Raw genomic sequence first — 115343 nt, 5'->3', positions numbered from 1 at the left:
GGGGCCTTGCCGTGATCGCGGGTGTGGCCACCGAAGCGACGCTGGTCGATCTTGCCTTCGGGCGTGCGGTTGAACGGCAGGCCCATCTTCTCGAGGTCGAGCACCGCATCGATGGCTTCTTTTGCCATGATCTCGACGGCGTCCTGGTCGGCGAGGTAGTCGCCACCCTTGACGGTGTCGAAGGTGTGCCACTCCCAGTTGTCTTCCTCCACGTTCGCCAGTGCGGCGCACATGCCGCCCTGGGCCGCGCCGGTGTGGCTGCGGGTGGGGTAGAGCTTGGTCAGTACGGCCGTGCGGGCGCGGGGGCCAGCCTCGATTGCCGCACGCATGCCGGCGCCGCCGGCACCGACGATGACCACGTCATAACGATGTTCCTGCATGAAGTCTGTGCTCCCCTAGCTCGCCGAGATATTGGGGTCGAAGGTGAAGATGACGTACGTGCCCAGGGCCATGATCAGGATCATCGAGAGTACGAGGATCGTGGTCAGCCAGAAGCGCGTGGAGTCCTTGCGGGAGTAGTCCGCGATGACCGTGCGCAGACCGTTACCGCCGTGCAACTGTGCCAGCCAGAGCATCGTCAGATCCCAGATCTGCCAGAACGGGCTGGACCAGCGGCCTGCGACGAATGCGAAGTTCAGACGGTGAACACCACCGTCGAGCATCAGCATGATGAACATGTGGCCCAGGACCAGGACGATCAGGGCAACGCCGGAGAAACGCATGAACAGCCATGCGTACAGCTCGAAGTTGTTCCGCGCCTTGGCCCGCGGCGAACGCGGGTTGTCCAGGCTGGCAGGACGGTCGTATGAGGTACCGAGGCTCTTGGCTTCGGGTCCGTGAGTAGTCGCCATGTCAGTGCTCCGCAAACATGTTGATGAGGATGCGTCCGGCGCCCGGGATCATCACCAGGAACCAGATCGCCAGAATGGTCCAGAGCATGACGCGCTGGTACTTCGGGCCCTTCGACCAGAAATCCACGAGCATCACGCGCACGCCGTTGAGGGCGTGGTAAAGGACCACACCGACGAGGCCGATCTCCATGAGACCGACGACGGGGTTTTTGTACGTGTCGATGACAGCGTCATACGTGTCGGGGTTAACCCGCACGAGAGCCGTATCGAGAACGTGTACGAATAGGAAGAAGAAAGTAGCGACGCCTGTGATCCGGTGTAGAACCCAGGACCACATTCCGGGGTCGCCCCGGTAAAGCGACCTCGTGCGCTCCTTCTGAGGAGCGGCTTCAGTCGTAGTACTCATCGAGTGCTGTGCCTCCAACGTCATTGGTGGACGCGCCGAGCCTGCAGAGAGCTTCGAGGTACTCAGCCCGGGCTCGACGGGATCCTGAACCGACTTGACTCAGACTCTAAACCCTGGTGAATCCGGGAACTAATCAGATGCGGGATTCGTACACCTACCAAACTCTTTGTAAGGTTTGCCTTTCCAATCTTCATACCGGCCGTATCGTGTCGTTTCTGCATGCATTCAGTTGGCGTGATTGGATTGTGAACCATGGGTGAAATCGACTGGAAGTTGTTGCGCCACAACGCGCAAGTGGTGATGCGTCGGGCCTATGCCCCGTACTCCGGATATGCGGTAGGTGCCGCGGCCCTGGTGGACGATGGTCGAATCGTCTCAGGATGCAATGTGGAAAATGTCTCATACGGTTTGAGTCTGTGTGCCGAATGTGGACTGGTGAGTAACTTAGCGGCCACCGGCGGAGGACGCTTGATTGCCTTCTCGTGCGTCGACGCGGACGGCGCAATACTGATGCCGTGCGGACGGTGCCGACAGCTCCTGCTCGAGCACGGTGGCGGAGAACTTCTGGTCGACACCTCACAAGGGCCGCGCCCACTCGCGGAATTACTCCCGGACGCTTTCGGGCCGGAACAAGCGGAAGGACTTCGCCATGTTTGACGCCGTGTCGATCATCAGAGCAAAACGTGACGGTCGGGAGCTCTCGGGCACCGAGATCGATTGGATCGTGCAGGCGTTCACCGCGGGAGTTGTGCCGGACGAGCAGATGGCGGCCCTCGCGATGGCGATCTACTTCCGCGGGATGACGCGCTCGGAGACCGGCCGCTGGACGCGGGCGATGATCGAATCCGGCGGCACCATGGACTTTTCGGACTTACCGATGGCGACAGTCGACAAGCATTCGACCGGTGGTGTGGGAGACAAGATCACTCTTCCGCTGGTACCTCTGGTCGCCGCGTGCGGTCTTGCTGTTCCGCAGCTGTCGGGGCGTGGACTCGGCCATGCCGGTGGAACTCTCGACAAGCTCGAGGCGATCGCAGGTTGGCGTGCGGACCTCACCGCGGCCGAGATGGTGGAGATCCTCGCGAACCCGAAGATCGGTGCGGTCATCTGTGCTGCGGGAGCGAATCTCGCGCCGGCGGACAAGAAGCTCTATGCCCTTCGTGACGTGACCGGATCGGTGGAATCCATTCCGCTGATCGCGAGTTCGATCATGAGCAAGAAGATCGCCGAAGGAACCGGTGCTCTCGTGCTGGACGTGAAGGTCGGTTCGGGTGCGTATATGAAGGAACTCGGTGACGCGCGGGAGTTGGCGCGCACCATGGTCGAACTGGGCAACGACGCCGGTATGCGCACAACGGCATTCATCACCGAGATGGGTACGCCACTCGGCTTGACCGCCGGCAATGCACTCGAGGTGCGCGAATCCGTCGAGGTGCTGGCGGGCGGCGGACCTGCCGACGTCGTCGAGCTCACTCTCCTCTTGGCTCGGGAAATGTTGTCGGCGGCCGGAATCGACGATGTCGATCCCGCGCAGAAGCTGGCCGACGGCAGTGCGATGGATCGGTGGCGCGCAATGATCGACGCGCAGGGCGGCGATCCGGATGCGGACTTGCCCGTGGCTCGACACACCGAAGTCGTCACTGCCGACCGCGACGGTGTCCTCACTCGACTGGATGCCATGGGCGTCGGTATCGCAGCGTGGAAACTCGGAGCGGGGCGCGAGCGCCAAGGTGACGCAGTACAAGCCGGTGCGGGTGTGCAGATGCATGCAAAGCCTGGTGACGTGGTCCGTGCGGGACAGAAGCTACTGACACTGCACACGGACACACCCGAGCGATTCGACGCCGCACGCCGGAGTCTCGACGGCAGTTGGGCAATCGGGTCCGAATCCGACACAGTGTCGCGACCGCTGCTCATCGAGCGAATTGTGGGTGACTCGCGTTAGCTTATGTTGCATGAACGCACCGGTGTTGAACTCGATTCGTAGCGCGCCCAAAGTTCTACTGCACGACCACCTCGACGGTGGTCTGCGTCCGCAGACAATCCTGGAACTGGCAGAAAATTGCGGATACACGGATCTGCCGGCACATACTGCTGCCGAACTCGCCCAGTGGTTTCGAACCGCCGCAGACAGCGGGTCGCTCGAGCTGTACCTCGAGACGTTCGCGCACACCGTGGCCGTCATGCAGACTGCCGAGGGACTCTCGCGCGTGGCACAGGAATGTGCCGAGGATCTGGCCGACGACAACGTGGTTTACGCGGAGGTGCGGTTTGCACCCGAACAGCACCTCGAACAGGGCCTGACGCTCGACGAGGTAGTCGAGCACGTACTCGAAGGATTCCGGGCGGGGGAGTCCGCGGCCCAGGCCCAGGGGCGCAAGATTCAGATCGGCTGTTTGCTGACCGCCATGCGCCATGCCGCCAGGTCCCGCGAAATCGCCGAACTTGCCGTGCGATTCCGTGACCGCGGTGTCGTCGGATTCGACATCGCGGGTGCCGAGGCCGGGAATCCGCCGAGTCGCCACCTGGACGCCTTCGAGTACATGCGGGATGCTAACGCGCACTTCACCATCCATGCCGGTGAAGCGTTCGGGTTGCCGTCGATTCACGAAGCCATCGCATTTTGTGGAGCCGACAGGTTGGGGCACGGTGTGCGAATCGTGGACGACGTCACTGCCGTCGACGGTAGCCACGAGCTGGGCAGGCTCGCGAACTTCGTTCGAGACATGCGCATCCCGCTGGAGTTGTGCCCGAGTTCGAACGTCCAGACCGGCGCCGTGGCTGCCCTGGCCGATCATCCGTTCGGACTGTTGGCAGACCTACGGTTCCGGGTCACCGTCAACACCGACAATCGGCTCATGGGTGATACCAGCATGAGTCGCGAAATGGCGGCGCTCGTCGAAACATTCGGTTACGGCTGGACCGACCTCGAACGATTCACGATCAACGCCATGAAGTCTGCGTTCATCCCGTTCGACCAGCGTCTCGCGTACATCGACGACGTCATCAAGCCCGGGTATGCCGTGTTGGTCGGGTAGCAGTACTGATCGGCGGGCGCCGTTTACTCGGGACGCAGGCGTGTCTCGAACTCACGCTCGAGTTCGCGCCAGCCCTCGGATTCCTTGGTGAACGGCGCACTGGGAGCCATCCGGGACGGATCGGGATTGAGCAGGTACGAGACGTACCACCCGAGCTCGTTCGACGCGGACAGCGCTTCCTCGGTGGAGTCGTCGTCCGCGAAATCGGCTGCATCGGTGAACAATTCGACAGCAAGCTCGAGTTGTTCGACGTCCACGGCGTCCGGGCCCTGGGCAAGATCGTCGGCGATGCCGGGCAGAACGTAGACATTCTCGTCGGTGACTTCGATGTCGAGTGAACCGTCGACGGCGGCATTCTGGATCACGCCGTACGTGCTGACCTGTGACAGATCGTGCTCGTGATTGTCGGCAAGGTAGCGAGCGAGCGCGCGCTCGGACCGGAAGACCGTGATCAACCCGTCCTTCCCGAGGAAGATTGCCTGGTCACCCATGTAGCAGCGCAGGGTGTAGTAGGTGTCGGCCGAGGTGATGATGCGGACCGGATCGACGCCGACCTCGCCCCAGAACGTCTCGATCTCGTCTTCGTCCTCGTCGAGTTCGTCTTCGTCGAATTCCTCGTCCTCGCCTTCCTCGGCGACGTCGTCCGCATCGACGGTGTTCTCGGCGGCTGCGAGGAGTTCGGCTTCGGCGACTGCGACGGCAGCGGCATCAACCTTGGGCGATGTCACGACGGTGTCGATCGCGTCGAGAACCTTGTCCCAGTCCTTGGCGATGGCTGCGCCGACCTGGTCCCAGATCTCGAGTCCTTCACGACCCTCGAAGGCGCTCGCGCCCGTCGCGAGTGCACCCAGGATCGGGTGGCCGCTGAAGAACCGGATCACGGAATCGAGTTCGCAGACCTCGCCGATATTGCGGGCCATGTTCAGGGTGTCTTCGAGTTCGGAGACAACCAGCGGTTCCGGGTCCCCGGCAGCAAGTTCCGGTACTCCGACGAAGTCGAACGTGAAGTTCTCCTCCGGTTCGAGTTCCGCGGCGGAGAGACCGGCAACAACACTCCAGGCGGGGTGGTCGACCAAATCGTTGTCGGTATCGGTGCGGATGAATGCGGCGAGTTCCGCGACCGAGGCAAACCCGTACAGGTCTTCCTCATGACCGAGGAAGGCCTCCCATTCGTCGTCGCCCTCGCGCCACCGCGGCGCCCACAACGTGACGAGGTCTCCACTTGTGAGACCGATTTCGATCGGGACGATATCTCCAGCCATGGGCGGAAGCCTATCGACCCGACCGCCCTGCGTATAGCGCGGGTTACTCACACCTCGCCGAGTGAGCGACCCAGTTGATTCATCAGACGTTCACGTTCGACGTTGCTGCGGTGAACTGCCTGGTGGATGGTGGCGATAGTCAGTGCCGCGACGGCCTTCGGTTCCATAGTGGTTACGGCGTCGGTGATGGTCAGTTCGACCAGCGCGCCCATTCCGTCGACACAGGCGACAACCGTGCCGTCGGCGCTCGCGGCGGTCGCCCGGATGGCGTCGACGTCACCGACCGCATCCTGCATGAATCCGCACTGACTCTTGGCGCGCTCCATGATTCGGTCCATTTCGTTCATATCGATCGCATCCAGGTAGTGGGGGCTGTGTCGGTGTGCTCTTCGGCAGCTTGGGCGTCGGCCAATTGCTCACGTGTTGCGAGTCCCAGGGCATTCACGATGTCGGCCGGAACCCCATCGGCTTCCAATTCGAGGCGGTGGCGGACGCCGGCCTCCATGGCGGCCCGGGCAGAGAGGGCCATGATCTCGGTGGCCAGGCGAGCACCGCCATAGCGTAATTCGCTGTGATGGATACGGATGTCGATGGGAATGCCCTGTTCGGTGGCCCGTAAGGCGATGGTTCCGCGGCGATTTGCCGCCACGGCGGTGATGACGCTCGGCGGGCGCGGTGTGTCCTGCATATTCGTGCTCATTTCACTCTGTGGGTCGGTAGAAGCCGTGAAATCCCATGCCGATGTTGGATGTTCGGACAGGGCTGACGCTGACCGGGTCTCCGGCTTCGACCATCTGGCCGTTGCCGATCACCATGGCAACGTGGCCGTCCCAGACTGCGAGGTCGCCCGGCAGAAGTTCGGACTGATCGACGGGGCTGCCGATGCCTTGTTCCTGGGCAAGGCGCGGAATATCGACGCCCGCTTGTCCGTAGGCCCATTGCGTCAAACCACTGCAGTCGAGGCCAACTCCAGGTGAGGTGCCGCCCCATTCGTATGGCACTCCTTGCTGGGTGAGTGCATTGCGCACTGCTGCGGCGGCTTCGGCGTTGGGGGCGGTCGCAACAGAACCGTCGGGCAGGTCGATCTGCAATCCCGCCGCACCGCCGGTACTACCAGCACTGCCGGTGCTTGCAACAGAACCGGTTGACGATTCCGGATTCGTGGCCCCGGGCGCGGGATCCGGTAGCGGGACCGACGGCACCAGAGCGGACATCTTGTCGGTGGACCCGGAGAGATCGCCGCGCATTCTCTCGACGACGGATATTGCCTGCCCAAGATGCTCGAATGCAGCTGCAACGAGCATCAATTGGCCCGGCGGCGTCAGTAGGGCCGGACCGGCTTTGGCAGCGATCCCGAGAAACGACTGCAAGATGCCGTTCAGTTCGTTGATCCCGGCGGACACCGTCATGGTGGCCTCGTCGACAATTCCGGCGATGTCGGTGCCTTTACCGGTGAGTGTTCGAGTTGCCGCTTGGGTCTGTTCGGTCATTGTTGTCGCGGCGCGCATGCCCGCGGTGGATGTTCCGCCGCCGGACAGTTCCCCCAGTGCAGCGGTACCCAGTTGGTAGGCGATCTCCAGTACGTCCGACGCGATGCGGAGTCCGACTTCGGGTCCGTTCGAGTCGGTGACGCCAGAACCAAGGGTTGCCACCAGGTCGATGATCGGCCGGGCAAGGGCCTCGACGGGGATCATGTCCGCGCCGCTTCGACGATGGTGCTGCGAACCAACTCGTCTGTGCCCACGTACAGGTCGCGGGCACTGTGTGTGGCGGCTGCGGCACTGGACACAACGGTGGCAAGACGGCCGAGATCGTCGATGTGAGTCTGTTGGGCTTCGCCGGTGACTCGGACGAAGTCCTCCGCAATCAATCCCAGGACTGCGCCGAGCGCAGTGTGATCGTGACGGGCCGCGTCGGCCTGGGCGCGGGCCACGGTGTCGGCGACGACGGCCAAGCGTGAACCGAAGTCTGTGATGTCTTCTGTGTGAGCTAGAAAATTGTCCAACTACTCTTCCCCCCGTTGCGCTTACTCCTTTCTTGGACGCCGCCCGGGGCCGCTCGGTTCCCGAGGAACTATCCTCATGGTCATGCAAACGCACGTAGTCGACCATCCGCTGGCAGCGGCACTCCTGACGACAATGCGTGATGCACGCAGCGACAATGCGACATTCCGGTCGGCTCTGCGTCGGCTCACGCACATGCTCGTGTACGAGGCAATGCGCGACGCCGAGATCGAAGAGTTCCCCGTCGACACGCCGGTGGCAGCGACAACGGGAATTCGTCTGGCCAAGCCGCCGTTGCTGGTCCCGGTGCTGCGCGCCGGTCTGGGCATGGTCGAGCAGGCCAGTGCGTTGATCCCGTCGGCTGGTGTCGGCTTTGTGGGAATGGCGCGCGACGAGAAGACCCACGCGCCCGTTCCGTACCTCGAATCGCTCCCGGCTGATCTCTCCGGAATCCCGGTATTCGTACTCGATCCGATGCTGGCAACCGGTGGATCGATGGTTCACACGATCGACCTGCTCGTTGCGCGCGGAGCAACCGACGTGACAGCGGTGTGTGTTGTCGCGGCACCGCGTGGTGTCGACGCGCTTGCGGAGTCCGGCCACCCGGTTCGCCTGGTTCTGGCGAGCATCGACGACGGCTTGGACGAGAACGCTTTCATCGTGCCGGGCCTCGGCGACGCGGGCGATCGGCAGTTCGGACCGCGCTAGCCTACAAATTTTCTGCGAAGGCCCGGAGTTGTCTTGTCCGGGTCTTCGCTGCTGCCTGGGCGCCGGCGAGTTCGCTGCGGTTCGCTACCGGAATCACGACCTCGAGATAACACTTGAGCTTGGGCTCGGTGCCGGACGGGCGGACGACGATGCGCGTCGTCGCGCCGGTGAAGACCACCGCGTCGGTGCGCAGTGGCGAATCGACCGTCGCCAGATCCTCGAAAGCAGCCAGATCTTCGAAAGCAACTGCCTCGTCGCAGATTTCGTGCGGTGGATTGCTCCGAATGCGGTCCATGATGGTGGCGATGTCGGCAACGTCGTCGACTCTGCGGGAAACTTGGTCCCCGTGGTGATAGCCGAATTCGAGGGCGTAGTCGTCGAGCACATCCAGCACGGTTCGGTCGGTGTCGGCAAGAGTGGCAACCAGATCGGCGACCAGGACGGCGGCCGAGATTCCGTCCTTGTCTCGGACGGCGTCGGGGTCGACGGAGTGGCCGATCGCCTCTTCGTAGGCGTAGACAAGGCCGTCGCCCGCGCGGGTCAGCCACTTGAATCCGGTGAGGGTGCAGGCGAATCGAGCGCCGCGAGTGGGAGCCAGTTTCGAGAGCAGAGTAGACGACACGATGGTGGTCGCTACGAGGGAATTCGGCCGAGCCGCGGTGAGGACGTGGTCGGCGAGCAGCACGCCCGTCTCGTCTCCGCGAAGCATTCGCCACCTGTCGCCGTCACGTACCCCGACGGCGCAGCGGTCGGCGTCCGGATCGAGAGCGATCGCGAGATCGGCGTTCACCGTGTCGGCCAGCTCGAGAAGCGCATCGGTGGCACCGGGTTCTTCCGGATTGGGAAAGGCGACGGTCGGGAAATCGGGATCGGGATCGAATTGCCCGGAGACTACGTGGACGTCGGTGAAACCGGCGGCGTGCAACGCGGCCAATGCGGTATCTCCGCCCACGCCGTGTAGCGGTGTCAGTGCGATGCGAATGTTGCGGGCTTGCCCGTGTGGAAGCGTTGCGACGCGTCGTACGTAGTTTTCGATCACGGAGTTGCCCACCGGCGTCACCGGAGTTCTGGCAATGCTCGACGCGCCGCCGACCTTCGCGATCGCGCTTTCGATCTCGCGATCCGCCGGTGAGACCAGTTGGGATCCACCGTCGAGGTACACCTTGTAGCCGTTGTCCGCGGCGGGGTTGTGCGACGCGGTGATCTGGATTCCGGCGCTGGCGCCGAGTGCCCGAACGGCAAATGCGAGCACCGGTGTCGGTAGCGGGCGGGGGAGAAGAGTGACCTCGAATCCGGCGGCGGCCAGGACCTCGGCGCCGGCAGTGGCAAATGCTTCGGAACCATGGCGGGCGTCGCGGCCGACAACGATGTGAGAGCCGCTGTGGCCGTGCGCGTTCAGCCACGCTGCGAGTCCGGCGGTGGTGCGGATGACAACAGCTACGTTCATCCCGTTGGGGCCGCCTCGCACCGGTCCGCGCAACCCCGCTGTGCCGAATGTCAGTGGAGCGGAAAAACGTTCGGCCAGTTCATGTTCGGAGAGCGATTCGAGTTCGCGCCTGGTGGCCGGGTCGGGATCGGAGTTGATCCACTCCTGCGCCGCCAGGATCACAGTTCGCGGACCAGTTGGCGCAGCAGCGTTCCCACTCGGGTCGCGGACGCCTTGCCTGCCGCGAGTACTTCCTGATGATCGAGTGGTGCGCCGGTGATGCCCGCGGCAAGATTGGTGACCATCGAGATGCCCAACACCCGTGCGCCCAGAGCGCGAGCCGCGATGGTCTCGTGGACCGTCGACATACCCACGAGATCGGCGCCGAGGGTGCGCAGCATCCGGATTTCGGCAGGCGTTTCGTAATGGGGCCCGGGTAGCCCGGCGTATACGCCTTCGGTGAGTTCGGGGTCGATGGAGCGAGCGAGTGCTCGAAGTTCGGGGGAGTACGCGTCGACGAGGTCGACGAACTCCGCGCCCACCAACGGCGAGCGGGCTGTCAGGTTGAGGTGGTCACTGATCAGGACCGGCTGACCGACGGCGTAGTCCTCGCGGATGCCGCCGGCGGCATTGGTGAGGATCACGGTGTCCGCGCCCGCTGCGATGGCGGTGCGAACGGGATGGACCACGGAGCTGAGTTCATGGCCTTCATACGCGTGGGTGCGTCCGAGAAGCAGCAGAACCTGGGTATCGCCGACGGTGACTGTTCGGATCCTTCCGGCGTGGCCGAGAGCCGACGGCGGAGCGAAGCCAGGTAGGTCGGCCATCGACACCTCGGCGGTGGGCTCACCGAACTGGTCGGCAGCGTCGGTCCACCCTGAACCGAGGACTACGGCGACGGAGGGCGGCGCGCTTCCGGTCATGGCGGACAGAGCGGCAGCGGCGGCTTCGGCGATCGTTCCCATGTGCATTACCTTACTGACGAGTCGGGTCGGTTCGTCGGATGACCTACCGGCCATTACGCTGCCCTTCATGCCTTATCTCGAACGCGACGGCGACGTATTCATCCTGTACCTCGGAAACGAGGGTGAAACTGACAACGAGAACCGTTTCACCCCTGATTGGATCGACTCGGTGCACAGCGCACTCGACGAGGTCGAAGCGCACGAGGGGCCGGCTGCCCTGGTTACAACGGCGACGGGCAAGTTCTACACGAACGGCCTGGACACCACGTGGATCTTTGCCAACATCGACGGTCTTCCCGGGTACCTCGACAAGGTACACACGCTGTACACCCGCTTGCTGACATTCCCGATGGCGACGGTCGCGGCGATCGGTGGCCACGCCTTCGGAGCGGGCGCGATGCTCGCGACGTCGCACGACTTCCAGATCATGCGCGCCGACCGCGGTTTCTACTGCCTGCCAGAGGTGAGCCTGAACATGCCGTTCACCGTTGGCATGTCGGCCCTGCTGAACAGCAGACTCCCCAAGCAAGCGGCCGTGGAGGCAATGACCACCGGGCGCCGATTCGGTGGCGCCGACGCACTGTCTGCCGGAATTGTCCAGGAAACCGTCGAGGGTGATTCGGTGCTCGCGACCGCGGTGGCCAAGGCCGCTGCGCTCACCGCGACACACGGACCGAACCTGGCCGGAATCAAGGCCGGGATTCATCGAGACCTGTTGGTTGATCTTGGACGGGTGACTGACAAGAGCAACTTCTCGTTCGGGTGAGACAATGATTCGGTGAATCATGAAGTCGACGGCGTAGTCAGGTCTGTGGAGACCGATCTGATTGCGCTGTCGCATTCGATTCACGGTGATCCGGAGCTTGCATTCGAGGAATTCCGCAGCAGCGCCAAGGTGTCCGAACTGCTGGAGCAGCACGGCTTCGCGATCACTCGCGGTGTGGTCGATCTACCAACGGCGTTCGATGCGACGTACGGCAGCGGAGAGCTGGTCATCGCGATCTGCGCCGAGTACGACGCTCTTCCGGACATCGGCCACGCCTGTGGGCACAACATCATCGCTGCGGCGGCGGTGGGCGCCGGTATCGCCTTGGCGTCTGTGGCGGACCAACTCGGCATCACCGTTCGGGTGATCGGAACTCCGGCCGAGGAAACCGGTGGCGGCAAAGTGCTGATGCTCGAGCGCGGGGCGTTCGACGGCGTCGGCGCCGCGATGATGGTTCACCCTGGCCCGATCGACATCATCGGTGCGACGTCGCTGGCCTTGGCCGATATCGCCGTCAGCTACCACGGACGGGAGGCTCACGCGTCCGCCGCACCGGAGTTCGGACTCAATGCCGCCGACGCGGCAACCCTGGCTCAGGTGGCAGTGGGGTTGTTGCGCCAGCACCTGCTCCCCGGTCAGCAGATTCACGGCATCGTCAGTGACGGTGGAACCGCCCCCAACATCGTGCCGGCGCGTTCGGAGCTGTTGTATTACTTGCGGGCGGAGACCGCAGCGTCGTTGGCCAATCTGTCGGAGCGGTCGAATGCCTGTTTTGCAGCCGGCGCTCTTGGCACCGGTTGCACTCACGAGATCCGCACCGTATCGCCGACCTACACCGAATTGACGCCTGATCCGTGGCTCGCTGACGTGTACCGCGAACAGATCCTGGACCTGGGCCGGGTGCCGTTGGCACCTGAATGGGAGCGTTCTCGTCCGCTCGGAAGTACCGACATGGGTAATGTCACCAACGTGATTCCTGGAATTCATCCTGTGATCGGTTTGGATTCAGCTGGGGCAGTGACACATCAGCCGGAGTTCGCTGCTGCGTGTGTCACGGAATCTGCTGATCGCGCCGTTGTAGACGGCGCAATAGCCTTGGCTCGCACTGCTGTCCGGGTAGCGTCCGATCCTTCGGAACGCGCCCGTCTGTTGGAAGGAGTAGATCGCCGGTGAACGCGGCAATCGATACTTGGATTCACGCGCATACCGACGATCTGGTCGCGTGGCGACGGCACATTCACGCCAACCCCGAATTGGCGCGCCATGAATACGCGACAACGGAATTTGTCGCGACGCGGCTCATCGAAGCTGGACTTTCACCGAAGGTGCTTCCCGGCGGCACGGGGTTGACGTGCGATATCGGTCCGGACGGACCCCGCATTGCCCTGCGCGCCGACATGGATGCACTGCCGATGCAGGAGGCGACGGGTGCGACGTACTCGTCCACGGTCCCTGGTGTTTCCCACGCTTGTGGGCACGACGCGCACACCACGATCCTGTTGGGCGTTGGTGTGGCCTTGGCGTCGTTGCCGGAACTTCCGGTCGGAGTTCGGTTGATCTTCCAGCCTGCCGAAGAAGTGATGCCGGGCGGTGCGCTCGACGTCATCGCGGCCGGTGCACTCGACGGTGTTTCGAGAATCTTTGCTCTGCATTGTGATCCGCGCCTGGAAGCGGGTCAGGTCGGTGTGAGACTCGGTGCGATCACGTCCGCAGCCGATACCGTCGAAGTGGTTCTGGATTCGCCGGGAGGCCATACGTCGCGGCCTCACCTGACAACCGATCTCATCTACGCGCTCGGAACTGTTGTCACCGGATTGCCCGGAATGCTCAGCCGCCGTATCGATCCGCGCACCGGCACCGTCATGGTGTGGGGCGCGGTCAGCGCCGGTCAAGCGCCCAACGCGATCCCACAGACCGGCATGATGACGGGCACGGTCCGAACGGGCGATCACGAAACGTGGGAACTGCTCGAACCTCTTGTGGAGGAGATCGTGCACGGACTGCTCGCACCGACAGGTGTCCGCTACCAACTGAACTACCGCCGCGGTGTCCCGCCCGTCGTCAATGACGAGATCTCGACGCGTATGTTCGAGGACGCCATCGCCAGCGTCGGGCAGGATGCCTTGGCAGACACACCACAATCCGGTGGTGGAGAAGACTTTTCGTGGTACCTCGAGACCGTCCCTGGCGCTATGGCCAGGTTGGGTGTGTGGTCCGGCGAAGGTGAACAACTCGATATCCATCAACCCACATTCGATCTCGACGAGCGCGCGCTCGGTGTGGGCGTGAAAGTTCTCACAAGCCTCGTTCTCGGTTAGTTCCGGTTCCCGTCGGGGGCACCGTTTTTCGTAAGGTTCGAGTGAAGGTACGGGCATGTCCATAGGTGTGGGAGTGCGAATCGGCACAGTGGTGTCGACGGCAGTGGTCGCGTCGAACGATCCAGGTTCGGCTGATCCGGTGGTAATCGTTCGCGATACGGTTCTCAATCAGCGCAAGGACGGCACCACCGTGCTCGGCGGCGAGTCGGAGTTGGGCGGCGGCCGCGAGTTCACAGAAAGCTGGACGGGCTTTGTCGCCCGCGTCGGCGATCCGAGCGGTGTTGCCGGAACCGCTGATACCCGTTATCGCGCTGAAGATTTGGTGGCAACGTCCATCCGCTGCCTGCTACAGGAATGCGAGCCGCTGCCCGATCGTGGGGGTAAGGACGGCGGCGCGCCCGACATCGTGGCGACGTACCCGTCACGCTGGGATTCCTCGACGGCGGCGATCCTGCGCGATTCACTGGTCTACGCGGGCCTCGAACGGGTCACCTTGGTATCGGACGCCGAAGCCGTGTCGGCGTGGTTCGAATCGGAAATCGCCGCGCTGGCCGGAACGCTCATCGGGATCTATCACGTCGACGACACCGGAGCCGCTGTCACCCTGGTGCGTTCGGGTGTTGCCGCGGGCCGCGCATTCGGATTCGCCGGCGACGGCAGCTCTCCGAGTTCACGAATTGCAACGGCGCTCGGCGCCTTCGGATGGATGCCGGAAAACCTCGACGCCGTTGTCGTGACCGGCGACGGTGACATGGCGGGCGACAAGGCGGCGATGACGGCCATTGCCGTTGGGGTCGCCGAAAAGCTCAATGTCCGTTGTGAACTCGGACCTGGTCCGGAACAGTCGGCAGCGCTCGGTGCAGCAATTCTTGCAGCCGGTTTCACGTCGACGTCGCACAAGATCGTGCCGATCGGACTGCCGCCGTCACATGACGTCACCGAAGTATTCGACAACGTCCCGAAGGTTGCCGTGTCGGCCGAAGGGGCACAGGTGGCTACTGCGGAGGCGGAACCTACGTCGGTGGCGGAGACCGAGACCGGCAAGTCCGGCTCCACGCGCATCGTGATCACAGTTGCCGCCGTAGCGGCGATCATCGCGCTCGCGGTGCTGGCCTACTTCTTGCTGCTCTAGTCGGTCAATCTGGATTAGTCGGTCAAACCGTTTCCGGGACCCACGTTCCGGCTGTTTCGCGTCCGCAGTTCCCGGACGTAGTCGGCCGGAGCACCCGCGATCTCGGCTGCGTCGGCCATCACACCGATGTAGCGAGCGGACGGAAGACCACCTTCGTAGGCGTCCATGACATACAGCCAGGCCAGAACGGCGCCGTCCGTAGTGTCGACACGTACCCGGATCTTGCGGTGCAGTCCGAGCTCGGCGCCTTCCCAGCGGTCGAGGCTCACCTCGTCCTCTTCCGGTACGTCGTAGAGGACTACGAAAACGCTGGAATCCGGGTCCTCCACCACAGTGGCGAGAGCGCCTTCCCAGCCGAGGTCTTCGCCGCTGAAGGTCAGGCGCCAGCCACGCAACCATCCAGTTCCCGACATGGGGGAGTGTGGGCAGCGCAACAGCATCTGCTCGGGGTGCATGTTGGAACCGTACGCAGCATAAATCGACACGGGCGCAAGCCTAAACGGTGGTGTGAGGGTGACGCGAAGCGGACCACCGGACGCTAGTAATCTGGTACAAGCACTGCGCGACCTCGATCGCTGCAATAGCGTGACCAACGCGTGCTGTACATGAGGTATATGGACTGGCGGGAGACCCCTGCCGGTCGCCTGACGACTTGGAGGACATATGACCCGGATCGTGATCATCGGCGGCGGACCTGCCGGATATGAGGCAGCGCTGGTTGCTGCCCAGCACGGCGCAACCGTCACCCTGGTCGATTCGGACGGCGTCGGCGGCGCGTGTGTCCTGTTCGACTGTGTGCCGTCGAAGACGTTCATCGCGTCGACCGGAATCCGCACCGACATGCGTCGCGCATCCGATTTGGGAATCACGCTCGATCCCGAGCAGGCGTCGGTGTCGCTCCCCAAGATTCACGCCCGTGTGAAGGCGCTTGCGCTGTCCCAGTCCTCGGACATTCGCGCTCGACTGCAGACGGTTGGTGTCGAGGTCCTCTCCGGCACCGCAGAACTGACGGACCAGGAACTCGGATTGGCGACACACCAGGTGCGGGCGACCCTCGCCGACGGTGAGGAGCGCACCATCGCTGCCGACGTAGTCCTTATTGCGACCGGCGCCAGCCCCCGCATCATCCCGGGCGCGGAGCCGGACGGTGAGCGCATCATGACGTGGCGTCAGCTCTACGACTTGGAAGAGCTGCCCTCGCACCTCGTTGTTGTCGGTTCTGGTGTGACCGGTGCCGAGTTCGTGTCCGCGTACACCGAGATGGGCGTCAAGGTGACGCTGGTGTCCAGCCGTGACCGAGTGCTCCCGGGCGAGGATGCCGACGCGGCACTCGTGCTCGAAGACGCGTTGGCCGAGCGCGGCGTGATCCTGGTCAAGCACGCGCGCGCCGATGCCGTCGAGCGCACCGAGGACGGGATCATCGTCAAGCTTTCCGACGGCCGCACGGTCGAGGGCAGCCATGCCCTCATGACAGTCGGCTCGGTTCCCAACACCGACGGACTCGGTCTCGACAAGGTCGGCATCGAGCTCGACAAGGGCGGCTACCTGCGCGTCGACCGCGTCTCCCGCACCGCGGTGTCGGGTATCTACGCTGCCGGTGACTGCACTGGCCTGCTCCCGCTCGCATCCGTGGCCGCCATGCAGGGCCGCATCGCGATGTACCACGCACTCGGTGAAGGCGTGAGCCCCATCAAGTTGAAGACGGTGGCGTCGGCGGTGTTCACACGTCCCGAGATCGCAACGGTGGGTGTGACGCAGGCTGCAATCGACAACGGTGAAGTTCCGGCTCGTACCGTCATGCTGCCGCTCAACACCAACCCGCGCGCCAAGATGTCCGGACTGCGTCGCGGCTTCGTGAAGATCTTCTGCCGTCCCGCAACGGGTGTCGTGATCGGCGGAGTTGTGGTCGCGCCCAATGGATCCGAGTTGATCCTGCCGCTCGCGATGGCCGTGCAGAACAACCTGAGCGTCAACGACCTGGCCCAGACGTTCTCGGTGTACCCGTCGCTGACCGGTTCGATCACCGAGGCGGCGCGTCAGCTCATGCGTCACGACGACCTCGACTGATTTTCCGTAATGCGGTTTCCCGAAATCTGAGAATTGGATTTCACATATTGGCGTGATGGTGGGATAGTCGTGGTACCGGTCGAATCATGGATCGGTACCACGGCGCTCTCCCCGCCCCGTAGACCCCTCGGCGGCTCAGGGTGTTTTTCCTCTGATCTTTCTTTTTGCGTGCCTGGGAGTTTCTATGAAACACGCCGCGCTGTCTGCTCGTATGGGTGGGCTCCGTAGTTCTGCAATCCGTGACCTGCTCACCCTGACTGCTCGCCCTGACGTGATCAGTTTGGCCGGCGGCTTGCCGGATCCGAATTTTATTCCACGAGAGCGCATTTCGCAGGCAGCTGCCGACGCTCTCGGTGATGCGTCGTCCGTTCAGTACGGTGAGACCTCGGGGTTGCGACACCTTCGTGAGGTCATTGCGGCCCGCGAATCCGTCAAGATCGGCCGCACACTCGAATCGTCCGACGTGGTGGTCACTCATGGTTCCCAACAGGGCCTGAGTTTGCTGGCTCAGGTATTGCTCGACGCCGGTGACAACGTTGTCGTGGAAGATCCGGCGTATACCGGCGCACTGCAGGTCTTTCGGACCGCGCAGGCAAGCCTGGCCGCCGTCCCGGTCGACGCGGACGGCATGGATACCGTAGTTCTCGAAGCGAAGCTTGCGGGTGGACTACGTCCGAAAGTTGTTCATACCGTGAGTAACTTTCACAATCCGCGCGGGTCCGTTCTTTCGCTCGAACGTCGCGCACACCTCGCGAAACTTGCCGATACGTACGGCTTCTGGATACTCGAGGACGACCCGTACGGGGAACTGTATTTCGACGGTCCGCCGCCGCTTCCGGTCGCAGCATTGTCGGACAGGGTGATTCGGCTGTCCAGTGCGTCCAAGGTGCTGGCTCCTGCCCTGCGTGTCGGCTGGCTGCACGGTGACCGGCGCGTGTGCGAAGCGGTCGAATTGATCAAACAGGGTGCAGATCTGTGCGGGTCGTCGCTCACTCAACAGATTGCGGCCGACTTGTTCTCGGACACCGCGTGGTTCGACGCTCATCTGGACAAGTTGCGGGCGTCCTACGGCAACCGCGCGAAGACTCTTGTCAGTGCCTTGGAGGCCGGCTTCGGCGACAGCGCACGATTCTCGCCCGTGCGCGGCGGCATGTTCTGTTGGATGGAGAGCCTTGAACCCGTAGACACTGCGGCGGTTCTCGATGTTGCCGTCGAGCATGGTGTTGCCTTTGTGCCCGGTGCCGCATTCGGCTTCGACGCAGACCTGAGCCTATCGGCCCGACTGTGTTTTGCGACGTATCCGGAAACAGTGCTGGAAGACGCCGCACGGAAACTGTGCGACGCCTTCCGTGATGCTTCCGCTCAGTCTCGGGGTTGAACTCCGCGCCACAGCAATTCGATTGCGGTACGGACCCGATCGTCGGCCCCGTCGGCCGTGGACGGTCCGCGGACGACAAACTGGTAGTAGGACATTCCCACGATCAGGTCGATCAGGACATCCGTGTCCACCGAGGAGTCCAAGGTGCCTGCGGCCTGCGCTTCGGACATTGCTTCCGTCAGGTGAACGCGGCGCCGTGAGACGTGTTGCTGCCAGCTGGCTTCGCGGACCTTGTCGTTCTGCAATCCGAGAACGATACGTTTACGAACCAGGTCACCGGACGCGCCGGTCACGTCGACCATGCCGACCGCAAAGGAATTGGCAAGGTCGACGCGGAGATCGCCGGTGAAGGTTGTCTTCACCTCGGATCGGACGCTGTCGAGCGCTGCCGCCAGGAGTTCCTCGCGGCTCGACCATCGTCGATAGATTGCGGCGCGCGAAATTCCGGACCGAGTGGTGATGGCGGCGATCGTCACCTCGTCAGCGCTGGGGAATTCCGTCAACAATTCGATGGTGGCGGTAAGGACTGCTTCTTCGACGGCGGTATCGCGGGGGCGACCGGGTCCGCGCGGTGTTTCCGGTGTTGTCACGTTCTCGAGTGTCACCGTGTTGCAAGCATTTTCGTGCGCAAGAGCTCGACCAGTTCCTGGCTGAGTCCGGCCGCACGCAACGGCGCCAGAACGTCCCCGTGGCGCCGCACGAGTGTGTGCTGCATGACGGTCATGGAGGTACGTTCGGCGCCCATCATGGCGCCACTGGGCATGCTGTCCGCATCGAAGTCGAACGGTAGGAAGCCGCCCATGATCATCTGGACCCGCGCATGCAGTCGGGGTAGTTCAACTGCGGTGCGAGCGTAGTCGTCTGCGATGGCGGCGGCGTCCGCGCCGACTGCACTGAGCAGTGCCGCTGCAAACACCCCCGTGCGGTCCTTGCCTGCGGCGCAGTGGAATACGGTTCCGCCGGGGCTCAGGGCGAGGACGGTCAGACCTGTCGCGAGTTGAGGTGCCGCGGATTCCAGAAGGTCCGCATACCACTGGCCGACGTGATCGGGAGTGGTTACCTGTGGCAGCGCCTGATTCATGGCGGCGGGAGCGGCGACCTCGGCGACGAGTGGAATGTGGTGATAGGCGATAGCGTGAGCAGCGAGTGGGCCGCGCCCGGTGTATGCCGCTTCGCCAGGGGACCGTAGATCGATCACCGTGCGGATTCCCCTGTTCCACAGTGAATCGGCGTATTCCGTCGACAGGTGTGAGACGTCGTCGCTGCGGAAGGCGACAGATTCGCGAATGCATCCGCTTGCCACTGGCACCGCGGCAAGATCGCGCAGGTTCACCGGGTCGAGCAGTTCGGGGGACGAGAGTACGTCGGTCATGGTTTTTCTCAGCTCAGTCGGGCGCGGATCATCGCGCTGATTCGGTCGATGACGGTGACGAGCACGATGATGCTCAGGATGATGGTGCTCAGGTGCCCGTGGTCGTACATGCGCATGGCCGTGGTGAGTTCCAAACCGATACCGCCGGCACCGACGAGACCGAGAATTGTTGCACCGCGGACATTTCCCTCGAAGAGGAGCAGGGTGTAGCTGACAAGCAGGGGTGCTGCTTGCGGCAGAACTCCGTAGGCGATGATCTGCCGTTTGTCGGCTCCCGCGGAACTCAAGGCATCGAGTGGACCTTGATCGACCGATTCCATTGCCTCGGCGTAGATCTTGCTGATCGAGCCGAGGGAGCCGACCACGATGGCAAGCACACCGGCAAACGGGCCGAGACCCACAGCGGAGACGAACATCAGGGCGTAAATGAGTTCGGGGATCGAGCGCAAGACGTTCAGGATCGCCCGGGATATGCCGTAGAGCCACTTCGGGGCGATGTTCGATGCCGCGCCGAAACTGAGGATCAGTGACAGCACCGCGCCTACCAGCGTTCCGACAATCGCCATCTGGAGCGTTTCGATCAGCAGGGTGACGATGACGTCGAACTTGTCGAAGGTCGGCGGGAACAGTCGCGAGACAAAATCAACCATGTTGGGTACACCGGAAACCAGGCGCGCGGGGTCGGCGTCTGCGCCGGCAAACGACCACGCGAGGACCACTGCAATGACGATCAGACCGACCCCGCTGCGAGGGGAGGGCAGACGCCACGGTTTGGCGAGGCGTTCGGCTTCCTTCGACATAGCCTGCGACTGTCCGCGCTTACTGCTCGACGATGTCTGCATGTTCACCATAGATCGTGCTCACCGCCTCTTCGTTGAGTTCTTCTGCACGGCTGTTGAATACGGTGCGTCCGTCCCGCAAGCCGATGACGCGATCGGTGTACTTTCTCGCGAGGCCGACGACGTGAAGGCTGACGATCACCGGAACCTGACGTTCGCGGGCAATCTCCCTCAGCAAGGTGAGGATGGTTCCGGCAAGTCGTGGATCGAGGGAGGCGACGGGTTCGTCGGCGAGGATCAGTTTCGGGTGTTGCATCAGAGTGCGCGCGATCGCTACCCGTTGTTGCTCACCACCGCTGAGTGTCCGGCTCTGCTGAGATGCTTTGCCTTCCAATCCGACTCGGCGCAATAGTTCGAGAGCCTCGACGCGTTGGGTGCGTCCGAATCCGCCGATCAGGTTGACCGCACCGGCGTCGTACAGACCGCCGGTCAAGACGTTGGTCAGGGCGCTCAGTCGCGGCACCAGATTGAAGTGCTGAAAGACGTAGCCGACATCCGAACGCAGAGAACGTAAGTCGGAACCGTTCTGCTGCGCGACGTCTCGGCCGGCAACTGTCAATTCGTCGGCGGTGAAGTCGGTAAGGCGGGTCAGTGTCTTCATCAATGTCGATTTGCCGGATCCCGAGTGGCCGAGCAAACCGACCACTTCACCGGGGTGAACGGTGAGGTCGACGCCGTCGAGGGCGATGTTGTCGCCGAACGTGACTCGGATGTTGCGTCCGGTGACCACCGGCGGCGAAACTATGGACGAGCGCGGCGGGCGAATTACCGGCGCTGTCATCGGATGTTGTCCAGGTCGACTCCGGCGGCTTCCGCGATCGTGACCAACGGTTCGTACACCGAGAAGTCGGGATCGGCGGTGTACGTGCCGCCAACGCCCAGGATCTTCGATGCTTCGGGATTCGCCGAGAGCATTGCCGGGAGATTGTCCTTGATCGCGTCACGAGTCTCGGAATCGAGGCCGCTGCGGGCGACAAATGAAACACCAACCGGGATGGGTGCGCTTTGGCCGACGATCCGGACGTCGTCGGCGGTGAACATGCCACCGGCTATGAACGACGTGTAGAGCTGGCGCGCGGTACAGGCAACGTCGACGTTCCCGTTCATCAAAGCGAGAACCGCAGAGTCGTGCCCGCCGGCAAAGGTGCTCTTGTAGTCGGTTCCGTCGGTGAGGCCCGCCTCGGCCATCATTGCCTTCGGCATGAAGTAGCCAGTGGTCGATCCCGGATCGACAAAGGCGACCTGATGTCCCTTGATGTCGGTGACGGATTGAATTGTGCTGTCGGACTTGGCCAGACAGTACGACGCTGGATCGGGTGCCCCGTTCCAGGCGAGGATGGGCTCGACGCTTCCCGTCTTGAATGCGAGGGCGGCCGAGAAAGGGCTGAGGACGGCGACGTCGACAAATCCGTTCCGAACAGCCTCTACGACGCCGAGGTAGTCCGCCGGCGACTCGTGTTTGACGGTTTTGCCGGTCGCGGTTCCCATCATGTCGGCGACGTCGGTCATGATGGCGAGCTCTTTGACGTCATCGGTGCCGGGAGGCGTGGCAAAAATGATCTGATTCGAATCCGCAGACGAGGCTTCGGATTCGGTGGAGCACGAGGACAGGGCGAGTGAAGCGACGGCAGTCAACGCGACGGCGATACCGACTCGAGCACGCATGATGGACCTTCCGAAAAGGCGGGGGAGTTTGACGCCTGTTACGAAACCATCGGTGTCTGTATCGGAATTACGAGAACGCTGTACTCGTAATTGCGCGCAGGTGAACAGTTGGAGCGGCTTTCGGTGGGGCGCGCGGCGCCCCACCGAACTCGACTAATCGGACCAGTTGTACGTGCGTTCGACGGCCTTGTTCCACTCCGCGTACAGGCGGGCGCGCTCGGACTCTTCCATGTCGGGCTCCCACGTCTTGCCGACGGCCCAATTGCGGCGGATGTCGTCGGTATCGGACCAGTAGCCGACGGCCAAACCGGCAGCGTAGGCAGCGCCCAACGCGGTCGTCTCGTTGACAACGGGACGGATGACCGGCACTCCGAGAATGTCGGACTGGAACTGCATCAGGGTCTCGTTGACAACCATGCCTCCGTCGACCTTGAGGGCGGAGAGTTCGACGCCGGAATCGGCGCGCATGGCGTCGATGACCTCACGGGTTTGATACGCGGTGGCTTCGAGTGCTGCCCGGGCCAGATGACCCTTGTTCACGAAGCGGGTCAGTCCGACGATGACGCCGCGAGCATCGGGACGCCAGCGCGGCGCGAAGAGACCGGAGAAGGCAGGGACGATGTAGGCGCCGCCGTTGTCGTCGACGGTGGCAGCGAGGGCCTCGATGTCCTTGGCATTCTGAATGATCCCGAGGTTGTCACGCAGCCACTGGACCAGTGATCCCGATACGGCAACAGAACCTTCCAGGGCATAGACAGCCGGGGCGTCGCCCAGTTTGTAGCAGAGAGTGGTCAGGAGGCCGTGCTTGCTGTGGACCGGAGTGGTACCGGTATTGAGGAGAAGGAAGTTGCCGGTGCCGTAGGTGTTTTTTGCTTCACCCACCGACAGACAGGCCTGACCGAACGTGGCTGCTTGCTGGTCTCCGAGAATGCCCGCGACCGGAACGCCGGCCAGGTTGCCCCGAGGTCGACCCTTGCCGTAGATCTCGGAAGAACTGCGGATTTCCGGAAGTATCGACATCGGAATACCGAAATCCGCGCAGATGGACTCGTCCCACTGCAAAGTCTCCAGATCCATCAGCATTGTGCGTGACGCATTGGTGACATCTGTCACGTGCTGCCCCTCAGTGAGGTGCCACAAAATCCACGTGTCGATGGTGCCGAAGCACAATTCGCCGGCTTCTGCCTTCGCGCGCGCCCCGTCGACGTTGTCGAGAATCCACCGGATTTTCGGGCCCGAGAAATACGTCGACAACGGCAACCCGGTCTGGGCGCGGTACTTTTCCGGCCCGGCGTCGCCACCGAGTTCCTGGCACAGCTGATCGGTGCGCGTGTCCTGCCAGACAATGGCGTTGTAGACAGGTTTGCCGGTCTTTCGCTCCCAGACCACCGTTGTCTCACGTTGATTCGTGATTCCGACGGCCGCGATGTCCGCGCGGGTGAGGTCGGCTTTGGCAAGTGCACCTGCCACCACTTCGCGGGTGTTCATCCACAGCGCCACCGGATCGTGTTCGACCCAGCCGGCTTGCGGGAAGATCTGTTCGTGTTCCTTCTGGGCAACGCTGACAACAGCGCCGTCGTGGTCGAAGATCATGCATCGGCTCGACGTGGTGCCTTGGTCGATGGCGGCGATGTACTGGTTCACATGTCTCCTTGGTTCGTGCGCTGTCGCAGTATGAGCATGAAGCTACTAGCCTGGATGCGAATTCGTCGTCGACTTACAGGAGATACGGGTTGAGTAAGCAGCAGGGTGTGCAGTTTCTCGGCCCACAGCAGCGAGAAGCTGCCTGGGAGCAGCTTCAGAGTGAACAGTTCGACGTTATCGTCGTGGGTGGCGGCGTCGTGGGTGTCGGCACAGCGCTCGACGCCGCAACGCGTGGACTCAAAGTCGCGTTGGTCGAGGCTCGTGACTACGCGTCTGGCACGTCTTCCCGATCATCGAAGATGTTCCACGGCGGTCTGCGCTATCTGGAACAGCTGGAATTCGGGTTGGTCCGTGAGGCATTACGCGAGCGTGAGCTCTCTCTGACGACACTGGCGCCGCACCTGGTCAAGCCGCTCAAGTTTCTGTTCCCGCTGGCTCACCGCGTCTGGGAACGCCCGTACATGGCAGCCGGAATCTTCCTGTACGACCGGATGGGCGGGGCCAAATCGGTGCCCTCGCAGAAGCACCTGACGCGAGCCGGGGCACTGCGTATGTCGCCGAGCCTCAAGCGCAGTTCGCTGACCGGCGGAATCCAGTACTACGACACAGTGGTCGACGACGCCCGTCACACCATGACCGTCGCGCGGACGGCGGCGCATTACGGCGCTGTGGTCCGGACGTCGACGCAGGTTGTCGGCTTCCTACGCGAAGCAGATCGAGTGTCGGGTGTCCGTGTTCGTGACTGTGAAGACGGACGGACCGCCGAGGTCAAGGGACACGTCGTCATCAACGCGACGGGCGTGTGGACCGACGAGATCCAAGCACTGTCGCGTCAGCGTGGCAGGTTCCGGGTTCGGGCGTCGAAGGGCGTGCACATCGTCGTTCCTCGTGACCGCATCGTCAGTGAAGCGGCGATCATCCTGCGCACCGAAAAATCTGTGCTGTTCGTGATTCCGTGGGGCAACCACTGGATCATCGGAACTACGGACACGGATTGGAATCTCGACCTCGCGCACCCAGCCGCAACCAAGGCCGATATCGACTACATTCTCGGACACGTAAACTCGGTGCTCGTGACGCCTTTGACGCACGCCGACATCGACGGTGTGTACGCCGGCCTTCGTCCGCTGCTGGCCGGCGAGAGCGACGAGACGTCGAAACTGTCGCGTGAGCATGCCGTTGCCCGGGTTGCTCCGGGCCTCGTTGCCATTGCGGGCGGAAAGTACACCACGTACCGCGTCATGGCGGAGGATGCGGTTGACGTTGCGTCCGAGGACATTCCGGCGCGAGTTGCGTCGTCGATCACCGAGAAGGTGCCGCTCGTGGGCGCCGACGGATACTTTGCGTTGGTCAATCAGACCATGCAGTTGGGTGAGACGTACGGTCTGCATCCGTACCGCGTCAAGCATCTCCTCGACCGGTACGGTTCCTTGATCACCGAAGTGTTGGAATTAGGTCGCACGACTCCGGAGTTGTTGCAGCCCATCACCGATGCGCCCGATTACCTTCAGGTTGAGGCAGTGTATGCCGCGGCCGCAGAAGGGGCACTGCATCTGGACGACATCTTGGCGCGGCGCACGCGCATTGCGATCGAGTACCCGCACCGCGGCGTCAACTGCGCCCAGCAAGTCGCGGAACTTGTTGCCCCCGTGCTGGGTTGGGATGCCGAGGCCGTCGATCGCGAGGTTGACACCTACCGTGCTCGGGTCAAGGCTGAAGTGGAATCACAGGCTCAACCCGACGATGAAGCAGCGGACGCACTGCGGGCAGCGGCACCGGAGTCGCGGGTGGAAATCCTCGAGCCGGTAGTCGAGGTGGCCGACCGCGTGTAGTTGTTTAACTGCGCGTGGTTCGTGGGCATTTTCCACAGATCGGACTTTTCCGACTGATTTCGAGGAGTGCTCGAATTCGAACAGGATTTCGATTATGGTTGGGGAATGTTCGATTCGGGGGTGGGGAGTTTCGGTATCTCAGCGCAGCTGAGTGGTACCGAAACTGATTGCGCCCTGGTTGATTTGATGGCCCAGTTGCATTCGTGTGAAGCGATCTTGGTCGAGCGGAAACTGGCGGTGGTGGCGGAGTTCTTCACCCGTCGTAGTGCCGAGCATGTCGAGGGTGGCACGTGGACGTCGTCGGCGCACGAGTTGGCCGAATCCGAGGTCGGCGCGGTCTTGACGATGGGCCGTGCTGCGGCCGGGAAGCTCATCGGTTTGGGTTTTGCTTTGAAGACGCGGTTGCATCGCACTCGTGTGGCGATGGCCCGCGGTGAACTCGATTTCTACCGGGTGGGGTTGATCGAGTCGGCGACTGCGAATGTCGGTGACGAGTTGATCGACGAGGTCGAACGCTTGTTGCTCGAGCAGGTGTTGGCTCCACCGGTGGACGGTGGGACGGGGTTGACGGGTCGGCGGTTGACGGCGGCGATCGACCGGATCGTCGCCCGGGTCGATCCGGAAGGCATGCGGGAACGACGACGCCGCGCCCTCGCGGATCGGTTCGTGGGGGTCAGTGCCGCCGAAGACGGCATGGCTCGCATCCTGGGCAGCATCCCGGCGGAGCAAGCCCGCGCGTTCGACGGCAGGTTGCGGGAGTTGGCGATGTCGGTGTGCCGCCACGATTCCCGTACGTATGAGCAGCGGCGCGCGGATGCGTTGGGCGCTTTGGTGAGCGGTTCGACGGTGTTGGTGTGCGACTGCGACCGCAGAGATTGCCCGCAGGACCGTAGCGGTTTGGTGATCATGCGCCGGCGAGGGTGTCAGATAATTTGTGTAAGAGCGATCTGACACGAATGGAGCATCATCGTGACTATGGCTGTTGACAACAATCATGCCCCCAACGGCAACCTGGAACCGCGAAGCGAACTCAGCGACTTCGAAGCACTGAAAGCCTCCGGTGCACTCGACGAGATCCTCGCCAAAATCGACGCCGGTCAAGTGCAGATCACCGGCGAAGGCGGCTTTCTGCAGGAAATGGTCAAAGCAGTACTCGAGCGGGGACTGCAGACCGAACTGTCTGCACACCTCGGATACAACAAGGCGACCCTGCTGGACGATCACTTCCTAACGCACGCAACGGATCCAGCATGAAAACGGTGTCAAGTGAAGTCGGCGACGTTCCGTTAGAGATCCCCCGTGATCGAGACGGATCATTCACCCCGACACTCGTCCCCAAGGGCGCCAGACGGGTCGGAGGCCTCGACGACATGATCGTCTCCCTCTACGCCGGCGGCATGACGATCCGCGACATCGAACACCATCTGGCCACGACGATCGGCACGGAAATCTCCCGTGAAACGATTTCCAAGATCACCGATTCGGTGCTCGAGGAAGTGCTCGAATGGCAACGCAGACCACTCGACCCGATCTATCCGATCCTCTATCTGGACGCTCTCGTCGTCAAGATCCGATCCGGCCAGCAAGTCGTCAATCGTGCCGCGCACATCGCCGTCGGCGTGGACGTCGACGGAATTAAACACGTTCTGGGCATCTGGGTCCAAGAACGCGAAGGCGCGAAGTTCTGGGCCGGAATCTGCGCCGAACTTGCCAACCGTGGCGTCAAGGACATTCTCATCGCCTGCACCGACGGCCTGACCGGCTTCGGGGACGCCATCGAAGCGACGTGGCCGCACACCGTCGTTCAGACGTGCACCGTGCACCTGATCCGGGCGTCGATGCGGTTCGTCTCCTACGGTGACCGCAAAGCCGTGGCTGCGGCGCTGAAGTCGATCTACACCGCACCGACCGTTGACGCCGCCGAGGCCTCGCTGGCACAGTTCAAGGACTCGGAGTTGGGCCACAAGTACCCGACCGCGGTTCGCACCTGGGAGAGCGCCTGGGAACGGTTCATCCCGTTCCTTTCCTTTCCGCCGACAATTCGCAAGATCGTCTACACCACGAACGCGATCGAATCGCTGAACTACCAACTTCGCAAGATCATCAAGAACCGTGGCCATTTCCCGAATGATCAAGCAGCAGTGAAACTTCTATGGCTCGCGATCTGCAATATCGAAGACAAACGTGCCCGCGAACGAGACCGATTGCGCACCGATCGGCTCGCGCCACGCAACTCCAAACACGTCAACCGCCTCGTCGAAGGTGCGCATACCAACGGCTGGAAACAAGCCCTCGGCGCACTCGCCATCAGTTACCCAGACCGCCTCGACCCGTACATCACATAGACGAACATGAATCTCTTACACAAAAATCTTGACAGGCTCTGGTCATCATTCGCCGGCCACTCGTGCATGTGGTGATACACGATTCCGCACTGCATGCAGGGTCGGATGAACCCGCTCATCTCGACGGGTATGGGGTGATCAGTGCCGAGCATGCCCGCGACATCGCAAAAGACGCTGCGATAAAAGAAGTGCGCGTACCCGCAGATCCCGAACCGACACCTGTGCCTGCGTCGGCATCGGTGTACCGCCCTGGCGCGGCACTCGACACCTGGCTGCGGGTCAGCGCGGGCAGCTGCCAATGGCCGCACTGCGATGTCCCGGCCTGGAACTGCGACCTCGACCACACAGTTCCGTTCAACCATGCGGACCCCACACAGGGCGGCAAGACGGTTGCGTCGAATCTGAGTGCGTTCTGCCGCAACCATCACCGCCTCAAGCACTCCGGACGTTGGCAGCTCCACCCGAACCCGGACCGCAGCATCACCCTGACCTCGCAGACCGGTCATTGCTACCGCACCAGAGCTGCCGGACTACTCGCCGGGATGCAGGAACCACCGCCACCGGAAGGCGGCAAACCGCGACGCACACGACTCGAGAACAAAGCTGCCCGCATCCGAGGTGAGCGGAAGCTCCGGCGTGTCAAGATTTCAGCACCGCACAGCAAAACACGCCGATCGCAAACGCCGGCAAACGTTCCCGATCTCCACACCCCGAAAGCGCGTGCCCCACAAAACCGTCGACTACGGCGACGACCCACTGCCATTGGGACTGTCTCTAGATCGGTGTTTCGGCCCGACTTGCTGAGTGAATGCTCGGCGAGGAGGTGCCGAGATGACGACACTGGAAGATGTGACGAAGAAGAGGGCCGAACCGCCGTCGGCGGAAGCGGCCGCGGCCGCGGAGTTGGTCAGGTTGGCGAAGGAGCAAGGCCTGTCGCTGACCGGGCCGGACGGACTGCTCAAACAGTTCACCAAATCCGTCCTGGAAACCGCGCTGAACGAAGAGATGTTCCCCGAGGACTTCGTCCAGGGGAGGCCCCTACTCGCACCTCGGGCACGACAAAAACCAAGCCCCGCCGGAACGGGAATCGACGAATATTCGCAACGGGACTCGGTCGAAGACGGTGTTGACCGAGGCGGCCGGGCATGTTCCGATCGAGGTCCCCCGCGATCGGGAAGGGACGTTCGAACCGCAGATCGCCCGTGAAACGCCAACGGCGTCTCAACGGGGTCGACGAGATCGTGTTGTCGTTGTACGCCAAAGGATTAACCACCGGTGAGATCTCCGCTCATTTCGCCGAAATCTTCCCCCGCAAGTGGGAGGGCCCCCAGGCGCCTCGGTCTCGAAAGAGACCATCTCGCGGATCACGGACAAGGTGCAGGAGGAAATGCAGGACTGGGCTGCCCGACCGCTCGACGAGGTATACGCTGCGATTTTCGTCGATGCGATCGTCGTCAAAGTCCGTCGGCGGTCAGGTCGCAAACCGGCCGATCTTCCCCCGCAAGCGGGAGGGACCCCCAGCCGCGATCGGTGTCAGCCTCGACGGACACTGCGACGTGCTCGGATTGTGGGCCGGCACCGGCGGTGAGGGCGCCAAATTCTTCGATGAGCGTGCTGACAGACATCCGAAATCGGGGCACCCGGGACGTGTTCTTCCTGGTCTGCGACGGACTCAAAGGCCTACCGGAGGCCGCCCTAGAACGTCTGGCCGGCCACGACGGTACAAACGTGCGTCGTGCATTTGATCGGCAACACCTTTCGGCTCTCGGGACGTCAACACTGGGACGCACTCAAACACGATCTCAGACCGATCTTTCGCGGCACCGACCGAGGCTGCCGCTCACGCGGCGCTGGACGATCTCGCCGAGCACTGGGGTGAGAGTTATCCGGCGATCATCCGATTGTGGACCAACGCCTGGCAGGAATTCATCCCGTTCCTCGATTACGGCATCGAGATACGGCGAGTGCTGTGCTCCACCAACGCGATTGAGTCTCTCAATGCCCGGTATCGGAGGGCTGTGAAAGCTCGTGGCCATTTCCCTACCGAGGCGGCTGCGCTGAAGTGCCTCTATATGGTGACGCGTTCACTGGACCCGATAGGCAAGGGCCAGGCACGATGGATGGTGCGGTGGAAGCCTGCTCTGAACGCGTTTGCGATCACGTTCGCCGATCGTTGGCCGGGATCGGAAACATACTGATGGAAATCCGCCGAAACACCGTTAGCGAGATAGACCTAGCCGAAATCATCGTCGTCGCTGAGATGTTTCTCTGGCCAAGATGATTCGAAATTCAGACGCCAGATCGTGCGGCAGGAAGGTTTGTTCGTTGAACCGGAATCGCTTCGCGCGTCATTGGCACTGTGAGAGTCGATTCGATTGGTTTACAGAGTTGTCCTCTGTTTGCCTTATCGCGTTCGGTAGTGGAGTGAGCGTGATTCCGCGACTAAGTGCGGTCTGATTTGGTCTCCTGAGCGTGGGCGGATTGCGTTTAGAGACCTCGGGGTGTGGCTGATTTCTTCCGGCGTCGGGGGATCGACGCAAGTGGCATGGTTACGCCGGTTTGAGACGTTTTGGTGGTGAGCAATTACATGCTTGGGTTACATTTTCGGGCAGAATTGCATAATGGTGTCAACTGGTAGCGCGAGTGCTCGGTCTCGTGCTGCGCGTTCGATCTGCAGATTGAGCCAATCGGTGATCCACTCGATGGCGTTGCGTTCGGTGTTGTCGGCGATGAGCAAATTGTAGTTTTGGTGTGTGCCCGATGCGAAGAACGACATGGTATCGAGCCCTTCCCCGAGGATGGGATGCGAGTTCGGCAGTCCCTTATGTGTTGGCCGTCGTCAAGGAGTCTGCCAGACTGAGGTTCTGAGCTTTCTGTTACTACGCCCAGTATCTGGTGACGACGGTGGCCGGTTTGAGCGCCGCGAGCACGCTGGAGGCTGAGCTGAGACGTCGGTGGGTGTTGCGATGAGCGGCGCAATCTGTGTGTGGAGAGGGGGCTGCCCCCGGTTTGGTTGACATCTGACCTGTGAAGATCAGTCTTCACGGTGAAAGGATGTACATCATGCCGAAGCCGTTCCCCGAGGAATTCCGCCGCGACGTAGTCGCGGTCGCCCGCAAACACGAGGCCCCACTTTTCCAGATCGCGAAAGACTTCGGGGTCAGCGAGGCCACGCTGCACAACTGGCTCAAGAAAGCCGACATCGAAGACGGCAACCGACCAGGATCGACCAAGGAAGAATCCGCTGAATTGCGCGAACTCAAGAAGCGCAATCGACTGCTCGAGCAGGAGAACGAGGTACTGCGCCGGGCCGCGGCATATCTCAGTCAGGGCATTCTCCCAAAATGATGTTCCCGCTGGTCCGCGACCTCGCCGTAGATGGAGTTCCCGTCACGGTGACCTGCCGGGTGCTCGGTTTCTCGACACAAGCGTTCTACAAATGGCGCCAAGATCCTGTGACACAAAGGGATTGGGACGATGCACATCTGATCAACGCCGCCTACGACATTCACGCCGACGATCCGGCTTTCGGGTACCGATTCATCGCCGACGAATTACCTGGGCGAGGCATCAGCGCCGGCGAAAATCGGGTCGCCCGGCTGTGTTCGCAGCAACGGATCTGGTCGGTGTTCGCGAAGAAACGAGGACTGAACAGGAAATCGGGCCCACCGGTCCATGACGATCTCGTCGCCCGCAGGTTCACGGCACAGAAGCCGAACCAGTTGTGGCTCACGGACATCACCGAACACCGGACCGATACCGGAAAACTGTACTTGTGCGCGATCAAGGACGTGTATTCGAACAAGATCGTCGGCTATTCGATCGATTCGCGAATGAAAGCGTCACTGGCTGTCCGTGCACTGACCAATGCCGTCGCTCTCCGGGAGCCCGCCGGGACGATCGTACATTCCGACAGGGGCAGCCAATTTCGGTCGAGAAAGTTCGTGCATGCATTGTCCGACAACGGCTTACAAGGCTCCATGGGTCGGGTCGGGGCATGTGGTGACAATGCGGCCATGGAATCTTTCTTCTCACTGCTGCAGAAGAACGTCCTCGACCGACAACGGTGGTCGACTCGGGAACAGCTACGGCTGGCGATCGTGACCTGGATCGAGAAAACCTACCATCGCAAACGCCGGCAACGACGCCTCGGAAAGCTCACCCCGATCGAGTTTGAGACAATCACCCAGGCCGCATCCGCGGCCTGAAACGAGCAACCCCACAAGTCAACCGAAGTGGGGGCAGTCCCGAGTGCCAGCAGTAGTCGAGGGGAGGCGATCTCGTGTGAGGTGGCCAGCAGTGTGGACATTCTATGTTGGTCGCGGTGTAGGCGATCGTCTTCAATGTCAGGAAATAGTAGCGCGATCGGTCGATACTCATTGTAAGACAGTGGCATTGGCTGGTAGATCAAAGGTCCCAGAAGTCGAGTAGTGCTGTTCGCAGGCTAGGGGAGCGGACGTAGTGGTCGGTTCGCAGTCTCGACCCTGGGTGTCCGAGTTCGGTGAGTCGACTCTCGGAATCTGTGAGGGGGAGCGGAGACAGATCGGCTCGGATACGGAGGAAGTGTAAGACTGCTCCGCCTGCGTGCGGGATTCGGATTGGTTCGGAGACTACAACTGCCGGCGGGTAAATCCACTCGTTGTCGACAGAGGCGAAGACGATCACGTCGCCGCGCTTGATGCGGCTGGGTTTGTCGATGCGCAGCGATTCAAGTTGGTACTTTGCCGTCGGTCCGGCTGTGGTTCGCTTCCGTGGTTGCTGCTCGTCCATTATGTGTTGTTAGGTGGGGCTGGGCTGGTAGTCGACGACGTGTTTGATGAACATCCGGGTGAGCGGTGAGGGCAGAAAATCGGCTTCGAGGTCGTAAACGCGACCGCTGATACCGGGGATTGGTACGGCGCGGCCGATTTCCCATTCCCGGGTGGCGTTGTCGATGAATACTTGATCGACTTCGGTGATCTCGTCGATGTTGTCGATGAACGTCCGGACCTGGGAGAGGATCTTGGGATCGTCGGTGATGATGACGGCATCCTGGGCGAGTATGGAGTTCACGGACGCATTCGCCGAGCCGATCACCGCTAGTCGGTTCGTGGCGATTACGTTGGCATGAAGGGTTGGCGATGACAGGACCCGTACATCCCTGTCGAGGTAGTACGCGAGAATGGCAGGGGAGGTGGCATGTGCGCGAAGTGCCGCTTTGGAAGCGTTGACGATCAGGACGTCCCCGGCGCGGAGCGGAAGTAGTTCAGGTGCTTCCAGGTCGAGGTAGGCGATCGCGGCCAGGCGTGCACTTCGTGTGCGGATTGCGCGGGTGATGTGCGGTCACGGGTTCGGGCCGTGGAAGGTTGTCCCCATACTGGAACGGTAACGCGAGAGTCAGGGGAACTAGGTCGTTGGCTGTGTCCGTTGGGTCGGTTCGGGTGTGTTCTGCATTGCGCTTCCGTGCAGATTCCAGTTCACGTTCTGCGACATGTTCGGTGATATCAAAGGAAATCGAAGACATACGGGTCGCGCACCAACTGCGTGCTGAGAGCGATCGCAGTTTCCGGCCGAAAGATGATCCTGGAAATTTGAGAGCGGCGCACCGCTTCGGCGACACAACCAGTGTGAACGCGGCCAATAAGGACATTGGTGTAGCCGATAGCATTGCCTTATGGAAGGCGACTCGAGTTCGAACAGCCGCACACGCGAAATAGGGGTCCGAAAAGGAGAAATTCGAGATGCAGCGCTGACGCTCTTTTCTGATCGCGGCTACTACGGGACCGGAATGGAGCACATTGCCTCCGCCGTAGGGTTGGCGCCGTCCAGCCTATATAACCATTGGAAGTCCAAGCAGGATCTGTTGCAGGACATAATGGAAGCCACGTTGCAAGAACTGCTCGCCGCATTCGATGTGGCGACCAGGGACGCGCAGACGCCTGCAGACGCGCTCAGGGCTGCAATGGATGCTCACGTGCGTTATCACGCAACTCACAACCGTGATGCCCGCGTGGGCAATCGAGAGATTTCGAGTCTCGCCAGTGATGCGAGGGAGCGGGTCAGGGCAACGCGCCGCGAATATGCTGCGTCCTGGCGCCAGTTGATTGCTCAAGGAGTTTCCGACGGGCAATTCGATGATGTTTCGCCGGAACTCGCAGCTAATGCTTTGCTGGAGATGGGAATTGGGGTATCGCAGTGGTTTAAGTCGACCGGTTCACTGCCCCTTGATCGGATCGCTAGCGAGTATGCGGAGATGGCGCTTAGGTTGGTCGGATACCGAACTTGACCTGATGTGTGACCCCAGTTACTGTACGAATGAGCATTCGCACGAATGGGTATTCGTGTGGCAGTGGTTGGGCAGGTCTGAAGCCTGCGTTACTCAACGGAGGGCACTGGACACGTGGACAAGGTTGTCGAGAGTATCTCTCAGGCTGTGGCGGACATTGCAGATGGCGCTCGTCTTTCGGTAGGTGGCTTCGGTCTGTGCGGCATTCCGAGTGCACTCATCGAAGGACTGCTGGCAGCAGGTACCCGCGATCTGACAGTGGTATCCAACAATGCCGGGGTCGACGACTGGGGACTCGGGTTGCTGCTGAGGGAAGGCCGCATCCGCCGAATGATCGCCTCTTACGTCGGCGAGAACAAGGAGTTTGAGCGGCAATACCTCCAGGGAGAGCTGGAGGTGGAACTCGTCCCTCAAGGCACCCTGGCCGAGAAGATGAGAGCGGGCGGTGCCGGAATCGCAGCATTCTTCACTCCCACAGGGCAGGGTTCATGGGTGAGCCAAGGCGGCCTGCCCTGGCTCTACGACGCGAAGGGTGTCGTAGTCCTGAAATCTCCTCCAAAAGAGACTCGTATCTACGCTTTTCGAGGCAGCGAACGTGAGTACGTCCTCGAGGACTCCATCACCACGGATTTCGGTCTGGTCCGCGCCTGGAAGGGCGATAGACATGGCAATCTCGTTTTCCGTCAGAGCGCACAGAATTTCAATCCGCCGGTGGCGATGTGTGCCGACACCGTTATCGCAGAGGTCGAGGAGCTTGTCGAGCCCGGTGACATAGACCCCAACGAGGTTCATCTGCCCGGGATCTACGTCCATCGGGTTGTCCTGCTGACGCCAGCTCAAGTATCGGACAAGCGAATCGAGGTGCGTACGATTCACTCCCCAATCGACGATATCGCTTCAGTTGATCTCAGCGCGGCTGTCACCCTCGAGCAGGTGGGGTTGAGCCGGCAACAAATGGCCGCCCGAGCAGCCCGAGAGCTCAGCGACGGCGACTACGTCAACCTGGGGATCGGACTGCCTACCTTGGTGCCTATGTACGTCCCCGACGACGTCGAACTCGTACTGCAGTCAGAGAATGGTGTCCTCGGCACTGGCCGGTACCCCCTGGAGACCGAGGTCGACGCTGATCTGGTCAACGCGGGAAAGGCCACTGTGACATTGCGATCCGGAGCAAGCCTGTTCGACTCGACCACTAGTTTCGCAATGATCCGAGGTGGAAAGATCGACATCGCGATCCTGGGTGCGATGCAGGTCAATGCCCGCGGAGACATCGCCAACTGGATCATCCCCGGAAAGATGGTCAAAGGCATGGGCGGTGCCATGGACCTGGTACACGGAGCCAAGAAATTGGTAGTTTTGATGGACCACACGGCGAAAGACGGAAGCCCCAAGGTTGTCGATGAGATTACGTTGCCCCTCACTGGCACAGGTGTCGTGGACCGCATCATCACCAGCCTCTGCGTCTTCGACGTCACCGACCGTGGACTGATATTAGTTGAACTCGCCCCGGGTGTAACGCTGGATCTGGTCAGGTCCCACACGAGCGCCCCATTCGAGATTGCCGACAACCTCACTGGCTAGTCTCGCCGCGCCACCTCCGTGGAACAATCGGTGACGCAGACATGTGCCTACTATCGATGCAGTGGGCATCATGCCGTCAACCGCTCCGTATTCGAGCGCGGTTCTGCATCCTGCCCACCTGCCGACCTCGGATGCACCGACTGCCGATTGTTCCGACATGTCGAATGCCCGCCCAGACAATGCGGTCATTCAGGAACGATTGGCGCACTTTACATATCGCGCCCACCTATTGGTACCGCGCTCGAGTGTCGAGGTGAGGAGAGTCCGTCGACACTACACTCGACCTACAGATGTCATGTGCCGTATACCGTTCGGGACTGTCCCGGTTTGGTTGCCTCTTGACCTGCCCAGGTTTCGTTACCCTGGCCATGTGAAGATCAAGCCGGAACGGATGGGTTCTCGAAACTTAACTCGTAATCGATCGGCGACACGTAATCGATCCGCGAATGCTTGCCGGTTGTAGAAGATCTCAATGTAGTCGAAGTCGGCAACCGGCCAGGAACGACCGAAGAATCCGCTGAGCTGCGCGAACTCAAGAAGCGCAACCGATTTCTCGAGCAAGAAAACGAGATCTTGCGTCGGGCCGCGGCATATCTCAGTCGGGGAATTCTCCCAAAATGATGTTCCCCCGCAAGTTCCCGGTCCCGCTGACAACCGTCCGAGTTCGAACTGTCGCCGGCGCGACGGAACGTCGAAGGCTACGTGCTGGAAGAAGAGATCGCGTCGTTGGTGGAAGAGTTTTCGATGGTGCCAGATCCGGCGGGGAATGTGACGTTGTGAGGCGTCACGATCGGTGACGCATTCATCGGAGACACCGCTCCCTTGGCAGCAGTGGCAGTCGATTTGACGGATTCGCTGGACACCAGGGAACGCGCTGCCGGGCGACGCGTGTTGGAGAAGTTGCTTCATTGCTGACAGACGCCTCGAGGCGTTGTCACGTTATTGAACGCGGCAAAGTGGGAGAGTATGGCGTGACCACCTCAATGAGGTCGTACAAAGGCGACCGCTAACCGGTCAAGATCATCAATCACTGTGTGTGGTTGTACTTTCGGTTCCGCTCAGTTTCGTGAGGTTGAGGAACTTATGCTCGAACGCGGTGTCGTGGTCAGCTACGAGACGATCCGGCTGTGGTGTGCCAAGTTCGGGCAGGCCTACGCCAACCAGCTGTGCCGACGGAGGTCCCGGCCCGGTGACACATGGCACCTCGACGAGGTTTTCATCCGAATCAACGGCCGGCAACATTATCTGTGGCGCGCGGTCGACCAGCACGGCAACGTACTCGATGTGCTGGTCCAGTCCCGACGAAATAGCAACGCCGCCAAGCAATTCTTCGGTAAGCTACTCAAGGGCTTGCACTATGTGCCACGGGTGATCAACACCGACAAGCTCGCCGGCTGCCAGGTCGCCCACCGCGACATACTGGCCTCGGTCGAGCATCGCCGATCCAAATACTTGAACAACCGGGCCGAGAACTCGCATCAACCCACCAGGTAACGAGAACACGCGATGAAACGCTTCACATCGCCCGGGCACGCGCAACGCTTCCTGTCCGCCTTCGGCGCCATCTCACCGCATTTTCGGCCCAACGGGCACAAGCTCTCGGCGTCCCAATGGCGTACCGAGATGGCCGACCGCTTCGCGGTCTGGCAGGAAGTCACCGGGACTGTCGCCGACTGAAAGTGAACGGTCCGGCGGTGTTCCGTAGCGGGATACCCCAAACTAGATGTGCCGCTATGATTTTCAATCAACGTGACAGTACCTCGGAAACAACGTCACACGCCCGCCGAATCCTCGCCGGGCTGGCCGATGCTGAATTCACAGTCGAGATGTCACTATTGATCGAAATGTGTGCTGGTTGGTCTGCCCGCGCGAACTACGCGCGTCGGCACCGCGCTCTTCGGCTCCCGGCAGAAAATTGTCCCATCGGCGCACATGATCACGACGACTCCCCAGTCCGCCAGACGGTCATCCGTGTCGAGGCGTCGTGCCGCGCCGACAGCCGATCCGCACGTGCCAGATCCCGCAACCGCTTTGGGACATGGGATGTAGGACCGATCGGCGTTCACCGGTTTTCGAGATCGCGGAATGTCGTTTCCAGGAAAAACGGGTTCCACCCGTCGATGACCGCCCTGCCAATCCTTGGAAAGCGGTTGCGTTACAGCCGGTAGAGGCGTTGATCCACGAGGGACTGTCACACGACGCCGTTCCCGATATAGGCAACATTCTCATCCGAGGAGTGCTAAGTTCTCCACATGCGGAGTGGACGCTCCGGTTAGTGAGGGAATATGCCGACCGCGTCACGGCGGGTGCACTATCAGTTGACGTTTGCCGTTCTCACCGTGGGTGTCGGCGCCTTTGCCCTTCTGCAGTCACTGGTGATACCGGCCTTGCCGACGCTCAAGTCGGCACTGAGCACGACGCAAACGGATATCACATGGGTGTTGACGGCCTACCTGCTGTCGGCGTCGATCTCCACCCCGATCATGGGACGCCTCGGAGACATACACGGGAAGAAGCGTGCGTTCGTCGCTGCACTCGTCGCACTGGCGGCGGGGTCTCTGCTCGCAGCTCTCGCTACGTCGCTGTCGGTGATGATCGTGGCCCGGGTGATCCAGGGAATCGGTGGTGGTGTGCTGCCCTTGGCGTTCGGCATAATCCGAGACGAGTTCCCTGAGGAGAAGGTGACGGGAGCGGTCGGCATCATCGCCGCGCTCACCGCTGTTGGTGGAGGTCTCGGCATTGTTCTTGCTGGTCCTATCGTGGCCGTGCTGGGATTTCATTGGCTCTTCTGGATTCCACTGATCATGGTCGTGCTGGCGGGGTTGGCCGCGCAGATTCTGGTCCCGGAGTCCCGCGTTCGCACCGCCGGAAGAATCAACTGGTTCACGGCGCTGCTGCTGTCCGGGTGGCTCGTCGCGTTGTTGCTTGGTGTGAGTCAGGCGCCGACGTGGGGGTGGGGTTCTCCGATCGTCGTTGGGCTGCTGGTGGCTGCCGCGGTTATCGTGGTGACCTGGGTGGTCGTTGAATCGCGATCTGCCAACCCGTTGATTGACATGCAAATGATGCGGGTTCGAAGCGTCTGGGCTGCCAACCTGTTGGCTTTGCTGATGGGGGTCGGCACCTACGCCGCATTCGGTTTGCTACCGCAGTTTCTGCAGACCCCCTCGTCGGCCGGATACGGTTTTGGTGCTTCGGTCACTGAGTCAGGTCTGATGCTGCTGCCCATGAGTGTGGGAATGTTCCTGCTCGGCCTTGCTTCCAGCCGCCTGGCTGCTCGATTGGGTTCGAGAAATTTACTGATCGCAGGGTCGATAGTGGGTGCGAGCGGCTACTTAGTGGTGGCGTTTCAACATGAGACCAAGGTGGATACTTACGTCGCCATGTCATTGGTCGGGATCGGTTTCGGCTTGGCTTTCTCTGCGATGTCGAACGTGGTCGTCGCAGCAGTGCCGGTGGAACAAACCGGTGTCGCCAGCGGTATTAACGCGAATATCCGTACGATCGGAGGGGCGCTGGGCGCTGCCTTTATGACCACCGTCGTCACGGCCAGCGCATCTTCCTCGGGGATTCCGCAGGAATCCGGCTACACAAACGGATTCATCATGCTGGGCGCAGCAGTTGGCCTCGGCGCCGTTGCAGCCTTGTTCATCCCGGCAATGCGACGGGATAAGGCCACAAATCTCGAAGGATCGCCCGAGTTGCGACATCCGGAGCGCGCGAGGTCACTGGAGGCATACTAGTCCGAATGAGGTCCGACATGAGTGAACAGGAAGGTGGCAAGGTGCTGCGCCGCGACGCTGCGGAGAATCGGCAGCGGTTACTCGATGCGGCAGCAACCGTATTCAGTGCGCGTGGCCTGGATGTCGGTGTCGACGAGATCGCCCGGGTAGCCGGCGTCGGCGTCGGCACCCTCTACCGCCGGTTTCCGACCAAAAATGCCTTGGTCAGTGAGCTCGTTCGCCAGGTGCTCGAAGACTTCCTGGCCCTGGCCAAAGAGGCCCTTTTCGCGCCAGAGGGCGAGGGGCTGGAGCAAGCGCTCTACGGTACAGGTGCCATCATGGCGTCGAACCGAGGATGCATGTCTCGCATGTGGAACGACGATAAGACCGCCGCGTTGAGGGACGAGTATCGACGGATCATCTTCGAACTCTTGGCGCGAGCCAAGCAGCACGGACGCATCCGTGAGGATGCCACCGACGGCGACCTGGATCTCATCTTCTGGTCTGTGCGCGGCGTCGTCGGAACAACACGCGGCGTTACAGACACAGGCTGGCGTCGAATCATGGCAATCATGATCGCGGGGTTACGGCCCGGTGCGGACAAACTCGACGCGGTCCCGATGGACGCCCAACACGTTGCGCAAATCATGAATCATCTTCACCCCCGATAAGTCGCGGCAGTTTCAAGAGCGTAGCGAGCATGCTTCACTACCATCTTGTATTGATCGATGTCAGGCTCGCGGTGTCCGTTGTCCCGTCGCTTCAGATCAAGCCTTACAGACCGTTACAGTTCGGCCAGTTGCAGACGGCCGCCTCGACGCGTGCGTACTCGCGGGCACGTTATGTTCGGACGGTCATCGATGGCGGCCGCTGGGACAGGGTCAACAGGAAACTGAAGCGTTGCGGATGATGTGCCGAGTCCGCAAGGATCTCGTGGAGACGCGGATGCAGGTGATGAATCAGCTCCGGGCTAACCTCGAGCTGGCGTTCCCTGGGGCCCTCGGGTTGTTCAGTAGCCTCGACAGACCGATCAGGCTGGCCTTCTCGCGCCGGTTTCCGATCCCTGAGCCCTGGTTTGAGGCCGGGTACCCCTCAATTTCTGCGAGCATCCGTACTGACGAAGCTTCGTGCTACAGAACTCCCGTAAGACCGCAGATGTCTGGTAGTCGAGCCCTGCGGAGTGAGGCTTATCGAGCATCCTTAGAACGCGGCCATAGAATGCCGGTATCGAGACGCCGAACTCAGGGAAGATTTGGTCGTCGCTGCCACCGTACGGGCGCCACGTAATGGCGAAGTCCAGCATTGCACGATCGTGTATGTCCATCAGGGTCTCCGTGTATGTGGCACTGGAAGCGTCCTATTCGTCGCGGATGGCGTTGAAGTCCTTGGGACGCATGCCTATTCGATTTAGATCAAGGAGTTGGGCATTGCGGCACCGCGGCCGATGCCGGGAAGGCGGTCTGCGAGCTCCGCGTCAACGGCGGAAGCGATACCGTCGACTGTCCAGTCCGCACGCTCACCCGACGTGACTTCGACGCGCGGGGGCGAGAGAAGCCCTACGACGCGCCCGTTGAAGCGCAGGATCTGCCCGTGCAGCCCCGAAGACTGGTCACCGAGCAAGTAGACGGCGGCGGGTGCGATGACGTCAGGATCAGGATTGTTGTCGTTGGTCCGGTCACTGAGCGACCAGGCGTTGACCATCTCGGTCCGCGCGACCGGCGACAGCGCGTTGACTCGCACACCGGTCCCCTCAGTATCTACCGCCCACCCCCATGTGAGCGACGCGATCGCCCCCTTCGTCGCGCCGTAGGTGGAAAGGTGAGGAATGCCGAGCATGGCGCCGGACACGATGTTCACGATGGATCCGGATCCACGGGGGATCATCGCGCGCAGTGCATGAACGCCGCAGAACATCGTGCCGAGCACGTTGACCTCGACGATCCGGCGGATCGCGGTTTCGTTGTCCTCCCAGGCTGGTCCGGCATGGAGGACGCCGGCGTTGTTGACGAGGCCGTCGATCGCGCCGAACGATTCGACGCACGCCCCGATAACCCGCGCGGCGTCATCCCAGCTCGACACTGAACCTGCGACGGCGATCGCTGCGTCGCCGATCGATGTTGCGGTGGCTTGCGCAGCTTCAGCATCGATGTCGTTGACGAGCACTCGGGCACCGGCTGCACCGGCCGCGATTGCGTAAGCGCGACCCAGGCCCGTTCCAGCGCCTGTAACGACGATCGCACGACCCTGAAGCGAACCCGCCACGGATGGGGTGTTATTTGCGGATGGGGTGTTCATGGAAATCAGTATACTTACTTCAATTGATTCGTGATACGTATTTGAAGGGCTCGTGGGAAATGGGAGCGATGCAAGCACGGTTGCAATCGATGTGTCGGCCGTGCTGCATCACCCTGAACACTATTTGTTCAGCGTTTTTCCGATCCGGCCCTGTACTTGGACAGTGGAGTCCACAGGGTATTCGGTACTACTCGCGTGCACTTGCGGGCCGGGAAGATTTCTTGGGAGAAATGTCAACTCAGTACTCTCATTCTCTTTTTAGGCCGGCGAGCGCGGTATGGATCTCTGAGTAGTTCTTGGTCGCGGCCTGTCCCATCGTGACGGAGCGTTGCAGGTGGAAATTTCGGCTGCGGAGGCCCAGGTGAGTTCTGTTCGGCACTGTTCCTTGGTACTCCGATTCTTTCCGTCACTCAGCGCGCACCGCATCTCTCCAAACGCACCAGTTCGAGTGTTCCGGCCACCGATGCCGGTGTTCAGCCCAGAGAGCCCGATGGTGGTCACTGCGGCTGGCCGCCTACAAGTACCCCCGCAGGATCGAGGTATTCGCGGTGGGCGGCCGCAGCCTGACCAAGCCGCCAGCGTGATAGCCGAGGTGGTGGTTCATGCTTCCGTTCGCATGGAGTCTTCCAGCGCAATCACAGTCATCTAGCCGAGTGACCATCGACGCCCCGTCGATCAGGTCACTGGCAGTCTTCACGTGAGCGAGCATGGCGTCGATCGCCGACCAGACGAGGTGGATGAGAAGTGGGACAAGCAATACGGTGTGCTGAATCGCTTGTCACGCAAGGTATGGGAAGGTGTTCCCTCTTCGCCCCTGGCATTCGAGATCAGGGCGGTACTTCATCTCCCGCAGCCTCCTCGCCAGGGCGAGCCTGTAGTCATCGTGACCGCTGAGGTCCATTCAGCCAGCATGGATGTCGGGCGTCGCGCGGGCGGGTGCGTCTCGGCCCACCCGCCCGCGCGGCAGTCTGCAGGTACTCGGTCACGGTGCTTGGCTGTGTGTTGCGCATGACACGGTGAGTGGAGGTGCCTATACGCACCTCTAAAAGGGTATACTCAAGCGCATGACGAAATCGCGACGGTGGCAGGAAATTGACGTGACCCAGCCACTCGATGGACTCCGGTATGAAAAGGACGGGGAAATCGCCATCCTCACCCTCGACCGACCGGCCACCGGCAACGCTGTCCATCCAGGAATGCACGCTTCGTTGCGAGCCATCTGGGAGGACGTCCGCGTCGATCAATCGGTTCGTGCGGTGGTCGTCACGGGGGCGGGGGAGCGGCACTTCTGCACCGGGATGGACGTCGGCGGTGACGACGTGGCTGCAAGCTCCGTCGGAAACGGCCCGCTCGACCAGGAGGTGCTGTTGACTGCGCGGCAGAATCGAGTCTGGAAGCCTGTCGTCGCGGCGGTCAACGGCACCGCCGCGGGTGGGGGCCTGCACTTTGTCGTAGATGCCGACATTGTCGTTGCCGCTGACCACGCAACGTTCCTCGACACGCACGTCAACTTGGGGATCGTCGGTGGCCTGGAGAATATCGGGCTGGCCAAGCGCCTGCCGATCGGTACCGCACTGCGCATGAGCCTTCAGGGGCGCGACTTCCGGCTCAGCGCTGATCGCGCCTATCAGCTCGGGCTCGTTGACGAGCTCGTCACCGATGGCACGGCGTTGGGCGTCGCGATCGAGATCGCTCGTTCGATCGCCGGCAATTCACCGGTGGCAGTGTCGCGAACACAGGAAGCGATCTGGTCGTCGCTGGAAACCGGGTACGCACAGGCCTTGGCGTACGCATGGTCGCTGATACGCATTCAGTGGGGTCACCCTGACGCGCATGAGGGTCCCAGGGCGTTCGGGCAGCGCCGTACGCCGCAGTGGAATCCAGATCCGGACGCCACCGTTATTTCGCACAACCACCGTTAGCAAGGTGCAACGCGACGCGAGGACGCGTCGGGTTGCACCGGATAGGATCGGCCACCTTGTTGAGTAGTACTGTTTCGATTACATCAATTGAGTGTATGGAAATCGTGCCTCCGCGATGAACCCAGGCAACGGAAGGGCAAGTGGGCTCGACGTGAGCGAATTACATGGTGCGAGCATGCCTCGTAGCCCGCAGAGACTACCCAGCGGCGACGGCAGAAAACTCGCTGAGCAAGTCGCGTTGGAGATCGAAGCAGACACCATCGACGCGGGCTGGCCGGTCGGCGAAGTGCTCGGTTCCGAAACCGAACTCATCGAACGATACGGCGTCAGCCGCGCGGTCTTCCGCGAGGCGGTCCGCATCGTTGAGCATCACATGGTGGCACGCATGCGGCGCGGACCGGGAGGTGGGCTCGTCGTCACGGCGCCTGACCTCAACGCCGCACAGCGGTCGGTGGCCCTCTACCTCGATTACGCCAATGTTCACGCAGACGACATGTTCGAGGCACGCACGGCCATCGAGACGACAGCCGTGCGTGTTGCCACCGAGCGGCTCACCGAGGAGGGCGTTGTTCGTCTGCGCGAGATGCTGGCAGCCGAGATACGCCCTGACGCAGAAGTGCTGGAGAGCGGCCAGGCCCACGATCTGCACGTCACAATCGCAGCGTTGACCGGAAATCCCGCTCTGCACCTGTTCTCGCAGATCCTCATTAGCCTCACATTTCAACGTACCGGAACCAGGCCTCGCCAATACGACGCCAAAGCGGCGGCACACGAAGCGCATTGCGCACATGAGGCGATCGTGGAGGCGATGGTTCAGGGCGACACAGACCTTGCCGTGTATCGGATGCGCCGACACCTCCAAGCCGTAGCGACGTTCTTTCCCGAGCGGGACTAGCATCTGCGGGCCGCGCCGTCCGAACAACGAGGCCAGCTGATCTGGGTACCGGTTTACCCTGCCTGTCGCGCCACGGCGCGTCGCGCAACCGGTGCCCAGATCAGTTTCCGCGCAGCTCCTCGAGCCAGACCCGGGCTAGTTCGTCCATGACCTCGTCCCGGTCAGTGAACACGTCACGGATCACAACGAGATGCATCGTATAGAGCAGCTGGCTGAACAGGATCTCGATTCGGGCGCGGCGTGGCCGTCTGCCGTCCGGCCTCGCCTGGCCGATAGCATCGATGACGACTGCGACCGCCCCTTGCATTTCGGCCTGCAGCATGTCGTGCAGGGCCGGCTCGGACAGCGCCTCCATCGATATCGACCACTCCACTCGCCGGCGATCGAAGACATCCGCGAAGTCGTCGACCCACTGCCGGACCTGCTCATGCGTCGGTTCGACCAGATCGGCCACCCGCACGAACAACGCATGGGTTTCGGGGTGCAGCCGGTGCCGAATGGCGAGGACCAACTCGTTACGACCTCGAAAGTAGGTGTACAGAGTGGTACGGCTGCGCCCCGCGTGATCAGCCACATCCTCCATACGGGCCGATCGAAAACCGTCGCGCCCGAACACTGTGATCGCGGAATCAATTAGTACATCCATTGTTCGACGTCGGTTGGCGTCCGGAGGCAAGCGAGGAATCGGCGAATCCGACTCCCGCGTATTTGACGCCCGCGCAGGGTATCCTTCCTCCCGATTGTCGCTGGTTTTCCTAGTCGTATTGTCCCGCATACTCATGAGGTTGACACCTTGTCTGGACATCTGTAAAGCCGGGGGTGCGGTCGAGCTCTCCGATTATTCCCGCTAGAGGTCGAGCACCAGGCGCTTTGACAGTGCTCGAGAACAGCACACCATCATTACCTCACCGGAAGCCCGCTCTTCCTCGGTGAGGAAGGAGTCGCGATGGTCCGGCTCGCCCTCGAGCACGACGGTTTCGCACGTTCCGCAGGTTCCCTCCCGACACGCGTTGGGTACGTACACCCCGGCGGCCTCCAGCGTATCGAGAATCGACGCCTCGGCAGGGATCTCGAGGACCATTCCCGACTCGTCGAGCTCGACCTCGAATGCCGTCGAAGGGCCATCCAACGCCCCTTGACGAGGCCGGAATCGCTCAAGGTGCAGGGTGCCTGCCGGCCATGCCCGGCATCGGTCTTCCACCGCTGCGAGAAGCGGTTCGGGGCCGCATGAATAAATCGCCACCCCGGATCGGGGCTCGGCGAGCAGGGTGTCGAGATCTATGAGTCCATGAGTGTCCTGCGGCCAGAACTTCACCCGCTCACCGTGCTCGGCGAGCAGGTCGGTGAACGCCATCGACGCCTTGCTGCGTCCGCCGTAGACCAACCGCCAGTTCAAGTTGTCCGCTATGCACCGGGCGATCATCGGCAAAATTGGTGTGATGCCGATCCCGCCTGCGATGAACAGGTATTCGTCAACTGCTTGTAGGGAGAAGTTGTTTCGCGGGCCTCGGCACCGGAGCACGTCGCCGACCTGCAACTTTTCATGGACCCAGGCAGAGCCCCCACGGCTCTCCGGCTCGCGAAGGACACTGACCTGCCACCGGGACGGATCACTCAGGTTGCCGCACAGTGAATACTGGCGTTCAAGATCGGGACCCAAGAACAGATCGATGTGTGCACCGGGTTCCCAACTCGGCAACTTTTCGTCGCCAACGGGCGAGAGCAAGAGGGACACGACGCCGACTGCCTCGGGCACGATGCCCGAGATGACTACTTCACGGACGTCATCGCCCGATCGGTTAGCTCCGCTCATGAAGACCGTTCCTCCTCTGCCGGTGCACTCACCGGCTGTCGCCGACCACCTGGGCGTCGCCTGCTCGTGTCGACCACCACCACGTCATCCTTGACGGTGACCGCATATCCTTCCATGACGTACGGGCCGGCCTGCAGTCCGCCGTCCGGATCGGTGACGGCATCCGGTGATCCTGGCACGACCTCGACCTCATACTTACGGACACGCGAGTTCTTCGGGTCATACCAGGACTGGCCTGTGCGGATATCGAATTCCCACTGATGCCACGGACAGCGCACCGTGCGCCCGCGTTCGTACTCGATCGTTCCACCGGGGACCTTGGCGGACGAGACACCGAACACGGTGCCGTAGGAGCACAGCGGAGCGCCCGCGTGCGGGCACTGGTCGAGAAGAGCGAAGAACTCTCCGTCGATGTTGAAGATCCCGACTTGTCTACCTTCCAGCTCGACGACCTTCCGTTCGTTGAGGGGGATCTCGGAGACGGACGCCACTACGTATTTCGTCATGCAGGATTCACCTCCAGCCCGAAGACACGCTGCCCGTTACCGCGCATGATCTTGGCTAAAAGGTCGGCGGGAAATCGCCGAGGGAATGCTGCTGCGGCTGAGTCGAAGTCGAAGTGGGGGTAGTCCGAAGCAAACAGAACGTTGCCAACGCCGAACTCTTCGATCATCTCTACCAGGTGCTCAGGGTTGTCGGGCTCGTCGATGGGTTGGGTGGACGCCCAGATATGGTCTGCAATGTACTCCGACGGCTTGCGCTGCAGGTCGGGAACCTCGCTGCGCAATGTCTCCCAGTGGTAGTCCATCCGCTGCATCAAAGGCGCGAAGTGGGCCACGTTCCCCTCGACAAACACGAACTTCAGGTCCGGAAAACGGTCGAAAGTACCCTCGAAGATCAGGCTGCACAACTGGGATTGGAAGCTCTGTGTGTGGCCAGTGTGGTACTCGACCTGGTACGAGGTCCAGCCTGTACCGGTGTTGGCATGTCCTCCGCCTTGGGAGAGGTGTACCTGGATCGGTAGCCCGTGGTCCACCGCCGCCTGGTAGATCGGCCAATAGTGCCGGTTACCTAGCGGCCGCAGCGTCTTGCTCAGCATCAGAATTGAAACCACGCCAGGGTCGCTACCGATCCGGTTGATCTCAACTGCGGCCAGGTCCGGCGACTCGAACGGGATCGGAATCGCCGCACGCAGCCGGGGTTCCGGATACACCAGGTGCTCTAGCTGCCAGTCGTTAGTCGCTTGGCACATCGCGGCGGACAAATCCTGGTTGAGCAACTGCATCGGCACACCGAGGCACTGCAATACGCCCAGCTGGACATCGAACGTGTCCAGCACCTGCTTCTGGATAAGCCCGAGGTCGGAGCCGGGCAAACCCTTGTCCGGCCAGGCGTCGGCGCGCATCGAGCCCCCGTACAACGGAGGGTATTCGCCTGTCCCAGTCCGCCCGACGTGCGTGCGGGTCCCGTACTCAGCGAGGTGCTTCCGCCATTTGCTGGACAAATAGGCGTCCAGCGCGCCCTCCGGTGGCGACGGGTGAATGTCGACATCGATGATTCCGGTTGTCACGACCGGCTTACCCAAGGGTTGGGCGACGATCCCGTTGTCGAGAATGGTCATGATGGTTACTCTCCCTTGTTGGTGTCGGACTCGACTGTGAGTCGATACAGATCAGCCGAATTGAGCCGAGAGATGCGTTCGACGAGTGCCGGATCGGAGGTGCCGTTGACAAAGTCACGGGGAGCGGAACTGTGCTGATGTGGATAGTCGCTTGAATATACGAGCATCTGGTCGCTACCCATCCGATCGACCGCGACGTCGAGCCTGCCGGGCTGCTCCGCTCCATCGGACGGAGCTATTGTGAAACGGACATGCTCGCGGATTATCTCAGATGGTGGGCGGTCGATCCAGGGGGTTTCGGTGCGGAAACTCTTCCACAATTTATCGAACTTCCACAGGTAAGGCGCCACCCAGTTGAACCCCAGTTCGCTGACAACGACCTTTGTCCGCGGGAACTTCTGGAAGACGCCCTCCGCGACCAACGAACTGAGTTGCGCCTCGACGTTGGACTGCTGTCCCACGTACCACTCGAGGTAGGTGGACGGCCACCCAGCCGAGGTCGGCGCCTGTCGAAAGACCCCACCGATGTGGATCGCGACGGGCAGGCCGGCGTGCTCCGCGGCCTCCCAGATAGGCCAGTTGATCTGACGGCCATAGAGGAGTTCGGACTGGCCGAGTAGCAGCACCTGGACGAACCGGTCGTCCTTGGCGCGGTGCACGATCTCCTCAGCTGCGAGTTCGGGAGTGCCCTGTGGCACGACAATCGACGACCTCAGGCGGGCATCGTGGTCCAACCACTCCTTCGCGATCCAGTCGTTGAGCGCACGCGCGTGGGCCTGTTCACGTCGGGGCTGCTGGATCTGCTGGACGCCGTAGAGGCAGTTGAGCACGGCGAAATCAGCGAATCCGTCGCTGAATACATCCGCGACGAGGTCGGCCGCAGTGGTGGCCGCGCGGCCGTCGGAAGCCACCCGCGCGTGTTTGCGCTGCGCGATAGGCGACCCGGGCGGGTGATAGTTCGGCTCGTAAGACGGGGCGAGCTGTGCGACCAGCTGGTCGTGCCAGTAATCGTCCAGGTACGGAAGCAGAGATCTGGCAGAGGGAAGGACCGGATGCACATCACAGTCGACGACGGCTGCGCGGGTATGTCGGGTAGGTGATGACCGATCGATATCTTCGTTGGTAACAATGCTGGCAGCCATCTCGCAGTCAAGCCTTTCTGGAAGGGTCAATGAATGTGTCGGTCACAGACACGGCGCCGAACCTGCGACACCGTCGATGCGTGACCGGTCACGCATCCGGACGGAAGATCGGCACCATCTCTTCGCCCGATGCGACAAAGTCGATCACGAGGCGCTTTCCCTCGGCCATAGTGTATGGATCGACGTCTGCGACCTGGGCCCACCACCACGGACCCTCCGCCAGTTCACCGATGGCGACGACGACCAATTCGGGCGTCTCCTGAAGCGCGGCCCGCTGGTGGAGAACGATGTAGGAACGGACGACGGCACGTCCACTAGCCGCTTCCCATTTCAGCCCGGTCGACCCACAGGACAGACACAGTGTCTGCTGTGGACCGCCCACTGCACCACAGTCTGAGCAGAGGCAGATCGGGAACTCGCGCTTGGCGGTCGAGCTGAAGAAGTTCTCCGTGGCCGGGTCCCGGCACACCAGTCCGAGGTTGATCGTCGAGGTGGTCATGCCGCACCTGCCGTCAGAACGAGGGTCGTGTGATGGTCGAGCGAACCGCCATTATTCGATACCAGAACGACATCGTGGTTGACTGCCTGGCGGGCGCCTCCATGACCGCGAGCCTGGATGATTCCCTCGGACACGGGCGTCGCACCCTGGAGATAGAATGACGAGAGCTGGCCGCCGCCGGTGTTGAGCGGAAGTGACCCACCCGGGCCGAGAACGCCGCTGGCGACGAACTCTCCGCCTTCGCCTTTCCGACAGAATCCGTAGTCCTCGAGCGTGACGACAACTGTGTAGGTGTAGCAGTCGTAGAACTGGACGACGTCGACGTCGTCAATGGTGACGCCTGCCATCTTCAGAGCGGCCGGTCCGGACTTCACTGCCCCGGAGACCAAGCCGAAGTTCTCGTCGTGACGATCGAAGTACCCCGGGTTGCACTGCGCAAAGCCGGCTACCTTGACCGGCGGCTGCCGTAGATCCGCTGCGCGGTTCGCGCTGGTGACGATCACGGCGACGCCGCCGTTGCTGACCAGGCAACAGTCAAGCAGGTGGAACGGCTCGACGATCCACCGCGACTCCTGATGATCGGCAAGCGTGATCGGCTTCTTCATCTGCGCCTGCGGGTTGAGCAGCGCCCACTCACGCTGCGCAACCGCGACGTGCCCGAACTGTTCACTTGTCGTTCCGTAGGTCAACATGTGCCGGCGGGCATTCATCGCCATGAGCGGGTTGCCGCCGAGAATCCCCGCCGCTTCGGTGAGGCCACGCCAACCTGGCCTGGGGGGTCGGCCATCAGAGAAGGATGCGCCGAACGAGCGTCCTTTGTCCTGCAGGGGGGCATCGGCGAACACACACGCGATCGTGGTGGCCTGGCCGGTCTCGATGGCCATGCACGCGAGCTGGATCATGACAGCCATCGATGTGCCCCACGTCGAGATGCCTGCGATGAGGCTCAGGTCGCGCAAGTTGAGGTCCCGCTGCAGCTCGATGGACACGCCCCCAGCGACTCCGGACGCGACAAGCAGGCCGTCCAGATCGGACAGGCGCAAACCAGCGTCGGCGACCGCCAGGCGGACAGCCTGCTGCGCGAACTGATTGGGGCCCGGCCCGTACACCTTGCCGATCTCAGTCATCCCAAGGCCCACGATCGTCGGGTTCACGGATGTTCGAATCATCAGCTGTCCTTTTCCCTTAGCAGACAATCTGCCGCGGCCACACCGCCGACAAACCGCTGAGCGCGCAGGCGACTTGCCTGGGGTCGCCGAACTGATGTTTCAAGTGATCGTGGCGCTGCGCTGAGCCGCATCAGAGGACTCCGTCGACGCGGAGCTTCGCGATCTCGTCGCTGTCGATGTCGAGCACGCGGGCATAGAACTCTTCAGTGTCCTCGCCGTAGCTGGGACCGGATCGGAGATAGCGACCACCGATGTGCGAGGGAGAGGCACTTAGGGTCCCGGGCACCTCGCGCACGGGCCAGGTGCCGATCTCGCTCTGTGGCAGGTCGACCGTCCAGCCTAGGTGGCGGAGTTGAGGGTCGGTCTCGAATCGATCCTGGGCGGACTGGCACACGCCTGCCGGGACGCCCGCGCCTTGCAGACGATCCATGAGCGCATAGCCGTCCTGGTCGAGAGTCGCAGACCTGACCAACGCTTCAAGCTCGTCCTGATGGGCCAACCGGCCGGCAAGAGTGCCGAACCGTTCGTCGGCGAGCCAGTCAGTCCGATCAAGCGTGGTCGCCAGGATCTGCCACTGTTGATCGTCGAAGCAGCCGATCGCGATCCACCGGTCTGTTCCTGCGGTCGGAAAAATCGCGTGCGGAGCAGCAGTTTTATAGGGAGAGCGGTTCCCGAAGCGCTGCCAAGTCCGACCGTTCACCGAGTGATCCAGAATTGCGGTACCTGTCAGATACAACCCGGCTTCGGCCTGCGACGTGTCGATCCAGCACCCCGTGCCAGTCGTGTCTCGCCGGTACAAGGCCGCCAGCACGGCATTGGCCATGTTGTAGGCACCGAACCAGTCCAGGTACGAGTAGCCGATCCCTGCCGGTGGGTACGGCTCCGGCAGGCCCGACATATCGCTGAGACCGGTAAACGCCTGCGCAGTAGGTCCGTAGGCGCGCGCCCCGCCGTAGGTCCCGTGCTGGCCCATCCCGGACTGTTGGACGTAGATCAGCTTGGGATTGATCTCTCGCAGCCGCTCGTAGCCGAATCCCATTCGCTCGAGAGTATGCGGCGAGAAGCCTTCGAGAAGGACATCGGACTCCTGGATCAGCTTGACGAGCAGTTCCTTGCCCAGTGGGTCTTTCAGGTTGAGAGAAACCCCCAGCTTTCCAGAGTTGATCTCCATGAAGCCTTGCGCGCGATTCGGATTGCTGGGATTGGGCACCGGGATCGGCCCGGTCGCCGAGTCCCGCTCGGCCCGCCCACCGTCGGGCACGAGGCCGAGGGTGAACCGCATGCCGTCCCACCGGGACTCGTGCTCGACTTTGATCACCTCAGCGCCGTGGGCAGCAAGGTATCGGCCGGCGCCGGCACTGGCCAGCATCCACGACAGGTCGAGCACCCGTACGCCCGCGAGCGCGAACGGCTTGCCGTGCAGGCTCAGACCATCCACCGGGACTGCCTTTTTCGGGCTGACCGCGGCGCGGCGCGCCTGGGTTCGCGGCCGCGTCGTCCAGGCCTCGAGAACCTCGGCCGAGTGCTCGCCCAGCAGCGGCGGCCGTGGGCCGGTCCGCCAGCCACCCTCGCTATCGACCCACCTAGACGAGGTATAGGTGAAGGAGGCATCGAGCTCGGGATGCGACACGGTGGAGAACGTGCCGCGGCTGATCCAGTGCTCGTCGACCGTGTTCTCCTCCGGCTTGCGAATCGGAGCCCACGGCATGCCCGAGGCCTGCGCCAATCGCCAGAGCTCCTCGTCGTACGGCAGGCGCGCAATCAGACCGTCGACGACGTCGGTGATGTGCATGGCCACCTCCGGCCGCGCCCGGTATTCGAGATCAAGGTATTCGGGATCTTCGAGGTCGACCTGCCCGCCGTACTTCTGGACCAGCGCGAGCGTGCCCGGCCACCCGTCTACGAACCCCTTCAACCAGCCGTAGGAACGGTACGGCAGCAGCCAGCGACCGTCCTGCGTTCGGGCGAGTGAGGATACTGCCGTGAACCCGCCACCCTCTGCGGAGGCGGAGTGCGAGCAAGTCCGCCGGTAGTGATCCTTCGCCAGGGCGACCCAGTCCGGGATGTCGGTCTCGGTGTTCTTCGCGACGGCGTCGTGCACGGCAAGGTCGATGTGCTGGCCGGCGCCGCTCCCCAAACGGAAGTTGAGAGCAGCCAATACTGACATGACAGCCATCTCGCCGGTGATGTGGTAGCTCTGCCACATCTGCGGAGCGATCGGCGGCGTCCGGTAGTTGCCGAGAGGGTCCGGGTCATACCCGCAGTTCATCACCATTCCGCCGAGAGCGAGGTGCACGAGGTCGCTGCCCGCATACCCGGCCCAGGGACCATCTGAGCCGAACGGCGTGATCTTGACATAGATGAGTCCGGGGTTCGACTCCTTCCAAATCTCGTATCCACCGCCGCGGGCTTCCAGATAGCCCACCGATCGCGAATCGAGCACCACATCCGCAGCCGCGACCAGCGCGGCCAGGTCGGCCCGCCCATCGGGGGAGTCGACGTCTAGTTCGACCGAACGCTTGCCGAGGTTGTAGTGCCAGAAGTACAGGCTCCGGTTCCGGTCCGGTACGTCCTCGTAGAAGGGACCGTAGGAGCGCGTCCGTTCACCGCCGATCGGCTCCACCCGGACCACGTCGGCGCCCATCCCAGCGAGTACCCGGCCGCAGTACTCCCCTTGTTCGTCCCCGATCTCGAGCACCCTAATTCCGTCGAGGTAGGTCGAGGTCTCCACATGCTCGCCAGCAGACATAGCTCTCCAGTCGTCTCAGATTTTCGATGGTCACTGAGGCTCGCGGCGCCGGTGCTATCGCACGTCAGGCGCATCGCGGTCCGTCACAGTTCCATTGACACGTGACTTTACACGTGTGCGGTCCCGTGTCAAGGGTGATTGCGATACTCCCGCGATGCGGGTTACATTGCCCTGCAAGACATTCGACGGGTTGACTTCGTGTTGCGCCGCTATGGCGAACGAACCTAGCCATCCCTTCACTAATTGACAAGAAATTTCCATATTGCTACGGTCGTTTGTGGTATCCGACTTTCTGTGGCGGACGGGCACAGTGCGACGGCCTTGGCGTGAACGGTGCCTTGCAGTCACCGATAAAGGGGATCCAGATGAGCTGTCAGGCATACTCCAATGGGCCGTGCATTGCGCATCTCGCCAGCGACATCGAAGTTGCGGTTGCGGCGCTTGGCGTGGCGCGTTGTGCCGGATCGCTGCCCTCCGAGTTTCGAGCTCCATTACGTGAGGTGCAGCGTGATCTGCATGAACTCGGCTCCGCGATGGTTGGCGGGACGGCCCCACTGCTTAACGAAAGCCAGATTCAACGTCTGGATATGGCCTGCCGCGAGTACTCGTCGCAGCCGCCACCGGACGGCTTCGCGGAGTTCGGTGGCACCGTAGAATCGGTCGGATTTCTACAACTGGCACGTGCGCACGTCCGTCGGGTGGAGCGCACTGTTCTCTCGGTGGCCGAGTCTGGACGGTCGCTCGGCCAGGTGCTCCGGTACCTCAACCAGCTCGACCAGCTCCTGGTGATTCTCGCCTATGAGGCGGAGCGACAGGACGAGGCACTGGTGCATGCGATGGCACTCGGAATATGCGGGGGAGGTGTGCCGGAGGCTGGCTCAAAGAGTCACGCGCACTGAGCTTCTCGGGGGCGGGTCGACTCGCCCGAGAGGGCTCGCCGTCGACGTAGTCGTTGTCCTGGGTGTAGCTCCGGCTGTCAGGTCCAGCGTTAGGGGAGGGCCCTCGCTCAACCTTCGGGGATTTACTTGACCGGTCAGTGCTCGTGGGGGTCTCAGTGCGGATGCACTCACCACAGAACCGACCATAGATGAACTAGATTGTTAAATAGTGAAGACATGTCGAGCTGTTCTGTGGGGACCATGCGGCTGGGATCCGGCTCGACGGCCGGCGCGGGAAGTTCGACCTCGTGGTAGCGCGGAGTTGGAGTGCTGGATCGCGGCATCCAGGCGATCACTTACCGAGCAATACTTCGCCAGGAGCTTGTCCCGCACGTTGCGGATCTTGATGCCGACGTCGGCCGACCACCTCATATCCTGATCGTGGCCGGTTTCTCTCTGATCAGGGGCGTTCGTCAAGAATCGGCTGGGAAGTAGCTTTCGAGTTGGATCTCGATCGAGCAGCTCAGTATTGTGGCCGCGGTCGAATCGCTCATGTTGCGCCGGGCGTGTGGTCGGTTCGCCTCGAAGAGGATCGAGTCTCCCGGTCCAATCTGGTGGATCTCGTGCTCAATGTGGTACTCGACTGATCCATCAAGTGGCGTCTCAAACTGCTGAACGGTACGCGCTGTCGCCTGTGTGTGGGGATTGAACCCGGGCGGCAGGGTCATGAGCACCGCAATGATGCGATCGTGAAAGCTCGGTACGAGGAGTTCGATTTCGATATCGGTGTGGGGCATGCGCAGTCTGGCTCGGTCGCTGGAGCTGAGAACAGTCCCGCTGTTGGTGGGTAACTCGAAAAACGAGTGGACGTCGACTCCGAGGGCGCGCGCGATAGCGCTGAGTGATGCGAAGCTCGGGTTGCCTGTGCCGTTCTCCAGCCGGCTGAGCAGCCCGATGCTGACGTTGCTGGCCTGCGCCAGTTGCGAGAGGGTCATCCGCCCGTGACGCAACGCCCGGACGCTTTTGCCGATGAGGGCGATCTGCCGCGCGCGTGCCAGCTGTACCTGACCATGGTCGGACTTCGATGCGCTTGGCGGCGGCTCCGAGCTTGCTCCGTCTGCGGCGGTCCCGTTCACTCCATCCGGCTGCTGCATAACCTCACCTGCCTCCCGGTCGGAAGATTCCGATGAACTCGACCGGGTCGTCGCTCTTGCAGGCCACGACATTAGGGAGTTTGATGATGAGCGAGTCATGGGCGCGTAGTCGGTAGGTGGTGCTTCCCTTTATGACCTCCAGCTCACCCTTGAGGACGTACGTGAAGATGTCGCCCTCGTGTAGTTCGGTCGCATGCACCTCGCCGGGCAGGATGACGTTGTACGTTGCGGTGAGTTGGTGGTGGAGGCCAGGAGTCATCAGATGAGTGTTGTACTCCATGCCGAGGGCCTGGTGGTGCCTGCGCTTCCCTCTGCGAACAACATAGGTGTGGGCCGTACCTTGTGGCTTAAGCAGGTCGGTCACTTGAAGGTCGAGAGCGCCCGCGATGCGAATGAGTGTCTCGACACTGGGATTACCGGTACCGTTCTCGACTTGACTGAGTTGGCCTGCGCTGAGTCCAGCCTGGGCAGCGAGCTTTTCCAGGCTTAGCCGGCCCCGCCTACTGTCCCGGATTGTCCCGCCCAATACCCGTAGTTGTTCCGAATCGCGCTGGTCCAACGGCTTTTTCCGCACGGCCTACCTAATCCTCCACACCTGGTGGGAAGCGCACAGCGTCCCCCTGCACGTGAACTTATCAGGCCCGGTCTGTCCGGCATACCAGGGAACCTGTCAGAACAGAGGCTTCACTAATTGACAAACCAGTTCCATTCGTGTGTGCTGTGGTGAGCCGTTCCACGGAGAGCGGACGGCATCTGTATGCGGCCACCCCGCTCGAATTTGCGATGTCTGTTGTACGCGAGGCCGCACTGATCTGGAGGCGCCGGGCGTGGGCTCGATCCCGTTACATGACGCGATGGACACTGTGGCGGTGATCCGTTCGGGTCGGTGAGCGGTCAACTGCACCTGCGCTATTCGAGAGCGCGAGACAGTATCTGGATGTATCGGCCACGCGGCTATGGGATCGAGATGAAGATGGCAAGAGCGACAGGGCCGATACGCACCACGATGAGTGAGGGGACCACGATGAGTGAGCCGGCCGTCTGGACGCCGACTGTCGACGAGGACAGTCGCTTCTACTGGGAGGGGACGAAAGGAGGCCTACTGCTCGTGCAGAAATGCGGCGACTGTGGGCTGTTCCGGCATCCGCCTAGCCCGATCTGCCACGCATGCCATAGTGCGGACTGGACGGCGGTTCGGGCTGAGGGACAGGGAACGGTGTACAGCGTCGTACGCATGGTTCATCCCCCGACACCGCCCCACGGCACGGACTACCTCGTCGCCGTCGTCGAGTTGGCGGAGGGCCCGCGGGTGGTGACCAACCTTGTCGATTGCAGCCTCGCCGAAGCGAGGATCGGTATGGCGGTCCAGCTGTTTTTCGAGCCAGTCGGTGGCGGATACCAGTTACCGCAGTCCCGGCCAGGTGCCCCGCACCGGAAGTCCGCAGAATAATTTCGACGAGGTCCCACATTGGTCGCACCAGCGCCCTCTACAAGGGCCCCGACCAGCGACCTGCATTCGCTGACTCACCCCCACGGGATTCTGCAACCGGGTCAGTCACCGCACGACAGCAAGTAAATCTCGCGACTATGGGCCGTTGCACGCCGACACAGAATCGATTACCAGCGACGCTCATGGCATCGAAGGACTACTCCTTCACAAAACTTGGTAGGCGATCCGAGGACACCCATCCTGTTCGAAAAGAAGGAGAACCGTCGTGACAACGAAAATGCGTGACGCAGCCATCATCGGCATTGGGCAGACAGACTTCTCGCGCCATTCCGGACGTAGCGAACTCAGGCTCGCCTTGGAGGCGATCACCGCTGCAGTGGCTGATGCCGGCATCCCATTGCAGCAGATCGATGGCTTGGTCAGCTACTCGATGGACAACAACGACCCGGTGAAAATCGCGGGTGCTCTCGGCCTCGAGCTCAGCTACTTCGGGCAGGCCAGTTATGGGGGAGGCGGTGCGGGACAGGCTGTGCGGGATGCTGCGTGGGCCGTCGGGACAGGAGCAGCGAGCGTCGTCGTCGTGTACCGAGCCTTCAACGAACGGTCCGGGCGCCGGTTGGGACAGCCGGGTGTGGCCTACGCAGGCTCAGGCCTGGACGTGTTCAACGTGCCCTACGGTAACGCCGCCCCGGCGCAGCAGGTGGCACTTGGCGTGCGACGATACATGCACGAGTTCGGGGTTACGAACTCTCACTTCGCGCCCTTGTCGGTCGCCTTTCGCAAGCACGCTGCCACGAACCCGGCAGCTTACTTTTACGGGCAACCGATCACCGCCGAGGAGCACGACGAGTCCCGTTGGATCGTGGAACCGGTGCTGAGACTGCTGGACTGCTGCCTGGAAAGCGATGGAGGAGCCGCGCTCGTCGTCACGACGGTCGATCGAGCTCGCGATATGGATCAAACGGCCGTGCGCGTCGTCGCCGCGGCGCAGGGCGCCTCTCCTACACAACCCAACAAAAACTACTACCGGGACCAAACCACCTCCCTTGTGGAGACGAGAATCCTCGGACGGAAGCTGTGGGAAGCGGCAGACATGACGGTCGACGACGTGCAAGCAGCGATCATCTACGACAACTTCCTGCCGTTGGTATTCATGCAGCTGGAAGCGCTTGGTTTCTGCCGTCCAGGCGAGGCAAAGGACTTTGTCAAGGACGGGGCGGTTGAGATCGGTGGCCGACTCCCGCTGAATACCAACGGCGGTCAGGTCGGTGAGGCGTACATCCACGGGATGAACGGAATGCTCGAGGGCGTCCGGCAGGTTCGAAACACCGCAGTAAATCAGGTGGAGGGGCTGGAGCGCATTCTGTGCACGGCAGGCGGTGCGGTCCCGACCAGCGGTGTTATCTTGGGGAAGCTTTGAAACGTCGTGGTCACCAGCATGCAAAGTCATTCGCTCTCGACTACTCACGGACTCCAGCCAGTGGCTTCACAACTTAGTCGGGTCTTCCACTCTCCTTAGGGTCGTTGAAGTTGGTGCGCACGTCATCGGCAAATAGGACTGACCCGGTTTGATTGATATCTGATCTGATGGGAGGGTTCTGTCAGCCGCTGCGGGTAGGGACAGCAGACGTCCCTCGCGGCCGCCGTCAGGACGCACAGAGCGTCCCGGACGGATTCCAGAAGTGCCGATGGTGCAGAACGACTCGCGGGCGACGAGGATCAGACGGTGCGGGAAGGCCCGCACTTCCTAACGCACGCAACGGATCCAGTACGGAAACTGGTTAAGTGAAGTCCGCGACGTTCCGTTGGAGATTCCCCGTGATCGAGACGGATCATTCACCCCGACGCTCGTCTCCCTCTACGCCGGCGGCGCAGACGTCGACGGAATCAAACACGTTCTCGGCATCTGGGTCCAAGAACGCGAAGACGCCAAGTTCTGGGCCCGAATCTGCGCCGAACTAGGCAACAGTGGCGTCAAAGATATTCTCGCCGCTGCCGATCCCTGACCGGGTTCTGGGGGAACGCAATCGAAGTGACGTGGCCGCACATCGTCGTACAGACGTGCACCGTGCATCTGATCCGGGTGTCGATGCGGTTTGTCTAGGACGTGACCGTAAGCCATGGCTGCGACGTTGAAGCCTCAAACATAAGTCGCCGAACAATCCATTCTCAATGGATTCGACGGCCTCGCCATGCAGATCACTGCCACCAGCGACCGACGCCCCGGCTTGCCCATCCAGATCCACCCGCACTCGAACATACTGTCGGCCCGCACTTTGCCTACTCGGGCGTACTTCCTCGAAGCAGTTTCCGACCCCGCCCATATTCGCAGGCTTGGATGTTCCCGTCTCGCAACATGACTGAGTAAGAAGGCATTACGGATAGGTGCCCGACTGGCCGGCAACGTTGACCGTCGCAATCGCTGATCAGGAAAAGTGCCGCGGAGGTAGTGATTCCTAAACTTGCAGAACAACTGTCATCATTGCAACGGCAACGATCCGACTTCGCACCAAAGTTAGAAGCGTTGGCCGAAGCCCACCCTGTTCACCGGGCCTGACCTTGATGCCCAGCGTGGGATCGGGACCCCGCGTGCATCATCACTGATGCCTCCGACAAACATTTCGCCACCGCCGGACACCTCGCTACCTGCGCAAGCCTCGCACCGGTCGCTCGTCGATCCGGATCCTCATTCGCGACGCGCGCCGATCACGGGGCGGCACCAAGAACTTAAACGCGCGCACGAGGGCGGTGACATTGCTGACCGTCAACTTCTTGAAGGTGCGCAGGACCGGTACTAGATCAGGCAGGATAACGGCCGGGCGTATGCCCGCCGGGGGCGACGACGGTCCGGGCAAAACCTCAGCGCCACCATCACTTTCAGACCGTACTTCGGCGGGCGCGGGGCGCGAGGTTGACGACCTTCGGCTTCAACCCCTGTGCCAGGGCCTTGTGGGCGTAGTTGCGATGTGAGCCCGTCGTGGCACAGAACTCGTCGAGGATCACACCCTTCGCTGTGGGTCTTCACGCCTGCAGTGGGTCGCGATCGTCATTGTCGCGCAATGTATTTCTAAGCAATACTTGTTGCCTTACCGTGACCCGGACCATACAGTGATAACTGTTCAATAGTTGTCGCTTTACTGTGGCGAAGTGTTTCAGGCCCGGGCGATCGAGCTATCGATCGGTATCCAAAACTATTTCACCCCTGTGTATCTCGATAACAGACGGTTCAATTTTGCGCATCGTTAGAATCAACTGGAGGAACGGCAATGGGAAAACTCGACGGAAAAGTTGCGGTAATCACAGGCGCGGCACGTGGTCAGGGTCGAAGTCACGCGGTGACGCTGGCCGAGCACGGCGCTGACATCATCGCGCTCGACATCTGCGCGGATATCGAGACTAACGGGTATGCACTCGCGACCGAGGACGACCTGGAGGAGACCCGGCGACTGGTGGAGAAGGAGGGTCGACGGATCGTCACGGCGGTCGTCGACGTCCGCGAAGCCTCACAGCTGCGTGAAGCGATCGCAGCAGGGGTTCATGAATTGGGGCGACTCGACATCGTGGTCGCCAATGCAGGAATCTGCCCGCTTGGGGTGGACGTCCCGCGTAGGGCCTTCCTTGACTCCGTCGACGTGAACCTAGTCGGTGTCATCAACACAGTCAGTGCTGCATATCCGCACCTAACGGCCGGGGCTTCGATCATCGCTACCGGGTCGGTAGCAGGACTCATCAAGGGCGGTACCGACAATCCGGCTAGCGGTCCTGGAGGTCGTGGCTATTCGCATGCAAAACAAGGCGTAGCCCGCTTTGGACATGACCTCGCACTCCAGCTCGCGCCGGAGTCCATTCGCGTCAACGTTGTTCATCCATCGAACTGCGATACGAACATGTTGCACAGCGAGCCTATGTACAAGGTGTTCCGGCCTGACCTCGAGTCGCCCACGCGCGAGGACGCAGAGGCCGGGTTCCTGGGGATGCATCCGATGCCCGTCGCTTATGTTGAGCCGCGCGACATTAGTCAGGCTGTGCTTTTCCTAGCGTCCGACGATGCGCGGTACGTGACTGGGCTCCAGCTGAAGGTCGACGCCGGTGCCACAATTGCCCTTACCGTGCCGTTCGCGCACGCATAGAGGGCGCCGAGGCTGCGGCAGTTTCGGGTCGACCAAGACACCCTGCTACTAATGGATCCTCTGGGGCTCGCAGCCCTTACCGAGCGCCAGAGGATCGTGTACGGGCGTGGCGGCCTTTTGTAGGCCGAAAACGACCAGGGTGGTATCGATGGGTTCGCGCCGATGCCATCGGATGCACCGTGCACCAATTCTTCATCGGCGCTGCATTGGCGGCTAGGCATATGGATCGTAATCCCTTGTATAACAGCTCATACGCGATTTTTGGTGATTGAGACTTGCCCCATTGTTGGGGTGGGAGATTTGTCTGGTCAGGGGTGTTTGACTGCATTGCTAACCGCGACGCCACTGTCGTTACAAGAATCGATCGAGTGGCCGCGGATCTTGTTGCTGCCTAGTGATGCTGGTCAGCGAGACTTCTTGTGCGCATCGTGACGAACTGGTGGTCGATGAGGGTCGTCGGTGCGGATGGCGTGGGTATTTTGGTCAGATGCATGTCATCCAATCATGTTGCGTGACCGGACCTTTCTTTCATTCTGGGACGCTGGGCGGAGCACCTGACCCCCCGTCGTCACGGCCCGGCAGTTACTTTGACGTGGATTTTGTTAACTGGAGGGATTGACCGGACGATCATTTTGGATTGACGTTTCGGGCAGAGAGGCGAAGGCACGCGCATTACCCCGGCTTTGCCGTGAGCAGGTTGATCTGTCTGAGGCACCGTGCAGCTCTGCAGACTTACCCAAGGGATGGATTTCCCGCGTCAACTCCGACTGCAAACTCAAATTTGGTTGAACACAAACAGCCCCGCCGGTGCGTCGTACGTAGGTATCCGATGTTGGTGCGTACCACCGCCCAGCTCTTCTGCTCCACATGTGCACTGTCGTTGGAGCTCCCCAGAGGTGACCGGGTAGATGCGATCTGACGTTCCTCTCACCGGTCCAGCAGGCGATGATTGATGAACTCCGACCCGTAATCGACACAGACTAGCTGAAATGGGAGTTTTTTCGTCCAACGCGGCAATTTCCCATTTGCGAGCATTGTTGGGCACGAACCGGTTTCGGACTATCCGGTGGCATGTCAGTGACCGCCGGCGTGTAGCAGTGATCGCCAACCGCCTTGCCGCCATCATCCCTGACCAGGTCGATTTCGATGAATCCGGGCACTTCATGGTCCCAGCGTGCCCAGGTACAGGTGGTCGCTCACATTCACGAGAACGACAAGGCGATGTCGGATTCACGAACGCGAGGGATACCGTCACGAGTTCGGGAGCGCCGTCGGTAGCCGTTTACCGGCGGATCCCAGCGTTGTCCGGCAGAAGACAAGGGCAGCAATGGATCTTGCGTCCTATTTCGGTCACCGTGGAGTCCTTGCTCGCACAACCTTCTGGCAGGTCGGGATTGTCTTGGTCACCGCCTTGCGCTCGCCAATTGTCAGTCCCATCAGTGAGACCTGCCTCAGACGTTGTGTCGGGTTACCTGGGCGCGCCGTGACGTGGGCATTCCAAGGTGAGGCAATGTGACTAGTTGCCCGACACTGCAGATTAGAGTATCCTCTTTATTGAGAACCGGGTCGATAATTTGCTACCGGCGCTGGCGAACGGTAGTTGCCGGGATTCGCAATGAGTTCTGTCTGAGGCTAATACACACCCTCGGGTGGGAATATCCACAGGACTGACTGTTTGACCACCCTTCGTCTAATTGGTGAAGATGCTACTGAATTAGTAAAGATGACACTCTTTTGGATTTCAGGGACTGCTGGAGAGGGGTTTCAGGTGACGGAAGCGGCGACCACCGCACGGCACAATGTCGTAGCGGCGACGTCTGATGAGCTACGTGACGAGGTGCGCGCGTGGCTTGCGGAGCACGTTCCCGATGGCTGGCGTGAGCAGCAGTCGGGCGCGACTCGGGACGAATACATCGAGTTTCAGCGTTGGTGGTTTGCGGAGATGCGCTCGGGTGGGTACCTCGTTCCCCATTGGCCCCAGGAGCACGGGGGCGGGGGGTTCTCGATAGCCGAGCAGGTGGTCCTGCACGAGGAGGTTGCCCGCGCCGGCGCGCCTCGCCTGCAATTGCATTTCGCCTCGCTCTATCACCTTCCCGCGACCCTTCTGCATGCTGGCTCCGAAGCCCAGATAGCCCGGCACCTGCCTGCGATCCTCGAGGGCACGGTCTGGTGTCAGGGATTCTCAGAGCCAGACGCGGGCTCTGATCTGGCCAGCCTTCGTACACGAGCCAAGGCAGTTGACGGCGGTTACCTGATCACCGGGCAAAAGCTGTGGACGAGCATGGCCGAGTACGCCGACTGGTGCATGCTGCTTGCTCGTACTGACCCGACTGCGCCTGCACACCACGGTATCTCGCTCTTCTTGCTGGACATGAGTTCACCCGGCGTCGAGCTGCGTGCGCTACGTCAAGCGTCTGGCGCAGCCGAGTTCTGCGAGTTATTCCTCGACGACGTCTTCGTGCCGGACGATTGCCTCGTCGGCGCAGTCAACGACGGTTGGCGAATCGCGCAAAGCACCCTGTCAGCGGAACGTGGGCTGACGATGCTGGAGTTGACCGAGCGATTGCGTTTCGGCTTTCGGCGGCTGGTAGAGCAGCTAGCTACAGATCGCAGCGCGGAGCTGGCCGATTCTTGGTCGCGTGACGCGCTCGGTGCGTCGTACGCGGAGCTGGAAGCGTTGCGGCATCTCTGTGGTCAGCTGGTCGACCAGCTTGTCGCGCATGGCGGAGTCGGCGTCGAGGCGTCCGTGGTCAAGGTGATCTACAGCGAGGCGCTGCAGCGGTTCGCGACGCTCGCCGTCGAACTCGAGGGGCTACCCGCTCAGATGTCGAGTGGCCTGCTGCTTGGCGCTGGCTGGGAGAGCGGTCACGCTATGCAGGACTTCATAAATTCGTGGATGTGGACGATCGCGGGCGGCACGAATGAGATCCAGCGCAACGTAATTGGCGAGCGCATGCTGGGCCTACCACGAGAGCCGAGGGTGACACTGTGAGCACAAGCGAGCTGGACGAGATCCGTGAAGTCGCACGAGACTTACTGAAGCATCGGTCCTCACCAGACCAACGCCACGCGCTGCTCGATGCCGGCGCGCGCCACGACCTCAAGCTGTGGCAGGAAATCGTGGCACTCGGCTGGGCCGGGATCGCGGTGCCCGAACGCCACGGCGGGGTTGGCTTGGGTGCCTCGACGCTGGGAGCGGTTTTGGGGGAGCTCGGCCGAGCACTTGCTATGACCCCGTTCACGAGCAGTGTCGGCTGCGCTGTCCCGACGATCCTCGCGTCAGACAACCAGAATGCCATCGAATCGCTGATCCCGCGTCTCGCTGCTGGCGAGTTAATCGCCACCGTAGCCTTCGACACGACCGACCTCACCGTCACGACGTCTGGTAGCGACTTGTTGGTCAGCGGAACGGCTCGGTTTGTCCTTGACGCCGACATCGCTGATGTGTTGATCGTCGCCTCGCCAGACGCGCCCTTCGTCGCGGTGGTGCCGCTGAGCGAGCGAGCGACGGTCACATCGCACGACGGATGGGACCCGACGCGTTCGCTCTGCTCGGTGCGCTTGGACCGCGTGCCCGTCGTGCCTGAGGGGTTGCTCGCCGACGGTGTCAGTGCGCAGACTCTGCGCAGGACCGGTCTGGCTTTCGGGGCCTTGGCCTCGATGGCCGATGCTGTCGGTACTGCCGAGCGTGCGCTCGAGCTCGCGGTCGGACACGCCAAGGAGCGCCATCAGTTCAATCGGCCGATCGGGTCCTTCCAGGCGGTCAAGCATCGGCTGGCTGACATGGTGATCGCGCTCTCGTCGAGTCGCAGTGCTGTGAATCGCGGTTTCGTGGCGCTCGAGCAGGGTCGCTCGGAGGTCGAGGCCGCTGCCGTCGCAAAGTCTGTGGCCGGGGACGCTTGCGCCGCGATCTGTGGCGATGCAGTCCAGGTGCACGGAGGTATGGGATTTACGTGGGAGCACGACGCTCACCTGCATCTTAAGCGCGCAAAACTTGACCAGGCGATGTTTGGCCGACCACGGAGCCACCGCCAGATACTTACCCAGATACTTCTCGACGATGGATGTGCTTATGCGTAACGTTCCGGATGTGGCGCTGTCAGCGTGGCAGCCCCCGTCATATTCAGTGGATGCTAATGGAAAGGTCGTTGGCGCTGTTCCCGGCAAGCCCAATAACTGGGGCCGCTGGGGGGAGGATGACCAGCGCGGCACCGCGAACCTGCTCACTGCGGAGTGTGCTCAGGCGGGGGCAGCGCTTGTACGTCGAGGCGCGGTGTTCTCGCTAGGCCTGCCGATCGGGCACGGCGCACCCAACATAGGGACCCGTAGCGAGCCACTGCATCTGGTCCGCCGCGCGACAGCCGATCAGGTGGTCGGTGACACGGACCACCTGGGGATCGAAAGCTCCGATGACCTAGTAGTGCTGGCCCTGCAGGCGAGTACACAGCTGGACGGTCACGGCCACTTTGCGCACGAACACACGTTCTACAACGGCTACTGGTCCGGCCTGATGACCGCCGGACAGGGTGCGCGGCGGTTGGGAATCCATCACCAGGCGGGTGGCATCGTCGGCCGTGGCGTCCTCCTCGACGTTGCTCGGCACGCTGATCTGGACCCGTTCAATGGCGCGATCACCGCAGCGATGCTGGACGAGGTTGCCGCCGCGCACGGTGTGGAGATCCGGCCGGGCGACATCGTTCTCGTGCGCACGGGATGGCTGGGTACCTGGCTGTCGGAGCCGGATACGCGCCGCCGACGTCGACAGGCGGGCCTCACGTTAGACACTATCGACTGGCTGGCTGCCCATGACGTCGCCATGATCGCCGCCGACAACAAGACAGTCGAGGCGGTGCCCGGACCAGAAGACCAGCCGATTCTCAGCTGGCACATCGGTGCACTGCGCGATCTCGGACTACTCGTCGGCGAGCTGTTCGATCTCGACGCGCTCTCCGACGACTGCGCGGCCGACGGGGTCTACGAATTCCTCTTCAGTACCGCTCCATTGCCGATCGTCAATGCGGTCGGATCTCCCCTCAACCCTCTGGTGGTGAAGTAGCAATGCGGTTGGTGACCTTCGAGCTCGATGGCGCACGTCGCATCGGTGCGTTGCAGGAGGACCGCGTCGTGCCTCTCGATGACGTAGCCACCGATATGCTTGGTTTGCTGAATGGCGCGGATGCCGCGCTCGATGCGGCGTCTACGGTGCTCGATCGTGCGGCGAACTCGATCCTGTTGTCGGATGTGCGCTTATGCGCGCCAATATGTGCTCCGCCGCAGGTGCTGGGAATCGGCCGTAACTACATGCGCAAGCCAGAAGATGTACGGCACCGCGGAAAGCAGGTCTGGTTCAGTAACTCTCCCAGTAGCATCGTCGGCCATGGCGAGCCGATTGTAGTTCCGGCATCTGCACCGAGCGTGGACTACGAAGGCGAACTCGCTGTCGTGATCGGCCGTGAGGCTCATGACATCCGGGGCGAGGATGAAGCACACGCGGTCATCGCCGGCTTCACCGTTGCGAACGATGTCACCAACCACGACTGGCTATCACAGTCTCCGACGGTGATGTTGGCCAAATCGTACACGGGGAACAGTCCGATTGGCCCTTGGTTGGTTACGCGTGATGAGATCCCGGACCCATATGCGTTGCGCATCAGGACCTGGGTAAATGACGAGTTACGACAGGATGGGACGACTGCAGACATGCTCAACCGCATTACCCAGCAAATCGAGCACTTGACGGAGCATCTGACGCTGATGCCCGGCGACGTAATCATGACTGGTACACCGGCTGGCACCGGTAACCGGATGGATCCGCCGCGCTTCCTGGTACCTGGCGACGTCGTTCGCATCGAAATCGAGGGGATCGGAGTTCTCGAGAACCCCGTCGTGGCAGGAAGGAAGCGATGACAGTGACGCTTGATCTCTCTGGGGCGAAGATCCTCATCGTCGGACCGCACCGCCCTGTCTCGCGGCCGATTACGCTGGCGCTCGCTCAATCCAACGATGTCTGGGGACTGGCTCGGTTCTCGCGGCCGCAGATTCGCGAGGAACTGGAAGCGGCTGGCGTGCACTGCGTCTCAGGTGACCCGGACGCAGACGGTCTCGCCCAGTTACCTGCTGACTTTGACTACGTTTTGAACTTCGTGGATGTGCGTAGTCGAGACGGCGACTTCAACCGCGACATCACGGCGAACGCCGAGGCAACGGGACTGCTTATGCGCCACTGCTGTGACGCCAAGGGATTCATGCACTGGTCGACGACCGGTGTCTACCATCACGCGCCTAATGTCCTACGGACTGAGAGCTCTCCGCTGGGTGACCATCACCGTTCGCGCGACGAGACTTACAGCATCGTGCGGATAGCCTGCGAGGCAGTCGTACGCACAGCAGCACGGCTCTATGATCTGCCGTCGACGATCGCCAGGCTTGGCGCTTGGTACGGTCCGCAGATCGGTTGGCCCGCCGAGCATTTGGAATCGATTGTCGCCGGACGGTCGATTGAGGTGCATCCCGATCGCCCGAACACATTCAGTCTGATCCACCAAGACGACTACGTGCGGATGGTCCCGGGGCTTCTGCGTGCTGCGTCGGTTCCCGCGACGATCATCAACTGGGCTGGTGAGCCGGTCAGCATCGAAGATTGGTGCGGGGAACTCGGCGCGCTCGTCGGCCGATCGCCAATTTTCAATTACACGTCAGACGCCATCACCAGCGTTGTCGCTGATCGCACTCGGTTGCACGAGATCGTCGAACCATCTCAGGTGCCCTGGCGTACAGGCCTGCGCCAGCTCGTCCAAGGGCGTTATCCCGACCTGCTGTGCGATGGTGAGGCGAGCGCATGAGAATTCAGCCCACTCGCTCTGTCGAACCAGAGCTCGCCGCACGCTATATTGCCGAGGGCTGGTGGGCGGCGAACGACTTGCTTAACGGGATTGAGCAAGTAGCTGCCCACGCGCCCGATCGCCTTGCAGTCGTTGACCGTTGGGGTCAAGCGACATACGGAGAGTTGGCCGCTGCTGTCGAGCGTATGCAGCATCGTCTGCACTCGCTAGGGATCGGCCCTGGGGACGTTGTGGGCATCGTTATGCCCAACTGGTTACAAAGCATCGTTCTTTATCATGCCGCACTGAGGCGCGGAGCCGTGGTTGCTCCTATGTCTACCCGCATCAGCGTCGCCGACCTTCGATCAATGGCGACCGCTAGTCGCGTCTCACTTCTCGCTTGCCCGCCGGGCTTCGATCTCACCGAGGCTGCTGAAGCGCTCGTGGCCGACGGGACGATCCGATCGGTCCTACGGCTCGACCCCACCGGCAACTATGACGGTGTAGTTACGGGCCAGGCGCCGAATATCAGTGTGGATGTCCATGCCCCGGCAGTTGTAATCTTCACTTCGGGTAGCACTGCCGCGGCGAAAGGCGTCGTACATTCGCTCGCCACCCTCGGGGCTGCTAACCGAAGCCTAACGCTCCGTGCAGGTTTGGATGAACACGACGTGCACTTCGTAGTGTCGCCGATCGCGCACATCACAGGGGTCATGCAAGGGCTCCATATGCCGTTCGATCAAGGGTCGACCGTGGTGCTCTCCGATCGTTGGGATCCGTTGGACGCCGCGCAGAAGATCGAGGCCTTCGGCGTGACCTTCACCGGTGGCGCGCCAGTTCATCTCGAAGGACTGATGCGCGTCTTCAGTGAGTGGGGGCGCAAGAGTCCACTGCGAGTTGCGGTATCCGGTGGCGCTCCAATGTCGCCTGCTCTTATCGCTCAAGCACGGGAGATCCTCGGCGCGCGCGTGATGCGGGTGTACGGATCGACTGAGTTCCCGTTTATCTCGGGGACGCTTGATGATGATGACGACGACGTCTCGGCGATCTCCGACGGTATGGTCACTCCAGGAACCGAGGTGCGTGCTGCTGAGTCGGGCGAGCTCTTGGCCCGCGGCCCCGCACTGAGCCTTGGTTACCTCGATTCGCAGGACACCCAGGACGCGACCCTGGACGGCTGGCTGCGCACCGGCGACCTTGCAGAGATCAACAGTGGTCGCCTCCGAATCATCGGTCGGCAGAAAGAGATCGCAATCCGTTACGGCGAGAAGGTATCTCTGGCAGAAGTCGAGAAAGCGCTCGTAGGTTGGGACGGTTGTCTTGAACACGGCGTCTACGTCGTTCCTGATGCGCAGACCGGTGAGCGTGTCGGAGTCGCGGTTCGACCGACCTCGGGAACGCAACTCACCCTGGCTGGAATGCATACACACCTGGCAGGTGCAGGGCTGGCCACTCGGAAGTTTCCTGAAGAGATCACAGAATGGAGAGAGCCGTTGCCGCGAACAGATTCGGGTAAGCTCGCTCGAGCAGCCCTAGCGCAAGGCGCTGAGGATCGCGTCCTGGAGCGGGCATTGCGCTTGCACACAGTCAGGCCGCTGACATGACCCACGGACGGCCACATCCTGGATTTCCAACCGGCTGGTTTCAGGTCGGGTGGTCGTACGAGCTGGCAGCTGGCGATGTGCGCCCGCTCTACTATTTCGGGCAGCATCTTGCCCTGTGGCGCACGAAGCAGGGCACACCGCATCTGACGAGCGGTTACTGCCCTCACCTTGGCACCAGCTTGGGGCACGGCGGCCAGGTGGAAAATGACGCCCTCGTCTGCCCGATGCATGGATGGCACTGGGACGGTGCAGGGCGAAACGTCCGCATCCCTTATGAGGACAGTGTCTCGCCGGCATGCCTGCCGACGTGGCAACTGCGGGAGGCCGACGGATTCCTCTGGGCTTGGTACTCGTCCAGCGGCGGTCCCCCGACCTGGGAGCCGCCGAGGCTGCCTGAGGCGAGTGAGTCGCGCTACCACGACATCGACGCAGACACGACACGGATCTGGTCGGCCGTCAGTGTCCATCCGCAGGTCATCGTCGAAACTTCTGCTGATGAGGCCCACAATCCCGTTCTGCACCGTGCAAGCCCGGACTGGCGCATCGAGGGTTTCAGCAGCGACGACGTGAGGTTCGAGACAGTACACCGGTTCACCTTCGGAAATCGTCGATCACGGCTGACCCCCGACGGTCCCGTCGACTCCACCCTGACCCAGGCATATTGGGGAATTGGGCTCGGCGTCAACTGGTTTCGGGGAGGCGTCACGTCGACGTTCGTACAAACCCAGACACCGATCGACAATGACCGCATTGACATCCGTGGGACCGTTTTTGCCGAGCGAGCAGACACAAGTGATCGTCCGACCGGTTTCGCGCGCAAATGGATCGACATGGAATGGCTGCAGATGGATCGCCACCTGGAAATTTGGGAAACGATGCGTTATGTCGCAACCCCGCCGCTCACCACCAGCGAAGCTGCGCCACAACTCGCGTTGCGAGAGTGGGCTGGCCAATTCTATGAGTCCCGGGATCACTCATGAGTGATCAATTGAAAGGCTGGACGCTCCCGCTGTCGCCGACCGGACGTTCCGCACTTGTTCCCCCTCCGCCGTGGCATTTTTCCGGGGAAGCGCTCGCCGTTGACTTCACTGTTGACCCTGAACGGGCGGCCATGTACTTCCCCGACGGTTTGGTGGCGTCTCCCGATGGCGCCGCATCGATCGTCTTCGCGCGATGGTCGTCGGCGGCAGACGCCGACCCTGGACTGGCTGAGGACCCCACGCGAGGCCAGTACAACGAGGCGTACATCGTCTTGCACGGTGCACGCAATGGACGCCCCATCGGGCGTTGCCCATTCATATGGGTCGATAGTGATTTATCGCTGGTTCGCGGACTGATTCAGGGCTTTCCCAAGCGTCTGGGCAAGATTGATCTCACCACCGCCGTCCAGGTGGGGCGTGGCGGACCTCGCCGTGCCCAGGGAGAACGGTTCGCGGGCCACGCGTCCTCGCTCGGAGCAACGGTTGCACGTGCAAGGGTGACGCTCGACCGCGCGGAGCTCCCCGATGTGCGACCACCTGCGGTCTCGCTGCCGCTTATTCACTCGCGCCTCTGGCCTGCTTACGGCGGTCCAGGTGACAGGCCCGCGATCAGCGAGCTTGTACGGAGCGAGATTGTCGACTTCGAGCTCGCCGATGTCTTCAGCGGCCCTGCCGAGCTCGAGATCGGCACCCTTTTACACGAGGAAATTGCTGACCTCACGCCCACGACCGTTGGCCGCGGCTGGGTGCTTTCGATCGGCTTCACGATTAACGGCGGCCGGCAAGTCCGATGATCATGACACGAGAAGGAACCGCGATGACAGACAAGCGACGCGATAGTGACCCGATTATTCCGCAGAGCCTGAAAGGTAGCTACGACACGATCGTAGTCGGGGGCGGCAGTTCCGGATGCGCGCTTGCTGCGCGACTGTCGGAAGACTCGTCGCGCTCGGTGCTATTGCTGGAGGCGGGGTCGGATTATCCTGACCTCGAATCGATGCCCGAGGAGCTCAAGCACCCAGAAGGACACACCGTCGTTGACCCGCGGTTCGTCAGCTCCTACCAGGGTGCGCCACTACCTGGCGGCGATCCGTCGTTGACCTTTCTGCGGGGCAAGGTGATCGGCGGTTCCGGTGCCGTGAACGGATCGGCGTTCCTACGGGGACTGCCTGAGGACTACGACAGCTGGGGCAGCCCCCTGTGGAGCTGGGATGCTGTCCTGCCTGCATTCCGGCGGTTGGAAACTGACCAGGACTTCACTGACAGCTGGCACGGTACCGAAGGTCCGATTGGGGTCCGTCGCTATCCCCGAGATCAGTGGATGCCCCACCACGAGGCGTTGTACCAAGCTGCGGTGAAGATGGGGTTCCCTGAGAAGGCCGACATGAATGACCCCGTTGGGTTTGGCGTCGGTCCGACCCCGCGTAACTTCGGCGACGGGCTCCGCGCGAGTGCCGCCATCGGCTACGTACTGCCGGCGCGCGAGCGTCCGAACTTCACGGTTCAGGGCGACTGCACGGTGACGCGGATCCTGTTCGAGGGGACCAGGGCCATCGGGGTCGAGGCCCGTCACAACGGTCAGACGATCCGTATCGAGGGTGACGAAATCATCCTGAGCGCGGGCGCGATCAGCTCGCCGCAACTGCTGATGCTCTCGGGTGTCGGTCCGGCGGACGAGCTGCGCGCGCTCGGCATCGACGTCGTCGCCGAGCTGCCCGGTATCGGGAAGTCCTTCACCGATCACCCCTCGGCAGCTGTCGAGTTCGAACCACGACCCGGCGCGGAGTACCCGTCGGACTGTGTCAGTTCCTCCGTAACGCTCATTTGTACCGCCGACGGCTCACCGACGCGCAACGACTTGCACATCATCATTCCGGTGATGCCTCCGGTCGAGGAGCCGGGTGGCGCGCAGTGGCCGATGACCTTTAGTGTCGACCTCGGCCTTCCCGAGAGCCGGGGCGAGCTACGACTCGCGTCGGCCGACCCCGACGACGCGCCCGTGGTGGAGTTCAACTACCTGCGCGAGGAACGCGACCGGGCACGTCTGCGCGAAGGCGTGCGGTTGTGCGTCGAGCTTGCATCGCAGTCTGAGTTCGATTCGATCATCGCCCGCCGCGTCAGCCCGCTCGACGCAGATCTCGCGTCCGATGCGGCGCTGGACCGCTGGTTGGAGGCGAACATCGGCACTTACTACCACACCTGCGGCACGTGCTCGATGGGGTCGCCGAGTGACCCGATGGCAGTGGTCGACGACCACTGCCGGGTGCTCGGCGTCGAGGGCCTGCGTGTCGTCGACCTGTCGGTCGTGCCGACCGTCATGCGGGCCAACACCAACTCGACGGCCATCATGGTCGGCGAGCGCGCCGCGGAGATCATCCGATCGGAGCGACCGGAAACATCGACCGTCTCTGCAATGTCAGGGGCTGAAAGGTCGTGACCTAGGTGGACGGTGTGGAACCAGAAGCCGGAAGCGGCGAGTAACACGATTGCGCTTGGTGGTCGGTAGTCGAGTGCTTCCGACCACCAGCACACACGGAAGGAGTCGGAATGTCACGTACGGATAGCCGCCTAATGAGCCATGCCGTCGAGGTTGTACCTGATCGATTGTATGTCGTCCCGGGAAAACTTCCCGTCGACGGTCGGACGAGCTGGACGCCCCCTGGGGTGACTGGCGAGCAGTCGACCAATGTCTACCTCCTGCGCGGCGAGCAAGATGTGCTCGTCGACTCGGGCATCGCCGCGATTCGTGAGCAAGTCATGGCCGGCTTGGGTGAGCTGCTTGTGCCCGAAGCCCCGGTTCGTGTCTTCCTGACCCGCGCGCAGCTGGACTGCGTCGGCAACCTTGGCGCGGTGGCGGCCGTCTACGACGTTCAGGACATCTTCACCGGAGGTGCGCGCAACCCGTTCGACCAGTTCGACGCTGCCACCTCCAATGACTCCCGTGCACAAGGCATTGGCATCGCCCGTTCACTCGGGAACCCGCCGGTCGAGATTTTCAACACGCCACTGCGCATCCTGGCGACGTTCTGGGGCTACGACGCCAAAACCCGGACGGCGTTCACTTCGGATTCATTCACCCACGTGCTAGCGGGCGACGTCGAGAACGGGGTCATCCTTGATGATCCCAGTGCGGACAAGACGACTGAGGCGCAAGTGCGCGAGCACCTTTTCGCCGCCTTCTGGTGGCTGGCCGTCGCCGACAAACAGGCGATCGTCAGGCACGTGCGCGAGTTCTTCGCCACCCATCCCGTTGACGTGATCGCCCCAAATCGGGGCTGTGTCCTGAAGGGCCGGGAGATCATCGACCGGCACGTGGCGATGCTGCTGAGCGTGCTCGATGAAGGGCCAGTCAGTGGCGGCTACAACTGATGACGCCGGCGACAAACAAAGGAGATTCCTGTGGACAATGAGATCGGCACCTTTCCGAACGATGCGCGCGAGATCGCCGATGGGATTTGGTGGCTGCCCCAATGCCTTGTGACGCCCGTGAGCGGCGTTGCCACGCACGTACACACCGCGCTGTACCTCATCATCGGATCTGAGCGCACACTGTTGTGGGATACTGGTTTTGGACCTCAGTGGCCGGACATCTCAGATTGCCTTGACAAGATCCTCCAGGGCCGTCAGCTCGACTACATCGCGCCGTCCCACCCCGAGGTGATCCACTGCAGTAACGCCCCGCGGCTGCTGGAGAAGTATCCCGAGGCTCGGCTCGTCGGTGACGTGCGCGACTACCCGTTCTTCTGGCCCGAGTACGCAGATCGCCTCGAACAGCACTCGGTCGGGTCCGAACTTGACCTCGGCGGGCACCGTTTCAAGTTCGTTGACGCTGTGATCAAAGACCTGCCGAGCTCGCAGTGGGGATACGAGTCCTCGCAGCAAGTCTTGTTCGTCGCGGACGGTTTCGCGTACTCGCACCAGCCGCCAGCTGAGGGTGACGACCGCCCCACTCACGCCCCCGGTCAATGCACGCTGCTGTCTAGCGAGCTACCGGGTGAGCCGGGGCCCGATCAGATCGTGTGGATCACGAAAGCAGCGTTGTATTGGACGCGATTCGTGAGTATGGACACGTTCCTCGGTGAGTTCGAGCGCATGCTCGCCGATCACCCCACACGGCTCGTTGCCCCCGCACACGGCGCCGTCATCGACGACATCAACAAGACGCTGTGGACGATTTGGGACGCCCTGCGATTGGCATATTCGCCCGAGATCGGGATCGCAACCGCGGGCGCGACGCTGGCCCAGAAGTCGTGAAAGCGGCTGTCCCGCGAGGCGCGGGACATTAGGAACCGAGGATAAGTCGACCCAATGAGAAAGGGTCGTCGAGTGCGGTCCGGTTGCCTACGTCGAGGCGGTGAGCTGTCACCGCGTAGGCAACCGGCGTTCGAGTGAGCGTTACTCAACGACGACTGGATAGGTGTCGGGGTCGGGGGAGTGACGGCTAGTCGCGCCTGTTTTGGCATTGCGATAGAAGGGATTCGACGAGTTCGTTATCCGGTCCGCTGGTGACGGAATGCGGCTGACGGGTGACTGGTTCACATCGGAAGTTGCAGCGTTCGGAAGATGGCGACCATGCCTAACTGACCGGGTGTTGAGTTCGGGCAGCTATGTGAACAAGTTGAACGCAACTGACTTCGATCCGGCCGCAGATAGGCCGGACGGAGCTCGGCGAGCCTGGTGCTCAGGGTATGGATGGAGCGGTCCCGCCTATGCGTTCGGCGATCACCGTTGCGGGCATCGTGGGACTCGTGAAGCATCACCCGTACGGGGTTCGACGGCGTCCAAGAATCGAATTGGATCGGGCACATTCATATTTCGGTTTACTGTCGGCGACTGACGCCGAGGTCCGTGTTGCGGGATAACTCGCGAGGTTTATCGATTACCAGTACTTTTAGCACCGGGTCTTACGGGGCCGGTGCTCATTTTTTGACGTCCCTCTCAACCATCGGTGTGGAGAGCTTTGCGAATCAGCTTGGGCAAGAAGCGTTTCGCGCACTTCACGTTGCGATGATCCCGGTGGGGCAGCGGGGGCTGTTTGGGCGATGACCACATCGGATCCAGTCGTGTGTCCGTCGCAAGGCTGATCTGCCGATCATCCTTGACTGATGTCCTGTGAGGCTTGATGGGCTTTCTGGTATTTCGCCAGGCTGCATGCTGGGACGTCCGGATCACGATGCACCAGCGGCCTTGAGACGAACGGGGACCTGTGCGCAGTGCCGATCAGCGGCACGCTTATCGTGGATCTGGACGAGTTCGCCAAGCTGAACCTGACCAAGTTTGGCTATTCAGTTCGTCTTTGGGTCCGGTTGCTGGCGTCACAGACAATGTGAAACCCCACGATCCTGTTGCTCACCAACCAGATGGTGCCCTGCCGAAGCTCGCCTCCAGCTGCTGATGCGGCACTCTCACTGCTCTCGGTTCGCCCGCTCCACTACGCCGTTGCGACATCAAGCGCACGTCTCGACTTCAAAACAAACCCATGAACCCTCGAATGATCGCCGGGACGACAACTCACACTCAAATATTGTAGAACCGCTCCGCGTTCTCGGTGAACAACTTCCGCTGCGCCGCTATCCCGAGTCCTTCGGTGGCCGATCGATAGAGGCCAATCAGTTCGTCGAAGCGGCCGTGCGCCGCATCGACGGGGAAGTTGCTGCCAACCATGCAACGGTCTTCACCGAACGACTCGAGACAGTGCTCGATGAACGGTCGTTGAGCCTCCAGGTCGAAAGTGCGCAGCGTCATCGCCAGGCCCGAGATCTTGCAGTGAACGGTCCCGACGGATGCCAGCGCGCTGATCCCCTCGCGCCACGCAGCGACATAGTCAGGATCCCGGGGCTGCATCGGCCAGCCACAGTGCTCGAGTACGAACGGGACATCCGGGTGACGCTCAGCCAACCGCGCAGCATCCGCCATGGACTCATGGTGTGCAACGAGGTCGTACCGGGCGTCCACATCAGCCAGCATTCGTATGTATTCGTCCGCGGCAGAAGTGCCATAGTCGAAGCCAGTCAAGACTCGAACGCCCCGAAAGAGATCGAAGGCAGACTGGGCCGCCAGCTCCGCCTTGCGCTCGCGCGGTGACAGGCCCGGATCGACGCTGCCGACGATCCCGGCAATCATCGGCTCGCCCTCAGCTAGCTTGCTGACCCACGCAATTTCGTGGGTAACGTTCTGTGGGGCAAGGGTGGCTGTTATCCACACGGCTTTGGGGATGTCGATTGCGCGGGCGTCGGCGCGGTAGTCCGCGGGACTGTAGTCGCGCTGAGGCGCAGTGTTGCCATCCGTCCCGAACGCCTTGCGTTGCTTGTCTGACGGACCGACGAAGAAGCCCTGTGACCGGTCCCAGAAATGAACGTGCGAGTCCACGAAGGAATCAGGGTGCAGTGTCATACGCCTCTCCTACTCATCGGTTTGATCGGTTGATGTGCTTATCGGTTTGATCGGTTGATGCTTGCGTTTGCGTTTGCGGAACGGACACGGCTCAGCGTCGAGGACGCAGTCGACCTCGTTTCGAGCCGTTGCGCCATTAAGTATACGGATATTGCAAGAGTGTACGGATATCGCACTGGCACGACCAGGCTGCTTGCATGAGAACTTGCGTGAAAACGGCGGGTCGATCCAGTCGCGATCGTGGACGACATGCTGGAACTAACGAGTGATCAGCTGACAGCACCGTCGACGAACTGACGATATTTGCATGCAGGGTCGTGATCGCTACCGTCGCCCAACTGGTGAATGACACCAGTGACGAGCACCTTGCAACTGTAACGACTGAATACATACTGCTGCAGCGGTATTGAGTGAGAGTCAGGGATCGATCGATGGTAGCCGACGCCAGCGGCGATGGACATACCCGCGTGACCGGACTGCCCACAACGCTTAGTGCTGACCACCGCGTAACCCGGTCGGCCGCACAATCGTCGGGGCGAGCGGCGAGATCGCAAGTTTATGTCGAGGGGGCGAATACGCCTTGGTGTCGATGAGGTGGCTGCAAGGTTTTTGTGACCACTGTTGCGCGGCAAGCGCATTGAATGGCACAGTGTCCGAAATCACCCAGCCTTACGACATCTCGTTCATGGATTGACCACAACGTCGTCCGCTAGACCGCAACAGCCGAATGGGAAGAGTCTCTGGGATGTGGCGACGAAGTTCAGTTCAAAGCAGTGAATTCCTCGGTGGCAGGCCTATTGCAACCGGGTTTTTAAAAGAGTAGCCTTAATTTACCGCAGCCCCGGGAGGGGTGAGAGAGGATGGCTCGATGATCACCGAAGTGGACGTGCTGAGCGTCGCTGACACAGCTCGTACCAAGGATGTCACGCTTGTGGACGTTGACATCCATCCGAGAATGACACCGGCTAACCTCGTCAACTGGTTGCCGGAACGGTGGGCGAGGCACGTGGAACGCTATGGGCTCCGCGCACCGGCGATCAGGGACCGATACCCGCGCCCGCGCAACAAAGGGGTGCGGGCCGACTCCTGGCCCGAGAACGGATTTCCTGGCACCAATTATGATCTCCTGCGCAAGCAGCTACTTGACGAGCACCAGATCGACTTCGGCATCATGCTCGTTCTGGACACGCTCGATTCCGGCTACGAGCGGCCGCCGCTCGACGCAGCGATCAGCCAGGCCGTGAACGATTGGATGGCCGCTGAATGGTTGGATCGCGACGATCGGTTGCGGGGTAGCATCGCGGTGCCGATCGAAAATCCCGAACTCGCAGTGAAAGAGATCGAGCGCGTGTCAGCCGACAAACGCTTCGTTCAAATCCTGCTCCCTGCGTCTGCGCAGGAATCGGCTGGCTCTCCGAAATACTGGCCAGTTTACCGGGCGGCCGCCGAGCGTGGCCTTCCAGTCGCGTTCCATACTGGTGGGTACAACGATCATGGCGGCACCGGCCGACCGTCGTTCTACCTGGAAGAGCATGCAGGTTACGGCGTGATCATGCAGATCCTGCTGACTAGCCTTGTTTGTGAAGGAACCTTCGCTGCGATCCCTGACTTAAAGGTCGCCCTCGTGGAGGGCGGCGCCTTGTGGTTGGCAGCGCTGAAATGGCGACTCGATGATGCTTGGCTGCAGCTACGCGACGAGATGCCCGAGCTCGAGCGGCTGCCATCGGAGTACATCCGGGAACATGTCTGGTTAGACACGCAGCCAATGGAGGAACCCGACGATCCCCGGCACTTCCTGCAGGCTCTCGAGCAGGCAGGACTCGAAGATCGCCTTATGTTCGCGACCGACTACCCGCACTGGGACTTTGATTCGCCGGCAAGCTCGCTCCCACGCGGGCTGAGCAAGGATCAGCGTAGAAAACTACTTGCGGGCAACGCAATTGAGTTGTACAGCCTGCCGAGCAAGGTGGCTCGCCGATGACCACTACGACCATTACCGCCGCTGTGGACTGCGATCTTCACGTCGCACCGCCAAGCTTCAACAAAGTGCTGCCGTATCTCGACTCGTACTGGAAGTCCTACATCGACGACTCAACAGTCGGCTTGTCGCACCCGGCCTACCCGCTCGGTGCTGCCACCACTGGCGGCGCACCAGCAGGAAGCTATGACCAGCTCGCCCCCGTGCTGAACGCAGCGAACCCTCATCGCGCGATACTCAATTGTTTGGCGCTCGACGGCGTGCATCGCAACCCCTATTACGCGGCAGCCATGGCGACAGCCGTCAATGACTGGGTGCGCGACGAGTTTCTCGTGCGTGACGAGCGTCTCCGAGCCAGTATCGCCGTGTCGACATTGGATATCCCGGCTGCTGTGAAGGAGGTCGAGCGCCTCGCTGGCGATGGTCGCTTTGCGCAGATCCTGCTGCCGGTCCGAGCTGATGTCCCCTATGGAAACCGCTTGTACCATCCGCTGTACGCGGTGGCGCAAGAGCACGGATTCCCGATCGCGTTGCATGCGTGGGGACGCGGCGGTAAAGCACCGTCCATGCCTGGTGTGACGGCGACTTACCTCGAGGACTATGCCTCGAATGCGCACATCGCGCAGGTTCAGATGATGAGTTTTGTGGCAGAGGGAGTCTTCTCGAAATTCCCTCAGCTCAAGGTGGTGTTCATGGAGTGTGGGTTCTCGTGGCTGCCACCACAGTTGTGGCGGTTCGACAAGGATTGGAAGGGTGTCTGGCGCGAAGTTCCTTGGGTGAAGGAACGCCCGTCGGAGTACGTCCGGCGCCATATGCGTTTCACGACCGAGCCAGCGCAGCTGCCGCGGGATCCACGCCAGATTGCGCAGCTCGTGGAGATGGTTGGGCCTGAGCTGCTCATGTATGCGTCAGATTATCCACATGACCACGGCGACGGATTTGAGCGATTGCTCGCCGCGTTGAGCGACGAGGATGCGGAGTCGGTTCTGCGCGGCACGGCCGCAGCGTTCTATGGAGATCTGATCGCATGAAGGCCGTGGTGTGTCATGTCAAGGATCTCCCGGTCAACGAGCGCAAGATCGTTACGGTCGGCTCGCGCTCGATCGGTGTCTTCAACATCGACGGCGAGTACTACGCGATCAGTAACCGTTGCCCGCACCAGGGTGGACCATTATGCCTAGGGCGACAGTTTTCGTGGGCGGAGTCCGACGTGCCAGGTGAGGTGGAGGTGGAGGAAGCGTCACCTCAGTTCGTTGCATGCCCCTGGCATGGGTGGGAGTACGACGTCAAAACTGGCCAGTCTTTTATGGGGCCGGCGGAGGTCCGGGTCAAGGCGTACGACGTCGCCGTTGCCAACGGTGCCGCGCTCAGCGAAGGTGTCGCTCACGCTGAAGAACAGCGGGTTTCGGACGCCACGGCCCGCGCTGCCGGCCGTGAGCCGGGTCCTTATGTCGCAGAGACGTTCAGTGTCCATGTAGAGGCGGATTACGTCGTCATTGAGATCTGAGCTAGGTCGATGCATGACCTGGACAACGAGTCACGATGTCACTGCCGGCCCTCGGCGGTGAGCTGAGCTAGGTCGATGCATGCCCTCGACAACGATGTCACGACGTCACTGCCGGCCCTCGGCGGTGAGCTGAGCTAGGTCGTTGCATGCCCTCGACAACGATGTCACGACGTACTGCCGGCCTTCGGCGGTGCGCTGAGAAAGGGATTTCCATGACCGATCACATGCCGTCCGAGCTTGCCCCCCTGGTGAGTTCGGTGTCACGGCGCAACTTTATCTTCGGCCTCGGCGCCGCGGGTGTGGCTGTCGCTCTTGCTGGCTGCGGTAGCGGCGGCGCTAGCGTCGACGGCGCTACCGCCGACGGACCCCCACAGCCTGGGGGCACTTTCATCGTTGGCACTACTCAGGTGGTCGCGCACGCGAACCCGGCCATTGGCGGTGGTTCCGGTCCTATGATAGTCGGCGCTCAGATATTCGCCGGACTCGTGCTCACCGGTGACGATTTCAGCCCTCAACCGTATTTGGCCGAGTCGTGGGAGTTCAGCCCGGACTACCGATCGCTGACCTTCAAGATCCGTAGCGGCGCGACCTTCCACGATGGCAAGCCGGTCACTTCGGAGGACGTTGCGTTCTCCATCTTGGCTTCCAAGAAATACAACAGCTATAAATCCATGTTCGAGACGGTGACCGACGTCGAAGCGCCGGATGCGACCACGGTGATCATTCGGCTCTCCGTTCCGAATGCGGCGTTGCTGGCCTGCCTCACTCCCGCAACTGCGCCTATCCTGCCGAAGCACATCTACGGAGACGGACAGGATCTGCGAAACCATCCCCGCAATACCCAGGATGTAATCGGGTCGGGGCCCTTCCGGCTGACCACGTTTGAACCTCGGACCGAGATCCGCATGGCGAGGTACGACAATTTCTTCCTGCCGGACCGCCCCTTCGTTGACGAAGTCGTCTACCGGCCTGATCCGAGCGGCACCACGATCCTCCTACAGCTGCAGCAGGGCGAGATCCACAGCTTGCGGACCGCCGACTCGGTGTCGCTGCAGCAGTTGCGGGCTCAGCCGACAATTGAAGTCGCAGATAAGGGCATGCAGGCGATCTCCGGCGTCGGCGTCGTCGCTGTCAACATGGAGAACCAGTATTTGAAGAATCCGCAGGTCCGTCAGGCCATCGCGCACGCGATGGACCGGCGTTACATCCTGGAACAGGTACTGGGCGGAGAAGCGGCCAATGCCGACAGCGTTCTCGCGCCGATCGACCAGTTCCACTCCGATAACGTCACGAAGTATCCGTATGACGTCGCCAAGGCAAAGGAATTACTGGCAGCTGCCGGCTACCCGAACGGTTTCTCAATCCGAATCGACTACCTTCCGTCCGTTCGAGAGTTCTGTGGGAGCATGGCGGAGTACATGAAGGAAGCGCTCAAGGACGTAGGCATCACGGCTACCGTCATCGCGTCTCCCGACCTCGCCGCAGTCGCCCCGCGTGTCGTTTCCGGTGATTTCGACATGTACCTGCTCCTGAACCTGGGTTACGGGGACCCAGTGGTCGGTGTTCACTCGCTTTACGAGAGCGCAGGAATCGGGGAAAGCTACCCTGGGAACGTCTCCCGTTACCGGAGCCCGGAGGTTGACGAGCTGCTTGTGCAGGCGAGCCAGGAAATGGATCTGGCGCAGCGCAAGGAGATTTACGCCAAATTCCAGAAGATAGTCTCCGATGACTTGCCCGTCATCCCTTACGCGCAGTACCGACCGCGCAACGCTTACATCCCGGCCGTGGTCCGTAACCCCAACCTTGGTGTTTGGGAGGGGCTGGCACCTTACAAGGATGTCTGGGTGACCGCCCCATGACACTACTGTCCGCGACCGCTGGTGGTCGCACGGGGATCTTGCAGTCAGCGACTGTCGGCCGCGTAGGGAACCTGTTACGCATCGTACTTGGGCGGGTCGTACGAGCCGCATCGTTGATGCTGGCTGTCATCGTTGTGACATTTTTGCTGCTTTCGCTCGCTCCGGGCGATCCGACGGCGGCGATCGGCGGGGATGCAGGTGTTCGTGACGCCGCGACCGCGGAAGCGATTCGGGCTGAGTACGGCCTAGACCGGCCGTTGATCGTACAGATCGGCACCTATGCCAGCCGTATACTGCACGGTGATTTCGGGCAGTCGTTCGTGCTCAATGAGCCGGTGTGGAGCGCGATTGCACCGCGGATCGGGCCGACTTTGCTGCTGTCGGGGGTGGCGCTCGTGGCTGCTGTAGTAGCCGGTACGTTGCTGGGTGTCTTCACCGCCCGGCGCCCGCGCAAGCTCATCTCGCATGTGGTGACTGTGGTATCAATCGTGGGATTTGCGATGCCGTCCTTCTGGATCGGTCTCATGTTGATCATCCTGTTCGCGGTGACGTTTCCGATTTTTCCGATCGGAGGCATGAATTCGACGATGGTTGGTAGCGGGTTCTTCGAGCAGGCAGCCGATACGCTGTGGCACCTGGTGTTGCCCGCTTTCACCCTGGGCGTGATCTATCTCGCTCAGTACAGCCGATTGTCGAGGGCAAGCATGCTGGAAGTCCTCGGATCCGACTACGTGCGCACAGCACATGCAAAAGGCCTCGCACCCAGGATTGTCGTGTATAAGCACGCGCTGCGCAACGCGCTTATCCCAATCGTGACGGTCGTAGGCACCCAATTCGGTCATCTACTATCCGGCGCGGTAGTGGTGGAGGTCGTGTTCAACTGGCCTGGTTTGGGCGGTCTGGCCTACCAATCCATCCAACAGCGCGACACTCCGCTTCTTCTTGGCATTCTGCTGCTTTCAGCAGCATTCGTGTTGGTGGCCAACATCATGACCGATCTCATATATCGGATCATCGACCCGAGAATCCGAATCCGGAGGACAAAGTGACTCAGAGCGCAAGCACGCAGGCAACACTGCCGCTGCCGCCGAATCCCGAACCCCCGCAAGAAAAAGCGCTTGAGACAGGCAAGCCAACCACGGCATGGGCGCTCTTCCGCCGCAACCGTGCAGCAATGTTCGGACTGATTGTACTGACCTTCATTGTGCTTATGACGCTCGTCGGGCCGTTCGTCTATCCCCAGGATCCATTCGAGTCAGTGGGTGCACGGTTTCAGCCGCCAGGCTCACCGGGTGCTCCACTCGGCACGGACTATCTTGGCCGGGACGGCCTCGCCGGCATCATTCACGGTGGCATGACGACGTTGCTCGTCGGACTATTTGCAGCGGTGATGACTCTACTGATCGGCGTGGGGATCGGCGCGGTTGCCGGCTATGTCGGCGGCCGGGTCGACTCGGCTCTGATGAGCTTCACAGAGTTGTTCCAGGTAATTCCGGCGACGTTGTTCGCGATGGTTGTCCTGACCCTTTACGGGTCGTCCAATGTTGTCGTGGCGATTGTAATGGCGTGTGTGCTGTGGACGGGCACTGCTCGGCTCGCGCGCAGTGAATTCCTTCGGCTGAAGAACTTCGAGTTCATCCGGGCACAGCGCAGCCTCGGTGCCAGCGATCTGCGAATCATCCTTCGCACCGTTCTTCCGAATGCGCTGCCCACCTTGATGATTAATGCGACGATGATCGTTGGTGTTGCGATCCTCCTGCAGGCGGCGTTGAGTTTTCTCGGGCTCGCCAACCCTAATGTATTCACCTGGGGAATGATGATCGGAAATAGTCGACCGTATCTGACGGTGGCCTGGTGGACGATCACTTTCCCCGGTTTGGCTATTTTCTTGACAGTCCTCAGTGTCAGCTTGGTCGGTGACGGGTTGCAAGACGCGTGGAATCCGAAACTTAAGGAGCGGCGATGAGCTTGCTCTCAGTTCGCAACCTAACCGTCCGGTTTGCTGGTTTCACTGCAGTCGACGACGTCTCCTTCGACGTCGCTGATGGTGAAACGGTGGCTCTCGTCGGCGAGTCAGGTTCCGGAAAGTCGGTCACTGCGCTGGCCGTGATGGGGCTCGTCGGGCTCACCAGCATCGGTAAAGTCACGTCGGGCGAGATCATGCTCGCTGGATCGACGGGTGGCTCACCATCGATCGACCTGGCAACAGCGCCGGAACGGGTTATGCGCAGGATTCGAGGAAACCAGGTCGCGATGATCTTCCAAGAACCGCTATCTGCGCTGAATCCGCTTTTCACCATTGGCAATCAAGCTTCAGAGACGATCCAGGTTCACCGGGGACAGGACCGTAAGGCTGCCAGAATGCGGGTGCTCGAGCTGTTCGACCTTGTGCGTATTCCGGACGCTGTTCGCCGCTACGACCAGTACCCTCATGAGCTTTCCGGGGGAATGCGTCAACGCGCCATGATTGCAATGGCACTTGCCTGTGATCCGCAGTTGCTCATTGCAGATGAGCCGACCACCGCCTTGGACGTCACAATTCAAGCGCAGGTTCTAGCCCTGATCAAACATGTCCAGGCGGAGCTTGGTACTGCAGTCCTGTTCATCACGCATGACATGGCTGTGGTGGCTGAAATCGCGGATCAGGTTATCGTCATGCAGAATTCGCGCATTGTCGAGAAGGCCGGGGTGTTCGAACTGTTCGAGGCACCCCAACACCCTTACACGCGGGCCTTGCTCAATGCCGTTCCACGTCTCGGCGCGCACAGCGCTATCGGCTCCGTTCCGTCTACGATGGTGACTCCACAATGAATGCTCTCGTCGAAGTTCGAGGTCTAACGAAACAGTTCCCCCACGCTCAAGGTGCCCGCGTGCACGCGGTTGAAAACGTCTCGCTGACGATCAACCGCAAGGAAACGCTCGCTGTGGTTGGAGAGAGTGGATGTGGAAAATCGACTCTCGCCAACCTGATAATGCGTCTCGATCGGCCCACAAGCGGCAGCATTGAGGTCGACGGTACCGACATCTCGTCGCTGTCTCAGAGTCGCCTGCGTCCGCATCGGCGCAAGATGCAGATGGTCTTCCAAGATCCGTTCTCGAGTCTCGATCCGCGCCGTAGAGCAGGGGACGCGGTAGAGGATCCACTCCGTATCCACAAAGTCGGTACCGCCGAGAGTCGCGCGGAAAAGGTGCGGTCGCTGTTCGAGCTCGTGCGCCTGACACCCGAACACAGGGAAAACTACCCACACCAGTTCTCGGGGGGGCAGCGCCAGCGCGTCTGCATCGCTCGAGCCCTTGCCCTCGAGCCTCAGCTTATCGTTGCTGATGAGGCGGTTTCCGCCCTCGATGTGTCCGTCCAGGCAAGCGTTCTCGACCTCATGGTCGACCTGCAGGATCGTCTCGGGCTTAGTTACCTGTTCATCAGCCACGACTTGGCAATCGTTGAACAGATCAGCCATCGGGTCGCGGTGATGTACCTGGGTCAGGTCGTTGAGCTCGGCAGTCGTGACCAGGTATTCAGTGATCCGCGCCACCCCTACACTCGCAAGCTGCTCGACGCTGCTCCGATTGCCGATCCGCATCGGCGCCGAGCACACAAGCTGCAGGGAGGAGAAGTACCCAGTCCAGTGTGGGCCAAGGGCACTGCGCCCGAGCATGTGGTTCACGACGAGGTCGCTCCAGGGCATTTTGTAGCCCAAACGCCTTGAGCGGCAGCAAGTTACCTGAGTAAGGACCGTTCGGCATTGCGATCGAGCGCTACCGACGGATTGGGCGAGTGAAGCCACCAGGAGGCTTTCGCCTGTGTCCAGGAGGAACATCCGATGATTGCCATGATGAGTTCGTATACCTGTCAGACCAGACTGCGGGTTCGTGGTTTCTGTAGTTATACGTCTGTGAGGAAGCGGAAATGACGACAACATTCACCAATACCAACAGGTTCTTCATCGGTGGTGACTGGGTCGACCCGATGAACCCGTCCGGGGAGATCGAGGTACTCAATCCCGCGACGGAAGAGGTTATCGCAGTCGTCCCGGAGGCATCCGCCGCTGATGCCGGCCGAGCAGTCACGGCGGCGCGCAAGGCTTTTGACCACGGTCCGTGGCCGCGCATGCAACCCCGCGAGCGGGCCAAGCTGCTCCTGCGCATGGCTGAGCGAATGGAGGCCCGTAAGGCCGAGATCCTTGATCTTCTGGTGGCTGAGGCGGGGTCACCGCGGAGGGTCGTGGAGTCGCTGCACTGGCAGACCTGCTTCGACCATTTCGTCGATTTGGCGGAGCGCGTCGTTTCTGGTCACCAGGTGGTGCGAGGGATTCCGCCGGTTGTCGGCAAGGGGATTGGCCAGGGCGTTGTGATGGACGACCCGGCCGGTGTGGCGACCCTCATCACCGCCTTCAATTTTCCGTTCCACCTGAACCTGATGAAGATCGGGCCTGCGCTCGGCGCCGGGTGCACTGCGGTGCTGAAGCCCTCGGAGCTGACTCCGCTGAGCGGTCTGATTCTGGGCGAGATCGCGGCAGAGGCCGGGCTGCCCGACGGCGTACTCAACGTTGTGGCCGGCGGTCCGGAGGCTGGCCGAGAGCTCACCGTCAATCCCGGTGTCGACCTCGTCAGCTTTACTGGGTCTGGGGCCGTCGGGAAGCTGATTGTCCGGCTGGGCGCGGAGACCCTCAAACGCGTCGTTCTCGAACTCGGCGGAAAGTCGGCGAGTATCGTTTTCGCGGATGCTGACCTGGATGCTGCGGCGCGGGCGGTGGTGTCGAACATGACGCTGCACAGCGGGCAGGCTTGCATCCTGCACACCCGCACCCTAGTCGAGAAGGCGGTGCACGACGACTTGGTCGAGCGGGTAGTCAAGCTGCTCCGCGAGATGCGGCTGGGAGATCCTGCCGACCCCGACACCACGATGGGCCCGCTGATCAGCGATATGCAGCGGACCAGGGTGCTCGGCTATCTGGACTCGGGCCGAGAGCAGGGCGGCGACATCGCGTTCGGCGGCGGCGTACCAGCTGGGCTGTCGCGCGGATTCTACGTGGAGCCGACCCTGTTCACAGGCTGTTCGAATGACATGAAGATCTCGCAGGAGGAGATCTTCGGCCCGGTCGGGGTCGTGATCCCGTTCGACGGCGCGGAACAAGCGGTAACGCTGGCCAACGACACGAAGTTCGGCCTCGGCGCCGGTGTCTGGTCGCGAGACGCCCGGAAGGCCTACGACATTGCCAGGCAGATGAGGGCCGGGCTTGTCCAGGTGAACGGGGGGATGGGCGGCGCGACCCCGTTCGGTCCTTACGGCGGGTTCAAGGAGAGCGGGATCGGTCGTGAGTTCGGCGAGTTCGGCTTCCGTGAGTACCTCGAGTCCAAGACGATCGGCTGGCCGGCCATCGCGCCGTGGTGAGAGAACTCGGTCGCGTGTCGACGATCCATTCTCGTTGGTCTGTCGCGAACGAGAATCACAAATACCAGAAGGCGACGCTCTTCCAGCGATGAGGTTCTGCGAAGTGACTGCAGGACAATAACTTTCGTCAGGGCGAGAAGTTATACCACCAACGGCAACATGCCCAGGTGTGACCACAAGATATGTGCCCGTGACTCCACGCGGAGTCACCCGGGTGTGTGTCAGATTCAAAACGAAAGGACCGAAACCTTATGCGAGTGGAAGTTGATGCGGACCGATGCCAGGGGCATACCCTCTGCGCGCTCGCCGCTCCGAATGTGTTCGAACTTGATGATATTGACGGGCATTCCAGCGTGCCGGATCAGAGCGTTGTCAGCGAGTTCGCGTCGGAAGTACGGACAGCTGTCGCCACCTGCCCTGAGCGGGCAATTAGGATCGAGGACTGATGAACACAGAGAGTCGCGAGGAAATGCGGGTCGATAGCGATTTCGACCACTATTCACCTGAGTACGCGAAGAATCCTCACGAGGTTGAGCATGACATGCGGCAGAAATGTCCTGTGGCATGGACAGAGCGCCACGGCGGTTTCTGGGCCGTAACCAGCTACGCTGCTTTTCAGGAAACGTTGCAAGACCGTACGCTCTGCTCATCGGAGAAGTTCGACGCAGACGGAAACGCGGTTGGCGGAGTAGTCATTCCGCCCTTCCCAGGCTCTCGGATGATTCCCGACGAGACGGACCCACCTGAGTGGAATATGTACCGTAGTTTGGTGAGTCCGTCGTTTGCGCCCGCCGCAATTGAGCGGCGGAGAGCTAAGATCGAGGCCTTCGCGACGGAAACAGTTAACAGCGTGATCGAAACAGGCTCAACTGACTTCGCCGCAGATATCGCGAGTCCGGTCACCGCTCTCATCACACTCGACATTCTCGGGCTCCCGCTCAGTGACTGGGACACCTACGCCGGGCCAATTCGCCGGAATTCGGTCGATGACGTTTCGACGAAAGGCGTCGAAATCAGTGAACGGATCTATCCGCTCCTCGCCGAGACCGTGGCGGCGCGACGGATCACACCGGGGACAGGCCTCGTCGACGAACTGATTGCGGCTCGTCCCAATGGCGAAGCACTTTCCGACGAAACAGTTGTCGACATGATCTGGCAGCTTCTTGTCGGCGGGTTTAACACCACCTCGGCACTGCTCTCGTGGTCAATCTACTACCTTGATCAACATCGGGAGCAACACCAGCAGCTCATCGATGACGACCAATTCCTGCGCATCGCGACCGAGGAATTCGTCCGGTGGTCGAGTCCCGTCAATACGCTTGCAAGAACAGTGGTCCGAGATGTCGAGATCGAGGGCCAGCAGATTTCGGCGGGTGACCGGATGTTGTTCATTTTCGGCGCGGCGAATCGTGACCCGGAGGTGTTCGATGCGCCGGATGACGTTCAGCTGGATCGCTTCCCGAATCGACATTTCGGCTGGGGTACGGGAATCCATCGTTGCTTGGGCTCCAATTTGGCACGGTTGGTATTTCAGGAGACGCTTCGACAGACGCTCAAGCGTATGCCGGACTTTACGGTCGACCAGGAAAATATCCAGCGCGAACCGGATCGAGCCGGCGGTAACGGCTGGGTGAGCCTGCCACTCCGATTCACGCCTGGTCCGCGCGTGAACACGGAATACGCGTTTCTCAGTGAGTTCTTCTAGTCGAAACTACTCGGATTATGCCCGTCCTCGCCTTGCTTCCTAATGGAAGCGACCGGCGGGGCATGGCATTGCGGGGCCGCGCAGCTACGTCTGGGGGTTCGGGCAGGCTGATTTCCGAGCGCGATTCATTAGATCCGGTGCTCGCGCCGGAAATCCGTCCGAAGTCGGGTTGACGGGTGGTAGGGCGGATTTCCGGTGCGGGACACCAGAGTACGATCGAGCATCGGCGCATGCCACGGCCCTATTCCCCTCGGAACGACATGCGCTCCGTCGTTGTCCCGTCATGGAAATTAGGCCGAACCATGTCGTGATAGACCTGGACACCACTGGATCGGTCCTGCGTGAGGATCGCTCGCCGACAGTGAGGACTACCTCCCGCCGGTGCAGCGGTTCTCTGGCGCAGAGCGGAAATGCCGGGGCCAGAGGCTCCGACTGCGAAGATTCCGACAGTCATCAGAACATAGAGAATCAGCACGGATCGGCTCGCGCGAGACGAACCATGCCAGCGCGAGCACGAATACCGGATAGATGTGCACAAGAACCACCGCGGCTGGGACGCCAGTACTGCGGACTGTCTCGAGTAAACCAGAATCTGCAAACCGAAGATCGGACTGCAGATGAAAGTCATTCCAAGACTTGCCTTTCGGGGCAACCCGCAGCGCCGGCCAGTGGCTGTGGTGAACGTTAGGTTGATGTCAACCTCGCTGGAGTCCAAACGTGCTCAGACAGCCAGTGCGCGATCGCGATCAGTGGCCCAGACCGCACCGGCGAGTCCGTAGATGCTGTGACTGGCTGCAGCGACCGCGTCGTCGTCGCCCTCGTACTGGAGCACTACCAGTACCGGTCCGAATATCTCTTCTTGCACAATTGGATCCGCTCGATCCACGTCGCTGAGAACCGTGGGCTTCACAAATGCCCGCGTTCGCTGATCCGTTCGCTACCACCGGTGATCAACCGCGGGCCCCGAGCGAGGGCATCGCCTATCGAAGCGCGATGGCGAGCCGAGATGACTAGCCCCAGCTGCGTGTGGCGATCGAGCGGATCGCCGAGGACCATCGATCCAGCACATACACCGGCGATCTCAAGTGCACTCTCGCAACTACTGTGCGGGACCAAAAGTCGCGTCCATGTACTGGACGTCTGACCGCTGTTGAGCATTGCTGATGCCACACTTGCGGATACTGCAGCCTCGAGATCGGCGTCGTTAAGGATGATGCTGGCCGATCTTCCTACAGAGTTCGAGGCAAGAGCGCTTGAGCCGTTCACCAGCACTACGACCCACCTGCCTGCCTGCCGTGGTGGAACCGGTGAACGAAACTACGTTCACATCGGGGTGTTCGGTGATCGCCGGTCCGAGCGCCGAACCTGGTCCGGGAACGAGGTTGAATACTCCTGGGGCAATTCAGTCCGCAGTAGCGCATCACAGAACAGGTAGGTGGTCAACGGTGTCAGTTCGGCCGGTTTGATCACCGCGGTACAACCGGCAGCAAGTGCTGCACCGACTTTCGCGACGAGCGGGTAGTTCCAGGGTGTAAGTGCACCCACCACTCCGGCGGGTCGTCGCACAACGGTTGAATTGCCGACCGTATAGGAGAGGGGTTCCTTCGCGAGCGAGTCGTGCAAAGGATCCGATCAATTGGATGGCGAGGTCGACGTCAGATTTCTCGGCCACGGAGGCGCACCGACCTCGGCGACAGTAGTGTCGATCAACAGTTGGCGATCGGCTGTCAGCTGTTCGTGCAGTGCGTCAGGGCATCGGCGCGTTCGTTCGAAGTGTTGCGCCCCGGAGGATTCCGTAACTATGTGCCGAGCGAACAGCGGCATCGATGTGTGGGGCTGTACAGGCTCCAAAATGGCCGATGATCTCTTCGGTAGCGGGATTCGGCACCCCGGTGACCTGATCGCTGCGATGCCATCTACCGTCGATCAGGACGGTATTGCGTGTCCAGAGCATCGTTATTCCTTGTTGCTTTCACGAATACGTATCAGCGGCGGCCGGTCTGACGAGAACGCTGCAGTGACGGCGGGACCGACGTCGCACATCAAATTCAGCGAAATGCCGTGGCAACCGAGTGATGATGCCAGCGCCGGAAAGTTTGGTGTACCGAGTTCGGCTGCATGAATTTCGTCATTCCGGTCGATCATCTCGTTGCGAATTTCGCTGCAGCCGCCGTTGTCGACAACAATGACCGGAATCGAGAGAGCTGCCTGGGCAGCTGCTGCCAACTCGGCGATCGTGAACATCACTCCGCCGTCGCGGAGCATCGCTACCACTTGCCGATCCGGAGCCGCGATCTTGGCGCCGATTGCAGCAGGGAGACCGAATCCGAGCGTGCTGACTCCGGCCGGTAAGGGGAGGAATTTGGATGGTGGAGAGGGAGATTCGACAGAGGTCCGTCGTAGGACGCCATGGCACTGTCTGCCGCCGGGATTGCGCTTTCCTCACGTGCTGCGTCCAACGGACGTACATAGATCGAGGTAACGCTTGCCGTCGATGCGGGGCGTCGTCGCTCAGGCGCGAACGCCATTGATCGGCAAGGGTGCTACTGGGCTCCGTGCATGCGTTTTCGTCTGGTGCTGCGTCGCGCGGGTGGGTTATGGCGTGGGGCGGGGATCGTGGTTTCGAGTCGGGTAATGCGTTCTTCGAGGACGCCGGTGATGGCGAGGAGCCCGAGCAGGGCGGGTTCGGTGATGTCCTGCTCGTGCTGGGCGTGGTTGAGCAAGGTTGTGCGCAGGAGCCCACACATGGCGGCGTCATCGCCGATGGGTAGTTGCTCCAGTTTGGCGGTTAGACGCGCTGCGGGGGAGGTCACGGGTGGCTCCTGGAGTGTCAATCATGCAGGCAGAGTTAAGAAATGACTGCCTGCCCGGTGGCGTGGGGTGAGGCTGGAACCGAGGCAGAAAGTAGCGCTTTACGATCAGGGACGTTACCGCGTCATTGCTGACCGGTCGGTACGCGGGATGAGATACGGGCGCACCTGCGGGCAGCGAGGTACTGCTCGAAATGTGGATCGGGGGAGGCTGCGGGGGTGGCGGCGATGATGTTCAGGCGCGACGGGAAGCCGAGTACCAGTGTGGCTGCGAGGAGCAGACGTTGGTGAGTGTTCGCGGCGGCGATTGTCGTGTGCACGCAGTAGTCCTATCACGGGTTTCGGCTGATCCGGGCGTCTGGTTGCCGGACGTGGGAATGGCACTCTGATTTCGGAGCGCGGCGTCCGCGCTGACTCGGTCTGGTCGCGGTGGTTGCGTAGGAGCGCCGGTATCGGCTTCGCGGAAGGTTGCCGAGGGTCCGATGGTGGTCAGCGCGGGTTGGGGGTGCGCCACAATGCCGGGACGTCGTCGTCGGTATTGGCCAGAGCACGGATTCCGTCGGCGTCCTGGGCGAGAATGTCGGCGAGATGTCGCCGGTTGGCTTCGTCGAGTCCGTCAGGAAGGTTCGCACCGCCGGTGACTGCTGCTGCGGCGTCGTCGAGATATCGGGCGATACGCAGGAGCAGTGGGCGGGGGACAGGGACGCGGAATGCGCTGGCATCGTTCGAATTCGATCACGTCGGCGCCGGGTGCTTCGTCGGAGAGGGACAGTGCGAGCGTTTGAGCGAACGCGAGGAGTTGGCCGTCGGTGAAGTCACTCTTCGCGGTCTGGCGGGTGACGCGCATCAGCGTCGCGTACTCGGAAAGTTTGTCGTCGAGGATCTTTCGGGCTTCGGCGTCGGTGATAGTGAGCCCGAGATCGAGGAGTACAGACCGCAGTTCGGCGGATCGGGCGGCGAGCCAGGTGGGCCTCGGACTCATAGTTTCTCCCTTGTAGGTAGGGTTCACCGCGGTGTCGTCACGCATATTTCGGTGGGCACCCTGTGTCGGATCGGCGTTGGTTGCTCGATCCGAGGGGCCGTGCGAGTGGAGCGCCGATCAAAGCAAGCACGCAGTTTTTTTGATGGCTCCTCGGAGTGGCGTGACTTCCGAGCCGATGAACCAGTGCCCGGACCTGGCAAGGAAGGAGCATTCGAACATATTACTGATCAATTACCTTGAGGTCTTCGCATGGGCAGGAATCCGCAAACGGCTATCATTCAGCAATTCTAATCGCCTCATTTAATCAACTAAATTGATCAATCAAGTTGTATGTTTAGCTAATGACCAACGAGCAGTTCCCTGTACAGGAGCTACGTGAAGCGCTGCACCCGATCTGGCGACGACTCACAGCCGACAGGACGATCTCCATCGGCAAAGTCGGCATCCTTGGATACCTGGCGAAGCATGGAGCCACCACCGCATCCACTCTCGCCGCAGCCGAGAAGATCAGCCCGCAAGCGATCACCGCAGCGGTACAAGAGATGGAGAATCTCGGACTGCTTGTACGCACTATCGATGAGAATGATCGACGCCGAATCTGGATCGAACTCACCGACGCGGGTCGCGACCGGTTAGCTGCGGAGCGCTCCAGCGGCGCGGACTGGCTGACATCAGCGATCTCTCGACGACTGACCTCGGACGAGAAGAAGACCCTCGAATCGGTAATTCCGATCTTACAGAAACTGGTGGACGATGCTCACGTCGACTAAGGCTCCGATTCACCCAAAGTTGTTATCAGCTTTGATCTTCGCAGCTCTCACAACCGCTGTCGTGAGTTCACTGGGCATGCTGCTGGTGCCGACGATCTCCCACGAACTGGGCGTCGAGGTGAGTACCGGGCAATGGATGCTGACCGTCAACCTTTTGGTGGGCGCGATCTCGACGCCGATCATGGGCCGGCTCAGCGACGGCCCCCACAAGAAACGTCTGCTGCTCACGGCCTTGGTATTGGTCCTTCTCGGATCGATTGTCGCGGCAACGGCCCCTAATTTCACTGTCTTCTTGGTAGGACGTGCGTTGCAGGGACTGACCTACGGGATCGTTCCCGTGACGATCGCGATGGCCCGTCGCTATCTTCCCGAAGATCAGGCACGCCTCGGCATATCGAGTCTGTCCGTTACTGTGGCGACGGGTCTAGGGGTCGGCTACCCGCTGACCGGCATCCTCGCCCATCTGTTCGGCTTCCGTTTCGCTTTCTCGTGCGCAGCACTGTTCTTGATCACGGCAATCGCTGTGGTCTGGCGTCTCGTACCCGAGGGCCCGGACGAGCAAGCTCCGCGCGCCCCGTTCGATGCGCCGGGCGCGTTGCTGGTCGGCGCAGGGCTCGCTTTACTACTGGTGGCGATCAGCGAAGGCTCCCATTGGGGATGGCTGTCCCCGTGGACGCTCGGGTTCTTCGTCGGGGCGATAGTCGTTTTAGCCGTATGGTGCCTAGTGGAACTGCGGGTTTCGCATCCACTGATCAATCTCCGGGTATTGCGCAACCCAGACGTGTTGGTAGCCAACGGTACTGCGATCGGGCTCGGCGCCGCGATGTACGTCGGCCTCTCCATTGTCAGCTTTATCGCCCAGTCGCCCGTGTCCACCGGATACGGACTGGCGCTGCCGTTGTTCTGGGCGGGATTCGTGATGCTCCCGCTGTCGGTGGGAAGCTTCGCTGCGAATCGTCTTGTACGTGTGATCTCCCGCCGCATCCGTTTGAGAACGCTTCTCCTTTTGGGAGCGGGTCTCGTCACCACGGCGAGTCTGATCATGTGGCTCGCACATGACGAGCTGTGGGAAATCCTGATCGGGATGTTTGCATTCGGGGTGGGGATGGGCATGACCTACGCGGCGATGCCTGCTCTCATCGCGAGGAGCGTCGCCGACATCGCACTTGGTAGCGCCGTGAGTTTCAATCAGGTTCTGCGTACTGTCGGCGGGGCGTTCGGTAGTGCCGTGTCGGGTGCGGTGCTCGCAGTGCACCCGGGCACGGACCTGCATCCGACCGCCGGCGGAATCAACATGGCACTGGCCATCGGCGCCATCGCCTGTGTGGCGGTGTTCTTCGTGCTTGTCGTATACCACCTGACGTCGCGATGGGGGAAGGCCGACAAGATCCCCGGATGACGCACTGGGCGTACCTAATTCGGAGAATTTCTCACTCCTCTGAAAGTGCCGACGGCGGCTAGCCCCCGTACGAATCTGTAGGAAATTCCTTTGACTGGCCTCGCGGCAAAGCAGCCCACCTGGACGGTTCGCCGGCCAAGCCTTCTCGTCGCCGCGTGAGCATCAGAAAGATGTTTGTTTGGTGCTGCATTCCTGCACTTATCCGGAGGCTGGCTGAACGTGCCAGCAGAGATTGGACGTGATCGCGGACGAGTTGCGACGGTCGAGGCCGCTGCTGTCGAATCGGCCGGTGCACTTGCGCATGAATGGCTGCAACGAATGTGCTGTTGCTCATGGGCTGAGCGCGGGGTCGAGGTGAGTATGAGACGATTCGCCACCGATCCTGGTGCCCGCGGGCACTGGGAATCTCAATGCTGCTGTCAGGCAACGACAGGCTGTGTGGCGGCGTCGGGTTCCTGGTAGGTGGTGTGGCTGCGGAGCATGGCCCAGATGGCGGGTTTGGTGGTGACGGTGAAGGTGCCGATGCCTGTTGCTGGGACGTCGCGAGCTGGTGAGGGCGCATGTCACGGTAGTTGTGCCGACAGGGAAGACTGTCCGGAGGCTGCTGTGCAGGTGCCGAAAGTGGCCGAACCGCTGAAGGTCTCGCACGTCAACCTGGACGACAAGGCGTTGACGGCAGGTCTGAGTCGGCTGTCGACTCTGGGCATGATCACCGACGGTGCGAACCTTCCGATGGGCTGGAACAGCTCAGTCGAGGCGACTTCGCCGATACTCGTCAGGATGCGGACGGAATCCGTGTCATCGCGAATGCCGGCGTCGGCGATATCCCTCAGTTGGGGCACACACCTAACCGTGGCTGAGTGGTCACTACTGATCCGATACGTAAATCATTCTCTTGGTATGGTTTTCGTCGGTATTCATGCTCCCGATTCACACTCCCGGAGCCACCTGGTTGTGGTGTGGAAGTTTAGGTCCAGAGCGCCCCGGCCGCGCATTCGGGCGGCACCACATCGCCGTGTCGGATCGATTCATCGCTCCGAGTTTGGATTGAATGTGGCTGGTGATATCGGCTGGCCACGTCGATCCGGCGCATACCTGATCGATGAGGTATGCCAGCATAGCGAGTGATGGGTACGCGTTCGCTGTCGTCGGGGATGCGGCATTAGTGACTGGGCCTCTGCCGGGCCAGCCTCCTCAGTTACTGTTCTGCCTGGCCATCGCGTTGGCATTGGCGCAGGCTACACTGGCTGTCGTGATCGGCTTCCCCGCAGTGCTCCGACGCAACACTTGATCGCACTCGCAAAGTATGGGGTAAGTAAGGGGCAGCGGCGGACACCGCCCTGAGCTACATCCGATAGGTTCGGAGAATTCATGTCATACATCCCGCGCTACACGTTGGCCCAGATCCGGTGTTTCGTTGTAATTGCGGACACATTGCATTTCGGTGTGGCGGCTGATCGGTTGGGGATTAAACAATCGTCGTTGTCGAGATCGCTGGCTGCGCTGGAGGCAGCAGTGGGAGCGACGCTGATTCACCGAACCAGCCGACGAGTGGAATTATCCGAGATCGGGTTGCAGATGCTGCCCCAGGCCAAGAAGACAATCGAAGCCACAGACAGATTTGTCGCTTCGGCCACGGGAGCAGACGAAACACTGGGTTCGTTCAGACTGGGAGTGGTCCCGACCCTCGCGCCGCGGGTGATCAGGGCGGTACTCCCAACCATCCGTACGAACTATCCCGGTATCGCACTTCACGCGATCGAGGACCAGGCTCCAGATTTGACCAGGCTCTTGCATGCAGGCGACCTCGATGCCGTCATCGTGCCACTGCCGTGCGTGCCGGCGAGCTGGTTCGTCGAGGTTGATCTGTACCGGGACGATTTCCTGCTGCTCGTCCCTCACGATGACCCACTGGCCGGAAACCGATCAGTATCGCTGTCGATCTTGCAGGAGAGAACAGTCATGCGGATCGACGAGACCCGTGATATCGCTAACGAACTGTCGATGAACGGCACCCGTACTGGCCTTCTCGAACCGATGGCACACGCTCGCGGGATCACTGTCGAAACCGCGATCCAATGGGTTGTTGGTGGTCTCGGAGTGTCCCTGATTCCAGAGTCGGCGTTGGACATGCGCACCCTGTCCGCGTCCGTCGCGGCGGTCCGCTTCACATCGGTGGTGCCGTCAAGGAGGATCGGGATTGTGTACGGCGGTCCTTCAGCGCTCAGTGCTCAGTCGGTGCAAATCATTTACCGAATCGCTCGAGAACTCCGTTGGCAGAATAGCCTGCGTCGACGGGTGCCAGTGTCATGATCATCCCAGTCTTTGGACGCGATGGTGACCCCGCGACGATGTCGGTAATTGTCTCGTAGGCGCTCGGCGACGCAGCACAGTTTTGTCGAATGTCGTGCTCAGTCCATGGCGGGCAGCAAACTATCGTATGTTCACTCGTGGAAACACGGCACCCAAATCGGTGTGGATCCGGACGGTTTCGGTCGCGCCACGAGATGAGCGTGCTGCCGCCATATGCTGGTGGGTGCGAGTCAGTAGTGACCTCGACGCCGAATGGCGTGCTGCCGACCGGCAGTCGGTTGGGAGCTGACGATTGAAGGGCGATTCTGCGTCAAAGTTTGCCTGCCGGCAATCTTCACGAGACGACAAATTTGTATGATTTAGATCACTTTAATGGTGTCCCTTCGAGTGATCTGGGGCAAGTCCGGGATTTGACGCGGGGAACCTTTACTTGTTTTCCCCATTGGTCATTCACATCTGGTGCAGGACTGTTTCGGGGTGTGGTTGTGTGACCCGTTCGGCCGGCGAACTGCAGGTCCCGGCCCAGTGTGACGGCTTGTCCGAAGCATGGATCGGGGCGTTTCTCGGCCATGTCATTGCTGATGGCAATGAAAGAAGGTGTTTCGAGGATTGCGAAATTACCGGTCCGTCAATGATATTGAGCGCTCAACTCCCTATCTTGACTAGTTCCAGAAAAAGGGTTCATAGTGTTCAGGTGCGCTCGACGATGGATTACACGGACTGGCTGCGGCTGGCGCGCCCACAGGTCGTGGTGCTGGAGGCTGTGCTTGCGGACGCCGAAGTCGACGGGATCTCCTGTGAGCGCAGGGCTTCCGGGTCTTCCAGCAGGTGGTGTACGGAATATTGCATGTCTTGACTGCTAGGGGATTGGTGCGACGGATTCAGTCGGCCGGTTCCGTTGCGTGCTACGAGTCGCGGTTCGGCGACAACCACACCATGGTGCGTCGGTCCTGTGCAGCCGTCGTGGACGTCGACTGTGCGATAAGTGGCACACCCTGCCTGAACCTGTCCCATGACAACGGATTCCTCGTCGATGAAGCCGAGGTCATCTCCTCGGGGCTCTGCTACGACTGCTCGAGAAACTCACCTCCGCGCAGTTAGCACCCTCAACGAACAACAGCCCGAATTATCCCCTTGCGGAAGGAAAGCCGTGTCTGACAAGACTCAAACCCTCACAGAAGAGCACCCGCCGATCGCCGAGGCGCAAACCGAGCCTGCATCGAATGGCGGCTGCCCCGTTGCGCACGGGGGGCTCAAGCACCCCACACAGGGCGGTGGCAATCGTGACTGGTGGCCGAACCAGCTCAATCTCAAGATCCTGCAGAAGAATCCCGCCGTCCGTAATCCCATGGACGTGGGATTCGACTACACCCAGGAACTCAGGGGTCTCGACTTCGAGGCCCTGAAGCGGGACGTGGAGGAGGTCATGACGACCTCGCAGGACTGGTGGCCCGCCGACTACGGCCACTACGGTCCGTTGTTCGTCCGGATGGCGTGGCACGCTGCGGGAACGTACCGCATCAGCGACGGCCGCGGGGGCGCCGGCGCCGGCATGCAGCGCTTTGCGCCGCTGAACAGCTGGCCCGACAACGCCAACCTCGACAAGGCACGTCACCTGCTGTGGCCGGTCAAGAAGAAGTACGGGAAGACCATCTCGTGGGCCGACCTGATCGTCTTCGCCGGCAACTGCGCCCTAGAATCGATGGGTTTCAAGACTTTTGGCTTCGGCGCCGGCCGGGTGGACCAGTGGGAACCGGAAGAGGACGTCTACTGGGGCCCTGAGCTCACATGGCTAGGCGACGAGCGCTACACCGGTGACCGCGACCTCGAAAAGCCGCTCGGCGCAGTCCAGATGGGTCTGATCTACGTCAACCCCGAAGGCCCGAACGGAGACCCCGATCCGGTCGCAGCGTCCCGAGATATCCGTGAGACGTTCGGCCGGATGGCGATGAACGACATCGAAACTGCGGCACTGATCGTCGGCGGTCACACCTTCGGCAAGACCCACGGCGCAGGTCCGGCCGATCTGGTCGGTCCAGAACCCGAGGCCGCCCCGCTCGAGGAGCAGGGTTTGGGCTGGAAGAGCTCGTACGGCAGCGGCAAGGGTGGCGACACCATCACTAGTGGTCTCGAAGGTGCCTGGACCCCCACCCCGCGGACTTGGGACAATAGCTTCCTCGAAACCCTCTACGGCTACGAGTGGGAGCTTTCCAAGAGCCCCGCCGGTGCGTGGCAATGGATCCCGAAGGACGGCGCCGGTGCGGGTACGGTCCCCGACGCGCACGACTCGTCCAAGACACACGTGCCGGTGATGCTGACGACAGACCTGGCGCTGCGGATCGACCCGGCCTACGAGAAGATCACTCGTCGCTGGCTGGAGAACCTCGACGAGCTCGCCGATGAGTTTGCAAAGGCCTGGTACAAGCTGACCCACCGCGACATGGGGCCGATCGTCCGCTACCTCGGTCCGCTCGTGCCGGACGAGACCTTGCTCTGGCAGGATCCGATCCCCGAGATCGCTCATGAGCTCATCGACGCCGGCGACATCGCGAACCTGAAGAGCAAGATCCTCGAGTCAGGACTGACCGTCGGTCAGTTGGTTTCGACGGCGTGGGCGTCGGCGTCGTCGTTCCGTGGCAGCGACAAGCGTGGCGGTGCCAATGGCGGTCGGATCCGCCTCGAGCCGCAGGCTAGCTGGGATGTCAACAATCCGGACGAGCTTGCGCAGGTGGTAGGGATCCTCGAGGGAATTCAGGAGACCTTCAACGCTGCCCAGAACGGGAGCACCAGGGTTTCGTTCGCCGACTTAGTGGTGCTCGGTGGCGTTGCGGCTGTCGAGCAGGCTGCGAAGAACGCCGGACATGACGTCGAGGTGCCCTTCACGCCCGGACGCACGGACGCCACGCAGGAGCAGACTGATGTGGATTCATTCGCTGCGCTCGAACCGAGCGCGGATGGTTTCCGCAACTACCTCGGCAAGGACAGTCATCTGCCGGCGGAATTCTTGTTGGTCGACAAGGCGAATCTGCTGACTTTGAGTGCTCCCGAGTTGGCGGTTCTTGTGGGTGGGCTGCGCGTTCTGGGCGCCAACTTCAACAAGTCGAACGAGGGTGTCTTCACCTCGAATCCGGGAACGCTGACCAACGACTTTTTCGCGAACCTGATCGACCTGGGCACAATCTGGGCGCCTACGTCCGTAGGATCCGAAATCTATGAAGGCCGCGACCGCGTCACCGGTGAGGTGAAGTGGACCGGAACCCGCGTGGACCTCGTGTTCGGGTCGAACTCGGAACTGCGTGCTCTCGCCGAGGTGTACGCCTCTGATGATGCGCAGGCGAAGTTTGTGCGGGACTTTATCTCGGCATGGAACAAGGTGATGAGCCTCGACCGGTTCGAGATCGCCTAATCCAACTGTCGTGACCGCAACATGAATGACCGGTCACCAAACGAATGCGTGCATCCCGTGGGCCTTCGCTCGCGGGATGCACGCGCTGGACCGGGACATGTTCTGCAGCAACGCCATAGGCAACGCCGACACTGCGTTGCCTATGGAACCCGGGTGCCGAGCAACTAAAAGGTATGTGGTCGTTCACCGACTGTGTTTCCTCCGGATGCGGATTTGCTGAGCAGACGAAACGTGCACGGGGTGTGCCGCCGAGTCTGGATGCCAGCCTGCTCTTAAAGCGTGATCTACTCCTGACCGTCATCGCCAGTCTCAGCTGTGCAGAGTGCTGTCAGGAGTTCGGTGTGCTGCGCTAGCCTGGCACTCTTTTCCGAGCGTCGGCCAGCGACGGCGACCCAGAGTGGAATGGAGAGCCGTATCGAGCATGAGGAATCGGCGAAACGCTCCTCGGATAGCCGATAGTCGGATTTCGTGTTGCTCGAGGTTGTCGATCAGGGTATTCGTGGTATCTCAATGCCAGGCTGGTCGGCGAGGTGATCGCTGAATGTGGCTAGACGAAGCAAGGTAGTCGAACAACTTGCCGACGGATTGTCGTGGTTGTCGGGATGACCGAATTCCTCCGGCTTTGTCGACGAAATCTGCTGTGCTCCAACTTGTTCACGTAAGAGATGTCAACCGGTAAGGGGCTTGTTCTGTCGCGCCCTCGCTGCTCTCTGCGAAGCTGACACACCTGGATCATGGTTCGCGCGATGCCGATTGGTCGTCATCGGCGGCACCTGCTTCGACTGGCCCGATGCACCGGCGAACGATGAGCATTCGGATGTCCGGGCCGAGTCGCGTTGAGCGGTCGCGTTCTTGCACGACAGATCCGCGCGTCTAGTGGGCATTATCCCAATATATTCCGGTCAATCCCATCGACCGGCGCGGTCTGTGACGCGCACCAGTTTCTCCAAAAGCCCTGCGGTGTAATCACTTCCGTGATCCGAGTGAAAGACTGTGCCTACACAATCTCCAGCACGAAACGCCACTGCCTGCTCGAGTGCTGTGGTGACCAGTTCGGTGCGCATGGGTGGGACGTCGCCGCCCTGCACCGCGACTATCGCTCATGCCGTGGCGCCTGCGTGCGGGTCGCGTGGCTCGATCTGCTTCCTCAGCACGGCGGATACGGTGGAATACCTCGAGCGGAGTGACGGTCATGGTGGCTCCTCGGGTCGCGGTGGAGGTGTAATCATCGAACCGGGTCGCGCGGGTGTTCCCGAAAGTCTGGGAGTGCGAGTGCTGTTGGGCTGCAGTGGCGGCAGGTTTGGTGTCGGTTGTTCGGGAACGGCGTCGACCGTGCCGAATGGTGGTGAGGATCTTCCTTAGCTGTCACGATCGCGAGGCTGCTTGCCGTGCTGGATGCGAGCTTTCTCGCATCCGCTGGCTTTCAATGGGGTGAATGGGGTTGCAGCACAGCCGTGTACGGAAGGGCGAACTCTACCGGCTGGGCACATCGCGGAGTGCGTGGACGAGATCGTCAGCGGTGGGTAAAGAAGGCCGGATGTCGTCGGGAAGTGCCCGGTGTGTGGTGTACGTGCTCACTGCTAGCGGTGAATCTATCCCTCGAAGGGCGTATTCGACGATGATGTCGTCTCGGGCTGCCGCGAGCAGGATACCGATGGTTGCGCCGTCACCGTGGTCGGGTTTGCGGAGTTGGTCGTCGACGACGTTGACGTAGAAGTTCAGCTTGCCGATGTGTTCGGGTTCGGTCTGTCCGACTTTGAGTTCGAAGGCTACGAATCGGCGCAACCCGAGGTGGAAGAGTGGAAGAACAGTAGATTCAGGAAGTAGTCGTGTTCACCGGTGGTGATCTTGTACTGGCGTCCCACGGACGCGAAGCCGGATCCGTCCCTCCGAGTATCCACGGGCTCACGGGCGTAGAGCAGCATGTCGGTCAGTCGTTCGAGTGAGCTCGGTATGATCTAGCCATGCCTATGATCGAGAACGATGAACCAGCCTCGAGTTCTCGACGCCAGCATCCTTCGAAGGGTGAGCTTCAAAAAAGAGCAATCTTAGACGCGTTTGGCGATCTCCTCACAAAAGGGAACTTCCTCGAACTCTCTGTGGCAGATATTGCGACTGCAGCAGGTATCAACCGTTCAAACTTCTACTTCTATTTCGAATCGAAGTACGAGGTGCTCGGTGATCTGGTAGCGGAAGTTTGGGACATATGGATCGAGCGGACGGGCGGTGTTCCCCGACGCGCTCACGAATCGATCGAGGACTACCACGATCGACTGACAAATGCCTCCTATTCCACGTGGGTTGACCACGATGCAATTATGATCGCCGGAATGCAGGCAGTGAGTATCGATGCCGATATTCGTCGTCGGTGGTCGGCGCTGCTGGAATCGTTCGTCCGCGAATACGCGCATCAGCTCGAAATGGACACGTTGGCGGGTGTGGCGAAGCCCTGTAGCTCTGATTACGTGGGATTGGCGACTGTCTTGAATGACATGAGCATAAACGCCTATTATCAAGATCGCTTGGTGAAGCCTCAGGCGAGTGAAACCCAGCGAATGCTGGACAATCTGCGTTCAGTGGCGTTCAGTGCCGCATGGGGGATAGATCCACGACGTCGAAATGACGATTGTGGTGCATAATGAGTCCCTCCCGATTGCTCGAGAGGGACTCATTGTACTCCGGAGCAAGTGCTCCGACAGGTATCGTGGGTCAGAATTCGTCAGATCGGGATGCTGATTCTATTCCTCCGTCCACATAAAGTACCTGGCCGGTCGTAAATGAATTTTCGGCACTCGTCAGAAAATCCAATGCGGCGGCGACGACTTCAGGGTTTCCTGCCGGTGCATTGAGTGGGATTCCTGAGAAGATCTCACGCCCTGCCTCTGAGCTGAATCCGTGGTCCGTCATCGGGGTGCGAATCACACCGGGCGACACCGCGTTCAACGCAATGCGAGAACCGGCCCACTCCGGCGCCGAGGCATTCTTTCGGACCCACAGTGACAACGCGCGTTTGGTTGATGTGTACATCGGATTATTTCCGGTGGCATCTACCGCATCACCGATGCGGTCGACCTCGAGTTTCGCTGCCGCTTCGTCACCTGCGAGGAGGAGCTCGAGAAGCTTCTCGTCGACCGGCTGTAAGGCGGCCAGCGACGACACCACCGCTGCACGGGGCGCATCCGACTTGGCCAGCAACGGGCGGAGGAGTTCGAGTGTCCGAACCGCCCCGAAAAAGTTGACGCCCACGGTTTTCGCAGTTGGGGCGGTCGTGCCTGCGACGGCAACGACGGCATCCACCTGGCCGTCGCAGAGTGCCGTCACCGCTTGTGTCATCTCGTCACGACCTTCCGAGGCTGAAAGGTCGACGTTGATATCGGCACTGGTGATATCAACTGTGATGACTCGATGACCTTGACCGCGGAGTCGTTCGACACTCGCTCGTCCGATGCCTGAGGCGGCGCCTGTGACCACATATCGCCGTGTCATTTAGTCTCCATTCGTTTCCTGTTATTTGGATGCGCCTGTGTGGGGTTCGTGCCGGACGCGCCTGTCTAACCCACTAGGTGTGGTCCTGCATCAGGCGTGCGCGATGTGAGCGCGATGTTCTGCCGCAGTCGATTTCACGGCCAGACGTGGTCCTCGTTGCTGAAGGAGATGAGCGCGTCGTCTGCTGAATAGTTGGCGACGTCCGCGGAGGCTGCTTTGCCTTCCTTCGAGGTGAGTGCGCCAATCGCCGCTTCCTTCGACTCGAAGTACATGACGGCGATTCCGTAGTGCTCGGGGGCGGACCCATCCAGCGTCTCGCACTTTCCGAAAGTGACCTTCGCGAGGTTCGGGATGGCGCGCACGATCGGAAGATGATTGTTGACGAAGTACTCGTCAAAAGCGGCGGGATCGCTGGGGTGGTTGTAGGCGATGGTGACTCGGTACATGATGATCTCTCCTGTTGAGTTTCGCTCGTCGTCGGCGGTTGAGAACGACGAACTTTTTTTCATCGGCACGAACCGTGTGGTCCATGCCGGGGCTTTTGGCTTGCCGGTGTGAAATGTGGCTTTGCAGAACGCGTTACGCTCGCAGTTCCCGTTTGAGGAGCTTGCCGCTTTGATTGCGGGGGAGGGATTCGGCGAACCTGATCTGCTTGGGTACCTTGAACGGTGCGATCTGTTCTTTGACGTGCTCGATCAGTTGCTCCTTGGTAGCCTGCGCGCCGTCGCGCAAAACCACGACAGCACTGATCGCCTCTATCCACTTGTCGTCAGGGGCGCCGATGACTGCGACCTCCGCGACTGCTGGATGCGAGTAGATTGCGTCCTCGACTTCCCGGGAGGCGACGAGGATGCCGCCGGTGTTGATGACGTCTTTGATCCGGTCGACGACGGTCACAAATCCCTTTTCGTCGCGCGTAACGAGGTCGCCGGAGTGGAACCAGCCATTACGGAACGCTTCCGCCGTCGCATCTGGGTTCTCCCAGTACCCTCGGCAGAGTTGTGGGGAGCGGTAGAGAATTTCGCCTGGCTCGTCGGCGGCGACGTCGGTTCCTTCCGTGTCTACGACTTTGGCCTCGACGAAGAAGACCGGTCGACCGCAGGAAGAAGGCCGGTCCTCATGGTCCTCGGGGCGGAGCACCGTTGCCAGCGGACCGATCTCGGACTGGCCGAAGCAGTTGTAGAATCCGAGATCGGGGTAGCGTTCACGCAGTCGATTGAGCACCGTCACCGGCATGATCGACGCGCCGTACTGTGCCTTGCGTAGCGAGGACAGGTCGCGAGAGTCCAAATCGGGGTGGCTGGCGAGCGGAACCCATACGGTCGGGGCGAGGAACAAGGATCCGATCCGGTCCTCCTCGACGCGGCGCAGTATTTCCGGAATGTCAGGCGATGCAATCAAATTCACGGTCGCGCCTACCGAGAGGTAAGGCAGCATGAACACGTGCATGCCTGCCGAGTGGTAGAGCGGCATTGCGACGAGCGGGTTGTCGTCGGCCGTCAAGTCGAGTGCCATCACCGCCGAAACGTACTCGTAGACCAAAGCCTCATGGGTCATCATGGCGCCCTTGGGCTTTGAGGTAGTGCCAGAGGTGTAGAGGAGCTGGGCCAGGTGAGTTGGTGAGGAAGCCGGCATCAGGTTCGGAACGGCGTCTTCTGCGGCGACCTCGAGTATGGAACCCTCCGCCTCGCGTAGTAGCAGGATGTGTTCGACAGCGACCAGGTCGCTCGACGCGGTAGTGAGGACGTCCTCAAGGGTTGGGTCGACCAGGACAGCCCGTGCCCCCGACTGGCTGAGGAGATACGTCAACTCCCCGCCCCTGAGTGCGTAGTTAACCGGCACATGTACCAGGCCGGCGCGTGTACAGGCCAGGAAGCTGATCACGTATGCATCGGAGTTGGTGCCGTACGCCGCGACGCGATCACCCGTATTCAGGCCGAGTGAGATCAGGTATGCAGCCACTTTGGTGACGGCGTCATCGAGTTCGCGATAGTTATGCGCCCTTCCGTCGAAGGTGAGGGCCGTGTTGCCGGGAAACCTCGCGGCGGAGCGGCGCAGGACACCGTCGACAGTACCGCCTGTCGCTGCAGCGGACACAAGTTCGGGTTCCAGTGAAATGTGCTTTGTCACAATGAATTTCCTCATCTCGACGATTATCAACCTTCAGTCCAGGCTCGAGTGCTGTCTCGAGTGCTGTGCGGACTGGGTGGGGTTTACAGATCCCATCTGGGTCTGTAACTTATGTCACTACTCGACGGGCTGTCAAGAAATTTCGACGCCCTGTCGGTTTTCCGTCAATCTCTCAGAAGGATTTCGATGAACAGCAAAGATGTCGTCGTCAAAACCCCAGTCGTGTTGCCCGAATCCGGAGTTCCGGTCGATGTGGACTTCGACTACGCAGAACTGCTTGCCCGCTACGACGAAGAGCGTGACGCGCGGCTAGCTCGACCCACGAGCAGATCGAAGGGCGCGGACGCGCACGACGAAGAGGCCCTCCGGACCTGGGACCCGTACGCGCCTCGATTCGACCGGGAAGGTGTCGATCTGGACCTCGACGTCGTGGTACTCGGCGGCGGCTTCGGCGGTATCACTGCGGGAAAGTGGTTGAAGGAACAAGGCATTGACAATTTTCGCATCGTCGAGCAGGCGAGCGACTTCGGCGGCACCTGGTACTGGAACCGATACCCGGGTGCACAGTGCGACGTCCAGTCGTACCTGTACCTGCCGTACCTCGAGGAATCCGGCTACATGCCGACCAAAAAATACGTCGGTGGGAAAGAAATCTTCGAACACGCCCAACGACTGGGGCGGCTCTTCGATATATACCCCAACGCGCTGTTCCAAACCGTCGTCACAGACGTCCGTTGGGATGAGTCACACAACGCCTGGGTGATCGCAACCGACCGCGGAGACACCATTCGCGCCAAGTTCGTCATCAGGGCCAACGGTCCGTTCAGCAAACCGCAGTACCCGACTGTGCCGGGAATCGATGACTTCAAGGGCAAGATCATCCACACCAGCCGATGGGACTACCAGTACACCGGAGGCGATCAAGATCTCCCACTGGACAAACTCCGGGACAAGCGGGTCGCACTGATCGGTACCGGGGCGACGGGCATCCAGGTCGCGCCGCACCTTGCCGATGCCGCGGAGCAGGTGTTCGTGGTGCAGCGCACCCCGGCGCTGGTCGCCGAACGAAACAACGCCCCAACTGATCCTGACTGGGTTGCAACTCTCACTCCCGGCTGGCAATCGCAGATGCACGAGAACTTCACCGACCAATTGTCGGGTCTCGTGCACGTGGAGGACCTCGTTCAAGATGTGTGGACGCAGATCTACCGTGCCCTCCCCGGGCACGATTTGGTCGATGTCGAGGTGTCCTCACTGCCGGAGAAAGACCAGATTCATCTTTCCATCCTGTCCGACTTGAAGATCGTCAACGCTGTTCGCGAACGTGTCGACCGGACGGTCTCAAACCCGGAGACAGCTGAGGCGCTGAAGCCATGGTTCGGCGTGGTCTGCAAGCGCCCCGGGTTCCACGACGAATACCTGCCGATCTTCAATAAAGAATCAGTCACCTTGATCAATGCACGACAGGGCCTCGATCGGATCACCGAAAACGGGTTCGTTGCCAACGGTGTCGAGCATGAAGTTGATTGTTTGATCTTCGCCACCGGGTTCGAAACCGGACCGCACACGGTGGGAAGTTATGGCTACGAGATTCTCGGGCGCGACGGGCGCAACCTTCGCGAGCATTTCGCCGGCGGTCTGAAAACCCTGCATGGATTCTTCTCGCGAGATTTCCCCAACCTCATCGAACTGGGGTTGAGCCAGAACGCATTCAACGTGCACTACACCTACATGCTCGATCGCAAGGCACGGCATGCCACCCGAATGATCAAGCACGCGCTCGACGCCGACATCGTGAGCTTCGAGCCCACGCATGAGGCGGAATCCGAGTGGGGCGAGGTGGTCCGTCTCGCCGGCGAGTCCCATGCCGCCTACCAGGCGACCTGCACGCCCGGTTACTACAACGGCCAGGGAAACGTCACCCAGGGAATCTTCCGGGAGATCTATCAAGCGCCTGATCGGGACTACTGGGGGCTCATCGAAGAATGGTGGGAAAACGGTGAATTCACCGGACTCGAACTCAACAAGAACGGATAACATCATGACCGAAGTTTCACTCCAGACCCCGCTGGCCGCAGATTCCCAAGCGGTCGCAGTCGCGTTGGCGGCAGTTCTGCCCGCTGAAGGCCTCAGCGGATTCTCTATCGCCGACGTGCGCACGGCCATCGATCAAATGGGTGTACAACTGCCGGAACTCCCACAGGTCGGCGAGGTGTCGGAGCACAGCGTGCATGCGAATGAGGTGACCTTCACCGTCCGGGTCTACCGTCCGGACGTCGACGCTCGACCAATTCCCGCACTGCTCTACTTCCACGGAGGTGGGTGGGCCACTGGCGGACTTGACGGCGGAGTCGACTACTTGTGCCGAGATATCGCATTGCGCAACAACATTGCCGTTGTATCTGTCGACTACCGACTTGCTCCCGAGAACAAGTTTCCGGCCGCTGTCAACGATGCAGTTGCGGCACTTTCATGGGTCCGAGAGAACGGACCGGCGCTCGGTATCGATGTAAACCGGCTAGCAGTGGGCGGTGATAGTGCCGGCGCAAATCTTTCCGCCGTGCTTACCCATCTCGATCGGGGAGCGATACCGGCATTGAAGTCTCAGGTGCTTTTCTATCCGGGGACGGAGTACGCGATTGCGCGCCCCTCGTGGTTCGACAACGAGCACGCACCAGTACTGACCACAGCTGACGTTTTGTGGTTCTTCGACATGTACGCCACAAGCGAAGAGCGTTCGGATCCGCGGGTGTGCCCTTCGCTCCATTCGTCATTCGCCGACCTGCCCGGGGCGTTGGTGATCACGGCAGGGCATGACCCTCTTCGTGACGATGGCATTAACTACGCCTCCCTGCTGGAGCGCGACGGAACTTCCGTGCGACACAACAACATCAGCGACACCATTCACGGATTCATGACGATGCCGAACCTGAGCTCATACGGCTCGGTAATCGACTTGGTTACAGAGCATCTAGGCCTGACGATCTAGCGGATCTGGGTACGGAGTCTTTGCGGGAGCTACAGCGGGGACGCGGTGCCATTCGAATTGCAGAACCTGCTGGTGGGCTGCTAATCGCAGCACGTGTACGTGCCGATTTGCGAATTGCACAGGAAGCTCTGCGGGGCACCACAATCGACACTTGCATGATGTGCAAAACACTTTTGCGAGTCGATGGCGACGGGTGAACAGGATGCATCTGCATCGGATCAACGACTTCGGCATTCAGTGATCGACAGTAGAGGCGCCCCGGATGGGGGACGCTCGTTGTGAACCTTCAAACCGAGATCCGGGATCATCTCAGCATCAACGATGCGACACCGTACGGCTTTCCTCGCAAGCAGAACACGGTGACGCCACACACACACTAATAGATACCTCCTCACCGAATGAGAGATGACAGCGCGATGAACGACGAAAATGCACTCGACGAACACTCACCACCGATTGTGTCGTCGATAGGTGGCAATCTCACCATTGAGGCAACGATTGACCAGATGCCTCGGGTCGGGCTGAGTCGTGGGGGCTGGCTGGCGTTGGTGTTGGCATTCTTCTTCGCCAACTACGACATTGCAGTGTTCCCCTTGATCATTCCCGGTGTGAAAGAAAATCTCGGGCTGGAAAGTGCAGACCTCAGTTGGCCGGTTATGTGGAACCTCATCGGCTACTGTGTAGGCGCGTATTTCATTGGCCGCGTTGCAGATCGCGCTGGGCGTCAGAAGGGCCTATTCCTCACGTTCCTGGTTCTCGGTCTCGGTGGCTTTGCAACCGGAATGGCATGGAACGTCGAATCACTGTCGTTGTTCCGGTTCTTAGCGGGATGCGGCATGGGCGCGGTTATTGCACTGTGTTCGGGCTACATTGGTGAGATGGCCCCGCGCGATCGTCGCGGTGAGTACCTTTCCCGCATCTACCTGATCGGAATGGTGTTGAATCTGGTATGCGGGCTGGTTTCACTTCCAATACTCAACGGATTACACACAGCGGGCTGGCGCTTGTTGCTCATGTTCGGAGGGCTAGTTCTAGTAGTCTTGCCTTTCATCAACTCAAGATCGTTGCCGGAATCGCCGCGCTGGCTCGTTGCACAGGGGCGTGTTGACGAGGCCGCAACAATTGTGCGCCAGATGCAGCGCAATGCCGGTGCCGATCCAAGTGAGGGTTTCGCGGAGACACGCCGCGCAGATCCAGGCGAATCCAGTCTGAGGGCCTTGCTTCGCAAACCACTGCGACGGAGACTCGCGATAGTTCTTGGCTACTGGTTCATCTTCTACATTGCGATGTACGGAGTCGTGAGCTATCTGCCCTTGATACTTGAGGGCGTCGGAATCCAGATGTCTCAAGCACTCGAGATTTCCGCTTATTCCCGTGTTGCACCGATCATTGCGGCTGTGATGGTGGCACTGTTGATCGAACGGATAGAACGTCGCACACTGATTGTTGCGGGAACACTCATCTTCGCCGCTGGCGTCGGCTTGATCATGACCGGTGGAAACACGTTAGGCGCCGTGGGGGCTTTGGTCGCCGCCTACGGGGTCGGCACCATGTCGGCACCAGCATTCATGTATACGGCTGAGGTTTTCCCTACTGCTCAACGCGGTACCGGTACGGCGATCTGTGACGGGGTCGGCCACCTCGGCGGCGCGGTTGCGCCATTCATCGTGCTTCCACTCCTGGCTGGTCCTGGCGGCTACACGACTTGTGCTGTAGTTATCGTTCTGTTGCTGGTCTCAGCCGGGATTATCAGAATGGGTGATCGCACCAAGAATCGAGATCTCGACGCAATTTCTCGATAACAGATCTCATCTACTGCTCGGTGCGGTTTGTCGAGTCGCGAGGAATCAAAAAGTGGTCGCGGGGCAACCGGATACGGCGATAGCCGAATTCGGATGACTCTCACCAACGTGAACTGGCGGGAATCATCGCAGTACCCACGGTTATGGATGGCACTGACTAGCAGCGATGCCGGCGGAAGGACCTGAACAACTTCGGTTGCGGGTATTACCTTGGTGCCGTGCGCATCGCGCACGGCACCAAGCAACGATGAACCCCAGATGAACCCCAGAATTGCAAATCCCGCACGCTTCTGGGCGCTGTCAACTTAACTGAAAGCAATTGGGAATCAAGAGAATTCGGTTACAATGGGACGGAGTTTTTCATGGGACGCGGGTTCAGGCGGCGGGTACGCGGTGACGTCGTTCCAGGTGGCGAATCGGTTGGTCATTTCGGAGCGGTAATCGCTCGGGTGAGCTTGTGTCGGCGGGGCCGGAAGTGCGGCGAAATCGCGCTGAACACCGCTACCGGCACCCTCGGCGCGCGGCCCTGTTTGCGCACCACGTGTGGATCGTCTCGTGCGAGACGACGATGCCGCGGGCGAGCATCAACTCTGCGACATCGCGCAAGCTCAAGGCGAACCTGTAGTACAGCCACACGCAATGCGTGATGATCTCCGCGGGATAGCGGTGCCGTGTGTGCAGCGACCGCGTCGCATCCGCCCGCGTTTCGTCTCCGCGACTCATCCGACCCTCATCCCTGACTCACGGCAGTTAAGTTGACAGAGCCGTGTCACATTCGTTGGCTGACGCTTCCCCGTCCGTTCTCGATATGTCCGGCGAGCCGACGACGGAAGTCCGGATCCTCGTCGACGCTCGCGTCGGCCTCGTACCAGCCGTCCACCGACCGCACCGTCCACGACGCACTACCTCCAGCCGCGATCAAACGACTCTGCCCGTCGATAACGACGGTCAGTTCGCGGGAAGCTGGATTCGCCGCAGTCACATCGAGTACTCCACCCGACGCGTCGACCCGGGTGGACAGTTCGAGCGCAGCTGCCGCGCCTTCGATCGACCCGGCAAATTCGCGTCTGAAACCGTTGGGGCCCAACAGGATCAGGCTGTACTGCGAACCCTCGAGGGCTACGGTGTCGTCAGCCTCCCCGAGGACATCGTAGTGCCGCGGTAGATCGAACTCGTCGGCGTAGGGATACAAGGCCAGGTGCGCCGACTCGGCACCGCCGTTGACAAGGTGCACCGTCAGAGAACGCGCACCGGAGTCCACGGTCGCATACGCGTCCGGCTGATACGGCAAGGCCCGAGCGGGACGGGTACCGCCCTCCTGCACCGGCATGTGCAGCAAGGCCGGTGGAGTCGGGGTCCACCGCGGCTCGAGCGGCGGGGTGGGCTGCGGGCGGACGAGGTTGGGCCGGCTTCGCGGGTTCGCAAAGTCGAAGGCCGACGTCAGGTCCCCGCTGACCGTCCGCCGCCACGGATCGATCTCCGGTTGAGTGATCCCGAATCGCTTCTCCAGGAACCGATTCACCGACGTGTGGTCGAAAACCTGCGAACGCACGAACCCGCCGACGGTCCACGGCGAAATGATCGTCATCGGCACCCGGGGGCCGAGCCCGAGCGGCTGACCCCCTGCCCACTCCGAACCGACCGAGAGCGGCGGACGAGGCGGCGGCACATGGTCGAAGAAGTCATCGTTCTCGTCGAAGTTGACGATCACGGCCGTCTTCGCCCAAATCGCCGGATCGGAAGCGATCGCGTCGAGTACCTGGTGCAGCAGCGTCGCGCTCGCCGCCGGTGACGATCCGGACGGATGCTCCGAATCAACCTCGGACGGAACGAGATAACTGACCTGCGGCAACTGCCCCGACTCGACGTCCTTACGGAACTCGGCGGCAAGCGTGCCCGGCCGTGACCGGTACAGCGCGCGGTCGTACAACTCGCGGTCGGCGGGAGACAGTCCGTCCGCCGCATTCGCGAGGGTGGTCACTGCCGCATCCTGCGCCGCAGCAGGCAACTCGGGCAGCGCGAGGTACAGCCCAGCCAAGGTCCGCAGCTCGTGCGGGATCACGCCGAGTAGCTGAGCCACCACCTTCTTGAAGGTGGTGAAGTACTCCAGGTTGTTGTCTCCGAAGTTGTCCCACTCCTGGTACGTCTTCCAGTCGATGCCGGCGGCTTGTAGCCGCTCCGGAACGGTGCTCCAGTCGTAGCCGGCGTGCCACGGGTTGTAGGCGGCGTTGGTGACGGCGCGACCCCCGGGACCTCCGAATTCCGACGATCCAGCCGAACCGAACGAATCCATCGAACCGAACGAATCCATCGAACCCAACGGATTCAGGCCGGGGGGTTCGAATCCGGTGTACCCGGACAGCCAGTAGTTGCGGTTCGGGCTGGTCGATGTCGGCACCGAGCAGTGGTAGGCGTCGCAGATCGTGAACGCGTCCGCGAGCTCGTAGTGGAACGGCATGTCGCGGCGGTCGTAGTAGGCCGTGGTTGAGGCCGTCTTGGCTTCGATCCAGTCGTCGTGCCAGCCGTCCGCCAGGGCCTTGTGGTCGCCGTCCCAGCTGTGGTCGAGTCCGCTGATGTTCTGGGTGTCCATCTGCTGCGCGGCAGCGGAGTCCCGGATCGGGAACGGGAGCACCGGGCCGTTCGGACCCGGCTGTTCGAACACTGAGGTCCCATGCCGCAATGTCAACGCGTTGGGGTCGCCGAATCCTCTTACACCGCGCAGCATTCCGTAGTAGTGGTCGAACGAGCGGTTCTCCTGCATGACCAGGACTACGTGCTCGATGGAGTCGAGTCCTCCCGGAGGTACCGGCGAAGCCATTGCGCGCTGCAGCGACGGCGACAGCTGCCGCGCCGGCGCCGGCGGTCAAGAACATTCGTCGAGAAAGGGAATTCAAAGGCGCGTGGGCTCCATCGCCAGATCGATCAGTGCAGGGCTTCCAATTTCGGAACTGTAGACCAATCGTCCAGTTCGTCTGGCGGATTTAGCTAAACCCATGATCTGAAGATGCTGGCGAACAACTAGTCAGATGTTGTCAAGTTGTTTGGGGTGCAGCTATTTTCGGGTGCAGCAGGGAAGTCTTTCGCGATCTGGGTCAGCGGAGCTTTGCGTTTGTGGGCAACCGCGACCACGTTCACCGGAAGAGTAGGTCGCTGATTCAACAGAGGAGTAGATCGGGGCGACGTTGTGTCGTATGCCCGACGTGGCGTGGTTGATTCGAACCTATCAGTACATCCAATTCGACGAGCAAACCCCCGAAAGTCCTTAGACGTTCGGGGGTTCACTCACGGTTCGACGGTGCTCTGCAGAATCAGCGGTTCTTCCACTCAGGTGGACGTTTGTGCCCGAACGCCGTCAGGCCTTCGACGAGGTCTTCACTTACCAGTAACTCGTCGAGAGCGGGCGACCGGTGATCGATCGCGTCGACTACGTCAGATACCGCACGAGTCTCATTCATGATCTGAAGTGAAATGCGTACCGACGTAGGTGATCCGGTCAGGATCTCGTCCGCCAACGCACGGGCTCCATCGAGTGCGGTGCCCGCCGGGACGACTCGATTGACGAGGCCGTAAGACTTGGCAGTCTCCGCGGATATCCTGTTGCCGGTCAGGATCATCTCGGTTGCCAGCTTCTCGGGAACGGAGCGTGGCAGCCGAACGAGTCCACCTGCCGCGGCCACGAGACCGACGTTCACCTCGCTGAGCGCGAACTTCGCCGTTT

At 61.3% G+C, this 115343-nt stretch carries 98 protein-coding genes and 10 pseudogenes (2 of these 108 cut by a window edge); 61 read left to right on the top strand and 47 right to left on the bottom strand.

Translation table 11 applies throughout. From position 1 onward, the window contains the following. The 3 genes in view from sdhA to sdhC are tightly spaced (at most 15 nt apart) and all read right to left on the bottom strand, a layout consistent with a single transcriptional unit that may run on beyond the window. Positions 1-380 carry the 5' portion of a succinate dehydrogenase flavoprotein subunit gene (sdhA, locus tag EEB13_RS03665; protein ID WP_033231275.1) on the bottom strand. The gene continues 1372 nt to the left of window position 1, outside the view, so 380 of the gene's 1752 nt are visible here — the first part of the coding sequence; the start codon lies at positions 378-380; its stop codon lies off the left edge, out of view. Positions 381-395: 15 nt separating this feature from the next. Next, positions 396-851 carry a succinate dehydrogenase hydrophobic membrane anchor subunit gene (locus tag EEB13_RS03660; protein WP_033231274.1) on the bottom strand — a complete coding sequence of 152 codons (456 nt, stop codon included), beginning with the start codon at positions 849-851 and terminating at the stop codon, positions 396-398. A gap of 1 nt (position 852) precedes the next feature. Continuing rightward, positions 853-1257 (bottom strand): succinate dehydrogenase, cytochrome b556 subunit, encoded by a 405-nt coding sequence (sdhC, locus tag EEB13_RS03655; protein WP_072782401.1) that lies wholly within the window; start codon positions 1255-1257, stop codon positions 853-855. Between the two features lie 252 nt (positions 1258-1509). On the opposite strand from sdhC, the gene EEB13_RS03650 reads away from it, so the two are divergent. Genes EEB13_RS03650 through EEB13_RS03640 form a run of 3 tightly spaced genes read left to right on the top strand, consistent with a single transcriptional unit; the run spans position 1510 to position 4295 of the window. Beyond that, entirely contained in the window at positions 1510-1914 is a 405-nt protein-coding gene (locus EEB13_RS03650; RefSeq protein WP_033231273.1) for a cytidine deaminase, read from the top strand. Continuing rightward, positions 1907-3202 (top strand): thymidine phosphorylase, encoded by a 1296-nt coding sequence (locus tag EEB13_RS03645; protein ID WP_033231272.1) that lies wholly within the window; start codon positions 1907-1909, stop codon positions 3200-3202. Before EEB13_RS03650 ends, EEB13_RS03645 begins: the two co-directional genes overlap by 8 nt. 10 nt (positions 3203-3212) lie before the next feature. Further along, positions 3213-4295, top strand: a complete 1083-nt coding sequence (locus EEB13_RS03640; protein WP_033231271.1) for an adenosine deaminase — start codon at positions 3213-3215, stop codon at positions 4293-4295. Between the two features lie 23 nt (positions 4296-4318). On the opposite strand, the gene EEB13_RS03635 is transcribed toward EEB13_RS03640, so the two are convergent. Genes EEB13_RS03635 through EEB13_RS03615 form a run of 5 tightly spaced genes read right to left on the bottom strand, consistent with a single transcriptional unit; the run spans position 4319 to position 7562 of the window. Beyond that, positions 4319-5557 carry a primosomal protein gene (locus EEB13_RS03635; protein WP_092801410.1) on the bottom strand — a complete coding sequence of 413 codons (1239 nt, stop codon included), beginning with the start codon at positions 5555-5557 and terminating at the stop codon, positions 4319-4321. A gap of 47 nt (positions 5558-5604) precedes the next feature. Beyond that, a complete protein-coding gene (locus EEB13_RS03630) occupies positions 5605-5904 on the bottom strand; it encodes a YbaB/EbfC family nucleoid-associated protein (RefSeq protein WP_033231269.1) in 300 nt (99 codons plus the stop codon). Continuing rightward, on the bottom strand, positions 5901-6257 hold the full coding sequence (locus tag EEB13_RS03625; protein ID WP_045070695.1) for a hypothetical protein: 357 nt from the start codon (positions 6255-6257) through the stop codon (positions 5901-5903). The genes EEB13_RS03630 and EEB13_RS03625 overlap by 4 nt, the downstream gene beginning before the upstream one ends. Before the next feature lies 1 nt (position 6258). Further along, a complete protein-coding gene (locus EEB13_RS03620) occupies positions 6259-7251 on the bottom strand; it encodes a C40 family peptidase (RefSeq protein WP_141484638.1) in 993 nt (330 codons plus the stop codon). Continuing rightward, entirely contained in the window at positions 7248-7562 is a 315-nt protein-coding gene (locus EEB13_RS03615; protein WP_095886609.1) for a hypothetical protein, read from the bottom strand. Before EEB13_RS03615 ends, EEB13_RS03620 begins: the two co-directional genes overlap by 4 nt. Positions 7563-7644: 82 nt before the next feature. Here EEB13_RS03615 and upp point away from each other — a divergent pair, with 82 nt between their 5' ends. Next, a complete protein-coding gene (gene upp / locus EEB13_RS03610) occupies positions 7645-8268 on the top strand; it encodes a uracil phosphoribosyltransferase (RefSeq protein ID WP_033231521.1) in 624 nt (207 codons plus the stop codon). Position 8269: 1 nt separating this feature from the next. Here the strand turns inward: upp and EEB13_RS03605 are convergent, their stop codons facing one another. Both EEB13_RS03605 and EEB13_RS03600 read right to left on the bottom strand, forming a co-directional pair. Next, complete coding sequence (locus EEB13_RS03605; RefSeq protein WP_410055755.1) at positions 8270-9715, bottom strand: phospho-sugar mutase; 1446 nt, start codon at positions 9713-9715, stop codon at positions 8270-8272. Between the two features lie 158 nt (positions 9716-9873). Continuing rightward, positions 9874-10659, bottom strand: a complete 786-nt coding sequence (locus EEB13_RS03600) for a purine-nucleoside phosphorylase (protein WP_033231520.1) — start codon at positions 10657-10659, stop codon at positions 9874-9876. A 67-nt stretch (positions 10660-10726) separates the two neighbouring features. Between EEB13_RS03600 and EEB13_RS03595 the strand changes: the two genes are divergently transcribed. Genes EEB13_RS03595 through EEB13_RS03580 form a run of 4 tightly spaced genes read left to right on the top strand, consistent with a single transcriptional unit; the run spans position 10727 to position 14875 of the window. Beyond that, positions 10727-11425 carry an enoyl-CoA hydratase-related protein gene (locus EEB13_RS03595; RefSeq protein WP_033231264.1) on the top strand — a complete coding sequence of 233 codons (699 nt, stop codon included), beginning with the start codon at positions 10727-10729 and terminating at the stop codon, positions 11423-11425. 12 nt (positions 11426-11437) lie between these two features. Then, complete coding sequence (locus EEB13_RS03590) at positions 11438-12598, top strand: M20 family metallopeptidase (protein WP_045070690.1); 1161 nt, start codon at positions 11438-11440, stop codon at positions 12596-12598. Continuing rightward, positions 12595-13743 carry a M20 family metallopeptidase gene (locus EEB13_RS03585; protein ID WP_045070687.1) on the top strand — a complete coding sequence of 383 codons (1149 nt, stop codon included), beginning with the start codon at positions 12595-12597 and terminating at the stop codon, positions 13741-13743. The genes EEB13_RS03590 and EEB13_RS03585 overlap by 4 nt, the downstream gene beginning before the upstream one ends. A gap of 55 nt (positions 13744-13798) precedes the next feature. Continuing rightward, positions 13799-14875 (top strand): hypothetical protein, encoded by a 1077-nt coding sequence (locus tag EEB13_RS03580; protein ID WP_179300736.1) that lies wholly within the window; start codon positions 13799-13801, stop codon positions 14873-14875. A gap of 14 nt (positions 14876-14889) precedes the next feature. Here the strand turns inward: EEB13_RS03580 and EEB13_RS03575 are convergent, their stop codons facing one another. Then, positions 14890-15360 carry a gamma-glutamylcyclotransferase gene (locus EEB13_RS03575; RefSeq protein ID WP_033231261.1) on the bottom strand — a complete coding sequence of 157 codons (471 nt, stop codon included), beginning with the start codon at positions 15358-15360 and terminating at the stop codon, positions 14890-14892. A gap of 178 nt (positions 15361-15538) precedes the next feature. On the opposite strand from EEB13_RS03575, the gene EEB13_RS03570 reads away from it, so the two are divergent. Beyond that, complete coding sequence (locus EEB13_RS03570; protein ID WP_033231260.1) at positions 15539-16942, top strand: NAD(P)H-quinone dehydrogenase; 1404 nt, start codon at positions 15539-15541, stop codon at positions 16940-16942. Positions 16943-17126: 184 nt separating this feature from the next. Continuing rightward, entirely contained in the window at positions 17127-18320 is a 1194-nt protein-coding gene (locus EEB13_RS03565; RefSeq protein WP_141484636.1) for a PLP-dependent aminotransferase family protein, read from the top strand. Here EEB13_RS03565 and EEB13_RS03560 read toward each other — a convergent pair. The 6 genes from EEB13_RS03560 to glpK form a co-directional block, all read right to left on the bottom strand. Further along, the gene (locus tag EEB13_RS03560; protein ID WP_187328488.1) at positions 18305-18910 is read right to left on the bottom strand and encodes a TetR/AcrR family transcriptional regulator; all 606 of its coding nucleotides are present in this window, start codon (positions 18908-18910) and stop codon (positions 18305-18307) included. The genes EEB13_RS03565 and EEB13_RS03560 overlap by 16 nt on opposite strands. Positions 18911-18921: 11 nt before the next feature. Continuing rightward, the gene (locus EEB13_RS03555; RefSeq protein ID WP_141484634.1) at positions 18922-19692 is read right to left on the bottom strand and encodes a tyrosine-protein phosphatase; all 771 of its coding nucleotides are present in this window, start codon (positions 19690-19692) and stop codon (positions 18922-18924) included. Between the two features lie 8 nt (positions 19693-19700). After that, positions 19701-20492, bottom strand: coding sequence for a phosphonate ABC transporter, permease protein PhnE (gene phnE, locus EEB13_RS03550; RefSeq protein ID WP_261984439.1), 792 nt, complete (start codon positions 20490-20492; stop codon positions 19701-19703). Positions 20493-20511: 19 nt separating this feature from the next. Beyond that, positions 20512-21312 carry a phosphonate ABC transporter ATP-binding protein gene (gene phnC / locus EEB13_RS03545; RefSeq protein ID WP_141484632.1) on the bottom strand — a complete coding sequence of 267 codons (801 nt, stop codon included), beginning with the start codon at positions 21310-21312 and terminating at the stop codon, positions 20512-20514. After that, on the bottom strand, positions 21309-22196 hold the full coding sequence (gene phnD / locus EEB13_RS03540) for a phosphate/phosphite/phosphonate ABC transporter substrate-binding protein (protein ID WP_141484631.1): 888 nt from the start codon (positions 22194-22196) through the stop codon (positions 21309-21311). Before phnD ends, phnC begins: the two co-directional genes overlap by 4 nt. Before the next feature lie 153 nt (positions 22197-22349). Then, the gene (gene glpK / locus EEB13_RS03535; protein ID WP_141484630.1) at positions 22350-23840 is read right to left on the bottom strand and encodes a glycerol kinase GlpK; all 1491 of its coding nucleotides are present in this window, start codon (positions 23838-23840) and stop codon (positions 22350-22352) included. 89 nt (positions 23841-23929) lie between these two features. Here glpK and EEB13_RS03530 point away from each other — a divergent pair, with 89 nt between their 5' ends. The 5 genes and pseudogenes from EEB13_RS03530 to EEB13_RS32410 form a co-directional block, all read left to right on the top strand. Continuing rightward, positions 23930-25672: a glycerol-3-phosphate dehydrogenase/oxidase gene (locus EEB13_RS03530; RefSeq protein ID WP_033231254.1), complete on the top strand. Its 1743-nt coding sequence runs from the start codon at positions 23930-23932 to the stop codon at positions 25670-25672. Between the two features lie 105 nt (positions 25673-25777). Beyond that, a pseudogene (locus tag EEB13_RS03525) lies at positions 25778-26587 on the top strand (DUF222 domain-containing protein); the annotation flags it as partial. 60 nt (positions 26588-26647) lie between these two features. Next, a pseudogene (locus EEB13_RS03520) lies at positions 26648-28017 on the top strand (IS256 family transposase). Positions 28018-28848: 831 nt separating this feature from the next. Then, complete coding sequence (locus EEB13_RS32415; protein ID WP_410055743.1) at positions 28849-29223, top strand: hypothetical protein; 375 nt, start codon at positions 28849-28851, stop codon at positions 29221-29223. Further along, positions 29114-29428, top strand: a pseudogene (locus EEB13_RS32410) (transposase); the annotation flags it as partial. The gene EEB13_RS32415 and the pseudogene EEB13_RS32410, both read left to right, overlap by 110 nt. A gap of 43 nt (positions 29429-29471) precedes the next feature. Here the strand turns inward: EEB13_RS32410 and EEB13_RS32405 are convergent. Continuing rightward, positions 29472-29642 carry a hypothetical protein gene (locus EEB13_RS32405; protein WP_410055742.1) on the bottom strand — a complete coding sequence of 57 codons (171 nt, stop codon included), beginning with the start codon at positions 29640-29642 and terminating at the stop codon, positions 29472-29474. 110 nt (positions 29643-29752) lie between these two features. Here EEB13_RS32405 and EEB13_RS32400 point away from each other — a divergent pair, with 110 nt between their 5' ends. The 3 genes from EEB13_RS32400 (at position 29753) to EEB13_RS03505 (ending at position 32225) form a co-directional block, all read left to right on the top strand. Then, positions 29753-29896: a hypothetical protein gene (locus EEB13_RS32400; protein ID WP_410055741.1), complete on the top strand. Its 144-nt coding sequence runs from the start codon at positions 29753-29755 to the stop codon at positions 29894-29896. Next, complete coding sequence (locus EEB13_RS32395; RefSeq protein WP_410055754.1) at positions 29868-30215, top strand: transposase; 348 nt, start codon at positions 29868-29870, stop codon at positions 30213-30215. The genes EEB13_RS32400 and EEB13_RS32395 overlap by 29 nt, the downstream gene beginning before the upstream one ends. A gap of 865 nt (positions 30216-31080) precedes the next feature. Then, positions 31081-32225, top strand: a protein-coding gene (locus EEB13_RS03505) for an IS3 family transposase (protein WP_141484629.1) whose coding sequence is annotated in 2 segments (ribosomal slippage) — positions 31081-31351 and positions 31351-32225 — 1146 coding nt in all. Because the reading frame shifts where the segments join, the coding sequence is not laid out codon by codon here. A 199-nt stretch (positions 32226-32424) separates the two neighbouring features. Here the strand turns inward: EEB13_RS03505 and EEB13_RS03500 are convergent. Then, positions 32425-33333, bottom strand: a pseudogene (locus tag EEB13_RS03500) (phosphatidylserine/phosphatidylglycerophosphate/cardiolipin synthase family protein). A gap of 337 nt (positions 33334-33670) precedes the next feature. Here EEB13_RS03500 and EEB13_RS03495 point away from each other — a divergent pair. The 6 genes and pseudogenes from EEB13_RS03495 (at position 33671) to EEB13_RS32390 (ending at position 40869) form a co-directional block, all read left to right on the top strand. Beyond that, a complete protein-coding gene (locus EEB13_RS03495) occupies positions 33671-34282 on the top strand; it encodes a TetR/AcrR family transcriptional regulator (protein WP_141484628.1) in 612 nt (203 codons plus the stop codon). Positions 34283-34396: 114 nt separating this feature from the next. Beyond that, positions 34397-35863: a 3-oxoacid CoA-transferase gene (locus tag EEB13_RS03490; protein WP_141484627.1), complete on the top strand. Its 1467-nt coding sequence runs from the start codon at positions 34397-34399 to the stop codon at positions 35861-35863. Positions 35864-36882: 1019 nt separating this feature from the next. Then, positions 36883-37540 (top strand): annotated as a pseudogene (locus EEB13_RS03485) (IS6 family transposase). A 608-nt stretch (positions 37541-38148) separates the two neighbouring features. Then, positions 38149-39620: pseudogene (locus EEB13_RS03480) on the top strand (MFS transporter); the annotation flags it as partial. Next, a complete protein-coding gene (locus EEB13_RS03475; protein WP_410055753.1) occupies positions 39621-40253 on the top strand; it encodes a TetR/AcrR family transcriptional regulator in 633 nt (210 codons plus the stop codon). Next, complete coding sequence (locus tag EEB13_RS32390) at positions 40234-40869, top strand: IS110 family transposase (RefSeq protein ID WP_141485528.1); 636 nt, start codon at positions 40234-40236, stop codon at positions 40867-40869. Before EEB13_RS03475 ends, EEB13_RS32390 begins: the two co-directional genes overlap by 20 nt. A 120-nt stretch (positions 40870-40989) precedes the next feature. On the opposite strand, the gene EEB13_RS03465 is transcribed toward EEB13_RS32390, so the two are convergent. Further along, on the bottom strand, positions 40990-41877 hold the full coding sequence (locus EEB13_RS03465; protein WP_141484624.1) for an SDR family NAD(P)-dependent oxidoreductase: 888 nt from the start codon (positions 41875-41877) through the stop codon (positions 40990-40992). Positions 41878-42941: 1064 nt separating this feature from the next. Here EEB13_RS03465 and EEB13_RS03460 point away from each other — a divergent pair. Both EEB13_RS03460 and EEB13_RS03455 read left to right on the top strand, forming a co-directional pair. Further along, the gene (locus tag EEB13_RS03460; RefSeq protein WP_141484623.1) at positions 42942-43799 is read left to right on the top strand and encodes an enoyl-CoA hydratase/isomerase family protein; all 858 of its coding nucleotides are present in this window, start codon (positions 42942-42944) and stop codon (positions 43797-43799) included. Positions 43800-43974: 175 nt separating this feature from the next. After that, the gene (locus EEB13_RS03455) at positions 43975-44694 is read left to right on the top strand and encodes a FadR/GntR family transcriptional regulator (protein WP_141484622.1); all 720 of its coding nucleotides are present in this window, start codon (positions 43975-43977) and stop codon (positions 44692-44694) included. Positions 44695-44794: 100 nt separating this feature from the next. On the opposite strand, the gene EEB13_RS03450 is transcribed toward EEB13_RS03455, so the two are convergent. The 8 genes from EEB13_RS03450 to EEB13_RS03415 all read right to left on the bottom strand — a co-directional run bounded on the left by EEB13_RS03450 (position 44795) and on the right by EEB13_RS03415 (position 53687). Further along, the gene (locus EEB13_RS03450) at positions 44795-45340 is read right to left on the bottom strand and encodes a TetR/AcrR family transcriptional regulator (protein ID WP_187328487.1); all 546 of its coding nucleotides are present in this window, start codon (positions 45338-45340) and stop codon (positions 44795-44797) included. 201 nt (positions 45341-45541) lie between these two features. Then, positions 45542-46507, bottom strand: a complete 966-nt coding sequence (locus EEB13_RS03445; protein ID WP_141484620.1) for a PDR/VanB family oxidoreductase — start codon at positions 46505-46507, stop codon at positions 45542-45544. Next, positions 46504-47013: a Rieske (2Fe-2S) protein gene (locus EEB13_RS03440; RefSeq protein WP_141484619.1), complete on the bottom strand. Its 510-nt coding sequence runs from the start codon at positions 47011-47013 to the stop codon at positions 46504-46506. Before EEB13_RS03440 ends, EEB13_RS03445 begins: the two co-directional genes overlap by 4 nt. Beyond that, the gene (locus EEB13_RS03435) at positions 47010-48128 is read right to left on the bottom strand and encodes an amidohydrolase family protein (protein WP_141484618.1); all 1119 of its coding nucleotides are present in this window, start codon (positions 48126-48128) and stop codon (positions 47010-47012) included. Before EEB13_RS03435 ends, EEB13_RS03440 begins: the two co-directional genes overlap by 4 nt. Positions 48129-48133: 5 nt before the next feature. Beyond that, positions 48134-49270 carry an amidohydrolase family protein gene (locus tag EEB13_RS03430; protein ID WP_141484617.1) on the bottom strand — a complete coding sequence of 379 codons (1137 nt, stop codon included), beginning with the start codon at positions 49268-49270 and terminating at the stop codon, positions 48134-48136. 88 nt (positions 49271-49358) lie between these two features. Further along, positions 49359-49769: a Zn-ribbon domain-containing OB-fold protein gene (locus tag EEB13_RS03425; RefSeq protein ID WP_141484616.1), complete on the bottom strand. Its 411-nt coding sequence runs from the start codon at positions 49767-49769 to the stop codon at positions 49359-49361. Beyond that, the gene (locus EEB13_RS03420; RefSeq protein WP_141484615.1) at positions 49766-50938 is read right to left on the bottom strand and encodes a thiolase family protein; all 1173 of its coding nucleotides are present in this window, start codon (positions 50936-50938) and stop codon (positions 49766-49768) included. Before EEB13_RS03420 ends, EEB13_RS03425 begins: the two co-directional genes overlap by 4 nt. 130 nt (positions 50939-51068) lie before the next feature. Then, the gene (locus EEB13_RS03415) at positions 51069-53687 is read right to left on the bottom strand and encodes a CaiB/BaiF CoA-transferase family protein (protein ID WP_141484614.1); all 2619 of its coding nucleotides are present in this window, start codon (positions 53685-53687) and stop codon (positions 51069-51071) included. 365 nt (positions 53688-54052) lie between these two features. On the opposite strand from EEB13_RS03415, the gene EEB13_RS03410 reads away from it, so the two are divergent. Continuing rightward, entirely contained in the window at positions 54053-54586 is a 534-nt protein-coding gene (locus tag EEB13_RS03410; protein WP_141484613.1) for an ATP:cob(I)alamin adenosyltransferase, read from the top strand. Between the two features lie 452 nt (positions 54587-55038). Here the strand turns inward: EEB13_RS03410 and EEB13_RS03405 are convergent, their stop codons facing one another. Further along, positions 55039-55719, bottom strand: a complete 681-nt coding sequence (locus tag EEB13_RS03405; RefSeq protein ID WP_187328486.1) for a helix-turn-helix domain-containing protein — start codon at positions 55717-55719, stop codon at positions 55039-55041. 4 nt (positions 55720-55723) lie between these two features. After that, the gene (locus EEB13_RS03400) at positions 55724-56293 is read right to left on the bottom strand and encodes a helix-turn-helix domain-containing protein (protein ID WP_141484611.1); all 570 of its coding nucleotides are present in this window, start codon (positions 56291-56293) and stop codon (positions 55724-55726) included. A 450-nt stretch (positions 56294-56743) separates the two neighbouring features. Here EEB13_RS03400 and EEB13_RS03395 point away from each other — a divergent pair, with 450 nt between their 5' ends. From EEB13_RS03395 to EEB13_RS03325, 15 genes and pseudogenes are all read left to right on the top strand, one after another. Then, complete coding sequence (locus EEB13_RS03395) at positions 56744-57169, top strand: Zn-ribbon domain-containing OB-fold protein (RefSeq protein WP_187328485.1); 426 nt, start codon at positions 56744-56746, stop codon at positions 57167-57169. 265 nt (positions 57170-57434) lie between these two features. Further along, positions 57435-58589, top strand: a complete 1155-nt coding sequence (locus EEB13_RS03390; protein ID WP_261984438.1) for a thiolase C-terminal domain-containing protein — start codon at positions 57435-57437, stop codon at positions 58587-58589. Between the two features lie 287 nt (positions 58590-58876). Then, positions 58877-59270 (top strand): annotated as a pseudogene (locus tag EEB13_RS03385) (transposase); the annotation flags it as partial. A gap of 1165 nt (positions 59271-60435) precedes the next feature. Continuing rightward, positions 60436-61299: a mycofactocin-coupled SDR family oxidoreductase gene (locus tag EEB13_RS03380; protein ID WP_141484609.1), complete on the top strand. Its 864-nt coding sequence runs from the start codon at positions 60436-60438 to the stop codon at positions 61297-61299. A 1768-nt stretch (positions 61300-63067) separates the two neighbouring features. Further along, entirely contained in the window at positions 63068-64291 is a 1224-nt protein-coding gene (locus EEB13_RS03375; RefSeq protein WP_261984437.1) for an acyl-CoA dehydrogenase family protein, read from the top strand. Beyond that, positions 64288-65379, top strand: coding sequence for an acyl-CoA dehydrogenase family protein (locus tag EEB13_RS03370; RefSeq protein WP_141484607.1), 1092 nt, complete (start codon positions 64288-64290; stop codon positions 65377-65379). The genes EEB13_RS03375 and EEB13_RS03370 overlap by 4 nt, the downstream gene beginning before the upstream one ends. A 46-nt stretch (positions 65380-65425) precedes the next feature. Further along, positions 65426-66355: a cyclase family protein gene (locus tag EEB13_RS03365; protein WP_187328484.1), complete on the top strand. Its 930-nt coding sequence runs from the start codon at positions 65426-65428 to the stop codon at positions 66353-66355. Positions 66356-66366: 11 nt separating this feature from the next. Then, the gene (locus tag EEB13_RS03360; protein WP_187328483.1) at positions 66367-67206 is read left to right on the top strand and encodes a fumarylacetoacetate hydrolase family protein; all 840 of its coding nucleotides are present in this window, start codon (positions 66367-66369) and stop codon (positions 67204-67206) included. Next, complete coding sequence (locus EEB13_RS03355; RefSeq protein WP_141484604.1) at positions 67203-68141, top strand: NAD-dependent epimerase/dehydratase family protein; 939 nt, start codon at positions 67203-67205, stop codon at positions 68139-68141. Before EEB13_RS03360 ends, EEB13_RS03355 begins: the two co-directional genes overlap by 4 nt. Beyond that, entirely contained in the window at positions 68138-69724 is a 1587-nt protein-coding gene (locus EEB13_RS03350; RefSeq protein WP_141484603.1) for a class I adenylate-forming enzyme family protein, read from the top strand. The genes EEB13_RS03355 and EEB13_RS03350 overlap by 4 nt, the downstream gene beginning before the upstream one ends. Beyond that, positions 69721-70704: a Rieske 2Fe-2S domain-containing protein gene (locus EEB13_RS03345; protein ID WP_141484602.1), complete on the top strand. Its 984-nt coding sequence runs from the start codon at positions 69721-69723 to the stop codon at positions 70702-70704. Before EEB13_RS03350 ends, EEB13_RS03345 begins: the two co-directional genes overlap by 4 nt. Continuing rightward, the gene (locus tag EEB13_RS03340; protein ID WP_141484601.1) at positions 70701-71498 is read left to right on the top strand and encodes an acetoacetate decarboxylase family protein; all 798 of its coding nucleotides are present in this window, start codon (positions 70701-70703) and stop codon (positions 71496-71498) included. Before EEB13_RS03345 ends, EEB13_RS03340 begins: the two co-directional genes overlap by 4 nt. A gap of 23 nt (positions 71499-71521) precedes the next feature. Further along, the gene (mftG, locus tag EEB13_RS03335) at positions 71522-73141 is read left to right on the top strand and encodes a mycofactocin system GMC family oxidoreductase MftG (RefSeq protein ID WP_141484600.1); all 1620 of its coding nucleotides are present in this window, start codon (positions 71522-71524) and stop codon (positions 73139-73141) included. A gap of 227 nt (positions 73142-73368) precedes the next feature. After that, entirely contained in the window at positions 73369-74073 is a 705-nt protein-coding gene (locus EEB13_RS03330) for a hypothetical protein (RefSeq protein WP_141484599.1), read from the top strand. Positions 74074-74103: 30 nt separating this feature from the next. Beyond that, the gene (locus tag EEB13_RS03325) at positions 74104-74958 is read left to right on the top strand and encodes an MBL fold metallo-hydrolase (protein ID WP_141484598.1); all 855 of its coding nucleotides are present in this window, start codon (positions 74104-74106) and stop codon (positions 74956-74958) included. Between the two features lie 1263 nt (positions 74959-76221). Here the strand turns inward: EEB13_RS03325 and EEB13_RS03320 are convergent. Further along, entirely contained in the window at positions 76222-77097 is an 876-nt protein-coding gene (locus EEB13_RS03320; protein ID WP_141484597.1) for an amidohydrolase family protein, read from the bottom strand. Positions 77098-77965: 868 nt separating this feature from the next. Between EEB13_RS03320 and EEB13_RS03315 the strand changes: the two genes are divergently transcribed. From EEB13_RS03315 to EEB13_RS03265, 11 genes are all read left to right on the top strand, one after another. Beyond that, complete coding sequence (locus EEB13_RS03315; RefSeq protein ID WP_141484596.1) at positions 77966-79078, top strand: amidohydrolase family protein; 1113 nt, start codon at positions 77966-77968, stop codon at positions 79076-79078. Next, on the top strand, positions 79075-80106 hold the full coding sequence (locus EEB13_RS03310; RefSeq protein WP_141484595.1) for an amidohydrolase family protein: 1032 nt from the start codon (positions 79075-79077) through the stop codon (positions 80104-80106). Before EEB13_RS03315 ends, EEB13_RS03310 begins: the two co-directional genes overlap by 4 nt. Further along, on the top strand, positions 80103-80582 hold the full coding sequence (locus tag EEB13_RS03305) for a Rieske (2Fe-2S) protein (protein WP_141484594.1): 480 nt from the start codon (positions 80103-80105) through the stop codon (positions 80580-80582). Before EEB13_RS03310 ends, EEB13_RS03305 begins: the two co-directional genes overlap by 4 nt. 212 nt (positions 80583-80794) lie before the next feature. Beyond that, on the top strand, positions 80795-82441 hold the full coding sequence (locus EEB13_RS03300) for an ABC transporter substrate-binding protein (protein ID WP_187328551.1): 1647 nt from the start codon (positions 80795-80797) through the stop codon (positions 82439-82441). Then, on the top strand, positions 82438-83490 hold the full coding sequence (locus tag EEB13_RS03295; RefSeq protein WP_141484592.1) for an ABC transporter permease: 1053 nt from the start codon (positions 82438-82440) through the stop codon (positions 83488-83490). The genes EEB13_RS03300 and EEB13_RS03295 overlap by 4 nt, the downstream gene beginning before the upstream one ends. After that, complete coding sequence (locus tag EEB13_RS03290) at positions 83487-84407, top strand: ABC transporter permease (protein ID WP_222839784.1); 921 nt, start codon at positions 83487-83489, stop codon at positions 84405-84407. The genes EEB13_RS03295 and EEB13_RS03290 overlap by 4 nt, the downstream gene beginning before the upstream one ends. Beyond that, positions 84404-85252, top strand: a complete 849-nt coding sequence (locus tag EEB13_RS31780) for an ABC transporter ATP-binding protein (protein ID WP_141484591.1) — start codon at positions 84404-84406, stop codon at positions 85250-85252. Before EEB13_RS03290 ends, EEB13_RS31780 begins: the two co-directional genes overlap by 4 nt. Further along, entirely contained in the window at positions 85249-86148 is a 900-nt protein-coding gene (locus EEB13_RS32385) for an ABC transporter ATP-binding protein (protein ID WP_141484590.1), read from the top strand. The genes EEB13_RS31780 and EEB13_RS32385 overlap by 4 nt, the downstream gene beginning before the upstream one ends. A 200-nt stretch (positions 86149-86348) precedes the next feature. Then, the gene (locus EEB13_RS03275; RefSeq protein WP_141484589.1) at positions 86349-87833 is read left to right on the top strand and encodes an aldehyde dehydrogenase family protein; all 1485 of its coding nucleotides are present in this window, start codon (positions 86349-86351) and stop codon (positions 87831-87833) included. A 251-nt stretch (positions 87834-88084) separates the two neighbouring features. Next, a complete protein-coding gene (locus tag EEB13_RS03270) occupies positions 88085-88279 on the top strand; it encodes a ferredoxin (protein ID WP_141484588.1) in 195 nt (64 codons plus the stop codon). A gap of 404 nt (positions 88280-88683) precedes the next feature. Beyond that, positions 88684-89538, top strand: a complete 855-nt coding sequence (locus EEB13_RS03265) for a cytochrome P450 (protein WP_187328482.1) — start codon at positions 88684-88686, stop codon at positions 89536-89538. Positions 89539-90259: 721 nt separating this feature from the next. On the opposite strand, the pseudogene EEB13_RS32380 reads toward EEB13_RS03265, so the two are convergent. The 8 genes and pseudogenes from EEB13_RS32380 to EEB13_RS03220 form a co-directional block, all read right to left on the bottom strand. Beyond that, positions 90260-90457 (bottom strand): annotated as a pseudogene (locus tag EEB13_RS32380) (aldehyde dehydrogenase family protein); the annotation flags it as partial. Then, positions 90445-90804 (bottom strand): aldehyde dehydrogenase family protein, encoded by a 360-nt coding sequence (locus EEB13_RS32375; RefSeq protein ID WP_187328481.1) that lies wholly within the window; start codon positions 90802-90804, stop codon positions 90445-90447. The pseudogene EEB13_RS32380 and the gene EEB13_RS32375, both read right to left, overlap by 13 nt. Beyond that, a pseudogene (locus EEB13_RS03245) lies at positions 90743-91083 on the bottom strand (aldehyde dehydrogenase family protein). The gene EEB13_RS32375 and the pseudogene EEB13_RS03245 overlap by 62 nt, the downstream one beginning before the upstream one ends. A gap of 202 nt (positions 91084-91285) precedes the next feature. Further along, on the bottom strand, positions 91286-91492 hold the full coding sequence (locus EEB13_RS03240) for a hypothetical protein (protein ID WP_141484583.1): 207 nt from the start codon (positions 91490-91492) through the stop codon (positions 91286-91288). A 2-nt stretch (positions 91493-91494) separates the two neighbouring features. Continuing rightward, positions 91495-91902 (bottom strand): annotated as a pseudogene (locus EEB13_RS03235) (thiamine pyrophosphate-dependent enzyme); the annotation flags it as partial. A gap of 179 nt (positions 91903-92081) precedes the next feature. Beyond that, positions 92082-92351 (bottom strand): hypothetical protein, encoded by a 270-nt coding sequence (locus tag EEB13_RS03230; protein WP_141484581.1) that lies wholly within the window; start codon positions 92349-92351, stop codon positions 92082-92084. Positions 92352-92473: 122 nt separating this feature from the next. Then, the gene (locus EEB13_RS03225) at positions 92474-92668 is read right to left on the bottom strand and encodes a hypothetical protein (protein ID WP_141484580.1); all 195 of its coding nucleotides are present in this window, start codon (positions 92666-92668) and stop codon (positions 92474-92476) included. 296 nt (positions 92669-92964) lie between these two features. Beyond that, positions 92965-93330: a hypothetical protein gene (locus EEB13_RS03220; protein ID WP_261984435.1), complete on the bottom strand. Its 366-nt coding sequence runs from the start codon at positions 93328-93330 to the stop codon at positions 92965-92967. A gap of 341 nt (positions 93331-93671) precedes the next feature. Between EEB13_RS03220 and EEB13_RS03215 the strand changes: the two genes are divergently transcribed. Further along, positions 93672-94100, top strand: coding sequence for a MarR family winged helix-turn-helix transcriptional regulator (locus EEB13_RS03215; protein ID WP_141484579.1), 429 nt, complete (start codon positions 93672-93674; stop codon positions 94098-94100). After that, positions 94084-95499, top strand: coding sequence for an MFS transporter (locus EEB13_RS03210; RefSeq protein WP_141484578.1), 1416 nt, complete (start codon positions 94084-94086; stop codon positions 95497-95499). Before EEB13_RS03215 ends, EEB13_RS03210 begins: the two co-directional genes overlap by 17 nt. Positions 95500-96062: 563 nt before the next feature. Here the strand turns inward: EEB13_RS03210 and EEB13_RS03205 are convergent. Beyond that, positions 96063-96341, bottom strand: a complete 279-nt coding sequence (locus EEB13_RS03205) for a hypothetical protein (RefSeq protein ID WP_141484577.1) — start codon at positions 96339-96341, stop codon at positions 96063-96065. A 529-nt stretch (positions 96342-96870) separates the two neighbouring features. On the opposite strand from EEB13_RS03205, the gene EEB13_RS03200 reads away from it, so the two are divergent. Both EEB13_RS03200 and katG read left to right on the top strand, forming a co-directional pair. Next, positions 96871-97812, top strand: coding sequence for a LysR family transcriptional regulator (locus EEB13_RS03200; RefSeq protein ID WP_141484576.1), 942 nt, complete (start codon positions 96871-96873; stop codon positions 97810-97812). A 1150-nt stretch (positions 97813-98962) separates the two neighbouring features. After that, positions 98963-101218, top strand: coding sequence for a catalase/peroxidase HPI (katG, locus tag EEB13_RS03190; protein WP_261984434.1), 2256 nt, complete (start codon positions 98963-98965; stop codon positions 101216-101218). Between the two features lie 1473 nt (positions 101219-102691). Here katG and EEB13_RS03180 read toward each other — a convergent pair. Then, complete coding sequence (locus EEB13_RS03180; RefSeq protein ID WP_222839782.1) at positions 102692-103003, bottom strand: PDDEXK nuclease domain-containing protein; 312 nt, start codon at positions 103001-103003, stop codon at positions 102692-102694. Positions 103004-103182: 179 nt separating this feature from the next. Between EEB13_RS03180 and EEB13_RS03175 the strand changes: the two genes are divergently transcribed. Then, positions 103183-103857: a TetR/AcrR family transcriptional regulator gene (locus tag EEB13_RS03175; RefSeq protein WP_141484573.1), complete on the top strand. Its 675-nt coding sequence runs from the start codon at positions 103183-103185 to the stop codon at positions 103855-103857. 70 nt (positions 103858-103927) lie between these two features. Here the strand turns inward: EEB13_RS03175 and EEB13_RS03170 are convergent, their stop codons facing one another. The 3 genes from EEB13_RS03170 to EEB13_RS03160 all read right to left on the bottom strand — a co-directional run bounded on the left by EEB13_RS03170 (position 103928) and on the right by EEB13_RS03160 (position 106801). Then, positions 103928-104704: an SDR family oxidoreductase gene (locus EEB13_RS03170; RefSeq protein WP_094273838.1), complete on the bottom strand. Its 777-nt coding sequence runs from the start codon at positions 104702-104704 to the stop codon at positions 103928-103930. Between the two features lie 134 nt (positions 104705-104838). Beyond that, positions 104839-105150: an EthD family reductase gene (locus EEB13_RS03165; protein ID WP_141484572.1), complete on the bottom strand. Its 312-nt coding sequence runs from the start codon at positions 105148-105150 to the stop codon at positions 104839-104841. Positions 105151-105283: 133 nt separating this feature from the next. Continuing rightward, on the bottom strand, positions 105284-106801 hold the full coding sequence (locus EEB13_RS03160; protein ID WP_261984532.1) for a fatty acyl-CoA synthetase: 1518 nt from the start codon (positions 106799-106801) through the stop codon (positions 105284-105286). A 219-nt stretch (positions 106802-107020) separates the two neighbouring features. On the opposite strand from EEB13_RS03160, the gene EEB13_RS03155 reads away from it, so the two are divergent. The 3 genes from EEB13_RS03155 to EEB13_RS03145 all read left to right on the top strand — a co-directional run bounded on the left by EEB13_RS03155 (position 107021) and on the right by EEB13_RS03145 (position 111625). After that, positions 107021-108871 (top strand): flavin-containing monooxygenase, encoded by a 1851-nt coding sequence (locus tag EEB13_RS03155; protein ID WP_141484570.1) that lies wholly within the window; start codon positions 107021-107023, stop codon positions 108869-108871. A gap of 4 nt (positions 108872-108875) precedes the next feature. Then, on the top strand, positions 108876-109823 hold the full coding sequence (locus tag EEB13_RS03150; RefSeq protein WP_141484569.1) for an alpha/beta hydrolase: 948 nt from the start codon (positions 108876-108878) through the stop codon (positions 109821-109823). 416 nt (positions 109824-110239) lie between these two features. Continuing rightward, positions 110240-111625, top strand: a complete 1386-nt coding sequence (locus EEB13_RS03145; RefSeq protein ID WP_187328479.1) for an MFS transporter — start codon at positions 110240-110242, stop codon at positions 111623-111625. 501 nt (positions 111626-112126) lie between these two features. Here EEB13_RS03145 and EEB13_RS03140 read toward each other — a convergent pair. The 3 genes from EEB13_RS03140 to EEB13_RS03130 all read right to left on the bottom strand — a co-directional run. After that, on the bottom strand, positions 112127-112348 hold the full coding sequence (locus tag EEB13_RS03140) for a hypothetical protein (protein WP_261984550.1): 222 nt from the start codon (positions 112346-112348) through the stop codon (positions 112127-112129). 46 nt (positions 112349-112394) lie between these two features. Then, entirely contained in the window at positions 112395-114443 is a 2049-nt protein-coding gene (locus tag EEB13_RS03135; protein ID WP_141484567.1) for a phosphocholine-specific phospholipase C, read from the bottom strand. Between the two features lie 490 nt (positions 114444-114933). Further along, positions 114934-115343: the end of an acetyl-CoA acetyltransferase gene (locus EEB13_RS03130; RefSeq protein WP_141484566.1), read on the bottom strand. The gene runs 1960 nt beyond the window's last position; only the last 410 of its 2370 coding nucleotides appear in the window; its start codon lies beyond the right edge, outside the window — the gene reads right to left on this strand; it ends in the stop codon at positions 114934-114936.

This window comes from Rhodococcus sp. WS3 (genome assembly GCF_003797085.1).
Taxonomy (GTDB): Bacteria; Actinomycetota; Actinomycetes; order Mycobacteriales; family Mycobacteriaceae; genus Rhodococcus_F; species Rhodococcus_F globerula.
This window is presented reverse-complemented; position numbering and strand designations above follow the sequence as displayed.

Coding starts and splice junctions, on each gene's coding strand:
- EEB13_RS03660 (WP_033231274.1), bottom strand. CDS start 851: ATGGCGACTACTCACGGACCCGAAGCCAAGAGCCTCGGTACCTCATAC.
- sdhC (WP_072782401.1), bottom strand. CDS start 1,257: ATGAGTACTACGACTGAAGCCGCTCCTCAGAAGGAGCGCACGAGGTCG.
- EEB13_RS03650 (WP_033231273.1), top strand. CDS start 1,510: ATGGGTGAAATCGACTGGAAGTTGTTGCGCCACAACGCGCAAGTGGTG.
- EEB13_RS03645 (WP_033231272.1), top strand. CDS start 1,907: ATGTTTGACGCCGTGTCGATCATCAGAGCAAAACGTGACGGTCGGGAG.
- EEB13_RS03640 (WP_033231271.1), top strand. CDS start 3,213: ATGAACGCACCGGTGTTGAACTCGATTCGTAGCGCGCCCAAAGTTCTA.
- EEB13_RS03635 (WP_092801410.1), bottom strand. CDS start 5,557: ATGGCTGGAGATATCGTCCCGATCGAAATCGGTCTCACAAGTGGAGAC.
- EEB13_RS03630 (WP_033231269.1), bottom strand. CDS start 5,904: ATGAACGAAATGGACCGAATCATGGAGCGCGCCAAGAGTCAGTGCGGA.
- EEB13_RS03625 (WP_045070695.1), bottom strand. CDS start 6,257: ATGAGCACGAATATGCAGGACACACCGCGCCCGCCGAGCGTCATCACC.
- EEB13_RS03620 (WP_141484638.1), bottom strand. CDS start 7,251: ATGATCCCCGTCGAGGCCCTTGCCCGGCCGATCATCGACCTGGTGGCA.
- upp (WP_033231521.1), top strand. CDS start 7,645: ATGCAAACGCACGTAGTCGACCATCCGCTGGCAGCGGCACTCCTGACG.
- EEB13_RS03605 (WP_410055755.1), bottom strand. CDS start 9,715: ATGAACGTAGCTGTTGTCATCCGCACCACCGCCGGACTCGCAGCGTGG.
- EEB13_RS03600 (WP_033231520.1), bottom strand. CDS start 10,659: ATGGGAACGATCGCCGAAGCCGCCGCTGCCGCTCTGTCCGCCATGACC.
- EEB13_RS03595 (WP_033231264.1), top strand. CDS start 10,727: ATGCCTTATCTCGAACGCGACGGCGACGTATTCATCCTGTACCTCGGA.
- EEB13_RS03580 (WP_179300736.1), top strand. CDS start 13,799: ATGTCCATAGGTGTGGGAGTGCGAATCGGCACAGTGGTGTCGACGGCA.
- EEB13_RS03570 (WP_033231260.1), top strand. CDS start 15,539: ATGACCCGGATCGTGATCATCGGCGGCGGACCTGCCGGATATGAGGCA.
- EEB13_RS03565 (WP_141484636.1), top strand. CDS start 17,127: ATGAAACACGCCGCGCTGTCTGCTCGTATGGGTGGGCTCCGTAGTTCT.
- EEB13_RS03555 (WP_141484634.1), bottom strand. CDS start 19,692: ATGACCGACGTACTCTCGTCCCCCGAACTGCTCGACCCGGTGAACCTG.
- phnE (WP_261984439.1), bottom strand. CDS start 20,492: ATGTCGAAGGAAGCCGAACGCCTCGCCAAACCGTGGCGTCTGCCCTCC.
- phnC (WP_141484632.1), bottom strand. CDS start 21,312: ATGACAGCGCCGGTAATTCGCCCGCCGCGCTCGTCCATAGTTTCGCCG.
- phnD (WP_141484631.1), bottom strand. CDS start 22,196: ATGCGTGCTCGAGTCGGTATCGCCGTCGCGTTGACTGCCGTCGCTTCA.
- EEB13_RS32415 (WP_410055743.1), top strand. CDS start 28,849: ATGACGACACTGGAAGATGTGACGAAGAAGAGGGCCGAACCGCCGTCG.
- EEB13_RS32405 (WP_410055742.1), bottom strand. CDS start 29,642: ATGTCTGTCAGCACGCTCATCGAAGAATTTGGCGCCCTCACCGCCGGT.
- EEB13_RS03495 (WP_141484628.1), top strand. CDS start 33,671: ATGGAAGGCGACTCGAGTTCGAACAGCCGCACACGCGAAATAGGGGTC.
- EEB13_RS03475 (WP_410055753.1), top strand. CDS start 39,621: ATGAGTGAACAGGAAGGTGGCAAGGTGCTGCGCCGCGACGCTGCGGAG.
- EEB13_RS03465 (WP_141484624.1), bottom strand. CDS start 41,877: ATGAACACCCCATCCGCAAATAACACCCCATCCGTGGCGGGTTCGCTT.
- EEB13_RS03460 (WP_141484623.1), top strand. CDS start 42,942: ATGACGAAATCGCGACGGTGGCAGGAAATTGACGTGACCCAGCCACTC.
- EEB13_RS03455 (WP_141484622.1), top strand. CDS start 43,975: ATGCCTCGTAGCCCGCAGAGACTACCCAGCGGCGACGGCAGAAAACTC.
- EEB13_RS03450 (WP_187328487.1), bottom strand. CDS start 45,340: ATGGATGTACTAATTGATTCCGCGATCACAGTGTTCGGGCGCGACGGT.
- EEB13_RS03445 (WP_141484620.1), bottom strand. CDS start 46,507: ATGAGCGGAGCTAACCGATCGGGCGATGACGTCCGTGAAGTAGTCATC.
- EEB13_RS03440 (WP_141484619.1), bottom strand. CDS start 47,013: ATGACGAAATACGTAGTGGCGTCCGTCTCCGAGATCCCCCTCAACGAA.
- EEB13_RS03435 (WP_141484618.1), bottom strand. CDS start 48,128: ATGACCATTCTCGACAACGGGATCGTCGCCCAACCCTTGGGTAAGCCG.
- EEB13_RS03430 (WP_141484617.1), bottom strand. CDS start 49,270: ATGGCTGCCAGCATTGTTACCAACGAAGATATCGATCGGTCATCACCT.
- EEB13_RS03425 (WP_141484616.1), bottom strand. CDS start 49,769: ATGACCACCTCGACGATCAACCTCGGACTGGTGTGCCGGGACCCGGCC.
- EEB13_RS03420 (WP_141484615.1), bottom strand. CDS start 50,938: ATGATTCGAACATCCGTGAACCCGACGATCGTGGGCCTTGGGATGACT.
- EEB13_RS03415 (WP_141484614.1), bottom strand. CDS start 53,687: ATGTCTGCTGGCGAGCATGTGGAGACCTCGACCTACCTCGACGGAATT.
- EEB13_RS03410 (WP_141484613.1), top strand. CDS start 54,053: ATGAGCTGTCAGGCATACTCCAATGGGCCGTGCATTGCGCATCTCGCC.
- EEB13_RS03405 (WP_187328486.1), bottom strand. CDS start 55,719: ATGCAGCAGCCGGATGGAGTGAACGGGACCGCCGCAGACGGAGCAAGC.
- EEB13_RS03395 (WP_187328485.1), top strand. CDS start 56,744: ATGAGTGAGCCGGCCGTCTGGACGCCGACTGTCGACGAGGACAGTCGC.
- EEB13_RS03380 (WP_141484609.1), top strand. CDS start 60,436: ATGGGAAAACTCGACGGAAAAGTTGCGGTAATCACAGGCGCGGCACGT.
- EEB13_RS03355 (WP_141484604.1), top strand. CDS start 67,203: ATGACAGTGACGCTTGATCTCTCTGGGGCGAAGATCCTCATCGTCGGA.
- EEB13_RS03350 (WP_141484603.1), top strand. CDS start 68,138: ATGAGAATTCAGCCCACTCGCTCTGTCGAACCAGAGCTCGCCGCACGC.
- EEB13_RS03345 (WP_141484602.1), top strand. CDS start 69,721: ATGACCCACGGACGGCCACATCCTGGATTTCCAACCGGCTGGTTTCAG.
- EEB13_RS03340 (WP_141484601.1), top strand. CDS start 70,701: ATGAGTGATCAATTGAAAGGCTGGACGCTCCCGCTGTCGCCGACCGGA.
- mftG (WP_141484600.1), top strand. CDS start 71,522: ATGACAGACAAGCGACGCGATAGTGACCCGATTATTCCGCAGAGCCTG.
- EEB13_RS03320 (WP_141484597.1), bottom strand. CDS start 77,097: ATGACACTGCACCCTGATTCCTTCGTGGACTCGCACGTTCATTTCTGG.
- EEB13_RS03315 (WP_141484596.1), top strand. CDS start 77,966: ATGATCACCGAAGTGGACGTGCTGAGCGTCGCTGACACAGCTCGTACC.
- EEB13_RS03310 (WP_141484595.1), top strand. CDS start 79,075: ATGACCACTACGACCATTACCGCCGCTGTGGACTGCGATCTTCACGTC.
- EEB13_RS03305 (WP_141484594.1), top strand. CDS start 80,103: ATGAAGGCCGTGGTGTGTCATGTCAAGGATCTCCCGGTCAACGAGCGC.
- EEB13_RS03300 (WP_187328551.1), top strand. CDS start 80,795: ATGACCGATCACATGCCGTCCGAGCTTGCCCCCCTGGTGAGTTCGGTG.
- EEB13_RS03295 (WP_141484592.1), top strand. CDS start 82,438: ATGACACTACTGTCCGCGACCGCTGGTGGTCGCACGGGGATCTTGCAG.
- EEB13_RS31780 (WP_141484591.1), top strand. CDS start 84,404: ATGAGCTTGCTCTCAGTTCGCAACCTAACCGTCCGGTTTGCTGGTTTC.
- EEB13_RS32385 (WP_141484590.1), top strand. CDS start 85,249: ATGAATGCTCTCGTCGAAGTTCGAGGTCTAACGAAACAGTTCCCCCAC.
- EEB13_RS03275 (WP_141484589.1), top strand. CDS start 86,349: ATGACGACAACATTCACCAATACCAACAGGTTCTTCATCGGTGGTGAC.
- EEB13_RS03270 (WP_141484588.1), top strand. CDS start 88,085: ATGCGAGTGGAAGTTGATGCGGACCGATGCCAGGGGCATACCCTCTGC.
- EEB13_RS03240 (WP_141484583.1), bottom strand. CDS start 91,492: ATGCTCTGGACACGCAATACCGTCCTGATCGACGGTAGATGGCATCGC.
- EEB13_RS03220 (WP_261984435.1), bottom strand. CDS start 93,330: ATGAGTCCGAGGCCCACCTGGCTCGCCGCCCGATCCGCCGAACTGCGG.
- EEB13_RS03215 (WP_141484579.1), top strand. CDS start 93,672: ATGACCAACGAGCAGTTCCCTGTACAGGAGCTACGTGAAGCGCTGCAC.
- EEB13_RS03210 (WP_141484578.1), top strand. CDS start 94,084: ATGCTCACGTCGACTAAGGCTCCGATTCACCCAAAGTTGTTATCAGCT.
- EEB13_RS03200 (WP_141484576.1), top strand. CDS start 96,871: ATGTCATACATCCCGCGCTACACGTTGGCCCAGATCCGGTGTTTCGTT.
- EEB13_RS03175 (WP_141484573.1), top strand. CDS start 103,183: ATGCCTATGATCGAGAACGATGAACCAGCCTCGAGTTCTCGACGCCAG.
- EEB13_RS03170 (WP_094273838.1), bottom strand. CDS start 104,704: ATGACACGGCGATATGTGGTCACAGGCGCCGCCTCAGGCATCGGACGA.
- EEB13_RS03165 (WP_141484572.1), bottom strand. CDS start 105,150: ATGTACCGAGTCACCATCGCCTACAACCACCCCAGCGATCCCGCCGCT.
- EEB13_RS03155 (WP_141484570.1), top strand. CDS start 107,021: ATGAACAGCAAAGATGTCGTCGTCAAAACCCCAGTCGTGTTGCCCGAA.
- EEB13_RS03150 (WP_141484569.1), top strand. CDS start 108,876: ATGACCGAAGTTTCACTCCAGACCCCGCTGGCCGCAGATTCCCAAGCG.
- EEB13_RS03145 (WP_187328479.1), top strand. CDS start 110,240: ATGAACGACGAAAATGCACTCGACGAACACTCACCACCGATTGTGTCG.
- EEB13_RS03140 (WP_261984550.1), bottom strand. CDS start 112,348: ATGAGTCGCGGAGACGAAACGCGGGCGGATGCGACGCGGTCGCTGCAC.
- EEB13_RS03135 (WP_141484567.1), bottom strand. CDS start 114,443: ATGGCTTCGCCGGTACCTCCGGGAGGACTCGACTCCATCGAGCACGTA.